Source organism: Paraburkholderia bryophila (assembly GCF_013409255.1).
Taxonomy (GTDB): domain Bacteria; phylum Pseudomonadota; class Gammaproteobacteria; order Burkholderiales; family Burkholderiaceae; genus Paraburkholderia.
In genome coordinates this window covers 3330466-3444867 of sequence record NZ_JACCAS010000002.1, presented here as the reverse complement: position 1 = coordinate 3444867, position 114402 = coordinate 3330466, and the positions used below count along the sequence as shown (strand labels likewise).

The 114402-nt window shown below is 63.1% G+C and carries 102 protein-coding genes, 2 pseudogenes and 1 riboswitch (2 of these 105 cut by a window edge); of the genes and pseudogenes, 48 read left to right on the top strand and 56 right to left on the bottom strand.

The window, feature by feature from the left end; all coding sequences use genetic code 11:
- On the bottom strand, window positions 1-756 hold the beginning of the coding sequence (locus tag GGD40_RS36230) for an FAD-dependent oxidoreductase (protein WP_179746941.1). Its footprint begins 819 nt before the window's first position; the window shows 756 of its 1575 coding nt (coding positions 1-756); the start codon lies at window positions 754-756; its stop codon lies beyond the left edge, outside the window.
- Here GGD40_RS36230 and GGD40_RS36225 point away from each other — a divergent pair.
- The 4 genes from GGD40_RS36225 to GGD40_RS37175 all read left to right on the top strand — a co-directional run bounded on the left by GGD40_RS36225 (window position 755) and on the right by GGD40_RS37175 (window position 8220).
- On the top strand, window positions 755-1165 hold the full coding sequence (locus tag GGD40_RS36225; protein WP_179744991.1) for a hypothetical protein: 411 nt from the start codon (window positions 755-757) through the stop codon (window positions 1163-1165). The two genes, GGD40_RS36230 and GGD40_RS36225, sit on opposite strands and share 2 nt — an antisense overlap.
- Window positions 1087-3240 (top strand): hybrid sensor histidine kinase/response regulator, encoded by a 2154-nt coding sequence (locus tag GGD40_RS36220; protein WP_179747167.1) that lies wholly within the window; start codon window positions 1087-1089, stop codon window positions 3238-3240. The genes GGD40_RS36225 and GGD40_RS36220 overlap by 79 nt, the downstream gene beginning before the upstream one ends.
- Before the next feature lie 281 nt (window positions 3241-3521).
- Window positions 3522-7736, top strand: a complete 4215-nt coding sequence (locus tag GGD40_RS36215; RefSeq protein WP_179746940.1) for a CheR family methyltransferase — start codon at window positions 3522-3524, stop codon at window positions 7734-7736.
- Between the two features lie 139 nt (window positions 7737-7875).
- Window positions 7876-8220: a hypothetical protein gene (locus GGD40_RS37175; protein ID WP_257030677.1), complete on the top strand. Its 345-nt coding sequence runs from the start codon at window positions 7876-7878 to the stop codon at window positions 8218-8220.
- 83 nt (window positions 8221-8303) lie between these two features.
- On the opposite strand, the gene GGD40_RS36205 is transcribed toward GGD40_RS37175, so the two are convergent.
- Entirely contained in the window at window positions 8304-9323 is a 1020-nt protein-coding gene (locus GGD40_RS36205; protein ID WP_179713446.1) for a class I fructose-bisphosphate aldolase, read from the bottom strand.
- Between the two features lie 91 nt (window positions 9324-9414).
- Window positions 9415-9735 (bottom strand): thioredoxin family protein, encoded by a 321-nt coding sequence (locus GGD40_RS36200; protein WP_179746939.1) that lies wholly within the window; start codon window positions 9733-9735, stop codon window positions 9415-9417.
- A 240-nt stretch (window positions 9736-9975) separates the two neighbouring features.
- On the opposite strand from GGD40_RS36200, the gene GGD40_RS36195 reads away from it, so the two are divergent.
- The 4 genes from GGD40_RS36195 to GGD40_RS36180 all read left to right on the top strand — a co-directional run bounded on the left by GGD40_RS36195 (window position 9976) and on the right by GGD40_RS36180 (window position 13697).
- Entirely contained in the window at window positions 9976-10272 is a 297-nt protein-coding gene (locus tag GGD40_RS36195) for a DUF2628 domain-containing protein (protein ID WP_179746938.1), read from the top strand.
- 165 nt (window positions 10273-10437) lie between these two features.
- Window positions 10438-11757: a sugar efflux transporter gene (locus GGD40_RS36190; protein WP_179713453.1), complete on the top strand. Its 1320-nt coding sequence runs from the start codon at window positions 10438-10440 to the stop codon at window positions 11755-11757.
- A 57-nt stretch (window positions 11758-11814) separates the two neighbouring features.
- Window positions 11815-12990 carry a phosphogluconate dehydrogenase (NAD(+)-dependent, decarboxylating) gene (gene gnd / locus GGD40_RS36185; RefSeq protein ID WP_373565431.1) on the top strand — a complete coding sequence of 392 codons (1176 nt, stop codon included), beginning with the start codon at window positions 11815-11817 and terminating at the stop codon, window positions 12988-12990.
- A gap of 14 nt (window positions 12991-13004) precedes the next feature.
- The gene (locus GGD40_RS36180; RefSeq protein WP_179713455.1) at window positions 13005-13697 is read left to right on the top strand and encodes an HAD family hydrolase; all 693 of its coding nucleotides are present in this window, start codon (window positions 13005-13007) and stop codon (window positions 13695-13697) included.
- A 112-nt stretch (window positions 13698-13809) separates the two neighbouring features.
- On the opposite strand, the gene GGD40_RS36175 is transcribed toward GGD40_RS36180, so the two are convergent.
- Window positions 13810-14358, bottom strand: a complete 549-nt coding sequence (locus tag GGD40_RS36175; RefSeq protein WP_179746936.1) for an ankyrin repeat domain-containing protein — start codon at window positions 14356-14358, stop codon at window positions 13810-13812.
- Window positions 14359-14453: 95 nt separating this feature from the next.
- A complete protein-coding gene (locus tag GGD40_RS37170; protein ID WP_257030676.1) occupies window positions 14454-14579 on the bottom strand; it encodes a hypothetical protein in 126 nt (41 codons plus the stop codon).
- Window positions 14580-14850: 271 nt separating this feature from the next.
- Between GGD40_RS37170 and GGD40_RS36170 the strand changes: the two genes are divergently transcribed.
- From GGD40_RS36170 to GGD40_RS36160, 3 genes are all read left to right on the top strand, one after another.
- Window positions 14851-15096, top strand: coding sequence for a hypothetical protein (locus tag GGD40_RS36170; protein WP_257030675.1), 246 nt, complete (start codon window positions 14851-14853; stop codon window positions 15094-15096).
- A gap of 296 nt (window positions 15097-15392) precedes the next feature.
- On the top strand, window positions 15393-17786 hold the full coding sequence (locus GGD40_RS36165) for a phosphoketolase family protein (RefSeq protein ID WP_179746935.1): 2394 nt from the start codon (window positions 15393-15395) through the stop codon (window positions 17784-17786).
- Between the two features lie 12 nt (window positions 17787-17798).
- Complete coding sequence (locus GGD40_RS36160; protein WP_179746934.1) at window positions 17799-18956, top strand: acetate/propionate family kinase; 1158 nt, start codon at window positions 17799-17801, stop codon at window positions 18954-18956.
- A gap of 38 nt (window positions 18957-18994) precedes the next feature.
- Here GGD40_RS36160 and GGD40_RS36155 read toward each other — a convergent pair whose 3' ends face one another.
- Together GGD40_RS36155 and GGD40_RS36150 are read right to left on the bottom strand one after the other, a co-directional pair.
- A complete protein-coding gene (locus GGD40_RS36155) occupies window positions 18995-19255 on the bottom strand; it encodes a BON domain-containing protein (protein WP_179713461.1) in 261 nt (86 codons plus the stop codon).
- 149 nt (window positions 19256-19404) lie between these two features.
- The gene (locus GGD40_RS36150; RefSeq protein WP_179746933.1) at window positions 19405-20616 is read right to left on the bottom strand and encodes a D-amino acid dehydrogenase; all 1212 of its coding nucleotides are present in this window, start codon (window positions 20614-20616) and stop codon (window positions 19405-19407) included.
- 182 nt (window positions 20617-20798) lie between these two features.
- Window positions 20799-20893: riboswitch (glycine riboswitch) on the bottom strand.
- 201 nt (window positions 20894-21094) lie between these two features.
- On the opposite strand from GGD40_RS36150, the gene GGD40_RS36145 reads away from it, so the two are divergent.
- Complete coding sequence (locus GGD40_RS36145) at window positions 21095-21727, top strand: LysE family translocator (RefSeq protein ID WP_179713465.1); 633 nt, start codon at window positions 21095-21097, stop codon at window positions 21725-21727.
- Window positions 21728-21833: 106 nt separating this feature from the next.
- Here the strand turns inward: GGD40_RS36145 and GGD40_RS36140 are convergent, their stop codons facing one another.
- On the bottom strand, window positions 21834-22388 hold the full coding sequence (locus GGD40_RS36140) for a GNAT family N-acetyltransferase (RefSeq protein WP_179746932.1): 555 nt from the start codon (window positions 22386-22388) through the stop codon (window positions 21834-21836).
- 6 nt (window positions 22389-22394) lie between these two features.
- Window positions 22395-22967: a helix-turn-helix domain-containing protein gene (locus tag GGD40_RS36135; protein ID WP_179747165.1), complete on the bottom strand. Its 573-nt coding sequence runs from the start codon at window positions 22965-22967 to the stop codon at window positions 22395-22397.
- A 238-nt stretch (window positions 22968-23205) separates the two neighbouring features.
- On the opposite strand from GGD40_RS36135, the gene GGD40_RS36130 reads away from it, so the two are divergent.
- Window positions 23206-23910, top strand: coding sequence for a YceH family protein (locus tag GGD40_RS36130; RefSeq protein ID WP_179713469.1), 705 nt, complete (start codon window positions 23206-23208; stop codon window positions 23908-23910).
- Window positions 23911-23990: 80 nt separating this feature from the next.
- Here the strand turns inward: GGD40_RS36130 and GGD40_RS36125 are convergent, their stop codons facing one another.
- From GGD40_RS36125 to GGD40_RS36085, 9 genes are all read right to left on the bottom strand, one after another.
- Entirely contained in the window at window positions 23991-24884 is an 894-nt protein-coding gene (locus GGD40_RS36125) for a MipA/OmpV family protein (protein WP_179746931.1), read from the bottom strand.
- Window positions 24881-25774: an alpha/beta hydrolase gene (locus tag GGD40_RS36120; RefSeq protein ID WP_179746930.1), complete on the bottom strand. Its 894-nt coding sequence runs from the start codon at window positions 25772-25774 to the stop codon at window positions 24881-24883. Before GGD40_RS36120 ends, GGD40_RS36125 begins: the two co-directional genes overlap by 4 nt.
- Before the next feature lie 4 nt (window positions 25775-25778).
- On the bottom strand, window positions 25779-26549 hold the full coding sequence (locus tag GGD40_RS36115) for a DUF4118 domain-containing protein (protein WP_179746929.1): 771 nt from the start codon (window positions 26547-26549) through the stop codon (window positions 25779-25781).
- Window positions 26550-26850: 301 nt separating this feature from the next.
- Window positions 26851-27369, bottom strand: a complete 519-nt coding sequence (locus GGD40_RS36110; RefSeq protein WP_179713475.1) for an SLATT domain-containing protein — start codon at window positions 27367-27369, stop codon at window positions 26851-26853.
- A 99-nt stretch (window positions 27370-27468) separates the two neighbouring features.
- Window positions 27469-28770 (bottom strand): acyl-CoA dehydrogenase family protein, encoded by a 1302-nt coding sequence (locus GGD40_RS36105; RefSeq protein WP_179746928.1) that lies wholly within the window; start codon window positions 28768-28770, stop codon window positions 27469-27471.
- A gap of 187 nt (window positions 28771-28957) precedes the next feature.
- Complete coding sequence (locus GGD40_RS36100) at window positions 28958-29863, bottom strand: ABC transporter permease (RefSeq protein ID WP_179746927.1); 906 nt, start codon at window positions 29861-29863, stop codon at window positions 28958-28960.
- Window positions 29864-29865: 2 nt separating this feature from the next.
- Window positions 29866-30780, bottom strand: a complete 915-nt coding sequence (locus GGD40_RS36095) for an ABC transporter permease (RefSeq protein WP_179746926.1) — start codon at window positions 30778-30780, stop codon at window positions 29866-29868.
- 54 nt (window positions 30781-30834) lie between these two features.
- A complete protein-coding gene (locus GGD40_RS36090) occupies window positions 30835-32130 on the bottom strand; it encodes an ABC transporter substrate-binding protein (protein ID WP_179713485.1) in 1296 nt (431 codons plus the stop codon).
- 101 nt (window positions 32131-32231) lie between these two features.
- A complete protein-coding gene (locus GGD40_RS36085; RefSeq protein ID WP_179713487.1) occupies window positions 32232-33290 on the bottom strand; it encodes an ABC transporter ATP-binding protein in 1059 nt (352 codons plus the stop codon).
- Window positions 33291-33606: 316 nt separating this feature from the next.
- On the opposite strand from GGD40_RS36085, the gene GGD40_RS36080 reads away from it, so the two are divergent.
- The 3 genes from GGD40_RS36080 to GGD40_RS36070 are packed head-to-tail and all read left to right on the top strand — an operon-like array spanning window position 33607 to window position 35928.
- Entirely contained in the window at window positions 33607-34572 is a 966-nt protein-coding gene (locus GGD40_RS36080) for a polysaccharide deacetylase family protein (RefSeq protein ID WP_179746925.1), read from the top strand.
- Complete coding sequence (locus tag GGD40_RS36075; protein ID WP_179746924.1) at window positions 34569-35336, top strand: GntR family transcriptional regulator; 768 nt, start codon at window positions 34569-34571, stop codon at window positions 35334-35336. The genes GGD40_RS36080 and GGD40_RS36075 overlap by 4 nt, the downstream gene beginning before the upstream one ends.
- A gap of 1 nt (window position 35337) precedes the next feature.
- Window positions 35338-35928 carry a flavin reductase family protein gene (locus GGD40_RS36070; protein WP_035557256.1) on the top strand — a complete coding sequence of 197 codons (591 nt, stop codon included), beginning with the start codon at window positions 35338-35340 and terminating at the stop codon, window positions 35926-35928.
- A 22-nt stretch (window positions 35929-35950) separates the two neighbouring features.
- On the opposite strand, the gene GGD40_RS36065 is transcribed toward GGD40_RS36070, so the two are convergent.
- From GGD40_RS36065 to GGD40_RS36055, 3 genes are all read right to left on the bottom strand, one after another.
- The gene (locus GGD40_RS36065) at window positions 35951-36382 is read right to left on the bottom strand and encodes a DUF1801 domain-containing protein (protein ID WP_179746923.1); all 432 of its coding nucleotides are present in this window, start codon (window positions 36380-36382) and stop codon (window positions 35951-35953) included.
- 163 nt (window positions 36383-36545) lie between these two features.
- Window positions 36546-38102 carry a gamma-glutamyltransferase family protein gene (locus tag GGD40_RS36060; protein ID WP_179747164.1) on the bottom strand — a complete coding sequence of 519 codons (1557 nt, stop codon included), beginning with the start codon at window positions 38100-38102 and terminating at the stop codon, window positions 36546-36548.
- Between the two features lie 156 nt (window positions 38103-38258).
- Complete coding sequence (locus tag GGD40_RS36055) at window positions 38259-40304, bottom strand: reprolysin-like metallopeptidase (protein ID WP_179746922.1); 2046 nt, start codon at window positions 40302-40304, stop codon at window positions 38259-38261.
- A 359-nt stretch (window positions 40305-40663) separates the two neighbouring features.
- On the opposite strand from GGD40_RS36055, the gene atzF reads away from it, so the two are divergent.
- The 9 genes from atzF (at window position 40664) to GGD40_RS36010 (ending at window position 50182) form a co-directional block, all read left to right on the top strand.
- Window positions 40664-42577, top strand: a complete 1914-nt coding sequence (gene atzF / locus GGD40_RS36050; RefSeq protein WP_179746921.1) for an allophanate hydrolase — start codon at window positions 40664-40666, stop codon at window positions 42575-42577.
- 23 nt (window positions 42578-42600) lie between these two features.
- Window positions 42601-43698 (top strand): BMP family ABC transporter substrate-binding protein, encoded by a 1098-nt coding sequence (locus GGD40_RS36045; protein WP_035557244.1) that lies wholly within the window; start codon window positions 42601-42603, stop codon window positions 43696-43698.
- A 60-nt stretch (window positions 43699-43758) separates the two neighbouring features.
- Window positions 43759-44883, top strand: coding sequence for an ABC transporter permease (locus GGD40_RS36040; RefSeq protein WP_179746920.1), 1125 nt, complete (start codon window positions 43759-43761; stop codon window positions 44881-44883).
- The gene (locus GGD40_RS36035) at window positions 44876-45802 is read left to right on the top strand and encodes an ABC transporter permease (RefSeq protein WP_051980811.1); all 927 of its coding nucleotides are present in this window, start codon (window positions 44876-44878) and stop codon (window positions 45800-45802) included. The genes GGD40_RS36040 and GGD40_RS36035 overlap by 8 nt, the downstream gene beginning before the upstream one ends.
- Window positions 45803-45938: 136 nt before the next feature.
- Window positions 45939-46631 (top strand): biuret amidohydrolase, encoded by a 693-nt coding sequence (gene biuH, locus GGD40_RS36030; RefSeq protein ID WP_179746919.1) that lies wholly within the window; start codon window positions 45939-45941, stop codon window positions 46629-46631.
- Between the two features lie 2 nt (window positions 46632-46633).
- A complete protein-coding gene (locus tag GGD40_RS36025; RefSeq protein WP_179746918.1) occupies window positions 46634-48265 on the top strand; it encodes an ABC transporter ATP-binding protein in 1632 nt (543 codons plus the stop codon).
- Window positions 48262-48957, top strand: coding sequence for a cysteine hydrolase family protein (locus tag GGD40_RS36020; RefSeq protein ID WP_179713507.1), 696 nt, complete (start codon window positions 48262-48264; stop codon window positions 48955-48957). The genes GGD40_RS36025 and GGD40_RS36020 overlap by 4 nt, the downstream gene beginning before the upstream one ends.
- Window positions 48948-49370 carry an oxalurate catabolism protein HpxZ gene (gene hpxZ, locus GGD40_RS36015; protein WP_179746917.1) on the top strand — a complete coding sequence of 141 codons (423 nt, stop codon included), beginning with the start codon at window positions 48948-48950 and terminating at the stop codon, window positions 49368-49370. The genes GGD40_RS36020 and hpxZ overlap by 10 nt, the downstream gene beginning before the upstream one ends.
- Window positions 49371-49405: 35 nt before the next feature.
- Entirely contained in the window at window positions 49406-50182 is a 777-nt protein-coding gene (locus GGD40_RS36010; protein ID WP_179746916.1) for a GntR family transcriptional regulator, read from the top strand.
- A gap of 25 nt (window positions 50183-50207) precedes the next feature.
- Here GGD40_RS36010 and GGD40_RS36005 read toward each other — a convergent pair whose 3' ends face one another.
- Complete coding sequence (locus tag GGD40_RS36005; RefSeq protein WP_179713514.1) at window positions 50208-51251, bottom strand: rod shape-determining protein; 1044 nt, start codon at window positions 51249-51251, stop codon at window positions 50208-50210.
- A 120-nt stretch (window positions 51252-51371) separates the two neighbouring features.
- Window positions 51372-51773, bottom strand: coding sequence for a hypothetical protein (locus tag GGD40_RS36000; protein ID WP_179746915.1), 402 nt, complete (start codon window positions 51771-51773; stop codon window positions 51372-51374).
- A 174-nt stretch (window positions 51774-51947) separates the two neighbouring features.
- Here GGD40_RS36000 and GGD40_RS35995 point away from each other — a divergent pair, with 174 nt between their 5' ends.
- The 3 genes from GGD40_RS35995 (at window position 51948) to GGD40_RS35990 (ending at window position 53614) form a co-directional block, all read left to right on the top strand.
- Entirely contained in the window at window positions 51948-53093 is a 1146-nt protein-coding gene (locus GGD40_RS35995) for a GNAT family N-acetyltransferase (RefSeq protein ID WP_257030674.1), read from the top strand.
- 3 nt (window positions 53094-53096) lie between these two features.
- Window positions 53097-53249: a hypothetical protein gene (locus GGD40_RS37165; RefSeq protein ID WP_257030673.1), complete on the top strand. Its 153-nt coding sequence runs from the start codon at window positions 53097-53099 to the stop codon at window positions 53247-53249.
- Between the two features lie 173 nt (window positions 53250-53422).
- Window positions 53423-53614 carry a DUF2964 family protein gene (locus tag GGD40_RS35990; protein WP_179713520.1) on the top strand — a complete coding sequence of 64 codons (192 nt, stop codon included), beginning with the start codon at window positions 53423-53425 and terminating at the stop codon, window positions 53612-53614.
- 66 nt (window positions 53615-53680) lie between these two features.
- Here the strand turns inward: GGD40_RS35990 and fnr are convergent, their stop codons facing one another.
- The 6 genes and pseudogenes from fnr to GGD40_RS35960 form a co-directional block, all read right to left on the bottom strand.
- Window positions 53681-54415, bottom strand: a complete 735-nt coding sequence (gene fnr / locus GGD40_RS35985; protein ID WP_257030769.1) for a fumarate/nitrate reduction transcriptional regulator Fnr — start codon at window positions 54413-54415, stop codon at window positions 53681-53683.
- 88 nt (window positions 54416-54503) lie between these two features.
- Window positions 54504-54935 carry a response regulator gene (locus GGD40_RS35980; protein WP_179713524.1) on the bottom strand — a complete coding sequence of 144 codons (432 nt, stop codon included), beginning with the start codon at window positions 54933-54935 and terminating at the stop codon, window positions 54504-54506.
- A 146-nt stretch (window positions 54936-55081) separates the two neighbouring features.
- Window positions 55082-55729 carry a response regulator gene (locus GGD40_RS35975; RefSeq protein WP_179713526.1) on the bottom strand — a complete coding sequence of 216 codons (648 nt, stop codon included), beginning with the start codon at window positions 55727-55729 and terminating at the stop codon, window positions 55082-55084.
- Window positions 55726-57027 (bottom strand): annotated as a pseudogene (locus tag GGD40_RS35970) (PAS domain-containing sensor histidine kinase); the annotation flags it as partial. The pseudogene GGD40_RS35970 and the gene GGD40_RS35975, both read right to left, overlap by 4 nt.
- Before the next feature lie 343 nt (window positions 57028-57370).
- Window positions 57371-58207, bottom strand: coding sequence for a universal stress protein (locus GGD40_RS35965; RefSeq protein ID WP_179746912.1), 837 nt, complete (start codon window positions 58205-58207; stop codon window positions 57371-57373).
- A 101-nt stretch (window positions 58208-58308) separates the two neighbouring features.
- Complete coding sequence (locus GGD40_RS35960) at window positions 58309-59952, bottom strand: oleate hydratase (RefSeq protein ID WP_373565408.1); 1644 nt, start codon at window positions 59950-59952, stop codon at window positions 58309-58311.
- A 225-nt stretch (window positions 59953-60177) separates the two neighbouring features.
- Here GGD40_RS35960 and GGD40_RS35955 point away from each other — a divergent pair, with 225 nt between their 5' ends.
- The 4 genes from GGD40_RS35955 to GGD40_RS35940 all read left to right on the top strand — a co-directional run bounded on the left by GGD40_RS35955 (window position 60178) and on the right by GGD40_RS35940 (window position 63467).
- Window positions 60178-61218 carry a zinc-dependent alcohol dehydrogenase family protein gene (locus tag GGD40_RS35955; protein ID WP_179746911.1) on the top strand — a complete coding sequence of 347 codons (1041 nt, stop codon included), beginning with the start codon at window positions 60178-60180 and terminating at the stop codon, window positions 61216-61218.
- Between the two features lie 106 nt (window positions 61219-61324).
- The gene (locus GGD40_RS35950) at window positions 61325-62014 is read left to right on the top strand and encodes a CBS domain-containing protein (RefSeq protein ID WP_179746910.1); all 690 of its coding nucleotides are present in this window, start codon (window positions 61325-61327) and stop codon (window positions 62012-62014) included.
- A gap of 143 nt (window positions 62015-62157) precedes the next feature.
- Entirely contained in the window at window positions 62158-63150 is a 993-nt protein-coding gene (locus tag GGD40_RS35945; RefSeq protein WP_179713536.1) for a DnaJ C-terminal domain-containing protein, read from the top strand.
- A gap of 23 nt (window positions 63151-63173) precedes the next feature.
- Window positions 63174-63467 carry a chaperone modulator CbpM gene (locus GGD40_RS35940; RefSeq protein WP_179714034.1) on the top strand — a complete coding sequence of 98 codons (294 nt, stop codon included), beginning with the start codon at window positions 63174-63176 and terminating at the stop codon, window positions 63465-63467.
- Window positions 63468-63862: 395 nt separating this feature from the next.
- On the opposite strand, the gene GGD40_RS35935 is transcribed toward GGD40_RS35940, so the two are convergent.
- The 7 genes and pseudogenes from GGD40_RS35935 to GGD40_RS35905 form a co-directional block, all read right to left on the bottom strand.
- Complete coding sequence (locus tag GGD40_RS35935; protein ID WP_179746909.1) at window positions 63863-65278, bottom strand: TolC family protein; 1416 nt, start codon at window positions 65276-65278, stop codon at window positions 63863-63865.
- Window positions 65275-67533 (bottom strand): peptidase domain-containing ABC transporter, encoded by a 2259-nt coding sequence (locus GGD40_RS35930; protein WP_179747162.1) that lies wholly within the window; start codon window positions 67531-67533, stop codon window positions 65275-65277. The genes GGD40_RS35935 and GGD40_RS35930 overlap by 4 nt, the downstream gene beginning before the upstream one ends.
- 14 nt (window positions 67534-67547) lie before the next feature.
- Window positions 67548-68822, bottom strand: a complete 1275-nt coding sequence (locus GGD40_RS35925; protein WP_179713542.1) for an HlyD family secretion protein — start codon at window positions 68820-68822, stop codon at window positions 67548-67550.
- Between the two features lie 21 nt (window positions 68823-68843).
- Window positions 68844-69149: a hypothetical protein gene (locus tag GGD40_RS35920; RefSeq protein ID WP_179713544.1), complete on the bottom strand. Its 306-nt coding sequence runs from the start codon at window positions 69147-69149 to the stop codon at window positions 68844-68846.
- Window positions 69150-69282: 133 nt separating this feature from the next.
- On the bottom strand, window positions 69283-69678 hold the full coding sequence (locus GGD40_RS35915; protein ID WP_179713546.1) for a hypothetical protein: 396 nt from the start codon (window positions 69676-69678) through the stop codon (window positions 69283-69285).
- Window positions 69679-69966: 288 nt separating this feature from the next.
- Window positions 69967-71337 (bottom strand): LLM class flavin-dependent oxidoreductase, encoded by a 1371-nt coding sequence (locus GGD40_RS35910; RefSeq protein ID WP_179713548.1) that lies wholly within the window; start codon window positions 71335-71337, stop codon window positions 69967-69969.
- Between the two features lie 71 nt (window positions 71338-71408).
- Window positions 71409-71954 (bottom strand): annotated as a pseudogene (locus tag GGD40_RS35905) (TCP-1/cpn60 chaperonin family protein); the annotation flags it as partial.
- A gap of 135 nt (window positions 71955-72089) precedes the next feature.
- Between GGD40_RS35905 and GGD40_RS35900 the strand changes: the two are divergent.
- The gene (locus GGD40_RS35900) at window positions 72090-72698 is read left to right on the top strand and encodes a TetR/AcrR family transcriptional regulator (RefSeq protein ID WP_257030672.1); all 609 of its coding nucleotides are present in this window, start codon (window positions 72090-72092) and stop codon (window positions 72696-72698) included.
- A gap of 30 nt (window positions 72699-72728) precedes the next feature.
- Complete coding sequence (locus GGD40_RS35895) at window positions 72729-73742, top strand: DMT family transporter (RefSeq protein WP_179746907.1); 1014 nt, start codon at window positions 72729-72731, stop codon at window positions 73740-73742.
- Window positions 73743-73763: 21 nt separating this feature from the next.
- Here the strand turns inward: GGD40_RS35895 and GGD40_RS35890 are convergent, their stop codons facing one another.
- Window positions 73764-74648, bottom strand: coding sequence for an ABC transporter substrate-binding protein (locus GGD40_RS35890; RefSeq protein ID WP_257030768.1), 885 nt, complete (start codon window positions 74646-74648; stop codon window positions 73764-73766).
- 285 nt (window positions 74649-74933) lie between these two features.
- Between GGD40_RS35890 and GGD40_RS35885 the strand changes: the two genes are divergently transcribed.
- Window positions 74934-75479, top strand: coding sequence for a glutathione peroxidase (locus GGD40_RS35885; RefSeq protein ID WP_179713556.1), 546 nt, complete (start codon window positions 74934-74936; stop codon window positions 75477-75479).
- A gap of 225 nt (window positions 75480-75704) precedes the next feature.
- Window positions 75705-76049 (top strand): DUF3088 domain-containing protein, encoded by a 345-nt coding sequence (locus tag GGD40_RS35880; RefSeq protein WP_179713558.1) that lies wholly within the window; start codon window positions 75705-75707, stop codon window positions 76047-76049.
- 209 nt (window positions 76050-76258) lie between these two features.
- On the opposite strand, the gene GGD40_RS35875 is transcribed toward GGD40_RS35880, so the two are convergent.
- Window positions 76259-77104, bottom strand: coding sequence for a hypothetical protein (locus tag GGD40_RS35875; RefSeq protein WP_179746906.1), 846 nt, complete (start codon window positions 77102-77104; stop codon window positions 76259-76261).
- An 889-nt stretch (window positions 77105-77993) separates the two neighbouring features.
- On the opposite strand from GGD40_RS35875, the gene praA reads away from it, so the two are divergent.
- The 6 genes from praA to GGD40_RS35845 all read left to right on the top strand — a co-directional run bounded on the left by praA (window position 77994) and on the right by GGD40_RS35845 (window position 86491).
- Entirely contained in the window at window positions 77994-78476 is a 483-nt protein-coding gene (gene praA / locus GGD40_RS35870; protein WP_035557186.1) for an alkane oxidation protein activator PraA, read from the top strand.
- Between the two features lie 685 nt (window positions 78477-79161).
- The gene (locus tag GGD40_RS37290) at window positions 79162-80913 is read left to right on the top strand and encodes an efflux RND transporter periplasmic adaptor subunit (RefSeq protein WP_179746905.1); all 1752 of its coding nucleotides are present in this window, start codon (window positions 79162-79164) and stop codon (window positions 80911-80913) included.
- Window positions 80914-80916: 3 nt separating this feature from the next.
- Window positions 80917-84078 carry an efflux RND transporter permease subunit gene (locus GGD40_RS35860; RefSeq protein ID WP_179713564.1) on the top strand — a complete coding sequence of 1054 codons (3162 nt, stop codon included), beginning with the start codon at window positions 80917-80919 and terminating at the stop codon, window positions 84076-84078.
- 2 nt (window positions 84079-84080) lie between these two features.
- Window positions 84081-85481 (top strand): efflux transporter outer membrane subunit, encoded by a 1401-nt coding sequence (locus GGD40_RS35855; RefSeq protein WP_179713566.1) that lies wholly within the window; start codon window positions 84081-84083, stop codon window positions 85479-85481.
- Between the two features lie 64 nt (window positions 85482-85545).
- The gene (locus tag GGD40_RS35850; RefSeq protein WP_051980799.1) at window positions 85546-85779 is read left to right on the top strand and encodes a DUF2964 family protein; all 234 of its coding nucleotides are present in this window, start codon (window positions 85546-85548) and stop codon (window positions 85777-85779) included.
- Between the two features lie 10 nt (window positions 85780-85789).
- Complete coding sequence (locus GGD40_RS35845) at window positions 85790-86491, top strand: AIM24 family protein (protein ID WP_179713568.1); 702 nt, start codon at window positions 85790-85792, stop codon at window positions 86489-86491.
- A 77-nt stretch (window positions 86492-86568) separates the two neighbouring features.
- Here GGD40_RS35845 and pstS read toward each other — a convergent pair whose 3' ends face one another.
- Window positions 86569-87660, bottom strand: a complete 1092-nt coding sequence (gene pstS, locus GGD40_RS35840; RefSeq protein ID WP_179746904.1) for a phosphate ABC transporter substrate-binding protein PstS — start codon at window positions 87658-87660, stop codon at window positions 86569-86571.
- Between the two features lie 67 nt (window positions 87661-87727).
- Window positions 87728-89101: an MFS transporter gene (locus GGD40_RS35835; protein ID WP_179746903.1), complete on the bottom strand. Its 1374-nt coding sequence runs from the start codon at window positions 89099-89101 to the stop codon at window positions 87728-87730.
- 716 nt (window positions 89102-89817) lie between these two features.
- On the opposite strand from GGD40_RS35835, the gene GGD40_RS35830 reads away from it, so the two are divergent.
- Window positions 89818-90027, top strand: a complete 210-nt coding sequence (locus tag GGD40_RS35830) for a hypothetical protein (protein ID WP_035557164.1) — start codon at window positions 89818-89820, stop codon at window positions 90025-90027.
- A 500-nt stretch (window positions 90028-90527) separates the two neighbouring features.
- Entirely contained in the window at window positions 90528-90776 is a 249-nt protein-coding gene (locus GGD40_RS35825) for a hypothetical protein (protein ID WP_035557162.1), read from the top strand.
- Between the two features lie 138 nt (window positions 90777-90914).
- On the opposite strand, the gene GGD40_RS35820 is transcribed toward GGD40_RS35825, so the two are convergent.
- The 3 genes from GGD40_RS35820 to GGD40_RS35810 all read right to left on the bottom strand — a co-directional run bounded on the left by GGD40_RS35820 (window position 90915) and on the right by GGD40_RS35810 (window position 93744).
- On the bottom strand, window positions 90915-91229 hold the full coding sequence (locus GGD40_RS35820; protein WP_179746902.1) for a hypothetical protein: 315 nt from the start codon (window positions 91227-91229) through the stop codon (window positions 90915-90917).
- Between the two features lie 306 nt (window positions 91230-91535).
- Window positions 91536-92441 (bottom strand): hypothetical protein, encoded by a 906-nt coding sequence (locus tag GGD40_RS35815; protein WP_179746901.1) that lies wholly within the window; start codon window positions 92439-92441, stop codon window positions 91536-91538.
- Between the two features lie 127 nt (window positions 92442-92568).
- Window positions 92569-93744: a hypothetical protein gene (locus GGD40_RS35810; RefSeq protein ID WP_179713574.1), complete on the bottom strand. Its 1176-nt coding sequence runs from the start codon at window positions 93742-93744 to the stop codon at window positions 92569-92571.
- A gap of 523 nt (window positions 93745-94267) precedes the next feature.
- Between GGD40_RS35810 and GGD40_RS35805 the strand changes: the two genes are divergently transcribed.
- Complete coding sequence (locus GGD40_RS35805; RefSeq protein WP_179746900.1) at window positions 94268-94696, top strand: hypothetical protein; 429 nt, start codon at window positions 94268-94270, stop codon at window positions 94694-94696.
- 18 nt (window positions 94697-94714) lie between these two features.
- On the opposite strand, the gene GGD40_RS35800 is transcribed toward GGD40_RS35805, so the two are convergent.
- The 4 genes from GGD40_RS35800 to GGD40_RS35785 are packed head-to-tail and all read right to left on the bottom strand — an operon-like array spanning window position 94715 to window position 99796.
- Window positions 94715-95527, bottom strand: a complete 813-nt coding sequence (locus GGD40_RS35800) for an SDR family NAD(P)-dependent oxidoreductase (protein ID WP_218901401.1) — start codon at window positions 95525-95527, stop codon at window positions 94715-94717.
- A gap of 30 nt (window positions 95528-95557) precedes the next feature.
- Window positions 95558-97021: an efflux transporter outer membrane subunit gene (locus GGD40_RS35795; RefSeq protein ID WP_179747161.1), complete on the bottom strand. Its 1464-nt coding sequence runs from the start codon at window positions 97019-97021 to the stop codon at window positions 95558-95560.
- Between the two features lie 17 nt (window positions 97022-97038).
- Window positions 97039-98661, bottom strand: a complete 1623-nt coding sequence (locus GGD40_RS35790; protein WP_179746899.1) for an MDR family MFS transporter — start codon at window positions 98659-98661, stop codon at window positions 97039-97041.
- Window positions 98654-99796 (bottom strand): HlyD family secretion protein, encoded by a 1143-nt coding sequence (locus GGD40_RS35785; protein ID WP_257030671.1) that lies wholly within the window; start codon window positions 99794-99796, stop codon window positions 98654-98656. The genes GGD40_RS35790 and GGD40_RS35785 overlap by 8 nt, the downstream gene beginning before the upstream one ends.
- A 136-nt stretch (window positions 99797-99932) precedes the next feature.
- Between GGD40_RS35785 and GGD40_RS35780 the strand changes: the two genes are divergently transcribed.
- Window positions 99933-100706 carry a CerR family C-terminal domain-containing protein gene (locus GGD40_RS35780; protein ID WP_179746898.1) on the top strand — a complete coding sequence of 258 codons (774 nt, stop codon included), beginning with the start codon at window positions 99933-99935 and terminating at the stop codon, window positions 100704-100706.
- A 148-nt stretch (window positions 100707-100854) separates the two neighbouring features.
- Here the strand turns inward: GGD40_RS35780 and GGD40_RS35775 are convergent, their stop codons facing one another.
- From GGD40_RS35775 to betC, 3 genes are all read right to left on the bottom strand, one after another.
- Complete coding sequence (locus tag GGD40_RS35775; RefSeq protein ID WP_179713580.1) at window positions 100855-102006, bottom strand: porin; 1152 nt, start codon at window positions 102004-102006, stop codon at window positions 100855-100857.
- Between the two features lie 267 nt (window positions 102007-102273).
- Window positions 102274-103227, bottom strand: a complete 954-nt coding sequence (locus GGD40_RS35770; protein ID WP_179746897.1) for a choline ABC transporter substrate-binding protein — start codon at window positions 103225-103227, stop codon at window positions 102274-102276.
- 40 nt (window positions 103228-103267) lie between these two features.
- Window positions 103268-104806 carry a choline-sulfatase gene (betC, locus tag GGD40_RS35765; RefSeq protein WP_179746896.1) on the bottom strand — a complete coding sequence of 513 codons (1539 nt, stop codon included), beginning with the start codon at window positions 104804-104806 and terminating at the stop codon, window positions 103268-103270.
- A gap of 176 nt (window positions 104807-104982) precedes the next feature.
- Between betC and GGD40_RS35760 the strand changes: the two genes are divergently transcribed.
- Window positions 104983-105897, top strand: coding sequence for a choline sulfate utilization transcriptional regulator (locus tag GGD40_RS35760; RefSeq protein WP_179713587.1), 915 nt, complete (start codon window positions 104983-104985; stop codon window positions 105895-105897).
- Window positions 105898-106070: 173 nt separating this feature from the next.
- The gene (purU, locus tag GGD40_RS35755; protein WP_179713589.1) at window positions 106071-106946 is read left to right on the top strand and encodes a formyltetrahydrofolate deformylase; all 876 of its coding nucleotides are present in this window, start codon (window positions 106071-106073) and stop codon (window positions 106944-106946) included.
- Between the two features lie 119 nt (window positions 106947-107065).
- Here purU and GGD40_RS35750 read toward each other — a convergent pair whose 3' ends face one another.
- The 6 genes from GGD40_RS35750 to GGD40_RS35725 all read right to left on the bottom strand — a co-directional run.
- A complete protein-coding gene (locus GGD40_RS35750; RefSeq protein WP_179746895.1) occupies window positions 107066-107926 on the bottom strand; it encodes a glycine betaine ABC transporter substrate-binding protein in 861 nt (286 codons plus the stop codon).
- Window positions 107927-108059: 133 nt separating this feature from the next.
- Window positions 108060-109307: a hybrid-cluster NAD(P)-dependent oxidoreductase gene (locus GGD40_RS35745; RefSeq protein WP_179746894.1), complete on the bottom strand. Its 1248-nt coding sequence runs from the start codon at window positions 109305-109307 to the stop codon at window positions 108060-108062.
- Between the two features lie 33 nt (window positions 109308-109340).
- Window positions 109341-110654: an aromatic ring-hydroxylating oxygenase subunit alpha gene (locus GGD40_RS35740; RefSeq protein ID WP_179746893.1), complete on the bottom strand. Its 1314-nt coding sequence runs from the start codon at window positions 110652-110654 to the stop codon at window positions 109341-109343.
- A 73-nt stretch (window positions 110655-110727) separates the two neighbouring features.
- A complete protein-coding gene (locus GGD40_RS35735) occupies window positions 110728-111519 on the bottom strand; it encodes an electron transfer flavoprotein subunit beta/FixA family protein (protein WP_179746892.1) in 792 nt (263 codons plus the stop codon).
- Window positions 111516-112703 carry an electron transfer flavoprotein subunit alpha/FixB family protein gene (locus tag GGD40_RS35730; protein WP_179746891.1) on the bottom strand — a complete coding sequence of 396 codons (1188 nt, stop codon included), beginning with the start codon at window positions 112701-112703 and terminating at the stop codon, window positions 111516-111518. Before GGD40_RS35730 ends, GGD40_RS35735 begins: the two co-directional genes overlap by 4 nt.
- A 4-nt stretch (window positions 112704-112707) precedes the next feature.
- Window positions 112708-114402, bottom strand: partial view of a (Fe-S)-binding protein gene (locus tag GGD40_RS35725; protein WP_179746890.1) — the 3' portion only. The gene runs 219 nt beyond the window's last position; only the last 1695 of its 1914 coding nucleotides appear in the window; its start codon lies off the right edge, out of view; it ends in the stop codon at window positions 112708-112710.

Sequence of the window (114402 nt, the reverse complement as noted above, 5' to 3'; positions counted from 1 at the left end):
CAGCGCGGCGGCGTCGTCGAGCGTGCGCAGTACCTGCACGCCGCCGAGCTCGCGGCCGGGGATATCGGGTAGTGTCGGCGTGCTGCCGGTGGCGAGCAGCGCGGTGTCGTAACTCAGTTCGCCGCCGCTTTCAAAATGGATCGTGCGCTTCGGCACGTCGAGGCGCGCGACTGTCGCGACGAGCCGTTCCACGTCGTGTTGCGCGTACCAGTCGGGCGACAGCAGCGGCGGCACATCGGCCGGCGCCATTTCACCGGACGGCACGAATTTGCTGAGTGCAGTGCGATCGTAAGGTGCGTGCGGTTCGGCGCCGATCATCGTGAGCCGGCCCGCAAAACCGCCGTCGCGTAATGCTGCGCAAGCGGCGGCGCCCGCCGCGCCCGCGCCGATGATCACGTAATGCGGATCGCGCGACGATGCCTTGTGGATCGGGCGCGGAAGTTTTTCGGGCGTGAGCATCACGTCGTCGCCGGTCACGATCACGGGGTAACGGTCGAGCGCGATCAGCGCGCAAGGTTCGAGCACGTCGCCGGTGGCGACATCGAACGCGGCCTTGTGCCACGGGCAAATGATTTTTCCATTGCGCAGCGCGCCTTCTTCCAGTGGCGCGCCGGCATGCGGGCAATCGGCGGAATAGGCGCGGACGGTATGGCCGTCGCGCACCAGCAGAATTTTCTCGCCGTCCACCTCTACGCGTTCAGCACGATCCGCACGCAGTTGCGAGAGCTGGGCGACGCGTCGGGCAGTGGTGGACATGGCCGGTTCCTCGCGGGCGGTGAACTTCGAGTCGATGTTTAAAGCGATGTCGATGGCGGACCGCGCCATTGCTATCGCATCGTCGCGCATTGCAGCGCAGCACAAACGCATGGCGGAAATCGCCGAACGCTTCTGCATCAGCAATCCACGTGCCCGCGATCGCCCCGCTTGTCCGAAGATATTTTTCGTCACCGCTCACGCTAGGGAGAACGACGGAAGTGAGGTAAATTCAGGAAAGAAGGAAATAGCGCACGAACAACGCGCCGCACATTTGCAATCGAAACAAATGCGCGCCTTGCCTTGTAAAGACCTTTCATGGAGATCGTGGCCGTGCAGCGTGCGGAGCGAGTCGCAGTCGATTTCCCGATGCCGTCGCGAAACTTCGCGGCCACGCGGCGCATGCTGCTGATCGTGCTCGCGGTGTCGATTCTGTTTCCGCTGGCGTGCCTGGCGGGTTACGGCTACTTCGATTACCAGCGCCGCATTGCCGATTCGAACGACATGATCGACCGGCTCGCGCGCGTGACCGAGGAACAGGCCGTCAAGGTGATGGACCTCAACCAGCAGATGGCGTCGCGCATTATCGATTTACTGGGCAATGAAGACGACGCGCAAGTCCGCGCGCATGACGCGCAGTTGCACGACCGGCTGCGCGAAATCGGCGGCGACTTTCCACAGGTGTCGTCCATCTATCTGCTCGGCGCGAAAGGCGATCTGCTGGTGTCGAGTCTCGCGTATCCCGCGCCGACCCTGTCGAACGCGCAGCGCGACGACTTTATCGCGGCCAGGGCCATGCGTCCGCAACCGTATTTCTCGTTGCCGATCTTCGGGCCTGTGTCGCGCACCCATGTTTTCACCACCTCGATCGGCCGCTCCGGTGTGGATGGTCAGTTCCTCGGCGAAGTGTCCGTCGCGCTGCGCAACGACTACTTTTTACGCTTCTACCGTGAACTGACTAACGGCGATTCGTCGCTGGCGTTGGGCCTGTATCGCCAGGACGGCAATCTGCTGGTGCGCTACCCCGAATGGCCGCCGGGTTCCAAGCCCACCTCGCAGAGCGCCTTCACCGAAGCCTTGCGCGACAAACAACTGTTCGGCCATGTGCGCCTGCATTCAACCGTAGATGGCGTGGAGCGACTGCTGGCGTTTCGCCGCGTCGGCGACTATCCGCTATATGTAATGAGCGCGTATGCGACCGAGTCGATCGGCGTCGCGTGGCGTCAGCATTTCGTCATGATCGCCGCGTTCACCGCGGTGCCGTGCATCGCAATCTGGCTGCTGGTGTTTTACTCGCTGCGCCAACTCGAAGGCGAGCGCCGCGCGTGGGAGCGCTGGCAGGGCGAAGTCGCCATGCGGCTGTCCGCTGAAGCAGCGAGCCGCCAGTTGCAGCGCATGGGCGCGCTCGGCAATCTGGTCGCCAACGTCGCGCATGACTTCAACAACCTGCTGATGGTGGTCGCGGCCAATATCGAACTGGCGCGCCTCAAGCGCTACAACAACCTCGAAAAAGAAGTGCTCGCGGTCGAGCGTGCCACCGCCACCGCCGAATCGTTGACGCGGCGTCTGTTGAGCGTGGCGCGCAAACAGCCGCTCAAGCAGGAGGCGGTCGATCTGGCGAACTGGCTGCCCGCCGCCGCGCCGCTGATCGACGCGGCGCTCGGCGACAACGTGGAACTCGCGCTGAACATGGTCGACAACGTCTGGCAGGTGCTGGCCGATTCAACGGACCTCGAATTCGCGATCATGAACCTCGCGGTCAACGCGCGCGATGCGATGCCGCGCGGCGGCCGCTTCGTGATTCGTTGCCAGAACAACCGGCTGGTGGGTAGCGATACCTTGCTGCCCGACGGCGAATACGTGCTGATTGCCTGTTCCGACGACGGCGAGGGCATGCCCGAAGCCGTCGTGCGGCGCGCCTTCGAGCCGCTGTTCACCACCAAGCTACGCGGCTCGGGCAGCGGTCTCGGTCTCGCGCAGGTGCTGTCCATGTGCGAACAGGCCGGCGGTACCGCGAAAATCGAAAGCGTGCCGGGCAGCGGCACGACGGTCAGGCTGTACTTGCCGCGTCACCGCGAACGGCAGGCCGCCGCCGTTACGAACCTCGAAACGGTTCGCCAGCCGGTGCCGGCTTCGGCGGGCGTGGTGCTGCTGGTGGAGGACAACGAAGACGTCGCGGCGGGCGTGGCAGCCGTGCTGGAAACCTTCGGCTGCGAGGTACGGCACGAACCGACCGCCGACCTGGCGCTCGACGTGCTGACGGGCGGCGCGCGCTTCGAGCTCGTGCTGTCCGATATCCAGATGCCCGGGAAACTCAACGGCATCGACCTCGCGGAGAAAGTCCGCAGCGCATGGCCGTCGCAGAAGATCGCGCTGATGACCGGCTACGCCGACGAGCTCGAGCGCGCGCGGCGCCTCGGCGTCGCGATTCTCGCGAAGCCGTTCAACATCGACGAATTGCACGCGCTGGTGGTCTGCGAACCGTAAGGCGCGGGTGTCAGGCAAAGGTCGACGTGTACACAGCGTTTCATGACTCGCGGCACACCCCTTGCTGTGAAGTGGACGAGGTTCGCGTATCCGGCTGACGCAGCCGGCGCGACCCGTCATTTCACGGACAGGCGCTCCGCGCCCGCGCCGGCCCCGTCCAGGCCCATCCCGGCCTTTGCAATGCGGCCCGACACACGCGACAATGCGGGCTGAACCACGGGAGGCCCGCGTCGCAATGACGGCGAGGCCGCTGGGACGCAGCGCAGCACACGAGGATGGGTATGACCGGCAGTGAAGCAGGGGCGTCTCCAGCCAACACGCAGACCACGGCGACAACGAGCACGCAAACAGGAATATCCACGCACGCCGAAAGCGCCGCCGCGACTTCGGCGCCGACAGTTGCGTCCGAGCGGAGCGCACTGAATTTTCCGGTGGTCGGCATCGGCGCGTCGGCGGGCGGCGTGCAGGCGCTGCTGCGTTTCTTCGAGAACGCGCCGGTCGATATGGACATGGCCTTCGTGGTCGTGCTGCACCTGTCGCCCAACCATGCGAGTAGCGCCGACCAGGTGCTGCAGCACGCCACCCGCATGCCGGTGCTGCAGGTTCAACATCCGGTTCAGGTGGAAAAGAACCACGTCTATGTGATTTCACCCTCGCACGACCTCGCGCTCGACGACGGTCATCTGACGCCGACCGAAGTCGGGCGGCCGCGCGGCCGGCCGATCGCGATCGACCTGTTCTTTCGCAGCCTCGCCGACACGCACCGCGAGCGCTCCATTGCGATCGTGCTCTCCGGCACGGGCGCGGACGGCTCGACCGGGATTGGCCGGATCAAGGAGCAGGGCGGCGTGACGATCGCGCAGCAGCCGTCGGACGCCGAGTACCCGGAAATGCCGCAGAACGCGATGGCGACCGGCATGATCGACTTCGCGCTGCCGGCCGCCGAGATGCCGCGCAAGCTGCGCGAACTCGCCGACAACGCCCGCGCGATCCGCCTGCCGGCCGCCGACGAAGAACCCGAAGCGCTCGCCGCCGCCCAGCCCGACGCGGCCTCCAGCGCCGAGCGCGCGTTGCTCGGCGTGCTCGCCACCTTGCGCGCGCGCACCGGCCACGACTTCCGCCATTACAAACGCGCGACGATTCTGCGGCGTATCGAACGCCGCCTGCAGGTCAACGGGATTCCCGATCTGCAGAGCTATCAGGACTATGTGCTCACGCATCCGGAAGAAACCCCGGCGCTGCTCAAGGACATGCTGATCGGCGTGACGAATTTCTTCCGCGACCGCGAGACCTTCGAGGTCGTCGAGCGCGAGATCGTGCCGAAGCTGTTCCACAAGAAGTCCGAGGACGATCCGCTGCGCGTGTGGATCGCCGGTTGCGCGACGGGCGAGGAAGCTTATTCGCTCGCCATGCTGCTCGCCGACCACCCCGCGCATCGCGACGGCATTCCGGTGCAGCTATTCGCCACCGACATCGACGAACGCGCCATTGCGTTCGCGCGCGCGGGGCTCTATCCGGAGTCGATTACCGCGGACGTCTCCGCGCAACACCTGCGGCAGTTTTTCACGCCCGACCGCTCGCACTTCCGGGTCAGCAAGCCGATCCGTGAACGGGTGCTGTTCGCGGTGCATAACGTGTTGCGCGATCCGCCGTTTTCGCGCGTCGACCTGGTGTCGTGCCGCAATCTGCTGATCTATCTCGACCGCAGCGTGCAGAGCCAGGTGCTGCAAATGTTCCATTTCGCGTTGCAGCCGGGCGGCTACCTGCTACTCGGCAGCTCCGAATCCGCTGAGGCGGCCGGTGAACTCTTCACCCCGGTCGACAAGAAAAACCGTATCTACCGCGCGAACCGGGTGACGACCGCGGTGCGTCCGCCGATCAGCATGCCGGTCATTCAGCACGGCGGCGTGAGCGCCACCACCTACCCCGGCCCCGTGCAGCCGCTGCCGCAGGCGTTGCCGTTCTCGGCGCTGCATCACCGCATTCTCGAACTGTATGCGCCGCCGAGCATCGTGGTCGATACCGACGCGAACATCCTGCATATGTCCGAGCACGCCGGCCGCTATCTGCGTTTCGCGCGCGGCGAGCCGTCGTACAACCTGATCATGCTGGTGAATCCGGCCTTGCGCCTGCAATTGCGCGCGGCGCTGTTCCAGTCGCTGCGCGGCAATAGCGAAGTGGCCACGGAGTCGATCGAATTCACGCCGGAAGCGCGCGTGCGGATCGTCGTGCGCCCCTACCGGCGGTCGGAGGAGGCGCCGGAATTCGCGCTGGTGCTGTTCGAGGAGGTCGCGGCCGGCGCCGCTGCCGGCGCGGCCAGCCCGCAGTCCAAGCCCGTCGCGCAGGATTCGCTGCTGGTGCATCTCGAGGACGAACTGCATCGCACGAAACAGGAATTGCGCTCGACGGTCGAGCAGTCGGAAGCGTCGACGGAAGAGCTGAAGGCGTCGAACGAAGAGTTGCAGGCGATCAACGAGGAACTACGCGCCGCCACCGAAGAACTCGAGACCAGCAAGGAAGAATTGCAGTCGTTGAACGAGGAACTGTTCACCGTCAACGCCGAGTTGCAGGCCAAGATCGAGGAAACCAGCAAGGCCAAAGACGACTTGCAGAACGTGATCGCGTCGACCGGCATCGCGACGGTGTTCGTGGACCGCGAGATGCGTATCAAGCGCTATACGCCCGCCGCCACGGAACTGTTCAACGTGATTCCGTCGGACGTAGGCCGGCCGCTGCACGACATCACGCACCGGCTCGATTATCCGCAACTGGCCGACGACACGGTGGCGGTATTCGATTCGTTGCAACTGATCGAGCGGGAGATTCGCGGCATCAGCGGGCGCCATTTCCTCACGCGGCTGTCGCCGTATCGCACCACCGACGATCGCATCGAGGGCGCGGTGCTGACCATCGTCGACATCTCCGCGCTGCGGCGTGCCGAGCAACTGGTGCGCGCCGGTGAAGAGCGCCTGCATCTGGCCGCGCAAAGCACGAACGACTTCGCGATCATCGTGCAGGACATGGACGGGCGCGTGGTGACCTGGAACAAGGGCGCCGAGCGCATTTTCGGTTACGGCGAACAGGAAATGGTCGGACAAACGCTCGACCGCCTGTATCTGCCGGAAGAGCGCGAAGCCAACGAAGCCGCCAGCGAACGGCGCCGCGCACTGAACGACGGCCGCGCGGAAGACGAGCGCTGGTACGTGCACAAAAGCGGCGCGCGGCTCTATTGCAGCGGGGTGATTACGCCGGTCGCGTCGGACAGTTTCAGCGGCTTCGCGAAGATCGTGCGCGATCTGACGGAGCGCAAAGGCACCGAGGCGCTCGAACAACGCAAGATTTCGCTGGAACGCTCGGTGCGGCAGAAGGTGGAAGCCGCCAGCCGCTTGAAGGACGAGTTTCTCGCGGTGCTGTCGCACGAACTGAAAAATCCGCTCAACCTGATCCATGTGAAAGCGGACATGCTGGATCGCGCGCCGTCCACCCAGGGCTTGCCGGTGGTGCGCGACGCGGCCGACGCGATCCGCCGCTCGGTGATCAGCCTCGCGAAGATCATCGACGATCTGCTGGACCTGTCGCGCGTGCGCACCGGCAAGCTGGCGCTGGATCGCTCGCGGGTCGATATCGCGGCGATCACCGCGCAGGTGGCCAGCGCGATCGAGGCGGACGCGTCCGCGCATCAGGTGAGCGTCGAGGTAGTGGGCGTTGCCGAGCCGTTTTTCATCGACGCCGACGCCGTGCGCTTCGAGCAGATTCTGTGGAACCTTGTCAGCAATGCGGTGAAGTTCACGCCGCCGGGCGGGCGCGTGACGCTGCAACTGTCGCGCGAGAACGAACATGCGTGCATTGAAGTGCGCGATACCGGACGCGGCATCGAGGCCGCGTTTCTGCCCAACGTGTTCGATATGTTCAGCCAGGCCGAGGGCGCGCATCGGCGGCATAGCGGTGGCCTCGGGATCGGACTCGCGCTCGTCAAGCAACTGGCTGAAATGCACGGCGGACGGGTCGAGGCGGAGTCGGCGGGCGCGGGTAAGGGCGCGCGTTTCCGCGTCTGGCTGCCGGCCGATAATGCAGCGCCGAAGATCGAATCGCGCGAAGCTCAGGGCGACGCCACTCTGCTGAAGGGCATGCGCATTCTGCTGGTCGACGACGCGGTAGAAAGCCTGCAAGCGTTCCAGGGCCTGCTCGAAATGGAAGGCGCGCAGGTGTGGCCGCAAACCAATGGCGCGGCCGCGCTGGCGGTCGCCGCGCATCAGCCGTTCGATCTGATCCTGTCGGATATCGGCATGCCCGGCATGGACGGCTATGAACTGATCGCGGCGTTGCGCAAGCTGCCGGCCACGGCCGCGGTGCCGGCGCTCGCGCTGACCGGCTTCGGGCGTCCGCAGGATGCTACGCGGGCGATTCGCGCGGGCTACGACGGGCATCTCGGCAAACCGGTTTCGTTGCAGGCGCTGCTGGACAAGATTGCGCGCGCAACTACCGCGAACCGCTGAGTGTTACTGCTGAGCGTGTAGTCTGACTTTTCACCCTTGAACGGGCGTTGAGGGCTCCGTTCTATCGGTATAGCGCTTGCTGAATTCGACCGCATACACGGTCGTCGAGCGCCGCCATGAAAGTGCCTTCGATGGGTCCGTGCCGTCACCCATCAGGAGTTGCGACCTGACACTCGGCGACACGATCAAAGGCATGGTGGGACTCGATCCCACCGGACATGCCGATCCCGACATGAAGGCCGTGCTCGACGCACTGAAGAGCCTGAATCCCAAACCGATCGAAAGATGCACGGTGGCCGAGGCGAGAAAACAGCCCACGCCCGCCGACGCCGTCAAGAAACTGATGATGGAACCGGCATTCAGCGCGCGGCCTTCGCTCGAACTGGAGTTCTTCGGCATGGCGGCGGTGGTGGAGGCCGCCCGCGGCGCGCAGGCTTTCGTCTCGCTTGCGCAGCGGCAGACGTTCGGCGCGGCGCCTTTATGAAGGGCGCCGCGCGATGATGAACGCGCAGTTGCGCGGTGTTGGTCGGCGAGAGAGGTCTCGCCGTTTACTTTTCCTGCTAGCCGTTAGCCCTTTTCCTGCGCCGCATCGTATTTCCCCAGCGCGGCAGCGCTGTTCAGCCGCGCGCGCTTGAGCAGGGCCTCCTGCGCTTCCTTGACGTTGCCCGGCTGCCCCTTCCATGCTTGCAGCGGCGGTTCCTGCAACGCCCGCCCATATGAAAAGCTCAGGTTCCACGGCAGCGGCCCGAGGCGATTCATCGCATCCAGATTCGCGGTGGCTTCTTCCGGCGTCTGGCCGCCGGACAGAAACACGATGCCCGGCACCGCCGACGGCACCGTACGCCGCAACACTCGCACGGTATGCGCCGCGATATCGGCAACCGACGACTGCTGCGCGTGCTCGGAACCGGCCAGCACCATGCTCGGCTTCAGCAGAATATGTTCGAGCACCACGTGATGCCGGTGCAGCGCATTGAACACCTCATGCAGCACGGCCTCGGTCACTTCCGCGCTGCGGTGAATGGTGTGATCGCCATCCATCAGCACTTCCGGCTCGACGATCGGCACGATGCCCGCTTCCTGCGAAATCGCCGCGTAGCGCGCCAGCGAATCGGCATTGGCTTCGATCGCGAGACGACTCGGCAGGCTCGCGGTGATGTTGTAGACCGCGCGCCACTTGGCGAAGCGCGCGCCTTGCCGTTTGTAATCGACGAAGCGTTTGGCGAGGCCGTCCAGCCCTTCGGTGATTTCGTCGCCCGGCGCGAGCGCGAGCGGGATCTTGCCGAGGTCGACCTTGATGCCGGGCACGACGCCGTTTTTCGCCGACAGTTGCGGGAACGGCGTGCCGTCGTCGGCTTTCTGGCCGAGCGTTTCCTCATAGAGAATCACGCCGCTCACGAACTCGCCGAGCCCCGGCGTGGTGAGCAGCAGATTGCGGTACGCGCGGCGGTTTTCCTCGCTCGATTCGAGGCCGATCGTCTTGAAGCGTTTGGCGATGGTTGGCCCGCTTTCGTCGGCGGCGAGAAGGCCTTTGCCGGGTTGAACCATGGCGTTGACGGTGGCTTGCAGCTCGCTACGGGTGTCCATGAGGTGTGCTCCCTTTTGATCCGGTTTGCGGATGGAATCCTGCAGTAAAACCTGCGATGAATCCGGTAACTCGACCTGCTATCTCACCGGCTCACAGCGACGTGAACGCTGGCGTGATATCCGTCGCGCCGGTGGGCCGCACCACGCGCGCGACCTCCATGCCGTCGCGCAGGAAAATCAGCGTGGGCCACAGTTTGACCTTGAACGAGCGGCCCAGCAGCCGGCCGGGGCCGTCTTCGATTTTCAGGTGGCGAATGGCCGCATGCGGTTCGAACGCCTTGGCGATCGACGCCTGCGCGCCCTGGCAATAGCCGCACCAGTCGGTGCCGAATTCGACGACGGTGGCGCCGGGCAGGGCGTCGAGTTCGGCGCGCGAGGGGGCTTTCGTTGAGTAGGCGGTCTGGGTGGCCATGCATGCTCCGGTGCGGTTCGATCTGTGCCGGCAGGCCTTTCGCGGGGTGGGAAGGCCTGCGCGTGAATTCGGTAAGAGTAGCAGCTATGCTTCCAATCGTCAGTGAGGCAGGCCTCGATGAAGCGCCGCACGGTGAGGGCGGTCGTATTGTTCGCTCACATTTTCATCAGCCTGTTAGCGTGGCATGTTAAACATCGTCACCCGCCGTCGAGTGGCGGTTTGTCGCATTGAGGAAGGGACATGGGAGCAAGGATCTATCTGCATTATCCCGGCAACGAGGACACTGTCGCCGTCCCGACCGGCTTCAGTTGGGGCGCGTGCCTGCTGGGTTTCATGTGGGCGCTGTCGAAGAAGATGTGGTTCGCCGCGTTCGTGATGCTGGGGATCAGCGTGATTCTGTTCTGCTCGGGGCTGTGGGGCGAAACGGCCGACTGGATCGGTACCGTGCTCGGCGTGCTGTTCAGCATCGGTTGCGGGGTGTATGGCAATCAGTGGCATCGCTGGACGCTGGAAAAGCGCGGGTATGTCGTGCTGTGACGCGCAAACATCGAGGTAAGCGGATTTGGGATATGACCGGCACGGGTTTACGCGCCCGCAAGCCAGGTTGATAATGCCCCGGTTGTTCCCGCTACGAAGTCCGCGTTTTGCGTCGCGTCTTGCGTTGCGTTTCGCGGGCACGCTCCTCCTGACCCACCGCCACCCGTGTTGAAAACCTCACGTTTTTTCGACCTGCTGCGCATCCCTGGCTTCAAGCCGCTCGCCGCCGCGACCCTCATGCTCGGCGTCGCGATGTCGTTCACCGCTCCGTATCTGTCCTTGTTCGGCGTCGAGCGCGCCGGCATGACGCCGTTCAGGCTCGGGGTCTTCATGACGCTGATCGCCGCCAGCGGCGTGCTCGCCAGTACCCTTGCGGGCCGTTGGAGCGATGCGAGCGGACGGCATCGCCCGTTGCTGCTCGCGGCGCTGGTGGCAGCCGCGCTCGGCTATCTGTGTTTATGCGTGGTGCGTGATTACCGCTTGCTGCTGGCGGTCGGCATCGTGTTTATCGGCGCGGGCGGCTCGGCGATTTCCATGGTCTTCTCGTTCAGCCGCGCGGCGTTGCCGGTCGGCGATCCGGCCGAGCGCGTGTTCGCCAGCGCGACGTTGCGGACCATTCTGTCGGCGGCGTGGGTGTTCGGGCCGTCGGTCGGCGCGCTGGTGCTTGCCGCCAGCAGTTTCTACGGCCTGTTCCTGTTCGCCGCGGCCAGTTTCGGGGCCTGCGCGGCGATCGTCTGGCGCATGCGCGAGCCGCAAGGTCATCTGGGCGATCACACGGTGGAAGACACCGCGTCGGAGCCGTCGGCGTCGATCACCGTACCGCCGCTCACCGCGCCGGGCGAAGACGCGCACGAAGACCTGCCCGGCGTCGCGTCGGCCAACGACATCGGCCGCGCGGTGGCCGCGCTCTCGCTGCTGGGGCTCGCCGCGAATGCGACGATGATCGTGCTGCCGCTGTACATCGTGCATGGCCTGAACGGCACGCATCTGGACGTGTCGGTGATGCTCGGCCTCGGCGCGTTGACCGAAATCCCGATGATGCTCGCGCTGGGCGCGAAGTCGTCGTCGTTGCACAAGCCGAACTGGCTGGCGGCGTGCGCGGCGGTGCACGCGGTGTACTTCGTCGCCATGTCGATGGCCGGCACGGTGCATATGCTGATCCCGATGCAGATCCTCAACGCGTTCGTGGTCGCCGTGACCTCGTGCCTCGGCATGACCTATGTGCAGGATCTGATGCCGCATGCGCCGGGCCGCGCCACCGCGCTGTTCTTCAACGCGGCACGGGTTGGGTCGATTCTGTCGGGCGTGTTGTCGGGCCTGCTGGTGCAGGCGTTCAGCTATCGCGGCACGTTCCTGTTTTGCGGTTTGCTGGCGTTGTGCGCGCTGGTGCTGTTCGCCGTGCCGGGCGATCGCTATCCGCTAATGTGGCGCGCGGTGAAGCGCTTCGCGCGTGCGCAGTATGTGAAGTTGCAGGCCCGCACGTAAAAGACCTACCTGTAAGACGACCGTCAGCCGAATCGAAACCCACGCGAACCTCACGCGATCCAATTCCATTCGCGCGGAACTTTACGCCGTGCAAAACCTCTGCAAAGAGGCGTATCGTCTTTTGACGCGCGCGGTGACGCACAGCAAAAACGAACCAGGTCGAGCAACGCAACGACGCACTTTCCGGAGCGAGATATGCAGCTAGGCATGATTGGATTGGGACGCATGGGCGCCGACATGGTGCGACGCCTCACGAAAGGCGGTCAGCACTGCATTGCCTACGACGTGCAGGCAGCGGCGGTGGACAAACTGAAACAGGACGGCGTGGCGGGCGCAACATCGCTCGAAGACCTCGTCGCGCAACTGGAAAAACCGCGCGCCGTGTGGCTGATGGTGCCGGCCGCGGTGGTCGACGCCACGCTCGACAAGCTGGTGCCGCTGCTGGAGCCGGGCGACATCGTGATCGACGGCGGCAACTCCTATTACCACGACGACATTCGTCGCGGCAACGAACTGGGCGCGCGCAAGCTGCATTACGTGGACGTCGGCACGAGCGGTGGCGTGGCGGGCCGCGAGCGTGGCTACTGTCTGATGATCGGCGGCGAGCCGGAGGTGGTGAAACACCTCGAACCGATCTTCGCGGCGCTCGCGCCGGGCGCGGGGGCGGCGGCGCCCACACCGGGCCGAACGGCGAGCGCCAGCACCGCGGATCAGGGCTTCCTGCATTGCGGGCCGCAGGGCGCGGGGCACTTCGTGAAGATGGTTCACAACGGCATCGAGTACGGGATCATGGCGGCGTACGCCGAAGGGCTGAATATCCTGCATCACGCCGACGCCGGCAAACACGCGCGCGAAGTCGACGCCGAAACCACGCCGCTGCGCCGTCCCGAGTTGTATCAATACGATCTGAATCTCGCCGAGGTCACCGAGGTCTGGCGTCGCGGCAGCGTGATCGGCTCGTGGCTGCTCGACCTGATCGCGGGGTCGCTGGTCAGCGATGCCGAGCTGAAGAACTACGCGGGCCGCGTATCGGATTCGGGTGAAGGGCGCTGGACGGTCGCGGCCGCCATCGACGAAGGCGTGCCCACGCCGGTGCTGAGCGCGGCGCTGTTCGCGCGCTTCAGCTCGCGCGGCGAAGCGGACTTCTCGAACCGGGTGTTGTCGGCCATGCGCAACGACTTCGGCGGCCACGTCGAGAAAGCCGCCACACCGCCCGACGGGCAGAAGAGTTAATCCACGGAGCCCTAATGTCAGCCACCCCCGCCACGCCGCACGACGTCGTGTTTCTGTTCGACTGCGACAACACCTTGCTGGACAACGATCACGTGCTGGCCGATTTGCGCGCGCACATGGTGAAGTCGTTCGGTGCGGAAAACAGCGCACGCTATTGGGAGATTTTCGAGCAGTTGCGCTCGGAACTGGGCTACGCCGACTATCTTGGCGCGCTGCAGCGCTACCGGCTCGAACATCCGCGCGACACGCGCCTGCTGCTGATGTCGTCGTTTCTGATCGACTATCCGTTCGCGAACCGGCTCTATCCGGGCGCGCTGGATGCGCTGCGGCATGTCGCGCAACGCGGGCCCACGGTGATCCTGTCCGATGGCGACGTGGTGTTCCAGCCGCGCAAGATTGCCCGTTCGGGTCTATGGGACGAGGTCGAAGGGCGCGTGCTGATCTACATCCACAAGGAGCAGATGCTCGATCAGGTGATGGAGTGCTACCCGGCGCGCCGCTATGTGATGGTCGACGACAAGCTGCGCATTCTGACCGCGATGAAGAAGGCGTGGGGCGAGAAGCTGACCACGGTGTTTCCCCGCCAGGGGCACTACGCTTTCGATCCGAAGGAAATCTCGAGTAATCCGCCGGCGGATGTGAGCGTCGAGCGGATCGGCGAGTTGGCGGAGATCGATCTGGATACGCTGCTGGGCGGGAAGGGCTGAACGCGGGTTAGTGCGGTGGCGGTTGCGGACTGCGCTACGCCGCTCACGTGAGGTGTGAAGCGTCGAGCGGTCCGCAAGCGTCAAGTGCACCCACCGCGCCGCGAACGGAACCTCACGAACCGAGTTCTTTCAACCGAGCCTGCGCGTCACCGGCGCCCATGCGGCCGGCGGCATCCATTGCGCTTACGCCGTTCGCGTCGCGCGCGTTGGGGTTGGCGCCATGCGCAATCAGCAACTCCATGATCGCCGTGCGGTTGAACATCGCGGCGACCATCAACGCGGTGCGGCCGTCGGGCGACGCGCCTTCCACATCCGCGCCATGCGCGAGCAGCGTCTCGATCACCGCGTCGAAACCCTTGAACGCCGCGCCCGCGATCGGCGTCTGGCCGTTGTCGTTGCGCAGGTTTGGATCGGCGCCGCGTTCGAGCAGCGCGCGCACCGCATCCACGTGACCGTGGTAGCTCGCCAGCATCACGAGGCTGTCGCCCTTGTCGTTGCGCAGATTCGGCGGTGCGCCTTTTTCGATCACCGCGGCCAGCATCGTGGCGTCGCCGCGTCGTGCGAGATCGAATACCTGCTGTGCGAGTTCGACCAGTTCAGGATCGATCTTAGACGGGTCGGCCGGGGAGGGTTCAGGATGAACGGTCAATGGAATCTCCATGCAATGAGCCTGGGCGCCGTCGTGGCGCCGCGCGAACGCCCAGAATACACAGTCCGCGCAGATTCCGCGCACACCCTGTGCGCGTCGGCCTCGCGTCAGGTCACCCCGAACAGCTTGACCAGCAACCCGAACACACCGATCAGCACAGAGACGCCCGCGAACAGCAGCACGATTGAACCAACGAGAATCAGGGGTGCTTTGAAGCGGCTGGGTGTCGACATGATGACCGTGGAAGATGAGGGGTGAGAGGAAAGCGTGCTACACGCGTCCGGCGCGCTCCGCCGATGCGCACCGCGCGGCGAGCATAACCGGGCTCGCTTAATCCGCGCTTAAAGTCTAACGCATGAGCACCGACCGGCCGCCGCAAGGCGCGATCGAACGGCGACCAGACGCGTGGTTCATTAGGGCGCATACTCCGTGCATTGCAAGAAGCGCTGACCGGCAATCCCTTTCCCACGCAGTCTCACGCCTATCCTCGATCAGGGAGTCATCATGTCGTCACTACCCACGCAACGACCGCCGCCGTCTACGCTGCGTCACGCCGATACGCCTGCCGCCACGCGTGACCGGCGCGCGGAACTCGGCCGTGCCGACGAAGCGCGTGCCGAGCAACGTCGTCACGACGACGCCCGTAACGATCCGAGCGCCGGCAAATGGCGTTACCGTCCACCGGGACGGGAGGAGATCGCGCTGGAGGCAGTTCGTTCGCCAACCAAAAAGGCACGTACGGCCGACTAGTTTTCACCTCACAATCGCGTCGTGTCGGCCGCCGTTCGAACGCGGCAAACGCGATCTATATCAAAGCATGGGCGAATTGCGTCGAACCATGACGCGCACTGTGGGTCACAACCCCTGACAATCGTCGACGAAGTCCCGACACGCCCTGCGCGTCGGGTCTTTGCTTTGACGCTTTCGTTATGTCATGCGCATGACAAACCGGCCGTTTTGTCGTTTTTTTAAAACCCGCGCATGTCACGCATCATCGCTGCAGCACCCGCTAACCTGCCTGACAGTCCTTTTCGAGGAGTGACGCCATGGCCGAAGCAACCTCACGTGCGACCCCGCCCGCTATTCTGGATCCCGACACGCTGCGCAAGATGGACCGCTACTGGCGAGCCTGCAATTACCTGTCGGCCGGCATGATCTACCTGCGCGACAACCCGCTGTTGCGCGAGCCGCTCAAACCCGAACACATCAAGAATCGCCTGCTGGGCCATTGGGGCTCCGATCCGGGGCAAAGCTTCCTGCTGGTGCATCTGAACCGGATGATCCGCAAGCTCGATCTGAATCTGATCTACATTGCGGGCCCCGGTCATGGCGCGCCGGCCACGCTCGCCCATTGCTACCTCGAAGGACACTACTCGGAAATCTATCCGGACCGCAGCGAAGACGAAGCCGGCATGCGGCGCTTCTTTCGCCAGTTCTCGTTTCCCGGCGGCATCGGTTCGCATTGCACGCCCGAAACGCCGGGCTCGATTCACGAAGGCGGTGAACTCGGCTATAGCCTGTCGCACGGCTACGGCGCGGCGTTCGACAACCCCGACCTGATCGTTACCGTGATGATCGGCGACGGCGAAGCCGAGACCGGCCCGCTCGCCACCTCGTGGCACTCGAACAAATTCCTCAACCCGATCCGCGACGGCGCGGTGCTGCCTGTGCTGCATCTGAACGGCTACAAGATCGCCAATCCGACCATCCTCGCGCGGATTCCGCGTGAAGAACTCGAAGCGCTGCTGACCGGCTACGGCCACAAGCCGTATTTTGTCGAAGGCGATGACCCCGACACGATGCATCAGCAGATGGCCGCGACGCTCGAACAATGCATCGGCGAAATCCGCGCGATCCAGCAGCATGCGCGCGAACGCAACGACGCCACGCGACCACGCTGGCCGATGATCGTGCTGCGCTCGCCGAAAGGCTGGACCGGTCCGAAAGAAGTAGACGGCCATAAAGTGGAAGGCTCGTGGCGCGCGCACCAGGTGCCGGTGCTCGATCCCGTCACGAATGGCAAAAGCCTGAAGCTGGTCGAGCACTGGCTGCGCAGTTACGAGCCCGAGTCGTTGTTCGACGAAGCGGGGCGTCTCGTCGAAGAACTGCGCGAACTCGCGCCCGAAGGCGCGCGCCGTATCAGCGCCAATCCGCACGCGAACGGCGGTTTGCTGTGCAAGACGCTCGACCTGCCGGCGTTCAGCGACTACGCCGTCGCGGTGAAAAAACCGGCCGGCTCGTACACGTCGCCCACCGAAGTGCTCGGCACGTTCCTGCGCGACGTGATGCGCAACAACATGACGAACTTCCGCGTATTCGGCCCCGACGAGACGGCCAGCAACAAGCTGACGGCGATCTACGAGGCGTCCGAAAAGACCTGGCTCGCGCAGACCGAAGCGAGCGATGCCGACGGCGGCGACCTCGCCACCGACGGCCGCGTGATGGAAATGCTGAGCGAACACACGCTCGAAGGCTGGTTCGAAGGTTACGTGCTGACCGGCCGTCACGGCCTGTTCGCGACCTACGAAGCGTTTGTCCACGTGATCGATTCGATGTTCAACCAGCACGCCAAGTGGCTGGAAAAAGCCAAGCGCGACCTCGGCTGGCGGCAGCCGGTGCCGTCGATCAATCTGCTGATCACGTCGCTGGTCTGGCGTCAGGATCACAACGGCTTCACGCATCAGGACCCGGGCTTTCTCGACGTGGTCACGAATAAAAGCCCGGACGTGGTACGTATTTATCTGCCACCCGACGCGAACTGCCTGCTGAGCGTCGCCGATCATTGCCTGCGTTCGCGCGACTACGTCAACGTGATCGTCGCCGACAAGCAGCCGCATCTGCAGTATCTCGACATGGACGCGGCCGTCACGCATTGCACCAAGGGCATCGGCATCTGGGACTGGGCGTCGACCGATCAGGGCGTCGAACCGGACGTGGTGATCGCCTGCGCGGGCGACATCGCGACCATGGAAGCGCTCGCCGCGGTAGAGATTCTGAAGGCGCGTTTCGCCGATCTGAAGATCCGCTTCGTCAACGTGGTCGATCTGTTTCGTTTGATGCCCGAGCATGCGCATCCGCACGGGCTGTCGAGCCGCGATTTCGATTCGCTGTTCACCACCAGCAAGCCGGTGATTTTCAACTTCCATTCGTATGCTTCGCTGGTGCACAAGCTGACCTATAACCGCACCAATCACGACAATCTGCACGTGCACGGCTATCACGAGAAGGGCAACATCAACACGCCGCTCGAACTGGCGATCATCAACCAGGTAGACCGTTTCTCGCTTGCCATCGACGTGATCGATCGCGTGCCGGCGCTGCGCGGCGTCGGCGATCATGCGAAGGAATGGCTGCGCGGCCAGATCATCGAACATCTTGCTTATGCGCATGCCGAAGGCATCGACAAGGAAGAGATCCGCAACTGGACCTGGAAAGGCTGAGCGAGGCAGGCTATGGACACACAAGAGCGCGCCCCGGTGCCGACGATTCTGGTGCTGAACAGCGGGTCGTCGTCGCTGAAGTTCGGGCTGTTCACCTATGCCGGCGGCGACGAAGCGTTGCTGCTCGCCGGCAGTGCGGAAGGCATCGGGCGCAGCGACGGCAGCCTGCTGATCAAGGCGCCCGACGGCCGCGTGCTGGTGCAGCAGGAGCGGGTGCTCGAGTCGCAGACCGACGCGTTGCGCAAGCTCGCCGAGGTGCTCGCGCAGCAGGGTCACGGGCGGCCCGCGGCGGTTGGGCATCGGGTGGTGCATGGCGGGCCGCATTTGCGCAAGCATCAACGGCTCACGCCCGAAGTGCGTCAACGGCTACAGGACGCCGTGCATTTCGCGCCGCTGCATATTCCGCCGGCGCTCGCACTGATCGACGAGGCCGCGCGGATTTTCGGCGACGCGCCGCATTTCGCCTGCTTCGATACCGCGTTTCATGCAACGTTGCCGCCGCGCGCGGCGCAACTCGCGTTGCCGCGGCGGTATGTGAAGTCGGGGGTGATCCGCTACGGCTTTCACGGGCTGTCGTATGAGTCGCTGGTGACGCAGCTTGGCGCTGCGTTGCCGTCGCGGGCGGTATTCGCGCATCTCGGCAATGGGGCGAGCCTGTGCGCGTTGCGCGACGGTCAATCGGTCGATACGTCGATGGGGTTGACGCCGACCGGCGGTGTGCCGATGGGCACGCGCAGCGGCGATCTCGATCCCGGTGTGCTGTTGTATCTGATGCGGGTCGAGAAGTTGGACGCCGCCGCGTTGGAGACGCTATTGAATCGGCACAGCGGCCTCGCCGGTTATACGGATGGCGAAAGCGATATGCAGGCGCTGGAAAAACTCGCCGCGTCGGGCGACGCCAATGCGGCGCTGGCGCTCGATGCGTTTTCTACAGCGGTTCGCAAGACGATCGGCGCTTACGCCGCTCTGCTCGGTGGGATCGATCTGCTGGTGTTCACCGGAGGCATCGGCGAGCACAGTGCGGAAATTCGCCGCCGCGTGTGTGACGGGCTCGCGTTCATGGGACTCGTGGAGGGCGACGCGGCGGGCAAGGTGAGGGCCATTCATACCGAAGAGGAAAAGCAGATCGCGAGGCATTGCCGGACGTTGTTGCACGCCGAGGCGCACTGAGCTTATTTTGCCTGTTATTTGGCCTCTTGTTTCGCCGCTTATTTCGCCTTGATGGTCGTGCGATCCGACACGCCGGTGACGCCGAACAGACGCGTGACGTCTTCGAGTGCGGCGGTTCGTTGCTGATCGCGTTGCAGTTCGCCGTGCAGCGTGATGCGGCCAGCGGCGACTTTGACCTTGATGGCGTGTTCGGGGACGGCGGTGTCCCAGGCGAGACGACGGGTCGCTTCGGCGGCGATCTGGGTGTCGGTCAGGCGCGGTCTGCTGCTGGTGTGTTTCGCAGAACGGTTGTGTGGCATGGGTTCTCCACAGAGATTGCGGGGGTGGGAGAACACTAGCAGATGTGACGGACTTTGCATTCGACCACGGCCGCTTTTGATCTCCATTCACGGCGTTCGCGCCTGCTGTATCGATACTTTCCGCAGCAGGCGCGCGCTACACCCCGAGGCTATTGAATCGCGCTAGCCACCGCCTGCGCCGTCGCCGCCGACAACGTCCACCCCAGATGCCCGTGCCCCGTGTTGTAGAACACGCCTTGCCGTTTGCCACGTCCCACCTTGGGCAGCATGCTCGGCAACATCGGCCGCAAACCCGCCCACGGAATCACGCGCGAAGTCGACACTTCGGGGAAGTAACGCCGTGTCCAGTCCACCAGCGGCGCAATCCGGTCCGAGCGGATATCGCGGTTGAAGCCGTTGATCTCCGCCGTGCCCGCCACCCGGAATCGATCCGCGCCGAGCCGGCTCGTGACGATCTTCGCGCTATCGTCAAGCAGGCTCACCCATGGCGCGCGCTGTTGACTGGTCTCGTCGTCGAGACAGACGGTGATCGAATAGCCTTTCACCGGATAGATGTTCACGTGATCGCCCAGCATCGCCGCGAAATCGCGACTCTTCACGCCGGCGCATACGACGATCCGCTCGAACGCAAAGCGCTGCGACTCGCCTTCCAGATTGACCGTCAGCGAAAACTTGCCCTCTGCGGGCTGATCGATCGCCGTGATCTCGGCATCGTAGTGAAACTCGACGCCGTGCCGCACACAGGCATCCGCGAGACCGCGCGTGAACTTGTGGATGTCGCCGGTCGAATCGGACGGCGTGAAAAAACCGCCGAAGAAATCGCCTTGCAGCGTGGGTTCGATCCGCTGCAACTCGGTCGCCGACACCGGATTTCGGTCAAGGCCGCCTTCGCGCAGCAACGCATTCACCTTGTTCGCCGCAGCGAAATCCTTCTGCGTCTTGTAGATATGCAGAATGCCGCGCCGCTCGAGATCGAACTCGATGCCTTCGCTACGCGCCGTCGAAAACAGATGTTCGCGCGCGGCAATCGCGAGCCGCACGGTCTCGACCGTGTTGCTCCGATAGTGCGGGATCTGCCGCAGGAATTCGCCCATCCACGAATATTTGTGCCACGTGGGCAGCGGATTGAGCAGCAGTGGGGCGTCGCGCGTGAGCATCCAGCGTAGACCCTTCAGCACGGTGGCGGTGCTGTTCCAGACTTCGGCGTTGCTGGCCGATAACTGGCCGCCGTTGGCAAACGACGTCTCCATCGCCGCATAGCGATGGCGCTCGAAAACGGTGACGTGGTGGCCGCGTTGCGCGAGGGCGTGAGCCGTCGTGACGCCGGTAATGCCGGCGCCGATAATGGCGATTCGTGACATGACATGGTCCAGATAAGTTGAGCATCACCGGTGTCGATTTCGTGTCGAAACCGGCGTCGATGCCCCATCTGTCCCTGTACCTGAGAGTTTCTTCCCGCGCCATGCCGGCCCGATGCGAGCCGGAGTGGGGAATCCCCTTCGGTGGACGCGCGCGAGTGTCAGCGGCGTCGCTCTCCAGATGTTCCTGCTGCGCGGTCCTTTTGCCTGAGAGTTTCCGGGGCGGTTGCTCCGTCGGCGTCGTCACTTACCGCATGACGATCTCTCCCGCGCTGCATTGCAGAACGGTACGACGATACCGGGCAAAAATTATTGCCGCAAGTGTTTCGTGCGTTGCGCTGCAGCGCAGCGCAACGCGCGTGAATGAGTGAATGCGTGTGTGCTGTCCTGTCCGTGCGTTGCGATTGTGTACCGGGTCGGCGTGGCGGCGATCGGCTATAGTCGGCGGCACAATCCCCCACTCGTCAACGAGGAGAATGCCGTGCCCGCCTTCACAACGCTGCTCGCTTTCGGTCTGGTTTCATTGGGCATGGTGCTCACGCCGGGACCGAACATGATCTATCTGATCTCGCGATCGCTCTGCCAGGGCAAGCGCGCCGGTCTCGTGTCTCTCGGCGGCGTGGCGCTCGGTTTCGTGTTCTATATGTTCTGCGCGGCGTTCGGCATTACGGCGCTGTTGCTCACGGTGCCTTTCGCGTACGACGCGTTGCGCTTCGGCGGTGCGCTGTATCTGCTGTATCTCGCGTGGCAGGCAGTCAAACCCGGCGGCCGCTCGCCGTTCCAGGTGCGCGACCTGCCGCACGACAGCCCCCGTAAGCTGTTCACCATGGGCTTCGTCACCAACCTCGCGAATCCGAAGATCGCGGTGATGTATCTGTCGCTGCTGCCGCAATTCATTTCGCCGGGACATGGCAGCGTGCTGTCGCAGTCGCTTGCTTTGGGCTGCGTGCAGATCGTGGTCAGCGTGACGGTGAATGCGATTATCGCGAGCATGGCGGGGTCGATCGCCGGGTTTCTCGCGGGGCGCCCCGTGTGGCTGAGGGTGCAGCGCTGGCTGATGGGCACGGTGCTCGCCGGACTCGCGGTGCGGATCGCGCTCGATTCGCGTCGTTGATTCGCGTTGTTGAGCGGGGCTGCGCGGTCAGCGGAGCGCTTTACATTGAGCGCGGAGAGCGCGGCGCGCGAACAACGGTAAGCGGCCACCGCGAGCGCCGCATAGATCACGCCGTCGTTTGCGCGTCCGCCGCTTCGAGCGATTTATACATGAACGTGGCCGCCTCCAGACACGCTTCATCCGGACCCTGCGCGTAACCGGGGATCACGCCGACCGCCCGATAACCCAGCGCGGTATAAAGCGGCTCGGCATGATCGCCGGTACGCGTGTCGAGCGTGAGCAGGCTGCGCTGCAAACGCTGCGCGTGCCGCTCCAACTCAATCATCAAGGCACGGGCGATTCCCCGACGACGCCACGCCGGATGAATCAGCAGCTTGCGCACATCGGCGCGATGTCGCTGGTTTGGCATCGTGTCGTAATCCAGTTGCACGGTGCCGGCGATCACGTCGCCCTCGCGCGCGACGAGCAGAACCAGCCGGCCGCTTCGCAGCGTCGGCAACACCTTGCCGCGCCAGAACGCTTCGCTCTCGTCGAGACCGTGGGGCAGCACGAAACCGACGCTGGCGCCGTCATGCACGCACGCATGCAGCAGCGCGCCGAGTTCCGGCAGATGGCGTTCGAGATCGTCGGCGGAAAAGGGGGTGATGGTCATGGCGCTCATCTCGGCTCACACAATGAAAAGAAAATAATGGGCCCCGCTGTGTGCGGGCGTCTCGAAAGCGCTCGGGCCGAAGAGCCGGTAGCGCAGGCAGTCGCCAGGTTGCAGGTCGTGGCTTTGACCGTCGACGGTGATCCGCAGTTGGCCTTCCAGCAAAATCAGATGATGTTCAAGCCCGGGCCTTGGCGACTCGTCGTAGCTAATGTGCGCGCCGGGTTCGAGTTCGCACTCCAGCGCCTCGCCGGCCAACGCCTGCGCGGGCGGCGACACGGAGCGGCGCCGGAAGCCGGCGGCGTCGTCGCTCCACAAGGGCTGCGCGGCGCGCGGCACTAGCGGCGCGAAGTCCTCTTCGACCATATGCATGAGGCGCGACATCGGCAGGCCGTAGGCCACGCACAGCTTGCCGAGCACGCTCGCGGTCGGGCTCACGGCGGCGTTTTCGAGGCGTGACAGCGTGGCGCGGCTGACGCCGCTGAGCCGCGCGAGATCGTCGAGCGACCAGTTGCGTTCGGCGCGTAGCGCTCGCAGACGCTGCGCGATGCGGCGGTCGATGGCGTTGTCGTCGGGGAGCGTTTGTTCCATATTCGGGAAATTATCTCGAATATGGAAATTCGTCAATTGGAACAAAAAGGTGGATTGAAGTTCGGCCCTGCGTTCACCGCTCGCAGCGCGTACGTGGACGCGCTGCGACCGGGTTTGATCCACCGCGCACCGTCTGGCCCGTTTATCATAGGGGCCGCCATCCAGAAAGCGCCGCCAGGCTGTGCAAGGCAACGCACCCCATCTACGAGACCCGGCGACTCCAGCCGCAACATCATCCATGAACACCACTCCCGACGCTGTTTCCCGTCCCTCCCTCCGCGCGTTGACCTTGCTCGAAGGGCGCGTGCTCAGCGTGCTCGTCGAAAAGCAGCACACCGTGCCGGACAGTTATCCGCTGTCGTTGAACGCGCTGACCCTGGGTTGCAATCAGAAAACCGGCCGCGCGCCGGTGATGAACGCCACCGAAGCCGAAGTGCTGACCGCCGTCGACGGTCTGAAACGGCTGAGCCTGGTGATGGAAGGCAGCAGCAGCCGCGTGCCGCGTTTCGAGCAGAACATGAACCGGGTGCTAGGCTTGCCGAGCCAGTCGGGCGCGTTGCTGACCACCTTGCTGCTGCGCGGCCCGCAGACCGCGGCCGAATTGCGCCTGAACAGCGCGCGTTTGCATGGTTTCGCGGACATCTCGTCGGTCGAGGCGTTTCTCGACGAGCTCGCGGCCAACGACCCGCCGCGCGTCGTCAAACTGGCCCGCACGCCGGGCGAGCGCGAGAACCGCTGGACGCATCTGCTGTGCGGTGAAGTCAGCGCGAGCGAACTGGCCCAGCCGGGCGATGACGACGAATCCGTGCCGTTATCCGCGTTCGAGGCGGTGAAGGCCGAGCAGAAGCGGCTCGCGGAAGAAGTGAGCCGGCTCCAGACGGTAGTGCGACGCATGGCCGCGGAGTTGGGGATCGCGGTCGACGATCTGGGCGACGACGCCTGAGCGGCGTTTCACCGATTGCGCGCTTGAGTCGGGGCCGACATCGATGCAAGCCGGCCCGCCAGGCGCGCATTCAACAACAATCAGAACTTGTAATTCACCGACGCCAGCGTATTCAACTCGAAGCGCTTTTCGGTAATCGGGCTATTTGCCGCGTTGTGTTCGAGGCGCCCGAAGGTCGCGGCGACCGAGCCGTTCCAGTGCCGCGAAAAATCGTAAGTCACCATCGCATTCATATGGATATCGCGTATGCCGGCGCTGGTGTTGTACGTGGGCAAACCCGACGCCGCGCTCTGCTGCTGCGAGACGCCGAAAAACGTCCGCGTGTACGTTCCGTTGGCCCAAGTGAAGCCCGGCCCGACCGAGAACAGCCAGCCGCCCACTGGCGCCGACGCCACCAGATCGGTGCTGATCGTCGTGCCTTGATGATGCCCGGCGATATCCTGATACAGCGCCACCGATCCGGTGAACGCCCACCACGTGTAGTCGCCGAACAGCTTCAGCTTGGGACCGCCGTCCACGTTGCCGAGGCCGTGCAGGTGCGGATCGTCCGACTCCTTGCGCGACTGGAAATCGAAACTCAGCGCCGCGCCCAGGTGATAGGCCGGCCCGCGCAGTACGTTGACGCCGAGCACGTCCGGGCCTTGCGAGAAGAAGCGGTCGTCGTAGGAAATGTCCAGCGCCGGAAACGGGATGTAGCTCAGTTGCCGCGAGCCGGGATACTTCGGCGTGACCACCAGGCCGGGGCCGACGCCAATCTTCCATTTGCTGTCGGAAGACGCGGCGGTGGCGGTGCTGGCGTCAGTGCTTGTAGCGGGCGTCGTGTCGTCCGCATGGGCGGCTTGCGCTGCCGTCAAACCCAGCAGCGCGCCGCTCAGCGCCAATGCCAGCGTCAGCGACGCACGGGCAGGCCGGCCGTGCCCGACAACGCGCTGTCCAACAAGGCTGCGTCCACCCAGCTTCACACGCGCGCTCATGCCCGCTCCTTGCCGAGTGCCGCAAGTTGCCGCAGGCGCCGCGCGAGCGCCTTCGAGACGACGGGCTGACGGCCGTCGTCGCCGCTACGAACGGCTTGGCTTTCGCGCAGAAACAGCGCGGTTTCGCGCGCGACGATTTCGCGCTCGTTGTCCGACGTAATCATGTGATACGAATCATCCAGCCAGATTGTCCGTAAAAAGGCCGCGCCGATATGGCTGGCCACGAATTGGGCGTTACGTGGGCTCGATGTCTCGTCGTCGATCGCGTGCACGATCAGGCAATCCGTCTTGATGTCGCGCACCAGTATGCGAACTTCCGACGCCAGACGGCTCGCTTCGTGCAACGCCGGCAGCGAGATCGTGGACGGCCCGACTTCACTGAAGTCGCTGCGCTGCATGGCACGCGCGATCTTCGCGCGCAGCGCCTCGTTGCGCAGGCCGAACGGCGCTGCCTCGCGATAGCGCCAGCGCTTGCGCATCGGCGTGTAGTAAGCCCAATTAAGCAGGAAACGATACCAGGGAATCGCCCAGCCGTCGTAAGAAAGCGTCAAGGACAGCAGCACGAGCGACTGCGCCTGCGGACGGCGATGCGCAAGCGCGAGGGCCAGCGCCGAGCCGATCGACAGCCCGCAGATCGACACATGCGTGAAGCGCTCGGCCAGCGCGTCGTACTCGCGCACGGCGGCGTCGATCCACGTTTCCATCGCGGTTTCTTTCGAACCGGCGCTATAGCCGGGCAGCAGCGGCGCGCAGGCGGTAAAGCCTTCCGCATTCAGATAGCGCGCGAGAAAACGCAATTCGAGCGGCGAACTCGACAGCCCGTGCAGCATCAGCACCGCGTGGTCGTCGCCGGGAAAGAACAGGCTGGTCGGCTGGGTCGGTTGATTCATTGGCTCAGGCTCCGATCCGCAAGACGAGGAAGTCGCCGGCGTGCGTGGTGAAGCGTTCGCACACACATTCGGTGAGCTTCGCCGCGCCGTCGCCGGTCTTCAGGCGCACGCGGTGCGTGCCGGCGCGCAATGCTTTGCCCAGGCGCTGAATGTCGTCGGGATCGACGTCGGCAAAGCGCGGACCCGGCGCGATCTCATTGGGCAGGCGCGGCAGCACGCTGTGCTGTTTGAGGTCGTCGGCCGGTTGCAGCGCGTCGCGTTCGAGCGCCTGAATAAAAATGAAGGTGCGGTGGTGATGCGACAGATGGCGCAACAACCGGTGCGTTTCGTCGACGGCGCGGCGCGCCAGCATCCGTTCGTTGTCGTGACGCAGCAGCATTTCATAGCGCGACTGCGCCACCGACGCGATCAACTCCGCGCGGAACTGCGAGCGCCGCAAGCGTTCGATCAGAATGATCACGAGCAGCGTGACGAGCGGATAGGAAATCAGCAGCACCACGTCTGCCTGGTTGAATGTGGTGATGGCCGCGTAGGGCGGCACGAACAGATAGTCGGCAATGCCCAGGCCGAGCACCATCACTGCCAGCGCGGGCGCCAGACCGAAAAAATACTCGACCAGCGACGCCGCGATGCAGAACGCGGTGCCCGGCAAGAACGGGCCGATCAACGGGTGAAGCAGCATGCGCACGTCGCAGGCAACGGCCAATGCAGCGGCCGCGACTAGCCAGGCGCGTGTACCCCTTGGTGCCCAGCGACGGGCGTTTTGGACATCCATGATATTTTTTTAGGGAGCGATTTCGCGCCCGATTGAGTGTGGCGTGCGCATCTAAAGCGCAGGCCGGACGATACCATAATCAGGCCAGCTTAAAGGCCGCCAAAATGTAAGGCTCCTGGTATCGGACAGTAAGGCGGCGCAGCGAATCCGGGCGGAATAGCGCGGGGATCAAACGGGTATTCCGAGCGTCACGGATTATGGGTGGCGCTAGCTTAAGTGAGGCTTAAGCCCTGGCGGGATCGAGGGGACGCGGCGACCGGGCGGGGCCGGTGTGCGCTGGCTCTTCAGGGCTTCGCGTGGCTCAGGCGTCGCGGCTGCGCAGCGGGTCGGTGGAGAGCTTGCGCTGCGTGCGATAAAACACGCGTGGCGGCACATTGGGCGAATCTTCGGCGAGCCGGTCGAGCTCTTCGCGCGTCGCGGCGAGGTAGTGACCGTCGCGCGCATCGGCGTCGCCGACGAAGATCGCTTCGAGTCGGCGGCGTACCGCGCCATAACGCGCACCGGCGGCGCGGTGCTTTTCCGCGCGCTCCGCATAGCGCAGAAAGGTTTGCAACGCCGCCGACACCGCCGCTGCGACGCTGACCAACCCTACGAAGATCCGCAACGCCGGCGAGACCGCCGCCGCGGTGAGCGACGCAAACACCGCAGTGCCGACGAACGCGGTCAACGCGGTGACCAGCCAGCCGAGCTGGCGGTCGCGCGCGGACAGCAGGTCGGCCATGTCGTAATGGCTCATCTGCGATTCGCGCGCGCGGCGGATCCACTTCAGCAGCAGTTCGGCTTCGTCGACGGGAGGCTCGTAGGCGGGCAGGTTCTTCATGACGCTCGTCAGGGCGGTTCGGTTGCGCAAGCTTAGCGCATGCGTGTGCCGACCGGTTGCCCCGTGGCGGCGTACATTCGACCGCCCTGGAGACGCCGGTCAATACGAGGCGACAGGAACAGAAGCCGCAGCCGAAGCCGAAGCCGCAACCGAAGCGCTTTGCGGCTCAAGCCCGAAGCGCTCGTTATGCGCGTTGCCGTTCAGATAGAAGTCGCCGATCGCAGCCTCGCGGACGATCGCCGGGTTATGCGAGGCGAGTACGCGCGCATTGCGCCAGTAGCGGTCGAGGCGGCGCGACTCGCTGGTGGCCGACGCGCCGCCCACTTCGAACAGCAGCGTCGCCGCTTGCAGCGTCTGTTCGATCACGATCTGCTGCGCCTGAAACGTTTGAATGTCGAGGTGGACGTAGGCCTGTTCATTGCTGCGGCCTTGCGCGCGGGCCGCCGAGACTTCGTCGATCGCGCGGGCCAGCGACGTGCTGAGGCTCTGCGTCGAATACGCGAGGCTCGCGAGCCGTCCGATCACACGCTGCACCAGCGGGTTGTCACGCGGGCTCGATTCGCCGGGAATGCCGAACGTGCGGGTTTTGGCCCGCGTGAAGGCCACCGCGTCGCGCAACGCCGCGCGGCTGATGCCCGCCAGATTCGCGATGTGCAGCGCCTGGTAATACGATGTGAGCAGGCTGTTGCTGCGCGGCTCGGACGCGCGATAGCGGCGGTACAGATTGTCGATCGCAACCGGCACCTGGTTGAAACGCGCGGTGCCGCTGCCGGTCAGGCGCTGACCGAAGCCGTCCCAGTCGTCGATGCGTTCGAGCCCCGGCGCGTCGGCTTTGACGATGACGCGCACATGGCTCTCGCCGTCGTGCGCGGTGACGTCGACCCAGTCCGCGTAAAGCGTGCCGGTGGTGTAGTACTTTTCGCCGTCGAGATGCCATGCGCCGTTAGTCTGCGTGAGACGCACGCTGTTGTCGGTCGCCGCACTGCGCTCGGAGGTCGCGCCGCCGATAATCTGGCCTTGCGCGATGCGTGTGAACCAGCGGTCGCGCAACGGCTCGTCGTCGCTTTCCAGCAGCGACTCGATAAAGCCGCCGTGTACGCGCAGGATTTGCGGCAGATTCGAATCCGCTTCGCCGAGCCGCGTGACCAACGCGAGAAACGCCGTGAACGACACGCCTTCGCCGCCGTACGCTTTCGGCACGCGCAGTTTGGTGTAGCCCGCGTCGCGCAACCAGTCGACCGGTGCATAGGCCAGCTCGCGTTGTTGTTCGCGCTGCACCGCGCCTTCGGCGATCCGCGCGAAAACCGGCGCGAAGCGGCGCGTCAGATCGTCTTCGCCGAACAGTTGCGCGGCGTCGGCGATGGAGTGTGTCGGGGTCGGTTGCGATTCGTTTGCTGCCATGGGTTCTACAAAACGGGTGCGCGTGGTGCGCAATCGGAGAACGGTACGGGAGCAAGGCGTACGCTAGCAACGAAGAAATTGGCCGATTCTTAGCACCAGAAGTGAAATGCTCGCTGGGTTCAGCGAGCGAAGCGAGTTCAACGTGTTCAGCGGGTTCGTTCAATCCGACAGGCTGCCGCCACCCGCGCTATTTCAGCGCCGCCACCGCGCGCCGGCGCGACAGCCATCGCACCGCGAATAGCGACACGCCCATCACCGTCAGCGACAACACCGTCGTCATCGTGCCCAACGCGTAAATGACGGGCGTCGTGACCGACGTGGTGAGCCCCTGCAGTTCGAGCGGCAGCGTGTTCTGATCGCCGATAGCCTGCGAGGTGCGGGCAATTTCGTCCCACGAGAGCGTGAAACCGAACATGGCGACGCCCACCACCGAAGGTCCGATGATCGGCAGCACGACATGGCGGAAACTCTGCCACGGCGTCGCGCCGAGATCGCGCGACGCTTCTTCGTAAGCGGGATTGAAGCGGTTGAACACCGCGAACATGACCAGCAGGCCGAACGGCAGCGTCCACGTCAAATGCGCGCCGAGCGCCGACGTGAACAACCCCATCGAGGTCGTATAGCTATCGGCGAAAGACTGATAGCCCCACGCGGTAGCCAGATACTTCACGCCATTGTCGAGCAGGCGGAAGGTCAGGCCGATGCCGAGCGAAACGATGATCGACGGCATGATCAAACTGGCGACCGACACATAAAACACCGCGGTATCGCCGCGAAACTTGCGCCGGAACGCGAGACCGGCCGCAACGGAAAACAGCACCGTGAGCACCGTCACCGCCGACGCGAGCCGCACCGAACGCCCGAACGCGGCCCAGATATCGATGTCGCCCACGCCGTCGCGCAACACCGCGAACCAGTGCAGCGACACGCCACGCATGGGGAACGTGAGGCCGCCTTCGGGGCCCTGAAACGACAGAATGAAAATCGTGATCACCGGTCCGTACAGGAACAGCACGAACAGGCCGAACAGCAGCGCGAGCCAATAGAAACTCGCCGGCCGCCGTTCCCGGTGTTTGACGCGAATGGCCTGCATTTTCACAGCTCCTTGCGAATATCGACGACCCGCGTCAACGCCCACACGATCATCAGCACCACGGCCAGCAGAATGATCGCGTTGGCGGCGGCCGCCGGAAACTGCAGGTAGCCGGTTTGCACCTGAATGATCTTGCCGACCGACGCGATCTGCTGGCCGCCCATCACGCCGACGGTCAGAAAGTCGCCCATCACGATCGTGATTACGAAGATCGAGCCGATCACAATGCCGGTTTTCGACAGCGGCACGACCACGTCGCGCACCACTTGCCAGCCGCTCGCGCCGGCATCGCGTGCCGCTTCGAGCAGTGAGCGGTCGATCCGCATCATCGCGTTGAAGATCGGCACGATCATGAAGAACGTGTAAAGATGCACGAACGCCAGCACCACCGAAAAGTTCGAATACAGCAGCCATTCGAGCGGCTGATCGATCACATGCGCGCCGATCAGCGCCTGATTGACGAGGCCGTTGCGGCCGAGCAGCGGCATCCACGAGATCATGCGGATCACGTTCGAAGTCCAGAACGGAATCGTGCAGACGAGGAACAGCACCGTCTGCATGCTCGTGGTGCGGACATGGAACGCGAGAAAGTAGGCGATGGCGAAACCCAGCAGCAGGGTCACCGCCCACACGATCGCGCAGAATTTGAGCGTCGACCAGTAGGTCTTGAGTGTCACGCAGACGTCGGTCATCGACGAACAGCCGTTGAAGATCGCCGCGTAGTTCTTCAGCGTGAACGCGGGGATGATCTGGTATTCGTTGAAGTCCCAGAAACTGACGATCAGCGTGATCACCAGCGGCACGATAAAAAACAGCAGGAACGTCAGTGTCAGCGGCGTCGCCTGCAGCCAGGCCGGCGCGCGCCGGTGCTTGACGGGCTCGTCCTGCGCGCGCGAGGGTAGGTCGATGGTGGCCATGGCTTGCTCAGTGAGTCCCTTAATTGACCGCTTGTCTAATAGCCTGCTGAACACTCAGGCCGCGATGAACTCGTTCCACTTCTGCACCATGTAGATGTTCTCGTCCATCACCGCGTTCCAGCAGGCAATCGCGCCCATACGCTGCGTGTACGAGCCGCCGTCGCGCACGGTGCCGGCTTTTTCGAGCAACTGGCCGTCCGGCGCCTTGATGTCCTGCGCCGCCGCTTTGCCTTCGATCCAGTAGTCCCACTCGTACGGCTGCATGTGCGTCTTCGCCGTTTCGAGCACGCCGGAGTAGTAGCCCTGACGCATCAGATAAGCGCCGGCCCAGCCGTCCTGGAACCAGTTGACGAACTCATACGCGGCGTCGAGCTTCTTGCCTTGCAGCGAACGAGGAAAACCGAAGCCCGAGGCCCACGAACGGTAGCCTTCTTTCAGTGGCTGGAATTTGCAGGCAATGCCCATGGTGCGAACCTTCGTCACGGCGGGCGACCACATCGACTGAATCACCACTTCGCCCGACGCCATCAGGTTCACGCTTTCGTTGAAGTCCTTCCAGAACGCGCGGAACTGGCCGGCGCGTTTCGCTTCGATCAGGATCTTGATGGTCTGATCGATCTCGGCCTTGGTCATGTTGCCTTTGTCGCCGTACTTGATATGACCCATTGCTTCGATCGCCATTGCCGAATCCATGATGCCGATCGCGGGAATGTTCAGCAGCGCCGCCTTGCCCTTGAATTGCGGATTGAGCAGTTCCGCCCAGCTGTCGATCGGCCGTTTGATCAGGTCGGGACGAATGCCCAGCGTGTCCGCGTTGTAGGTGGTGGGGATCAGCGTCATCCACTGGGTCGGCGTGGCGGAGAACTCGGTCGAACGCGGGCCGGTCAGGAACATTACCTTCTTCGGCGCGGTGCCCTGGTCGCCGATCTTCTTGCCGTTGATTTCACCGCGTGTGAGCACCGGCGTGATCTTGTCGGCGAGCTTGATGCGCTTCGTGTCCATGCCCGCCAGCGTGGCGGCCGGGATCAGCTTCTTCAGCGAGAAGTATTCGGTGTCGACGATATCGAACGAGTTGGGCTGCGTGATGATGCGCTTGGCGACGTCATCGGTCGTGACCGGAATGTATTGAATCTCGATGCCGGTGTCTTCCTTGAACTTCTTCGCAATGTCGGAACTCTGGTTGACCGCCGTGCCGAGATAACGCAGCGTGATCTTTTCCTGTGCATGCACGTACGGAAAACCGGCAATGCCGGCCGCCGCCACCGCGCCCTTGATGAACGTGCGGCGCGACAGGCCTTTTTCCTTGCCCTCTACGGCGGCCGCTGCCGGGCTCTCGTTCGCTTCAGTCATTGCTTTCTCCTCAGTTGACGCGGGATTGACGTTCGATTTGACGTTCTATTCACTACTGCGATGCGCAGCAGCGACACGCCACCACGCAAGCATTCAAACGCTCACGCGGCCAGCGGATGCGCATCCTGTTCATTCCACCAGACCACGACGCGCGCATCGGGACCGAGCCGCGCCGGGTCATAGTCGCCATCGCCGACGAGCGAAATCAGTTCGGGGGAGCCGTCGAGCGGATCGAGCGTCATGCGCAGATGCGTGCCCTGGTATTCGGCTTCGCGCACCGTGCAGGGCACGCCGCCGATCCGCGTCAGGCCGCTGTCGCCGCCGGCGTTCTGCACGGGCGTCACGCCATGCGGCACGATTCGCAGATGATCGGCGCGCACGGTAAACAAGTGGCCATTGCTCTTGAACACGTTATGACCACCCAGAAAGCGCGCGACGAATTCGGTGCGCGGACGGTTGAACACCTCATGCGGCGTGCCGCTCTGTTCGATCCGCCCGTGGCTCATCACGACCACGAGATCGGCCAGCGCCATGGCTTCTTCCTGCGAATGCGTGACGTGTACGAACGTGATGGCCAGTTCCTTCTGCCAGCGCTTGAGTTCCGCGCGCATCTGCACGCGCAGGAACGGGTCGAGCGCGGACAGCGGTTCGTCGAGCAGCAGACAGCCGGGCTGATTCAGCAGCGCGCGCGCCAGCGCCACACGTTGTTGCTGACCGCCCGACAACTGGGCCGGCTTGCGCTCGGCATACGCGGACATCGCGACGAGTTCGAGCAGTTCGCCGGCGCGCTTGCGGCGCTCGTCTTTCGCGATGCCGCGCATCTTCAGGCTGAACGCGACGTTGTCGAGCGCGCTCAGGTGCGGAAACAGCGCGTAGTTCTGGAACACCATCGCGGTGCCGCGTGCCGCGGGCTCGGCGCGGGTGACGTTGCGGCCCGCGATCAGAATGTCACCTTCGGTGACCGATTCATGCCCGGCGATCATGCGCAAGGTCGAGGTCTTGCCGCATCCCGAGGGCCCAAGCAGACAGCAATACTGGCCGCCGGCAATGCGCAGGTCGATGGCGTCGACGGCCAGCGCGTCGCCGTACTGCTTCGACACGTGGACCAGTTCGATATCGGCGGCGTGGGTGTCGAGCACCTTTGAAACAGGCTGAATCATGAAGGGCAAGTCCTCGTGAACGGCGAAACGCGGCACGCATGCGAGAAACCGCACGGCCTGGGCGAAGCGACGTAAATGCAAGACATGTGCCATCCATTGCGCTACGGCATGCATCGATTGCCGACACGCCGGTCCGCTTAACGTCGGCGAGTTGGCGCATATATTGCAAACGATCCGCAGCGTCGATCGTTAGCGATCCGAGTCATCCGGTTTGCGCGATCACGGTGCGTCTTCGATCCGTCGCGGGGCATGAACCGGCCAAACCGATTCATCCGCAACGGTACCGGCCGCGTTTCGCCACCCACGCTTTCTTTCCATGAACGACACACGCAATTTGCCCTTAGCAGAGAACCGCGCGCGTCAACGGCTTGCCACGCACGGCCGTTTTTCGTACCGGCCGATCACAGACCGCGACGCGTTCCGTTGGCCGGGCGGCAGCGGGCTGGCGGTGTATCTGGGCTTCAACATCGAGCACTTTGCCTTTGGCGAAGGCCTCGGCGCGGCGCTCGGTCCGTTGTCGCCGCAACCGGATGTGCTGAACCATAGCTGGCGCGAATACGGCAACCGGGTGGGCGCGTGGCGCTGCATCGAACTGTTCGATCAACTGGCCATGCCGGCCGGCACGCTGATCAATACCGCGCTCTACGATCACTGCCCGGAATTGATCGCGGCGTGCGTGGCGCGCGGCGACGAACTGATCGGCCACGGCCACACCAACGCGCACCGGCAGAGCGAACTCGACGAAACCGGCGAGCGCGAGTTGCTGTTGCATTGCCGCGAGCGGATCGTCGACGAATCCGGCACGCCGCCGCACGGCTGGCTCTCGCCGTGGATATCGGAGTCGCCTCTGACGCCGGACCTGCTCGCCGAAACCGGCTACCGCTATACGCTGAACTGGTGCCACGACGACCGTCCGGTGCGGATGGCCACGCGCGGCGCGCCGCTCTGGTCGATCCCGTATCCGCAGGAACTCAACGATCTGCCGATGATGGTCGGCCGCCTGATGGACGGCCGCGCGTTCGCCGACATGATCGTCGACCAGTTCGACGAAATGCTCGACCAGGCCAACCGTGGCGCAGAGCCGCAGGCGTTGGTGATGGGCATCGCGCTGCATCCTTATCTGGTCGGGCAGCCGTATCGCTTGCGGCATTTGCGGCGCGCGCTCGAACATATCGCCGCGGCACGCGCCCGAGGCGACGTGTGGGTCACCACGCCGGGCGCGATCGCGGATCACATGGACCAACTGGAACGGGACGGCGTGTTGCGGCCGGCCGAGGCATGAGCACGAACGCCAGCGCGGCCACCGCTAAAAGAACGCCGAAGGGCACCACCAGGGGAACGCCGAAAGAAGACGCCGACGTCGACGCGCGCCTCTATCAATCGATCTTCGACGGCGTGCTGAATCATCGCCTGACGCCCGGCACGAAATTGCCGGAGCCCGAGCTCTGCCAGTTGTTCGGCGTCGGCCGCGCGGTGGTGCGCCGCGTGCTGGAAAAGCTCGCCTACGATGGCATCGTGGTACTGCGCCCGAACAAAGGCGCGGTGATCGCGGAGCCGACTCCGGAGGAAACCCGCGAGATTTTCGAAGCGCGGCGCTCGGTCGAACGGATGCTGGTGGAACTGGCCGTGCAGCGCGCGAGCGCGCATGACATCGAGACCTTGCGTCAACAGCTCGCGAGCGAGCACGCGGCGATGCATCGTTTCGATCAACCGTCATGGGCGACGCTCGCGAGCGGCTTCCATATGCGCATCGCGGCGCTGGCGGGCAATTCGATCCTGCAGAACTACCTGAAGGAACTGGTCTCGCGCTGTTCGCTGATTGTCGGCGTCTACGAGACGCCGGGCAACGCGCCGTGCGAGCACGCGGAACACGCGGCGATCGTCGATTGTCTGGAAGCGCGCGATGCCGCGGGCGCAATGGCGCTAATGGAAGCGCACTTACGGCATATCGAGGAACGCATCGAAATCACGCGAATGCGGGGTGAAAAAAGTCTGGGCCAATTGCTCGGCCTCGTCGGGCACGCTGTTCCGATTCAAGGGCGCTGAGATGGAAATCGACTTCGACGCGATCACCGAATACCAGCGTTACAAACTGATGGCGAGCCTGATCGTGCCGCGTCCTATCGCGCTCGTCACCACGCTCGGCGCCGACGGCACCATCAATGCCGCGCCGTTCTCGATGTTCAACATGCTTGGCGAGGAACCACCGATCGTGATGATCAGCATCAACCGCGTCGCGGACGGCACGCTGAAGGACACGGCGGTCAATATCGTGCGCACGGGCGAGTTTGTCGTGCATCTCGCCGACGAAGCCATCGCGCTGAAGATGCATCGCTGCGGGGAAAGGCTGCCGCCCAATGTGAGCGAGTTGGCCGAGGTCGGCTTCACGGCGGTGCCGAGCACGCACGTGGCGCCGCCGCGTATCGCCGAAGCGCCGGTCGCGTTCGAATGCACGATCTGGGAGACGCTGGAGACGAGCAGCCGGCAGATTTTCATCGGCCGGGTGCATCGGCTCCACGCGCGCGACGAGTTGATCGATACCGACACCTGGCGCGTGCGGTTGCAGCACTACTTTCCGGTGGGCCGGTTCGGCGCCAGCGACTACGTGACCACGCGGGACCGCTTTACGCTGGAATAGGCACGAGGTTCAGCTAAACGATTCACACGCGCGGTTTGCTTTTTTTCTTCGCTGCGCGTTCGGCGAGCGCTTCGGTGTTCGCTTTCACCGCCGCCTGAATCAATTGCTTAAAGGCGGTTTCATTGATCTTCTCGCCTTCGTGAATGTCGATCGCGCGCCGCGTATTACCGTCGAGGCTGGCATTGAAGAGCTTCTTCGGGTCCTTGAGCGCGGCGCCGCGCGCGAACGTGAGCTTGACGGCCTGCTTGTAGGATTCGCCGGTGCAGACAATGCCGTCGTGCGACCAGACAGGCGTGCCCATCCATTTCCACTCTTCCTGAATGTCGGCGTCGGCGGCGTGGATCAGTTCGCGGAGGCGAGCGAGCGTTTCGCCACGCCAATCCGCCAGTTCTTCGATCCGTTTTGTGATGTTCGCTGAGGCGGTGTCGCTATCCGGATGAACGGTCGGCTTCATGTTGTCTCCGATTTTTTCGGTTCTGGAATGGGGCGCGCGAGCGGTCTTGGGTAGCGCAAGTGCGTCCGGCCCACACGGCGTCCGCGTAGCTTATCAGGCTCGTTGCGCGGGCTGATCCGGTTTACCGTAGGGCCGTTGCGCCGTGCAAGAACCGGACGGTTGGCTAGAAATCGACGCCGAGTGCGCGTCCATCGCTGCGTGGATCGTGCGCGCCGCACGCCACGCCGCTCGCGTCGAGGCGAATCACGCCGGGGTGGCCCGCCAGCGGACTCTGCGCCGGGATCGCGCTGACTTCGTGCCCGCGCGCGGCGAGGGCCGCGAAGACGTCGGCGCCGGCATCCGCTTCGAGTTTCAACGCATCGCGCGTGTCGGAGAAGGTCTTGCCAAGCAGGAAACGTGGCCGGGCCAGCGCAGTGAGCGGGTCCATGCCGTAGTCAATCAGGCGCGTGAGGATCGCGGCCAGCGTTTGCGGCTGACCGTCGGCGCCTTGCGTGCCGAACAGCAAACGCGGCCGGCCGTCTTGCAGATACATACCGGGATTGAGCGTGTGGAAAGGACGCTTGCCCGGTTGTACCGCGTTGTGATGCGTGGGGTTCGTGCTGAACGACGCGCCGCGGTTGTGCCACAGAACGCCCGTGTCGCCCGCCACCACGCCGCTGCCCCAATCGAAGTACACCGTTTGCAGCACGCTCACGCTGCGGCCCTCGCGATCCGTCGCGCCGATAAACACGGTGTCGCCCGGGCGGAACGTGTGCGGCCAGGGCCGCGCGTCGTGCGGGTGGATGGTGCGCGCGTGCGCGTCGAGGGCGGCGGCGGAGAGCATGTCGTCGACCGGCACATGCGTGAACTCCGGATCGGCCACGTAGCGATCGCGATCCATGAACGCGCATTTCACCGCTTCCACCAGCAGGTGATAGTAGTCGGCGCTGCCTTCGGCGATCGAACCCAGCTCGAAGCGTTCGAGTATCCCCATGATCTGGAGCGTGGTGACGCCCTGGGTCGGCGGTCGCAGGCTCGCCAGTTCGCCGCCACGGTAAGCAACCCGTAGCGGCGCTTCGTCGCGTGCGCGGGTTTGGGCGAAGTCGCTCAAGCGCAGCGGCGAGCCGGCCTGCTGCAAGCCGCGAGCCATGCGTTCGGCCAGTTCGCCGTGATAAAACTCTTGGGCGCCGAAACGGGCAAGACGTTCGAGGCTTCGTGCCAGCGCCGGTTGCGTGAAGCGTTCACCGATGGCGGGAATCCGGCCGTGTGGCGCGAACGTCGCGGCGAAGCCGGGCAGGGCGCGCAATTCATCGGCGCGCAGGCTTTGCCAGAAATGCTGCGACGGCGTCACGGGGAAACCCTCGCGGGCGTATTCGATCGCGCGCGCGAAAAGTGTCGCCCATGTTTGCTGGCCGCCCCAGACTGTGCGGCTGATCTCGTCGGCCTGTGACCAGGTGTCGACGGTGGCGGCAGTGGTGAGCGCGGCCGCCGCGCCACGTAGCGGAATGGCGCCGTCGAACGTGGGCAATTGCGCCGCGGCCTGACCGATGCCCGATAACGTGCGCAATGTCCCGTGCCGGTCGGCGATCACCCAGAACGCGTCGCCGCCCAGGCCGGTGAAGTGCGGATACGTCACGCACAACGCCGCGCCGATCGCTATCGCGGCTTCGATCGCGTTGCCGCCCGCGCGCAACACGTCGCGGCCGGCAACGCTCGCTAACGCATGCGGACTGGTGACCATGCCACCGGTCGAGACGGCGAGTCGGGTGTCGTGCAATGGCTACTCCGCAGCGGGAGACGGGTCGTGAGCGCACCCGTCGGAGTACGGAGTATAAATTCGCGCGCCGTGCAGACAATAATCGGCACGACGCGTTGCTGCGTGAAGCGTCCCGCGTCGTTACTGGATAACAATGTTCGAAGGTGAAACCGCGAAGAAGACATTGCCGATGCAACTCACCCTGACGCGACCTTTAGCGGTCCGCTCGCTCACGCGCGGCAGCATGACGGACGCGCTGCCGGTGTTCGGCACGGCGGCGGCCAGCGGGCGCGGCAGATAGGTGTACCCGCCATCCAGCGACAGATCGATACGCACCTGGGCGCACGAGATCGGCGCCTGGTCGGTGCTTGCGACGTCCCAGCCGATCGATTGGACGGAGCCGCCGGATAAGGTCGCGGAACGTCCCGGCAGGGTCACGGCAAAAGGACGCGCGGTCTTCAGCACATTGAGCGTGACATCCGAGCTGGCGGTAGTGTCCTGGGCGGTATCGCGCGCCGTCAACCGGAACGTCAGTGTGCGGTTCGTGGCGGGGTAAGCCTCTCCCTTGCCCAACGGCTCGTCACCGAGGACCGCCGCGAGGCGCGGGAACACGCGCTCGCCGCTGGTATTAGGGAGGTAGGAACGGAACAGCGGACCCACGCCGTCGTCTTTGAGTACGATGCCTTGCACCGGGCCCGCATCGAACTGTTCCCAGCCATACGTCATCGTTGCGCGTGTGCTTCCGGTTGCGTACCCGCTCAGCACGAACGGGGTACCCGAGGGAATCGTCAGCGTGTCGAGACCGCCCGCCGACAGACTGAGCGGCTCGATGGTCGGCGCGCTGCCCCGATTGAGACTTTTAACCGCGCAGTCGCCGCCTTTCGATGAAATCCAGGCATTCACCTGAGCCTGACTGACGGCATGGAAGTACGGATCCGAGTGATCCTGCAGATTCTCCGCGGGCAGACACATGCCCGCGTATCCCATGATCGTGGAGCCGCTGCCGGGTTCGAGCGCCGAGCCCGGCAGCGTCGTTCTTCCGCCGCCGCAGCGGTTGAAGGTATGCCAGGCGCCGAATTGATGCCCCAACTCATGCGAGACGAAATCGACATAGAACGCATCTCCCACGGGATTAGTCCGTCCCGTTGTACCGGCCGCCTTATTGTTTTTACCGGGATCGTTGCGGCAGGTATTGCCGATACGTCCGACAACGCCGCCGCTAGCCGTGGTGACGACGTGCCCAAGATCGAAGCCGGACGCGCCGATGACACGGTCCAGATTCTCGACGTTGGCTAGCAATATATCGCCGCCTTTCAGGTAGGGGTCGTTGGCGGCCTTCGTATAAATAAGCTTGTCATTGTTGGGGACCAACGTGAGATGCACGTTGAAGTCCTGCTCGAATATTTCATTGACGCGGTTGATCATCAGGCTGATGGCCGCCAACCCGCCGGCCACCGTGCCGCCGAATTTGGCGGTATAGGCACTGGCCGCCGCAACGGCGATACGATAATCGCGCCGAATATTGCCGGTCGCGGTGCGCGACTGAGACGCGTCGCGGTTCGCGTCGGATAGTCGATGGTCGGAAGCGGAATCGGTGATGTGTTCATGAAATGGCTGATCCGAAGCAGGAAGCGAATGACGGCGGAAGCTCCAGTATTGTCCGCCGCGCGCCGGAGCGTTTTGCACCTTACCGCTCAGCGTTTCCACGGGCTGCACCAGCCAGGCGCCGTCCTTGTCGTACACCATGGCTTTCATGCCTTGCGGCGACATGTCGAGACGCACGGTGCGTCCTTCGCCGTCGCGGCCCTTCAGACTGCGGATTTCCGGATAGCGTTGGGCTAGCGCCGGCGGCACGGTTCCGGAATCGGACAGGACAAACTCGGAAAAACCGCCTTCAGGTAAAGGTAAAGACAATCGAACATCGGACGATTTAGATCGTGGCGTTATTTCTTCGGAATTTATCGGAATGGCCGCTAATTCTAATTTTAAGCTGGCGAAATCCAGGGTGAGAGTCCGTCGTTGTGCCGGATTTCCCGCTTCAATTCTTGATTTAAGCTTTTCGTTTCTCAGATTGTCTGAATCTTGCCAAAATACGCGCGTATCGGCTGCATTAGCGGTAGAGAGCAGAAAGGCACCGGTTAAAAGCAGGGCGTAATAAATGAAAACGCGTTTTAACGCTCGCGGCATAGGATTTCCCTCGCGATATTCCGATCCAGTAGGAGGCTCATTCGATCGGGATAGTGAATTGGATAAAGCAGTGGCTAACGGCCGAAATATAACTTCGGCCCCACGGGCGGCCTATGCGTCGCAACGGCGCACGGCCTGGCGCAAAGACTGGGCGAGGCGGCCCCGACTTGGTGAGCGCTGCACCATGAGTGCAGCTAGCTACGAGCGCCGCCATCACGCTCCGAGACCGGCGGCGTCGTCTCGCAACCCTTTCCAGGCAAGCCGCACAGGCTCTCCAGCGAAACCCGTACTGCGTTTGGCATAGCTCCTGCTTAGTTGAGTTCAAACTTGTATTCAAGATTGGACTCAAGGAAAACAGCGTGTCTATTCCACGACCTTTTACGGTTAGCAGCCTTTTCGACGGCTATGCCTCGGGCGTTCTCACGCCGTCGCAAGTCGTGGTGTCGGCGCTCGCTCGCATCGACGACATCGATCGGCCGGAAGTCTGGACGCTCCGTGTGCCGGGCGCCGACCTCATGGCCCGCGCCCGTGCGCTCGAAGTGGCTTATGAAGAGCAGGGCCGCGCCGTCTTCGAGCGCATGCCGCTGTTCGGCGTGCCGTTCGCGGTGAAGGACAACATCGACGTCGCCGGCCTGCCGACTACCGCCGCCTGCCCGGCGTTCAGCACGACGCCGGACGTATCGGCGTTCGCCGTGCAGCGTTTGCTCGACGCCGGCGCGATCCTGATCGGCAAGACCAATCTCGATCAGTTCGCCACCGGCCTCGTCGGCACGCGCTCGCCGTATGGCGCCGTGCGGCATACGGCGGATCCGTTGCGCGTGTCGGGGGGCTCGAGTTCGGGTTCGGCGGTCGCGGTGGCGGCGGGCTGCGTAGCTTTTTCGCTCGGCACGGATACCGCCGGGTCGGGGCGGGTGCCGGCTGGATTCAACGGACTCGTCGGGTTGAAGCCGTCGCTGGGACTGGTCAGCAAGCGCGGCGTGGTGCCGGCCTGCCGCAGCCTCGACACGATTTCCGTATTCGCGCACGACGTTGGCGACGCGTGGCGCGTGCTCGTCGAAATCGCGGCTTTCGATCCGCTCGACGGCTATTCGCGCAAGGTGCCGATGCAGGGTCTGTGGCACGCCGCCCCGCGGATCGGCGTGCCGGATTCGCTCGAATTCTATGGCGACGCCGCGGCAAGCGAGGCGTTTTCCGCTGCGCTCGATACGCTGTCGACGCATCTGTCTCTGAGTACCCAGCCGGTCGACTTCGAACCATTCAAAGCGGTTTCCGCGCTGCTCTACGACGGTCCGTGGGTCGCTGAGCGCCGTGCCGCGCTCGGGGCGTTTTTCGACACACATCGTGACGCGATCGATCCGGTCGTCGCGAAGGTGATCGGCCAGGCGGATCGGTTCAGCGCCGTCGACGCGTTCAACGGCCAGTACGCGCTCGTCGATCTGAAACGCCGCGCCGAAGCGCTGTTCGACACCTTCGACGTGCTGATCGTGCCGACCGCGCCGACCCATCCGTTGATCGCGGACGTCGCGGCCAATCCGGTCGAACTGAACAGCCAGCTCGGCTACTACACGAACTTCGTGAACCTGCTCGATCTGTGCGCGTTGGCCGTGCCGTGCCGGCGCCGTCACGACGGCTTGCCGGCCGGCGTCACGCTGATCGCGCCGAGCGGCGCGGATCGTCAGCTCGCGGAGCTGGCGGCGCGGATCGAGGCGCTGTTCGCCGACGCAAACAGTGTTGCCGCTGGAATGAGCACCAGCGCCAGCGCAATCCCCCCTTTGCCGTTCCAGGAACCCACCGTCGCGCTCGCCGTGGTCGGCGCGCATCTGCGTGGACAGCCGCTGAACTGGCAGCTTCAGCAAGCCGGCGCGCGCTTCGTCGAAGCCACCACGACGACGCCCGATTACCGCCTCTACGCGTTGGCCAACACCCAACCGCCCAAGCCCGGCCTGGTCCGCACGGACGCAGCCCACCCAGGTGCACCGATTGCCGTCGAAGTCTGGCAGATCCCACTGCGCACCTTCGGCCCATTCGTCGCCGACGTGCCCGCGCCGCTCGGCATCGGCACGCTGCAACTCGCGAGCGGTCGCGCGGTGAAGGGCTTTATCTGCGAACCGTCGGCTGTGAGCGACACCAGCGGCGCGCTCGACATCACCGTGTTCGGCGGCTGGCTCGCCTGGCTCGACCGCGCCACCGCCGATCGCGCCGAGCCGCCCGACAACCCGCACGACAATCCGCGCGCCGGCGTTCAGCCGAACCCGCAAACCAACGCTCTCTAACCCTCGATCAGGAATTGGACACCATGACCAGCCGCCGCCATTTCATCACCAGCGCCAGCATGCTGACGCTCGGCAATATCCTGCCGTTCCAGTCGGTGTTTGCCGCGCCGAAGACCACCGTCGGCGTGATCTACGTCGGCGCGCGCGGCGACTACGGTTACAACCAGGCGCAGGCGCAAGCCGCCGCCGTGATCAAGAAGATGCCCGATGTGAAGGTGGTCGAGGAAGAGAACGTGCCGGAAACCATCGCCGTGCAAAAAACCATGGAAGCGATGATCGAACAGGACGGCGCAACGCTGATCTTCGCGACCTCGTTCGGTTACTTCGACCCACACGTGCTGAAGATGGCGGCGAAGTATCCGAAGGTGCGTTTCGCGCATTGCGGCGGTTTGTGGAAGCAGGGCAACCCGCCGAACATCACCAGCTACTTCGGTTATATCGACGAATGCCAGTACCTGAACGGCGTGGTCGCGGGTCATATGACGAAGAGCAAAAAGCTCGGCTTCGTGGCCGCCAAGCCGATTCCGCAGGTGCTGCGCAACATCAATTCGTTCACGCTCGGCGCGCAGTCGGTCGATCCGTCGATCACCACCCAGGTGATCTTCACCGGCGACTGGTCGATGCCGGTCAAGGAAGCCGAGGCCACCAACAGTCTGGTCGATCAGGGTTGCGACGTGGTGACCTGCCACGTCGACGGCCCGAAGGTCGTGGTCGAGACCGCGGAGAAGCGCGGCGCGATGAGTTGCGGCTATCACGCGAGCCAGGCGGCGCTCGCGCCGAAGGGTTATCTGACCGGTGCCGAGTGGGACTGGGCGACGCCGTACAGGCAACTGGTGACGGGCGCGCAGGCCGGCACGCCGCAACCCAACGTGCTGCGCGGCGGCCTGAAGGAAGGTTTCGTGAAGATGTCGCCGTATGGCGCGAAGGTCAGCGCGGCGGCCAAGCAGAATGCCGATGCGATCAGAACCAGCATGGTGGCAGGCAACTTCGTGATCTTCAAAGGCCCGATGAAAGACAACAAGGGCGGCATGGCGATCGCCTCGGGCGCGAGCCACGGGCAGACCGACTACACGCTCGAGAGCATGAACTATCTGGTCGCGGGCGTCGTCGGTCAGATCTGATCGCGGCGCTGTGCGCGACACGTTTTTGCTTGACGAGTTTGTCTGAATCCAGGAGCCGTGATGCGTGCCCATCCCCCCAATCCCTTCGCCGCGAGAGCGCTGCTGTCGCTCCTGCCCGCGCTGCCGACCGTGTTGGCGGTGCTCGGCACCTTGCTGCTGTTTTCGTTGTTCCTGCTGGTGCAAGGACAGCCCGCGCCCGATGCAATCGGTTTGATCTTCGAAGGCGCGTTCGGTTCGTCGTTCGCGTGGCAAAGCACCTTGCTGCGCGCCGCGCCGCTGATGCTGACCGCGTTGTGCGTGGCCTTGCCGGCACAGGTCGGGCTGATCGTGATCGGCGGCGAAGGGGCGCTCGCGCTCGGTGGTCTGGGCGCGGCGATCGTCCCGCAACTGCTGCCGCACAACACGCCCTGGCTGATCGCCACACCGCTGATGGCGCTCGCCGGCATGCTGGCCGGCGGCGTCTGGATCGGCGCGGTCGGGGCGTTGCGGCAGTGGCGCGGCGTCAACGAGACGATCAGCAGCCTGCTGATGTCGTATATCGCGATCGCCGTGTTCAAGCATCTGGTGGAAGGGCCGTTGCGCGATCCCGCAAGCCTGAACAAACCGTCGACGCTGCCGGTGCCCGACGCGCTGATGATCGGCTCGATCCCGGGACTTGACACGCATTGGGGCTTGTTTTGGGGCGTGGTGGCGTGTCTCGCCGCGTGGGTCTTCGTGAAATTCAGCACGCAAGGTTTCGCGATGCGCGTGGTGGGCGGCAGCCATCGCGCCGCGCGGCTGGTCGGCCTGCCCGTCAACCTGCTGGCGCTCGGCGCCTGCGTGCTCGGCGGCGCGGCGGCCGGCCTCGGCGGCATGTTCGAGGTCGCGGCGGTGCAGGGCAGCGCAAATGCGTCGCTGCTCGCGGGCTACGGTTACGCGGGCATCCTCGTGGCCTTCGCCGCGCGCCAGAATCCGCTCGCCATCATTGCGTGCGCGCTGATGATCGGCGGCATCGAAGCGAGCGGCAGCCTGCTGCAACGGCATCTCGATCTGCCCGACGCCACCACGCTGGTGCTGCAAGGCCTGCTGTTCGCCAACCTGCTTGCATGGGAAGCGCTCGGCGGCCGGATTGCCGCGTGGCGCGTGAAATTGCAGGCCGCCGCGCGTACCGAACCTGCCGTGCAACTGGAGCAGACCCATGCCTGATATGCACTCGCCCATCGTGATCCTGTTGCTGTCGCTGTTCGCCGGCGCGATCCGCGTCAGCACGCCGTATCTGTTCGTCAGTCTCGGCGAGTGTCTGACCGAGAAAGGCGGGCGCGTGAATCTCGGCCTCGAAGGCATTCTCGTCTCCGGCGCGATGAGCGGTTACGCCGCCGCGTTTCTGAGCGGCTCGCCGTGGGTGGGCGTACTCGCCGCCGGTCTGGTCGGCTTGCTGCTCGGCTGCCTGCACGGTCTCGTGTGCTCGCTGCCGCGCGTCTCCGACATTGCGTTCGGCATCGCGTTGATGCTGCTCGGCACCGGACTCGCGTTCTATCTCGGCAAACCCTTCATCGAACCGCAAGCGCCGATGCTGCCGTTTATCGATCTCGGCGCATGGTCGTCGTCGCCGCAACTGCATAACGCGCTGCATCTGAATCTGCTGTTCGTGATCGGTGTGGCGCTGGCTTTCGTTCTGCAATGGGGGCTGCGCAATACACGTTGGGGGATGGTGCTGCGGCTGGTCGGCGATCACGCCGAAACCGCGCGCGCGATGGGCTATCCGCTCACCCGCGTACGCATCGCCGCGACGGCGGTGGGCGGTGTATTCGCGGGAGTCGGCGGGGCGTATCTGTCGCTGGTGTACCCGGGTAGCTGGAACGAGGGGCTCTCCAGCGGACAAGGATTGATGGCCGTCGCGCTGGTGATTTTCGCGCGCTGGCAACCGTTGCGCTGTCTATGGGCCGCGTTGCTGTTCGGTGCGGCCGGCGCGCTCGGGCCCGCGTTGCAGGCGGTCGGCGTGACCAGTGGCTATTACCTGTTCAACGCCGCGCCGTATGTGCTGACGCTCGCGATCATGATCGTCAATTGCCGTCCGGATCGCACGCTCGCGGGCGCGCCCGGCGAACTCAGCCTGACCCGCTGACGTTTTCACCGCCGACATGTTCACGCCGCTCCAGACGCTGTTGCTGCTTTCGCCGCGAAGCCCTCCGCCAACGGGGTTGCCTTCAGCGAAAACGACGCAGACGACGCAAACGAACCCAACCCAGGACATCCCGACCATGACCCGATTCATCGAAGCCAAGCCGTACCCGTGGCCTTACGACGGCAACCTGCGCCCGGACAACACGGCGCTCGTGATCATCGACATGCAGACGGATTTCTGCGGCCACGGCGGCTATGTCGACAAGATGGGTTACGACCTGTCGCTCACGCGCGCGCCGATCGAGCCGATCAACCGCGTGCTGAAGACGATGCGCGAGCAGGGCTTCACGATCATCCATACGCGTGAAGGGCACCGCCCCGATCTGTCCGACCTGCCCGTCAACAAGCGCTGGCGCAGCCGCCGCGCGGGCACCGACGGCGTGGGTATCGGCGACGACGGTCCGTGCGGCAGGATCCTCGTGCGCGGCGAACCGGGCTGGGAGATCATCGACGAGCTGAAGCCGCTCGCGGGCGAAATCGTGATCGACAAACCGGGCAAGGGCTCGTTCTGCGCGACCGATCTCGAACTGATCCTGCGCACGCGCGGCATCGCGAATCTGATTCTGACCGGCATCACGACCGACGTCTGCGTTCACACGACCATGCGCGAAGCCAACGACCGCGGCTTCGAATGCACGCTGCTGGCCGACTGCTGCGGCGCGACCGATCCCGGCAATCACGCCGCCGCCTTGCACATGATCACGATGCAAGGCGGCGTATTCGGCACGGTCTCGAACTCGACCGCGCTGCTCCAGACCTTGGGTGGCTGATCATGGCAACGGCACAGCGGCAAGCGCTCGGCGTGGAAGTGATGAACGCGGGCAAATCGTTCGGCGCATTCCGCGCGCTGGACGGCGTCTCGCTCAAGGTCAAAGCCGGCACGATCCACGCGCTGCTCGGCGAAAACGGCGCGGGTAAGAGCACCCTCGTCAAGGGGCTGGTCGGCTACGGCCTGCTCGACGACGGGCAGATCGCCGCCGACGACCGCGAGGTCCACATCCATTCGCCGCGCGATGCGCAGGCGCTCGGCATCGGCATGGTGTATCAGCATTTCACGCTGGCTAGCGGACTGTCGGTCGAAGAAAACCTGCTGCTCGCGCGCGGACAGATGCCGTGGAAAATCGACTGGAAAGCGGAACGCGCCGCGCTCGCCGCGTTCATGCAGCGCATGCCGTTCCGTCTGCCGCTCGACGCGCCGGTCGCCGTGCTGGCGGCCGGCGAAAAGCAGAAGCTCGAAATTCTCAAGCAACTTTATCTGCAGCAGCGGTTTCTGATCCTCGACGAACCGACCTCGGTGTTGACGCCGCAGGAAGCCGATGAGGTGCTGGGCCTGATGCGCGCGTTGACCACGCGCGGCGAGTTGACGGTGCTGATGATCACGCACAAGTTTCGTGAGGTGATGGCCTATGCGGACGACGTCACGGTGTTGCGCAAGGGCCGGCAAGTCGGCACGAGCGCGGTCGCGGACACGAGCCGCGACCAGCTCGCGGCGTGGATGATGGGCACGGCGACGACTGCGACCACCCCGACAGCAACACCCGCCGCCGTGCTCGCCGCCGTCAAGGTAGAACGTCTGCCGCGCAAACCAGTCGACGAATCCGCTACCGTGCGTCTCGCACTGCGCGACGTATCGGTGGAAGACGATCGCGGCCACACCGCGGTGAAGCACGCCACGCTGTCGGTCCGTGCGGGCGAAATTCTCGGACTCGCGGGTGTGTCCGGCAACGGCCAGAAGGAACTGGTGGAAGCGCTGGTCGGCCAGCGCCGCGTCAAAACCGGCGACATGTGGATTGCCGGCAAGCCGTACCACGCGACCCGGGCCGAGATGACCCAGCGACGCGTGTTCGCGATCCCCGAAGAACCGCTGAAAAACGCCTGCGTCGGCGCGATGAGCATCGCGCAGAATCTCGCGTTGCGCGACTTCGACCGCGAGCCGTTGCGGCGCGGCGGCTGGTGGCTCGACCGTCGCGCGTTGCGCGAGCGCGCGGCGCAGCGGATCGCGGAGTTCAACGTGCGGCCGCCGCTGCCCGAACGAGCGATCGGCACGCTGTCGGGCGGCAACGTGCAGCGCGCGGTGCTGGCGCGCGAACTCGGCCAGCCGGTGGACGTGTTGATCGTCGCGAACCCGGTTTTCGGGCTCGATTTCGCGTCGGTGGCCGATATTCATGCGCGTCTGATGGCCGCGCGCGATGCCGGCGCCGCCGTGCTGCTGGTGAGCGAAGACCTCGATGAATTGCTGGAACTGGCGGACCGCATCATGGTGATCGCCGAAGGCGAACTGGTGTTCGACACCCCGGCGGCGCACGCGGATCGTGCCGTGCTCGGCCAACACATGGCCGGGCATGGCGACACCCCGGCGCGGCACGCCGTGCCCGCGGAACACTACAAGGAAGTGATCGAATGACCGCCGCCACGACCTCGACGATCGACGCTCAACCCAGCCCGTTTTCCTTCGACGCCAAGTCCACCGCGCTCGTTGTAATCGACATGCAGCGCGATTTCATCGAGCCGGGCGGTTTCGGCGAATCGCTCGGCAACGACGTCTCGCTGCTCGCGGAAATCGTGCCGACCGTGGCCGCGCTGCTGGCCTTTGCACGCCGTCATGGCTGGCTGGTCGTGCATACGCGTGAAGCGCATGCCGCCGACCTGTCCGATTGCCCGCCGGCCAAACGCCTGCGCGGTGCGCCCAACATGCGTATCGGCGATGCCGGTCCGATGGGCCGCATTCTGATTCGCGGCGAACCCGGCAATGCGATCGTCGAGCCGCTCACGCCGCTGGCCGGCGAACTCGTGATCGACAAACCGGGCAAGGGCGCGTTCTACGCGACGCGCCTCGGAGAAGAACTCGCGCTGCGCGGCATCACGCACCTGGTGTTCGCCGGCGTGACCACCGAAGTGTGCGTGCAGACGTCGATGCGCGAAGCCAACGATCGCGGCTACGACAGCCTGCTGATCGAAGACGCGACCGCGAGCTATTTCCCCGCGTTCAAACAGGCGACGCTCGACATGGTGCGCTCGCAAGGCGGTATTGTCGGCTGGACCGCGCCGCTGTCTTCCTTGATGAAACTCGACGGGACTCACCCAGCATGGAAATAAATCAGCCCGATATCGTGGCGCAGGTGCAGGCGGCGTTTGCCGATTACGAGCGGGCGCTGATCGACCACGACATCGACGCGATGAACGCGCTGTTCTGGCACACGCCGCAGACAGTCCGCTACGGCATCGGCGAAATCCAGCACGGCGGGGCGGCGATTCGTGCGTGGCGCGAGCGCTGCGAGCCGGTGCCGACGTCGCGCACCTTGCATCGCACCGTGGTGACGACCTTCGGACGCGACTTCGCGACCGTCAGCACTGAATTCACCAGCGACGCGACACCGTTGCTCGGCCGCCAGATGCAGACGTGGGCGCGGCTTGGTCCCACTGAGGGCTGGAAAATCGTCGCCGCTCACGTGAGCCTGATCGGCGCGCTCGACCATGACGACACGATCGACCCGATAAGCGCGCGCTGAAACGCCGATAATAAGAAAAAAGGGACTTAGGCAAGATGAACGACGATCCGACGAATCTGCTCGAGACGCCCACTGGCGCGGGCACGCAGGACCCGCCCGCCGCGCCCGCTGCGGCGAGTTCGCCGGCCGCGGCCAATCCGCTTGCCGAACAGGTTTATCAGCAACTGAAAACCGACATCTTCAGTTTCCGGCTGTTTCCCGGCGACCGTTTTTCGGAAAACGGCATTGCGCAGCACTACGGCGTGTCGCGCACGCCGATGCGCGACGGCCTGTTCCGGCTGCAACGCGAAGGCTATCTGGAAGTCGGCTTCCGGCGCGGCTGGAAGGTCTCGCCGATCAACTTTGATCAGCTCGATCAGCTCTACGATCTACGCATCGTGCTGGAAGTGGCGGCCGTCGAACGGATCGGCGCGGGTGGCGACACCGCGCATGCGGTGCTGGAGGCGTTGAAGGCGGTGTGGTGTGTCGAACCCGCGCAGCGCGAGAGCGATCCGGTGAAAATGTTCGGCATGGACGAAAACTTTCACCGGCAACTGGTGGCCGCCACCGGCAACGCGGAGATGCTGCGCGTGCATAACGAAGTGACCGAACGGATTCGCATTGTGCGGCGACTGGATTTTCTGAAACCGCACCGCACCAGCGCCACCTACGACGAACATTCGACCATGCTGAACCTGATCGAACGCGGCCGGCTGACCGAAGCGATCATCCTGCTGCGCGCGCATATCACGCAGAGCAAGCTGGAGGTGCGCAAGATCACGCTGTCCATGCTGGCGGCCGCACGAGATAGCAAGTTGCCGTTCGTGTCCTGAACGGCCGCCGACTGTCGTACGAGAGTCACTCGTACGAAAACGCCCCGCCAAACTTCTCGATCCGCTCCAACGCCATGCCCGAACCACGCACCACGCAGGTGAGCGGCGCTTCGGCGACGAACGCGGGCAGGCCGGTTTCCTCGGCCAGCAGCCGGTCGAGGTCACGCAGCAACGCACCGCCGCCCGCCAGCGTGATGCCGCGTTCGGCGATGTCGGCGCCCAGTTCCGGCGGTGTATTCTCCAGCGCGATCTTCACGGCGGAGACGATCTGATTGAGCGGGTCGGTGAGCGCTTCGAGAATCTCGTTGCTCGATACCGTGAAGCTGCGCGGAATGCCTTCCGACATATTGCGGCCCTTGACCTCCATCTCCCGGACTTCGGAGCCCGGAAACGCGGAGCCGATTTCCTTCTTGATCGCTTCGGCGGTTTGCTCGCCGATCAGCATGCCGTAGTTGCGACGAATGTAGTTGACGATCGCGTCGTCGAACTTGTCGCCGCCCACCCGCACCGAGCCTTTGTACACAATGCCGCCGAGCGAGATCACACCCACTTCGGTGGTGCCGCCGCCAATGTCCACGACCATCGACCCGGTCGCTTCCGACACCGGCAGCCCGGCGCCGGTTGCGGCGGCCATCGGCTCCTCGATCAGATAGACCTGTGAGGCGCCCGCGCTGTGCGCGGCTTCCTTGATCGCGCGCCGCTCCACCTGGGTCGAACCGCACGGCACGCAGATGATGATGCGTGGCGACGGCGCGAACATGCGCGTCTCGTGCGCCATCTGGATGAAGCGCTTGATCATCTGCTGCGTGATGTTGAAGTCGGCGATCACGCCGTCTTTCATCGGGCGGATCGCCTCGATGTTGCCCGGCACTTTGCCGAGCATCTGTTTTGCTTCTTTGCCGACGGCCAGAATGATCTTCTTGCCGTTCGGACCGCCCTCCTGGCGAATCGACACCACCGAGGGTTCGTCCAGCACGATGCCCTTGCCGCGCATGTAAATCAGGGTGTTCGACGTGCCGAGGTCGATAGCCAGGTCATTGGAAAAATAGCCGCGCAGAAAACCGAACATGCAGATACCTGTCTCTTGGATGCCGGGCGCATGAGCGCCGCTTGGGGATGCCGCCCGGAGGCGGCAGGGGACCAGATGACGGTCGAAAGAGGGTGAAGAATAACAGTTTCGCGGCGCGGACTACTTCGGTGGGCGTGGCCGCAGCGAGTTGTCGGCCTGCCACCGGACGCGCTCGCAGTTGTTTTTGACGCGCGTGGCGAATTCGGCCGGCGAGTTTAGTTGCAGCGCGCGCAACTGCAGCGCGTCGCGCTCGCCGCGCCGCCAGCCGTTCTGCCAGCGGGTATCGAAGTCGCTCGCTTCGGTGAGGATCTTGCTGAGTTTTTCCTTGTATTGCGCGATGTCTTCCGGCGACGCGCCGCAGAAGTCCTGCATAAATCGCGCGCGCTGGCCGGCGACTTCGGTGCTGGCGTTGGCGCCTTCTTCGCTCGCCAGCACGGGCGGTGGGGTCAGCGACATGATTAGCATGAGCAGCACGGAGGCCGCCGCGCCCAGAGACCGATAGCAAAAACGCCTGTTATTCATGATTGCCTCCTCGTGGCGAGCCTTCGGCGCAAAGAATAACGCACCTGCGACGCACCTGTGACTCAACTGCGGTTCCTGCGCGGCGCTTGTTCGGCGTCACTGAAAGGTTTTGAAATGTCGCGTTGCGGTACTGTAATGTTCGGCACCGCACACACGCGAATAATGCGCCGGCGCATGCTTTCCGAATCCGTTTTCACCCATGCCGGCGATGCTTCGTGTCCGCGACGTACCTGCGCGCGCGTCAGCACGTCCGGCTTTCCGGGAGCCAATGTGGACGCGATTACGCAGACCGAGCAGAGCACTCAAAGTACCTCGAACACCCCGAGCACGCGGCATTACGACATCATCAGCGACGAAGACGATTTTCGCGCATTGCAGCCGGAATGGGATGCGCTCTGGTTGAAGGCGCACGGTTATTACTACCAGTCGTTCAACTTTTGCTGGCTCGCATGGAAACACGTGACGAAGCCGCATGGCCGCGGGCTCAAATGCATCGTGTGTCGCGAAGCCGGGCAACTGGTGATGATCTGGCCGCTCGAAACGGTGAAGCGCGTGCTGTGGACCTACCTGGTGCCGCTCGGCCCCGAAGGCGGCGACTACACGAGCGTCCTCGTCGAGAACGACGCGGCGACGGCGGCCCGGGTGGAGGGCGCCTGGGACACGGCTCGGCGGCGCTGCGGCGCCGACTTCATTCACCTGCCGTATGTGCGCAACACGCTCGATCTGCACCGGTTGGTGACACAGGAACGTCATGTGCTGTTCGCCGAAGCGCATAACGCGTCGGCGGCGAAACTGCGCGGCCAGGGGACGTGGGACGAGTATTGCAGTTCGCTCGGCACGCTGTTCGGCAAACGGCCCGGCACCTTCGCGAACCGGCTGTCGAAGGAAGGCGAAGTGGCCGTGCGCGTGATGGATCCGTCCGAGGAAAGCGAGACTGCGGCGATCATCGAATGGATGTTCAACTGCAAGCGCAGCTGGAGCGACCGGGTCGGCAAACGCAGCGTGTGGCTCGACTCGCCGGAGTTCGAGCGTTTTCTCGGCAAGCTGATTTATTCGGCCGACGTGCCTTCGATGGCGCGCCTGATCGTGGTCACGCTGGACGAAGCGCCGGTGGCCGAGATTATCGTCAGTCTGGGCAACCCGTGGGCCAGCGCGATTTTCGCGGGCTACGACCCGTACTTCGGCAAATGCTGTCCCGGCTTGATCGCGGTCGAGCAATGCGTCAAGTGGGCCTTCGATAACGGTTACGACCTCGACTTCGGCGTCGGTGTCGAGCGCTTCAAATCGTACTGGTCGCGCGACGAGGCGAGCACCGCGTAGACCGTGCAGATCGTCAATTCGACGTGGGGACTGCTGGCCGTGCGGGCGCGGCGCGGTGCGAGGAGCGTGGCCGAGCGGGTGAAGGCATTGCGGCACGGCAGCACGCCGGCGCCAGAGGCGGATGGCGGCGCCGCGGTCCGGGCCGGCGAAACGTGATGAACCGTGCCGCGGCGGACCGTTGAGGACCGTTGTGGACCGTCGTGAAAACTTCTTGCTGCAAATCAACCACTGCGGCTCAAACAGGCCGATGATAATCGTTCGACGTCGACTCACCGGCTCGCGGACACCCTCCGCGCCGGGCCTCGCGTGCCTCGGCCCAGGAGGACATCATGGTCAGTGGCGAATCCAGAATCGTTTGCGCGGTGGTAGCGGTGTTCACGGCATTGGCGGGGATCGGCGCGGCGATCCGCGGCCTGCTGGACGACAGCCCCGGTTTCATTCACTACGGCGCGGCGGCGTTGGTGATCGGCGTGATCGGTTTCGTCGCGCTGCTGATTCCGACGCCTCACGACAGCGCTTAAGCCTGAGCGCCTGCGCGTTGCCATACCGCCGTGCTGTTGCTCGGTTCCTCTGTTGCGCCGTGGTGGTTACACGCGGCGCAGACCGTCCATGTCGAGGATCCGGATCTGTTTGCCGTGCGTGTCGACCAGACCGTCTTTCTGGAATTTCGACAACATCCGGCTGACGGTTTCGAGCTTCATGCCGAGATAGCTGCCGATCTCCTCGCGCGTCATGCGCAGATGGAATTCGGCCGGCGAGTAGCCGCGCTTCTGCAGCTTGCCCGACAGGTTCAGCAGGAACGTCGCGACGCGCTGCTCGGCGGACATCGTGCCGAGCAGCATCATCAGCGTCGCCTCGCGCACAATCTCGCCGCCCATCATGCGATGCACGTGCTGCTGCACGACCTTGACGTCGCGGCACATAGCCTCGAGCAGATGGAACGGGATGATGCAAACCTGACTATCTTCGATCGCGACCGCGTCGCAACTATGGTGGCCTGAGCAGACACCGTCGAGGCCGAGCATGTCGCCGGCCTGATGAAAGCCCGTGACCTGCTCGCGGCCGTCGCGATGCATCACGATGGTCTTGAACGAGCCCGCGCGAACCGCGTAGAGACTCTGGAACGAGTCGCCGGTGCGGAACAACGTCTCGCCATTGCGGATGGTGCGCGACGGGCAGATCAACGCTTCAATGCGCTCGGCCTCGGCGCTCGTCAAACCTTCGGGCATGCAGAAGGAATGCATCGCGCAACTCGAACAGGGCACGCCGGCGCGTTTCGCGTCGGGGGCGGCGAGCCCGGCCTGTTTCGCTTGCGGCGACATGACGGCGCCCGTTAAAGCCGAAATCGACACGATCGGCACGGCAGCCGCGGTCGGCGTTAGCGGCCGGGTTTCAAGGTAGTCGGCAACATCAGACATGGTGTGCTCCCAGATGATAGAGATCCCGTGCGGAATGCGCGTGGGCAAGTCGCTTGATGGTGTGACAGGCAAGATCGAATTCGCTCGTCTTGTCGAAGAAGTAGCGCGCGCCGTTCGTCAGGCAGGCTTGCCGGAACCACGCGCCGGAATGGTTCGTCAGCACCATCGCGACGACCGGCGAGTTGCGCTGTGCGAGGTGCTGCAACAACTCCAGACCGGTGCCGCCCGCGAGGCGCAGATCGAGCACCACGACGTCGGCGGCACTCGCGCCGATCGCCGCGAGCGCGGCTTCCGGTTCCTCGGCTTCACCGACGATTTCGACCCCTTCGATCGCACCCAGACGAGCCGCCATGCGCGCCCGAATGGCCAGCGCATCCTCGACGAGGAACACGCGCAATGCGTGTTGTGACGGGCTTGAGTTCATGGCTGGAAGTATCGGGCGCGCTATCTCAAAAAGAAATCGGCGCTGAACGAACTTCAGGTAGGCGAGGAGGAAGTCGTGTAGGGAATTTCCTACACGAAGGTGTTGCAGTTAGAAGAACAGCGGGGGCGTGACCGATGCGCGACGCGTCAAATCTCGTCGTCGTCACCGAGCAGTTTGTGGCGCAGCGCGTAGCGCACCAGCGCCGCTTCGTGCGGCATCTGCATTTTCTCGAAGATGCGCGTCTTGTACGTGCTGACCGTCTTGCTGCTGACGCACAGTTCGCCGGCAATCTCGGTGAGCGTCTGGCCGGCGGCGATGCGGCGGAACACATCGAATTCGCGATCCGACAGCCGTTGATGCGGCAACGTGTCGGCCGGCTCGTTGAGGCTCTGCGCGAAACGCTCGGCCATCGCGAGGCTCACGTAGACGCCGCCGGACGCTACTTTGGAGACCGCCGCGACCAGTTCCGCACTGGCGCTTTCCTTGGTCAGATAGCCCGACGCGCCCGCCTTGAATGCGCGCACCGCGTATTGCTGCTCGGCATGCATGGTCAGCACGAGAATCCGCAGCGCCGGCATTTCCTCCTTGATCTGTTTGATCAGCTCGACGCCGTTGCGACCGGGCATCGACAGATCGAGCACGAGCACCTCGGCGGCTTGCGAGCGGACCAGCGCGATCGCGCTCGCGCCGTCGTTGGCCTCGCCGACCACTTCGAAGCCGTTGGCGTTGCGCAGGATATGCCGCAGACCGTCGCGCACCAGCGCGTGATCGTCGGCTATCAGCACTCGAATCATGTTTGCATCTCCTGCTGTTGCACGGCCGTGGCCGGGAAACGCACCGTCAGCGCGAAACCCTGGCCGTTGATCGTGTGAATGTCGACGGTGCCGCCCAGCATGTGCGCGCGTTCGCGTATGCCGAGCAAGCCGAATGATTTTTCGGTGGGCGCGGTGGAGCGGCTCGCGCCGTGGCCATTGTCCGCGATCCGCACAATGCAGGTGTCCGCGTCCAGCCGCACGGTGAGCGTGACGAGCGTGGCCTCCGCGTGACGCGCGACGTTGGTCAGCGCCTCTTGCACGATACGAAACAGCGTGGTCGCGCCGGCCGGTGTGAAATTCGCGTCGCCGACCTCGACGTCGCGATCCACGTCGATCCCGTAGCGGTTCGTGAAGTCGTTGGCGAGCCATTCGATCGCCGGAATCAGGCCGAGGTCGTCGAGCATGACCGGCCGCAGGTCGGCGGCGATCCGCCGCACCGACGCGACCGTCGCATCGATCAGCCGGCGCATGCCGCCGAGCTGTTGCAGCACCTCGGGGGCGGCGCGGGTGTCGAGCGCCTGCTCGACCGACGAGAGGTCCATTTTCAGCGCGGTCAATTGCTGGCCGAGGTCGTCATGCAATTCACGGGCGATGCGGGTCTTCTCTTCCTCGCGCACCTTTTGCAGATTGGCCGACAGCTCGCGCAGTTCCTCGCGCGATTTGCGTTGCGCGCTTTCCGCCTGGAAGCGCTCGGTGATGTCGCGCAGCATCACCGTGTAGAGCTTGCTGTCGCCGTCGCGCACCTGCGAGATCGACGCCTCGATCGGAAACTCCTCGCCGTTGCTTCTCAGGCCGAACAGCACGCGCTGCTGCTTGCCCATTTGCCGCTCGGAGACACCGGTGACGCCGAACTGGGCAACATGCCGGTCATGGCCCGCACGAAACCGCTCGGGGATGAAGCGAGCCAGCGACGCGCCGATCGCCTCGTGCGCGCTGCAACCGAAAACATGCTCGGCCATGGGATTGAAGATGACGATGTTCTGGCGTTCGTCGACGGTGATGATGGCTTCCATCGACGAACGGATGATGCCCATCATGCGCGCTTCGTTCAGGCTCGACTGGTCGAGCGCCTCGTTGGTCGCGCTGGAGCCGCCGTGTTGCAGGGCGAGGACGAACGCAAGGGCGCAGAGCAGGCAGGCTGCGATCACATACGCGGCCAGCAGGGTGTGAGCGGCTGCGGGGGTGTCGCCGGCGAAACTTGCAACGGCCCACTGCCACGCAGTAAAGGCAATGGCGAGCGCGACCGCGAGGGTTGTCGCCGCGATCAAGGCGGGGCGGCGCAACCGCCGGGTGGTCGGTGCGCGCGTCGGCGCAGACGAAAGCGATTTTGCTTCAAGGGGCGTTTTACCGCGACAGGGCATGAACGCCTCCTGGAGTGAAGAGCGATCCGCAACGCGAGCCGATATCAGCGCGCGGCGGATCAGGAACGGCGCGATATCTCGACGGACGAGCGCGGCCAGCAATCGGTAATCGACAATCAGCGAGTAAAGCAGCGAGTAATGCAGCGATGGCCGCGCGGCGCCTCCTCATGGAAGCCCCGCGCCATACCCGCTCCGCGCATTTTCCGCGATTTACGAGATTCGTACCAGTGCGGCCGGCATGACAACCCGGCTCGCCGGCTCAATGCGACAGCAGCACCGGCAAGGTCATCGACTGCATCACGGTGCGGGTCGCGCCGCCCAGCACCAGTTCCTGCCAGCGCGTACGGCCATAACCGCCCATCACCAGCAGGTCCGCGCCGAGTCCGGCCGCTTCCGACAGCAGCGTATCGCCGATGGACGCCTCCGAATCGACCGTAACGTCGCGGGTCTCGACATGGACGCCATGCCGGGCGATTGCCATGGCGATGCCGGCCGCCGGAATCCGCGCAGTCGGATCGCGATGCGCGCGGTTCACCGCCACGACCGTGACACGCGCGGCCGAGCGCATGAACGGCAGCGCGTCGTGGACCGCGCGGGCGGCTTCGCGGCTGCCGTCCCAGCCGACCATGACGTGTGTCCCGGCCGACTCGACGCTGCCCGCGTAGGGCACCAGCAGCACCGGCCGGCCGGCGGACAGCACGAGGTTGGCCGCGAAATTGTCGCCGACGTACGCCTCCGAATCTTGCGGATCGTCCTGACCGGCAATGATCAGGTCCGCGCAACGGCCCAGTTGCGGCATGGCGAGCGTGGCCGCCTCACGGGTGGCGAGCCACTCGCCCGGCACCTGGGCGCGCTTCAGTTCGGCATGAAAGAGCCGTTCGAGCGCGCCGCGCCGCTCGGCACGCAACTGCTCGTGCGCCTCGAAGTAGCCGGACGCGCCTGACATCACGTCGAGCGAACGCGGATTCGGCGTGTACAGCGCAAACACGCCGGTCAGATGCGCGCCGAACTGCCTGGCGAGGGTGATAGCGAGTTCGAGACGCGGATGCGCACGCAGACTCGTATCCAGATGAACGACGAGGGTCCTGTAGCTCATGGCAATGCTCCGATGGTGAACGAACGACGCGCGAACGTGTGCCCTGAGTCTATGAGCGCGAGGCCGCGCGGCGTTGATTCAGATCACGCTCTTTACCCTCTTTACGTCCGGTCCCGCAGCGACGAGAACGCCTGATGCACGACCCGTGGATCGTGCAGACCCTTGTAGACCGCCGGCGCCGCACGATCGAGATCGAGCAACGCATAAGCGGCGTTCTGCGCCGAGCGCACCGAATACTCCACCGTGAACACCACGTCGTCGGGCAACTCGCAGAACTGCCCGATGAAGGCGAGATTGCGCCAGCCTTCCGGCGTCACGGCCGGCCGGTCGCCATGTTTGCGCGGCAGAAACTGACTCGTGATGAACGGCATCATGCATGGAATGCAATTGGCGTGATCGAGGATCCGCGCGGCTTCGGCTTCGATCTGCAGATGACCGAGCATCTCCGTCAGGATTTCGCGGCCGGTGCAGGCATGCATCGGTTTGCCGACGAAATCGCCCGGCTCGTCGACGCGCAGCCCATAGCCCCACAACACCTGCACGTCGGCCGGCTGGCCGATGAAATGCGGCTGATGCGGCAACACGATCGAGGCCAGCCAGCTCGATTCCGGAAACGTGATCAGGCCGCCTTCACCGGGCACGTTGCCGGTCAGATCGCGGATCAGCCGGAACAGCGTCGGATCGCGCAGCGTCACGGTGAAAGAGAGCCATTTCGACGCATCGGTGTGGTCGGCGAACACGCTCGGATGGCCGAACTCGGGCCGGCCCGCGGCAATGTTTTTCCACAGACGCCAGGCGCCGGTACTGTCGACGGTGTTCAACGGCGCGGGACGATCCATGCCGCCGAGACTCGACGCCGCGGTCATCGAACCGAGCGTGACGATCACCTTGTCGGCGGGGCCGACCGGCAACTCGAAGCGCCGCTGCGCGGTTTCACAGACCAGCCCGCGCACGCGATTGAGCGTGTCCGTCTCGTCGACCAGCAGATCGGTCACGCAGGTGTCCGCTTCGAAGACCACGCCGTGATCGTCGAGCCAGCGGCGCAGCGGCAGCACCATCGAATCGTACTGGTTGTAGACCGTGCGCATGATGCCGTGCAACTGGTTGAAGCCCGCCGACATATGCGCGAAACGCAGCAGATAGCGGCGGAATTCGACCGCGCTATGCCACGGCTGGAATGCGAAGGTCGTGCACCACATCAGCCAGAAATTGGTCTCGAAGAACGACGCATCGAAGTGGTCGGCGATCCGGCTGTCGGCAAGCATCCCTTCCGGTTCGATCGACAGACGGCCCAGCGTAAGCAGATGTTTTTCGTCGAGGCCGTACGCGGGCGCGGCTTCGCGCCGGCCGTTCCTGACGAGCCGCGAGGTCGACGAGGTGCGGATCGTCTCGTTCCAGTCGAAGATTTCCTGGGTGACGCTCTTGCTGTCGTCGAGCGTGGGGATCGACGAGAACAGATCGTAGGTGCACAGATACTTGCTTTCGAGCATGCGCCCGCCGCGCACCACGTAACCGCTTTGCGCCGTGCCCGCGCCGTCCAGGCTGCCGCCGGGTTTGTCGAGCGCTTCCAGAATCGTGATGTTGCGGCCGCGTACGCGTCCGTCGCGAATCAGGAAGGCCGCGGCCGCCATCGCGGCGATGCCGCCGCCGACCAGATAGAACTGGCCGTCCGCCGCGTCGGCGAGTCGGTCGGTAGCGAGGTCGGCATGGCGAGTTGCGGCGTGAAGCGGATCAGTTTTTTGCACGAGTGAGGTCCTTTCGATAAACGCCGCCATACCCCCAATACGGACAGCGGACGTTGGCTCAACATACGCGCGGCCCGCGCCGAGGCGGTTGCGTTGGATCAAGCAACGGTCGGAGCGAGCGCGGCCTATGCGGGCAAAGGGATCGCTTGATGCACATCAATGGGCGGGGCGTGGGCGAGCTTAAAGTCAGTCCTGCAACTTCATTGCGTACCACGGAGGCAGCACATGAAAGCGCTCGTGTATCACGGTCCCGGCAAGAAGTCGCTCGACGAACGGCCGATGCCCACCCTCATCGCACCTACGGATGCGATCGTCCGCATGACGCGCACCACGATTTGCGGCACCGATCTGCATATCCTCAAGGGCGACGTGCCGAGCTGCGAGCCCGGACGCGTGCTTGGCCACGAAGGCGTAGGCGTGATCGAGGAAGTCGGCGCGGCCGTGTCGACGCTGAAGGCCGGCGACCGCGTGCTGATTTCGTGTATTTCATCGTGCGGCCGCTGCGACTACTGCCGCCGCGCGATGTACTCGCATTGCACCACCGGCGGTTGGATTCTCGGCAACCGGATCGACGGCACCCAGGCCGAGTACGTGCGCATCCCGCACGCCGAAACGAGTCTGTATCCGATTCCCGCGGGCGCCGACGAAGAAGCGCTGGTGATGCTGTCGGACATTCTGCCGACCGGCTTCGAGTGCGGCGTGCTCAACGGCAAGGTCCAGCCCGGCAGCACCGTGGCGATCGTCGGCGCGGGGCCGATCGGCCTCGCCGCGCTGCTGACCGCGCAACTCTATTCGCCGGCTCAGATCGTGATGATCGATCTCGACCCGAACCGGCTGGAGGTGGCGAGCCGCTTCGGCGCCACGGCGTGCATCGACAGCGGCCGGGTCGATCCGGTCGATGCGGTGCTCGCGCTGACTGGACAGATCGGCGTCGATTGCGCGATCGAAGCGGTCGGTGTGCCCGCAACCTTCGAGTTGTGTGAAGCGCTTGTCGCGCCGGGCGGCGTGATCGCCAACGTCGGCGTGCACGGCGTCAAGGCCGATCTGCATCTAGACAAGCTGTGGGATCGCAATATCTCGATCACCACGCGGCTGGTCGACACGATCAGCACGCCAATGCTGCTGAAAACCGTGAGCGCGGGACGCATCGATCCCACGCGGCTCATCACGCACCGCTTCCAGCTCGAAGACATGGCCGGCGCTTACGACACCTTCAGCCGCGCGGCCGAAACGCATGCGCTGAAAGTGATTATCGAAGTGTCGTAACCGCCGTGCGTCATAGGGCCTCAAGGCAGTAGCCGTACTCAACGAACCAGTCGCCCGGCGGGGCCGTGCGGCCAAACATTCTACGCAACCGTCAGGGAGATTCATCATGCGTGCAGCCGATGTGATGACCAGCAACGTCATTGCCGTCAAACCCGAGATGACCGTGCGCGAAGTCGCGCGCATTTTCGTGGAGCGCAAGATCAGCGGCGCGCCCGTGGTCGATGCAGCTGGCCAGTTGATCGGCATGATCAGCGAAGGCGATCTGCTGCACCGCGTGGAGATCGGCACGGAGCAACGCCGCCGATCGTCGTGGCTCGAACTGTTCTCCACGAACGACGACGCCCGTGGCTACGTCAAGTCGCACGCGTTGCACGTGCAGGACATCATGTCGACCCCGGTCGTCTCGGTCGACGAAAACATGCCGCTCGGCGAAGTCGCCAACCTGCTCGAAACGCGGCGCATCAAACGCGTGCCGGTCACCGAGGCGGGACAACTCACGGGCATTGTCAGCCGCGCCAATCTGGTTCAGGCGCTGGCGAGCCTGCCCGAGGAACCCGCAGCCGACACCACCTTCTCCGATCGCGAGATCCGCGCGATGCTGCTCGGCGAACTGGCCGGTCATACGTGGGCGTTCGCGGGGCGCAACGTCGTCGTGACGGACGGCGTGATTCACCTCTGGGGCGTCTTCCATTCGATGGAAGCCGTCGAGGCGGTGCGGGTGGCGGCCGAAGGTATTCCGGGCGTGAAGCGGGTGGAAGACCACACGGAGCCTTATCCGGTGCTGCCCGGCATTTGACCGCCCACCGCCGGCGGGGCGGGTTTCCCTGTGGGCTGCGCCACTGGCGGGCCGCCCAGATTGGTATAAAGTAAATCGGTGACTGCCGTGCGGCGCGCAGGCGCCGCGCCGCTGCTTCCTGACCTCAAGGAGCTGCCGCAAGAATGAAATACAAGGACTATTACGAGGTGCTTGCTCTCGAGCGCGATGCGTCTCAGGACGACATCAAACGCTCGTACCGCAAGCTCGCGCGCAAGTATCACCCGGACGTCAGCAAGCAGGCCGACGCCGAAGAGCGCTTCAAGGAACTGGGCGAAGCCTACGAAGTGCTCAAGGACCCGGAGAAGCGCGCTGCCTACGATCGCATGGGCAGCGAATGGCGCAACGGTCAGGAGTTTCAGCCGCCGCCGAACTGGGACGAGGGCTTCGAATTCCGTGGCGGCGGCAGCGGTGCGGGCAGAGGGGGTGACGAGGCCGGCGCGCAGGCCGATTTTCATTCGTTCTTCGAGCAGATGTTCGGCGGCGGCGCGCACGGCCCACAGGGTCGACACGGGGCGCATGCGCAGCACCGGCCGTTCGACATGCGCGGCGAAGATCACCACGCGAAGGTGCTGATCGATCTCGAAGATGCCTATCGGGGCGCGCAGCGCTCCATTTCCCTACAGATGCCGGTGGTCGACCCGCAAGGCCACGTCACGCTGGAAACGCGCACGCTCGACGTCGCCATTCCGAAAGGCATTCGCGCGGGGCAGCACTTGCGGCTGGCGGGTCAGGGTAGTCCTGGCTCGACGCCCGACAACGCGGGCGATCTCTACCTCGAAGTCGGCTTTCGCGAGCATCCGCGTTTTCGCGTGGATGGCCGCGACGTCTCCATCGAATTGCCGGTCGCGCCGTGGGAAGCGGCGCTCGGCGCGCAAGTTACGGTGCCGACCGTCGACGGCTCGGTCGAGATGACCGTGCCGGCCGGCTCGGCAGGCGGACGGCGTCTCAGGTTGAGAGGCAAGGGGATTCCCGCCAACCCACCGGGCGATCTGTACGTGGTTCTGAATCTCGTGCTGCCGCCCGCGGACAGCGACGCCGCGAAGGCCGCTTACGACACGATGCGTCGGTCTTTCAGCTTCGATCCGCGCGCGCACTTTTACGGCTCATCATCGTGAAGGAGACCACTGTGACAACCTACATGGAAGGCCAGATCGTCGATGAAAACGTCGAATTCACGCTGGTCGAGTTGTGCCGGGTGAGTGGGGCATCGGCGGAAGAGATGACGCTGTGGGTTTCCGAAGGCGTGTTCGAACCAGCGGGTGAACGACCCGAGGAGTGGCGATTCAGCGGCGTCGCGTTAAGGCGCGTGCGGACCGCGCAGCGCCTCGCGCACGATCTGGAGATCAACCCTCCCGGCATCGCGCTTGCGCTGGATCTGCTGGATGAAATCGAGGCGCTGCGGGCGCGCGTGAAGCGTCCACGTGGGGCTTAGGCCGTATCCGCTAGTGATTGGGGTATTCATGCGGCGAAGATTGATGCCGCATCAGATTCCATTAAGGTTCGCTTGATAGGCTGAGACGTCGGTTTATGTGCGCAGTGCGCCGCCCCGGACGGTTTCGTCGTTCGGCAAGGTTGGTTGCGCGCGCAACGCTCGTCGCGTTTTGCTTATCAGGCAGCCACACATGAAGCTTTCCACTACCGTCAGGTTGCGGGCCTACCTCGTGACCGCGTCGATGTCGGCAGTTGTCATCCAGTTGGGCGCGCTGGTCTCGATCTTTGCGTTCGGTGTGCCCGAGGCGTATTTTCAGACGCTGACCTTTCGGCTTGCCGCGGCCGGCGCGATTTGCGCGATGGTGTTCGTGTTCGCGGTTTTCGGGGACTCGATAGCTATAAACCGAGTTTGCCGAGGCTCGCGGCGAGTTTGAGACGCGCGGTGCGCCATTTCGACGCGGCAAGAACGCGCTGTTTCTGCGCGTCGGCGAGCGCGGTTTGTGTATTCAGCAGTTCGGTGAACGTGCCAACGCCCTCTCTGTAACGGCCGCGCGCAATATCGAGCGCGCGCTGCGCATCGTCGAGCAGGTCTCGCGAGTTCGCCAGATTGGCGGCGTCGGTCCGCACGCCGTGGTAGCTCTTCCATACATCGAGCGACACCTGCAACTGAGCATCACGCAGCGCCGCCTCCTGCGCGTCGGCTTGCGCCTGGGCCTGCTCGATTCGATAACGGGACGCGAAACCTTCGAACAGCGGAATCGTCAGTTGCACACCGATCGTCGTGCCACGGCTTTGCGTGATCGGTATCGACCGGGGCTGTTGCTGGTATGAGGGGTTGTTCTGCGTGAGGCTGCCGACGAGCGCCAGGGTCGGGCGGCCCTGCGCGCGTGCGGCGTCGACATTCGCGCGAGCCGCGTCGAGTTTCGCCTGTGCGGCGATAAGCGTGGGTTCGCGCCGCTTCGCTTCGGCGATCAGCTCGTCGATACGGTCGTTGATATCCTGCGGTGCGTCCGCGTCGTGCTCCGTGAACGCGATTCGTAAAGCGGAGTTCGCTTCAAGTCCGAGCGCGACGGCAAGGACACCTGTTGCCGCGCGGACATCGCCTTCCGCGTAGACCCGTTCGAGCAGCGCGCGTCGGTGGCTGGTACGCGCCTGCAGTTCGTCGGCTAGTGTGCCGGCGCCGGCGGCATGTTTCGCGCTGGCTTCCTCAAGGCTTTCGCGTGCGATCACCTCGGTACGCTGCGCTGCATCGAGTGATGCCTGGGCGTCGCGCAGCGAGTAGAACGCCTGGACCGCGTTGAAGAATACCGTCTGCAGCGTGTGGTCCTGCGTGGCATTCGCCGCCGCGAGCAGCGCGCCGGCCTGTCGCCGGGCGGCGCCGCGCTTGCCGGAGTCGAACAGAACCCAGCTCAGGTTCAGCACCCCGTAGTTGCTTGACGTATTCATCGAGCCTGCGCCCAGCGCGCTGTAGTCGTAGGTGGTGGACAGCATGTTACGCTCGGCGCCCGCTGTCGCATTCAGCGTCGGCAGAAAGGCCGCATCGGCAATGCCCAGCGCGGCGCTTTGCGTGCGTGCCTGGGCCCACGCTCCGCGTGACTGCGGATTCGCACAAACCGCTTGCAGGACTACGTCGTCGAGATCGAGCGCCCGGCTGTCCGGCAACGCGCGACATGAAACGCCTTTTAACAGTGGCGCGGCAGGCGTGAGCGACACGCTGCTTTGTGTGGCGAACACGTCAAGAATCTGGGCATGGGCGAGAGGGGCGCCGGTTAGCGCAACGACCGACGCGGCGGCGAGGAGACGCTGTTTCATCGGCCCGGCTGTTCGACGGGCCACGGTGTGGCAAGGCCATGCGTCGCGGCCGGGCAGACCGATGCGATGGCGGTCGTCGGCTCGTGAGCGCCGCAAGCGCTGCCCGCTGCCGCCGCGGAAGCGGTCTCGAGCGGCTGCGCCGTCGGCCGGTCGAGCACGATCCGTCCACCGCTTAACACCACGACGCGATCCGCCGACGCAATCGTCTCAGGCCGGTGCGCGACGATTACGCGCGTGATCCGCAGTGCGCCGACGGCCGTGTTGACCTCGTGCTCGCGCTGGAGATCAAGATGGCTCGTCGCCTCGTCGAGTACAAGAATTTTTGGCCGCTTGTATAACGCGCGGGCAAGTAGCACGCGTTGTTTCTGCCCACCGGACAGGATAGTGCCCATATCGCCGACAAGCGTGTTATAGCCCATCGGCATCGCAACGATATCCGCATGCACCGAAGCGAGCCGTGCGCACTCGGCAACCCATCGCGAGTCGGCTCCCGGATCGAAGAAGCTGATGTTGTCCGCAATCGAGCCGGCGAATAACACGTCGTCTTGCAGCACGGTGCCCACGAGCGCGCGCAGCCGATCGAGCCCGAGCCGCTCGAGTTCGACTCCACCGATCCTCACTTTGCCCGCCGTGGGTTCGAGCACGCCGAGCAATACGTTGACGAGCGTCGTCTTGCCGCATCCCGACGGCCCGACGAGCGCAACCGATTCACCGGGAGCGATAGCGAGCGCCACGCCGTCGAGTACGACCGGCTCGCCCTCCGCATACCTGAAACAGACCGCGTCGAATTCGATGCTCGCGGCGAGGTCGTCGGCTTCGTCCGGCACATGGCGCAGGCTGGCGTCAGGCTCAGGGCCCGCGAACACGATGTCGGCTAGCCGCTCGCCCTGCAACTGCAACATGCGCACCTCGAAGTACTTGTCGATGAGGCTGCCGACGCGACTATCGAACTGCATCTTGTACGCGTTGAATGCCATGAGCACACCGACCGTAAACTGGCCGTCCATCACCATCTGCGCACCGAGCCAGATAACCAGCAAACCTTCGATGCCGAACAACAGTCCGTTCACCTGCTGATACAGCAAATGCAGTTTCTGCGCATGCAGTCCGGCGTTCACCTGTTCGACGAACAGAGACAGCCAACCCGCACAGCGCTCGTTCTGCCGGTTGAACAGTTTGATCGTCTTCACACCGCGCACGCTTTCGAGAAAATGGCTCTGCTGTCTGGCGGCGCGTACGATCTGATCCTCGGTCGCGCGCCGCAGAGGGTGGTACCAGAGCCAGCGCAGCAACGCATAAAGTGCCATCGCGCCGAGCGCGATACAACCGAGCGCGCGGCTGTAGACGAACATCATCACAAGCGTGGCGACGGTCATCAGGCCGTCGATTACCGCGCTCAGGAACGATGTCGTGAGCGTTTGCTGGATCGCGTCGATCGAACCAAAGCGCGACACGACGTCGCCGAGATGGCGTCGCTCAAAGTAGCGCACGGGCAAGCTGAGCAGATGCGCGAAGACGTTCGCGCGCCATTGCACATTCAGTGTCGTGCCGAAGTACATCAGCACCCACGCGCGGATCGCGCTGGTCGCCTGCTGCATTAACAGCAGGAGCCCGAAGCCGAGTGCCAGCACGGTGAGCAGATCGTGGTCGGCGCTGACGATCACCTCGTCGATGACCCATTGCATAAAGAAAGGCTGCACGATCGCGAATACTTCGAGCACGAGAGCGAGCGCCAGCACCTGGCCAAGTGAGCGCGACAGTCCGGACACCGGGCCGAGCAGCGTGCGCAACCTGATCGCGGGCGCGGGGTCGCGCTGCGTGAAGCTGCCCGTGGGCCATAACTCCAGTGCGACACCGGTGAAGGAGCGCGATAGCACGTCGAGCGGTAACTTCCGGATGCCCTGGGCGGGATCGTGTATCACGGCGTGCTTGCCACTGACCTCCTTCAACACGACGAAGTGGTTGAAGTTCCAGTGCAGGACGCAAGGCATTCGAAGTTGCCCGAGCTGGTCGAGACCGAGCTTCAGTGCGCGAGTACCCAGTTCGAGACGCTGAGCGATCTCGATCAGGCGAGCGAGCGCGGTTCCCTTGAGCGATACCGGAAAGCGGCCCCGCAATGTGGCGAGGTTCACATGGTCACCGTGATAGCCGGCGACCATCGCGAGACACGCGAGTCCGCATTCAGTCGCTTCAGTCTGCAAGAAGATCGGCAGCTTCCTGCCGAAGCCGAACGAGAGGCGGTCGAAAAAGAACATGGTGGAAAGAGACATTAGAGTTTGCCGGTGAGGCTGTAGAGCGGTTCGAGCACCCATTCGTAAAGACGTCGGCGTTCGCGCAGGATGTCGGCTTCGAGCGCCATGCCGGACTGCAGCGGCTGAGGCTTGCCGTACGCGGTCACTGTCTGCTGATCGAGCGTGGCGGTGACGCGATAGAACGTAGCGTCCCCTCCGCGTGCGCCGACTGCGGACATGCCACCCATCGACAGTTCGGCGGCCGACAACGCCGTCCGCGCAATCGACGTCACCTGCGCGCGATACTGGCCGAACTTCTGGTACGGATAGGCCTGGTAGCGCACTCGTACCGGAACGCCGACGCTCACGAAACCGACCGCCGCGCTGGGCACGAACAACTGAACGTGCCAGCGCGAGCCTTCCGGCACAATGCTTACGGCCGGATGGACGACGCCTATCGTCTGCCCCGGTTCGGCAATGACTGCGGTTGCGACACCGTTCTCGGGCGCGGTGATCACGAGTTCGCGTCGCGCCTCGCTTTCGATCAGTGTCTGGTCGACGTCGATCACGCTGCGATCGAGCTGCGCCAACTGGTTCTGCTGCCTGAGCGCAAGACCAGCGAGTTCGTTCGCGCTCTCCTTGAGTGCCTGGGAGACGTTGGCCCGCTCGCGTTGCAGGCCGAGCAGCTTCGACTGCTGGTCGATCAGGTCGGCTTGCCGTTGCTGGAGCTGGTCGGTCGAGACGTAGTCCTGGGCGAGGAGGCGCCGATACCGGGCAACGCCGTCGGCCGCAAGCGATGCGCGCTCGCCTTGACGTGCGAACTGGTCGTCGAGACGGGCGAGTTCGACGCGCAAGCTGCCGAGCTTCGCCTGGAGCGTGTCACGCTCATCCCGTTGCAGCAGACGTGTCTTGTCGCTCTCCCTCACCAATGATTGTTTGCGCTGGCGTGCCTGCTCGATCAACGCGGCCTGTGTGCGACCTTCTGCGGCACTCTGCAGGTCGGTGGAAAGCGTGTAGAGCACCATGCCACGCGTTACGTGCTGTCCTTCGACTATGGCCTTGCGCAGCACAATGCCAGACTGCTGTGCATAGACCTTGACGAGTCCGGTGTCGGGCACGACGACGCCATCGACCGTGGTGCGGCGCGTGTAACTGCCGAACGCCAATAACAAGGCGACGGCGAGCGCCATGCAGATGGCTGCAGCCGTCAGGAACATGAACGAAACGGGGCGCGCCAGCACGATCTCGCCGATTATCGACGTGCGATGGGCCTCGAGTGCTTTATTGCGAAAAAGTCGGGTACGGCCGCTCATTGAAGTCTCAATTGTCGCCTGCTACTTGCCTTTATCTTCTTCATGAACGATTTTTGCATAGTCATACAATGCAGTTCCGAGCGAAGCGGGCAAGGCAAAAGCAATGGCGGCACTACCACCATTAATTTTGGACAGAATTCCCAACAGCGACAATGCCAGCCCGAAAAGTGCGCCGTAAATCGGCAGGTCGGTTTTGTACCATGGGATATTAAGAAAACCTGGCCATTTTTTTGATGCAATCTTCTTCAGAAAAATAATGCCAGTCAAACACATAGCGCTTCCGGTTACATAATCTATAGCGTAGTTTTCGGCCAGCAGGAAAAACATGGATATGATTATCACCATGAATAAAGCGGAAAGCGCAATGAATTGTTCTAGAAATTTTCTGGCGGATATCATATAAATACTTGAACGCCGAGCCCGGCTATTGACAAGGCTTGGCGTACTTTAGTCAGGGATTTTATTGAAGCTGATCAGTGAACTGCAAAAGTTCATTGAACGTCGGCGCCCCATTGGGGAAGAAGTATGCCCACCCGTGATCCTGAAGTTTGTCCAGTACGTAAGCGCCCGCCGCTCCGCCCGCGAGGCCCCCATACATGGTACCGAGGCCAGCTCCAATAATTGCGCCGCCCAACGTGCCGATGCCAGGAAGGAATGATCCAACCGCCGCGCCGAATCCTGCTCCGACCTCGGGACCGATTGCTTGCCCTGCGACTGTTCCTCCGAGGGTGCCCGCTACTGTTCCGGTCAAGCCAGCGCCGGAGACCTGTTCGATTTCCTGCCGATTCAATTCAACAATCATCTGGATTCCTGTGGATAAAAAGTTGGCGAATTTTTTCGCGTGGCCACGGCTCATAAATTATCCGTAATGCGAATCATTGTCAATACCAGCCGGTCCCGCTGCCACCTGGGCTCGTACGAGCAGTTAGAGAAAGGGGGACTCGGCGAATGGCCGCGAGCGCCGTTTGGGAGGGGAGAGACGATGGAATGGCTACCGGGAGAGAGATAACGCCACTCAGCGGCTCAAGTCTCCCGGCATTGACATAGCCACATAAAAGCAAGGTTTCGCATCGAAGGTATGCGCAAGACCCTGAGCGACGTGGTGAGTAGCGACGCGGCTTGTCGCTCCGTCGAGGTGATGCGACTAGCGCGCCGCTACGGTCGCGCGCTGCTCCGTTGCAGCCAGAACATACCGATTCACCGGCCGCGGCAGCCCCAGATTCTCCCGCAGCGTGCGCCCCTCGTACTCGGTCCTGAACAGCCCACGCCGTTGCAACTCCGGCACGACCAGCTCGGCAAACTCACCCAGCCCACCAGGCAGCCACGGCGACATGATGTTAAAGCCGTCCGCGCCTTCTTCCTCGAACCATTGCTGCAACTGATCGGCGATGCTCTCCGGCGTGCCGACCACCTGCTGATGTCCGCGCGCACCCGCAATCCGCAGATACAACTCGCGGATTGTCAGGTTCTCGCGCCGCGCAAGGTCCAGCAGCAAACGCTGACGGCTTTTACCGCCGTTGGTTTCCGGCAGATCAGGAACGGGCCCGTCCAGCGGATAGCCGGACAGGTCCACGCCGCCCGACATATTCGACAGCAACGCCAACCCGACCGTGGGATGAATCAGCTCCTGCAGCGCGTCGAATTTCGCGCGCGCCTCAGCTTCGGTTTTGCCGATCACCGGGAAGATACCCGGCATGATCTTCAGGTGGTCCGGTTGCCGTCCGTAGCGCGCGAGGCGGCTCTTGATGTCCCGATAGAACGTCTGCGCTTCCTCCAGCGTCTGGTGCGCCACAAAAATCACCTCGGCGGTTTGCGCGGCGAGTTCCTTGCCGGCATCCGATGCCCCCGCCTGCACGACGACGGGCCAACCCTGCGGCGAGCGCGCAACGTTCAATGGACCACGCACCTTGAAATGCTTGCCGCGATGGTTGAGCACGTGCAGTTTGTCGGGATCGAAATAGACACCGCTCTGCTTGTCGCGCGAGAAGGCATCGTCTTCCCAGCTATCCCACAGACCCGCGACCACGTCGTAGAACTCTTTCGCGCGCTCATAGCGCACCGCATGATCCGGATGCTGCTCGAAGCTGAAGTTCAGCGCCTCGGATTCCGTGCTCGACGTCACGAGATTCCAGCCCGAGCGTCCACCGCTCAGATGATCGAGCGACGCGAATTTACGCGCCAGGTTGTACGGCTCGTTGAAGGTGGTCGACACCGTCGCGATCAGCCCGATGTTGCGCGTGACCACCGAGAGCGCCGACAACAGCGTCAACGGTTCGAAGTGATCCGCGCGCGCGGTCCGCGAGAGCGAAGCGAGATTGGTATCGCGCACGCTGACGCTATCGGCGAAAAAGATCGCGTCGAACCTGGCCTGTTCGGCGATACGCGCAACTTGCGCATAGTGTTCGAAGTTGAGCCCGCCGTCGGCCTGAGCGTCGGGGTGCCGCCATGCGGCGATATGGTGGCCCGTCTCCATTAGAAACGCGCCTAGCTTGATCTGTCGTTTGTTCTTGCTCATCGTTTGCTCCGTGAGGTGAAGCGGGTCTTTCGGTGAGGGCTCACGCGCGCTTTACCACGCGAGGCGCCATTCGGCGACAGGTAGCCCCGATCGAATTGCAGACCTTCCACCACGTCCAGTTCGTCATCGAGCGATTTGCCGTCTTCGACCGTGATCACGCCTTCCTTGCCGACGCGGTCGATCGCTTCCGCGATGCGCTGTCCGATCGACTCCTCGCCATTCGCCGAGATCGTCGCGACCTGCGCGATTTCCTTGCTGGTGGTGGTCGGCTTGCTGATCTTCTTCAATTCGTCGATGGCGGCGACGACCGCCTTGTCGATGCCGCGCTTCAGGTCGAGCGGATTCAAGCCGGCCGCGACGTACTTCTGTCCTTCACGCACGATCGCCTGGGCGAGCACGGTCGCGGTGGTGGTGCCGTCGCCGGCGGCGTCGCTGGTGCGCGAGGCGACTTCCTTCACCAGTGGCGCGCCGATGTTCTGCACGCGGTCCTGCAACTCGATTTCCTTCGCGACCGAGACGCCGTCCCTGGTCACGACCGGCGAGCCGAAGCTACGCTCAAGCACCACGTTGCGGCCCTTCGGCCCGAGCGTCACCTTGACCGCGTTGGCAAGAATGTTTTACGTTATGAGTTGAAGTGGAAAGGACGGCGGTCCGTGTACCGGCGAGGCTGATGGGTAAAGTTCTCAAGTCCGCTTGCTTTGTGGAACGATCAGTCTTAATATCCGCACACCATGCCACGACACAGCCCGCTCATGCCTTCATCGTCCGCTCCCGCCGAGCGTGGACGCCCGCGCGAATTCGATATCGACGAAGTCACGCGAGCGGCCGGTCGGGTGTTCTGGCAGCAGGGTTATCACGCTACGTCGATCGAGACGCTGTGCAAATCCACGGGTCTGTTCCGCGCGAGTCTTTACAGCGCGTTCGGCGACAAACACGGTTTGCTCGTCGCCGCGTTCGGTCAGTATGCGGATGGGGCGGTCGCCCGCGTGAAAGAGCGACTGGAAGCGGCGGAGTCGCCGCAAGAGGCGTTGCGCCAGGCGTTGCTGCACTACACCAAGGTGTCCGCGAGGCTGTCGCAACGGCACGGCTGCTTCATCACGAACGCCGTGATCGAACTGCTGCCCGCGGACGAGGCTTTGCGTCCGCATATCGAAACCACTTTGCGCCGCATCGCTTCGCACCTTGCCGCTGCCGTGACGCGTGGCCAGCAAGCGGGAGAGTTCAATTCCACACTCGACGAGCAAGCCGTCAGCACCTTCCTGTTATGCGTGATCCAAGGTTTTCGTGTGCTGGGTAAAGCGAATTTCCACGAGAAAGATCTCGTGCCCATCGTTGAAATGACGATGCGCGCGCTGCTCTAAAATTTTTCCCTATTTCTGGAACGATCATTCATGAATGAGCCGATCGGGATATCGTCAGTCACTGCCGGTCGTGCCGGAGCAGCAACCGTCGGCCATCCTTCAGCCCAGAGCGCGTATGGCAAAGGCGTCCTGTTCTGCGTCGCGGCTACCGTGTTGATGGGCATCATGTTCCCCGTGATGACGGACGCGTTGACGCACGTCGATCCGTTCACCTTCACGTCGCTGCGCTATCTGATCGCGGGCGTGGCGTTTCTCGCGCTGTTGGTCGTCAAGGAAGGTAAGGGCGCATGGCGACCGAATGGCGGGTCGCTTGCGTTGGCGTGGTTGCTCGGTTCGGTCGGATTTTGCGGCTTCGGCTCGTTTGTGTTTCTCGGTCAGCAACTCGCCGGCCCGCAAGGCGCGTTGACCGCATCGATCATGATGGCGACCCAGCCGATGATGGGCCTGCTGCTGAATTCGCTGGTCCGCAAAAGCATGCCGCCGGTGGTGACGCTGCTCTTCATTCTGATGTCGTTCATCGGCGTCTCGCTGGTGGTCACGAAAGGCGATATCGTGTCGGCGCTGCACGAACCGCAGCACTATTCGGCGAACGGCCTGATTCTGGTCGGCGCGCTGTGCTGGGTCATCTACACGTTTAGCGCGTCGCACTTCAAGAACTGGTCGGCGCTGAAGTACACCACCGTGACCTTGTGGCTCGGCTTGACGACGATCCTTGGGCTCAATGCTTTGCTGTTCGCATTGCATGTCGTCGCCGTACCGTCAGGCGGCCAACTGTGGGCCATCGCGCCGCACCTGCTTTATATGGGTCCGATTGCGGGCTTCGTCGCGATTCTGTTCTTGAATATGGGCAACCGGATTTTGACGCCGCTCAACGGCGTGCTGTTCATGGACGTGCTGCCGGTCACGACGTTCGTGCTGTCGTCGCTGACCGGTGTCGTGCCGGCGCGAGCGCAAATTGCCGGTGCGTGTACGACGGGACTTGCGCTGATCTTCAACAATCTCTACCTGCGGCGTCGAGCCCGAAAACTCAACGCCGCACGCTGAGCGCCTGCTCGTGAAAACGGTTTAGAGCTTCGGCAAACCCGGCGGATTGGTCGCCGATCGGGCGATCGCCTCCGAGCCGAGATTCCATCGGTCCAGCACACGCGTGTACGTACCCGACGCGATCAGGTCGTTCAGCGAGGCGGTGAGCGCATCGGCGAGACCGCTGCCTTTGCGCGTCGCGATCGCGAGTTCGGCGGTGCGCGGCCAGCCGCCGCTGACCGTGCCGACCAGTCGGGTCTTGCCTTGCTGCGCGGCCTGATAAGCCTGGGTCGCATTGACGCTGAACACCGCATCGGCGCGGCCGGATTGAAGCGCGAGGTTCCTCACGGCAACATCGTCGTAGTACTGGACGGCGACCGGCTTCAGGCCGTGCGCGACATTTTCCTTGTCCCACGCCAGCAGGATCTTTTCCTGGTTGGTGCCGGAGTCCGTGACGATCCGCAGGCCGGCCACGTCCTTCGGCTCCTTCAGCGACGCGATCTTGCTGTCGGACTTCACGTAAAAGCCAACCTGGTCCTGACGGTAGCTGGAAAAATCGAATTTGAGCTTGCGCTCCTCCGTGACCGTGACGTTCGACAACACCGCGTCGACCTTGCCGGACTCCAGCGCGAGCGGCCAGTCGGCCCACGCCACCGGCACCAGTTCCAGCTTTCTACCCAGACTATCCGCGACCACTTGCGCGAGGTCGGCGTCGAAACCGACCACGGTTTTCGCGTCGGTGGCATACGTGCTGATCGGCGGGATGGTCGGATGAATGCCGATTGTGAGCGTGTCGTCTTTCACGAAATGAAACTGCGCGGAGACGGCTTTCACGGCCACCGGATCTTTTTGCACACGGATCCGGTCCGGTTGCTGTGGGCTGAGATCGAGCGCAACGCCGGCTAAGGCAAGCGTGCTGAAACCCATGGCGATCGACGCGATCGCGCTGAGCAGAACCTGGCCGGTGAAGCGTGGCGAACTTTGCGGTTTCATGACTGAACTCTCATTGTGTTTGGGGTGGGTTGGGCGAGACCGTGTGAGCGCTCGACAATAGCGTTTCGCCGAAACCGGGCGAACCAATCAATAGGAATAAGGATATTGAGGGGCGACCCTCTTGCGATTGCGCGATTGCGCGATCGCCCGGCCGTGCTCTGCCGAAATTCGAAAAGCGGCGTATCGTGTGCCCATCCCTCAACCAACCGAAGGTGATCCATGAGTCAAGCCTTATACGATGTACCCGTCACGTCGATTGAAGGCACGCCGCAAACACTGAAGCAGTTTCAAGGCAAGGTGCTGCTGGTCGTGAACGTGGCCTCGAAATGCGGGCTGACGCCGCAATACGAAGGTCTGGAAAAACTCTACGAAGACAAGCGCGGCGACGGTCTCGAAGTACTGGGTTTTCCGGCGAACAACTTCAAAGGCCAGGAGCCGGGCAGCGACGAGGAAATCCAGACCTTCTGCACCAGCACCTATGACGTGAAATTCCCGCTGTTCTCGAAGATCTCGGTGGTCGGCGCCGACCAGCATCCGCTGTATCACACGCTGACCGCCACGCAGCCCGACGCCACCGGCGAGGGTCCGTTCCGCGAACGGCTCAAGGGCTACGGCATCGAACCCAACGCGGTACCCGACGTGCTCTGGAATTTCGAAAAATTTCTGGTCAGTCGCGATGGCCGCGTGGTGGGGCGTTTTTCTCCCGATGTCACCGCCGATGATCCGCGCCTCGTCGCGGCCATCGAGGCCGAACTGGCACGCTAAAACCTGAAGCCGCTCGATCCGGTTTAGCGTTACCGTTGTGAAAGTGGGCGGCGCTCCCGCGTCGCCCAGCCATACCCCGCGTCATATCAATCCCACCGCGCACATATCCATAGCTCAAATCGCTGGTTTTGCGCCGCGCACTGCCTGCCTATACTGATCCGCTGCATGGGCACGTCCCATTCCTCTCGCGTCATTCATTCACCTACCTTCCACGACGGGACAACCATGAGTCGAGATCTGCTGCTGTTACTGGAACCGGGCTTTACCGATCCGAAGCATCCGGGTGAGCGTTTCATTTGCCCACACGGCGCGCCGATTGAAGGATTGCTGGCGAGCGATCCGAGCCGCACCACGCAACTGGATATCCAGCGCTTACCGTTCGCGCGGCCGCGCGCGGTTGCCATCGAGGCGCTCGACGAGGCGCATCAAGGCCTGCCCGCATTGATTTTCGGCGACGAACAGCCGGCGCCCGCCGACGCGCAGGTGCTGGGCGAAAAACGCTTCGTGACCGATACGCGTCGCATTCTCGATCTGCTTGCGCAGCGTCACGGCTTTCCTAAAGTGCATTGATGAAATGATGGCGCGGGACCGTTGGAATGCGGCGCGTCCCACGGTCCCGCATCAGATAAGACAGGGCCATTCATGCAACAGGCCCTGTCATTTGAGTGCATCAGAACAGATGCTTGAGCCCCGCCGATACCGCCACCTGTTTATCCTTCGCGGAAGGTGACTGTCACCGCGACCGCAGCCGTGACGGGAGGACGGCGCCCGGCGATCGATCAAGGCGGCCATTGCAGTTCAGTGCGGAGTCGCGCGGCGCGATCGACCGCTTCGCGGCGGTTGATCTCGGAGCCCGTCAGATACTCGCCGGTCTCCGACGTCCCCGTCTTGTAGATACTCAACTGCAGTAGCGCCAGCACGTTGCGCGTCAGTTGCTCATCGACGCAGGCTTTGGGCGCGGCGCACAGTTGACTGAGCAGCACGAGTGCGGCGGACCGGCCCAGCGCGGCGAGTGCGAACACGCGGTCGCCGAGCATGCCGCCGCTGCGCAAAGGTATCTCCATCCATTGTTCGGGGTGTCGTGCCGCCAGGCTCAGAACGGCGCCGGGTTGGCCTGCATCAGCGGCCTGCTTCAACAGATCGTCCGCATAGTGCGCGCCGTGCCGATCCGGCTCCCGGCAGCGCAACGACATGTCCTGAGCGGCGAACGCACCACGCTCGCACGCATCGACCCAGGCCGCCGCTTCGAAGAGTCCCTCCGGATCGGTGCGTCCCGCGAGCGCGCCGAAATCGGGAAACGACTGCGCGCGTTGCAGCGCTTCGTCGAGCGTATTGCTGAGGTTGGCTTCCGGTTGGATCAGGGATTTATCGCGTCCTGCCGTTTCGAGGCGCGAAAACACGTCGATCCCTACGTGGGTCGACGAGGCCGGCGCCGCGGGAGACGCCACCGCCAGGCTGTGCCGATTCGTGACCAGTCCGCCGATATCCCCAGGCTCAGCCTCGGCTTGAACCGCAACCTGCGTGGCGGAGTCCCCGCGCGTCGGCCACTGCCCCATCAGGACAGCTGTCAGCGCAATCGTGCCGAGGCCCAATACCCCGCAGCCGGCGAAAAGCCACCACCGCATGGCGGCAGGTTTTCTCGCGTTCCGGAATGACATAGTGCGCGTTTCCCCATTAACAGCCGATTGCCGACGTATTGAATCGGATCGCGGCGTTTTCTAAATCGGTTGGCCACGCAGTGAGAATACGCCAATTGCATCAGACTGAAACTGTTAAACGTCGCCGCACCTCGTTATTCGATTCATTCGACCGTTTAAAAACCTTCGCGAAACGACGGCAATACAAGGATCTGCCGCCATCATCGGTTTGGATCAAAAGTTCTATATACACGCCGCGCCGTCCAGATTACTGTTTGGCCACATAATTATTTGAAACATCCGGCCAATGACTGCGGTGCACTGCAGCATCCCAACCCGACGAGGAGTGCGATGGAACAGGTATCTCGCGAGACAGCCAGTCTATTGCGGGACTCAGCCTGTTTTTAAATGCGGCGCGCATTTTCCGATTGAATAGATCGCTGGCCCATTGGGCTGGCTGGTGCTACGCGAGGCATTTTAATGTCGTGACCTGTTACGCCCGTATAAAACCGGCATACCTATGCCGGACGATTATCGTGCGCGCTGAATTAAAAATACTCACGGAGACAAAATAATGGGATTTGAGACACATGTGCATGGTGCTGTGTCGGCCGTCATTATCGGGGCCTTCGTGCAATAGCAACCGACGTAGCAATCGCAACAGCAATTGCATGAGGTTCGACCTTCCTGAAAACACCACACCCAGGCGATCAGGATGACGAACGACGCCGACGGCGGCTGGCATGACGATGCCCGCCGACCGAGCGGATAGCAGTAGTCAGGCGCTTCAAACGGCCAGGCGGCGAGGTCCACGCACAGCGCCGCCGGCTGCCCAACTCCGGCAATTTCTTTAGCCTTTTTTCTGGGAAGGTCAATCATGAAGCTGATCAAAACTTTCGCATGCAGCAGCGCCATCGCTATCGCATTCGCCGCCGTAGCCCCGATCGCCGCCGCGGCGACGATCGGACCGGCCGGTGCTTCCTTCAGCGCGCCGGGCACGATCAACGTCAGCACGCCGATCGCGCCGAATGTTAGTTGCGGCATCACGCTCAGCGGCGTGGTGAGCACGGACGGCACGTACGCGCAGATCAACTCGGTCGCGATCACGGGCGGTGGCCTGTGCGGCGTGCCGCAGATCATCGGACTGCCGTGGAAACTCGTTGCCACCAGCACGACGACCGGCAATGTGGCGAACGTCGGCTTCAGCGTGCTCGGCGCGAACTGCGGTCCTTCCACGATCAGTGGTGCGTGGAGCAACGCGACCAATACGCTGAGCGCGAGCAATCAACCGCTGTCCGGCAACTGCAAGGTGAATAGCCTGTCGGTCAGCCCGAATCCGGCGTTCACAGTCTCGCCGTAATAGCGGTGTCGAGCTTCGCCGCGAAAACCGGCGAAGCTCGAACAACGGTCGGCGATCCGTCAACTCGCCAGGCCGCCTCGTCGCGCTCCCGACTCACTATGTTGCGCGCGCTGAAAAGCCCAAAAAAATAGGCCCATTAATCGCGCGGCCTGATTCCACCCTTACATGTTGTTTTTCGATTAGCGGTGCTACACTGCCTGCGCGCACAGGTGGGAAAACGCACGACACATTCCCGGGCAATTGGCCATTGCTTTCTAACCTCAGTGCAGCGGTACTGGATATCCGATTGACATACTGCTAGAAAAATAAGGAGCACGTATGCATCAGTTGACGAGTCACCCGGAACACGCTTGCTGGCGCCGCACTCATCCGTGCAGCTTGCCTCCCTTCATTTCGATGCGGTTCACCCGTTTATTGCGGTCGCTTTAACGGCTTTGTCATAGGCCGTGAGTCGTCGCTGAACGACAGGACGCTCCACGTTTGTCCGTTTTTAACGAGCGGAAGCGAATTGGTCCGCAGACGGATTCCACGTCGAGAACACGCACATTCGTGCGTAATCCCTGACGCTGCAGCGCAGTATCAAGATCGTTCCACGCGCACGCACGGGCCACACGCCGCGGCGTAGCGCGATTGCGTCCCGGCGTCCGTGCACCACGGTCCAGCCGCTTTGCCGACGGAGATCACGATGATGCGAGCGTTGCACGTCTTTACCACTGGCCTCGCCATTACGGTGCTGGCGACGCTGAGTGGCTGCCACGACAAACAGGCGCCGGAAGCCGCGCGAGCGCCGGTCAACGTCGACGTGGTCGAGGTCGCACTGCGCGATGTACCCGTGCCGTTCGACTACGTCGGCCAGACCGAGAGTTCGCAACAGGTCGAGATCCGCGCGCGTGTGAACGGCTTCCTGGAGAAGCGCGTCTACCAGGAAGGCGCGATGGTTCATCAGGGCGATGTGATGTTCGTGATGGACCGCAAGCCGTTCGAAGCGGCGCTCGACGCCGCGCGCGCCGAGATGGCGCAGCAGAAAGCGCGGCTCGATACGGCGCAGGCGAATCTCAATCGCGTGCGGCCGCTCGTCGCGAAGAATGCGTTGAGCCAGAAAGACCTCGACGATTCGGTCGGCCAGCAGCAGGCCGCCGCCGCCGCGCTCGAACAGGCGCGCGCCAACGTCACCAGCGCGAATCTGAATCTCGGCTACACCACCATCACCGCGCCGGTCACCGGCTTGTCGAGCTTCGCGAAGAAGCAGGACGGTTCGTATATCGACTCGTCCAACAGTCTGCTGACTTACGTCGCCAAGCTCGATCCGATGTGGATCAATTTTTCGCTGTCCGAGAACGAGATGCTGCAATTGCGGGCGCAGACCGCGAACGGCACGCTGAAGCTGCCGCCGCTCGGCGATCTCGAAGCGGTGATCGTGCTGGCCGACGGCAGCATCTATCCGCAGCGCGGCCATATCGCGTTCCGGGACGCGGCGTTGAGTTCGGAAACCGGCACGTATCTGATTCGCGCCGCCGTGCCGAACCCGGCCGGTTCATTGCGGCCTGGCCAGTTCGTGCGGATCAAGCTGCTCGGTGCGCAGCGCAGCGCGGCGGTCGCCGTGCCGCAGGGCGCGGTCATGCAGGGACCGCGCGGTGAATATGTGTGGACCGTCGATAAAGACGGCAAGGCGCAGCAACGCGCGATCGAAGCGGGCGAATGGAATGGTAACGACTGGGTCGTCAATTCCGGCCTGCAGGTGGGCGATCGGGTGGTGATCGACAATGCGATGCGATTGATGCCGGGGGCGGCGGTGAATGCGCGTGTGGTACCGTTGCCGGCCGCGAGCGTGAATATCGCGGCTATCGCGGGTGGGGCGGGTGGAACGGCCGGGGGCGGCGGCAAAGCCGCAGATCAATCGGGTGCGGGCGCAACGACCGGGGCGGCGCGTCAAAACGGTGCAGGGGCGGGGGCGCAGGGTGGCGCGGCTCAATCCGGCACCAGCGCGACGGCCGGCGCCGCAGGCGGTGCCGCCACAGCGGGCGCAGCGGGCAACGGCACTAGCGGCACCAACAGCGCCAACGGCAACTCCAGTGCTCAGGCAAACACCACGGCAGCCGGCGCGACACAACCCGCCCACACCGAACTCTTCTTCGCCGTCGGCAGCGCAAGTCTCGACCGTGAATCCGCCGACACGCTAGCCGCCGTGGCGCGCCAACTCGCGTCATCGCCCGGCGCGCGCGTGGCGATTTCCGGCTACACCGACGCCACCGGCTCCTACGCCGACAACGTCAAACTGGCCGCCGCGCGCGCCGCAACCGTGCGCTCCGCGCTGATCGTCGCGGGCGTGGACGTCGCGCGGATCGACATGCACCGCCCCGCACGCATTGTCGCCACCGACGCGCCCGGCAAATCGCGCCGCGTCGATGTCACCCTCAGCCCCACGACCGGAGGCTGAGCGATGAAGTTCGCCCATTTCTTTATTGACCGGCCGATTTTTGCGTCGGTGGTGTCGATCATCCTCGTGGTGGCCGGCACGGTCGCGATGTTCAATTTGCCGATCGCGCAGTTTCCCGACATCGCGCCGCCGACCATCACCGTCAGCGCGACCTATCCTGGCGCGAGCGCCGAAGTCGTCGCGCAGAACGTGGCCGCGCCGCTGGAGCAGCAGGTCAACGGCGCGGACAACATGATGTACATGAACTCGTCGAGTTCATCGACCGGCAACATGACGCTCACCGCGTACTTCAAGACCGGCACGGACCCGTCGCTCGCGCAGGTGGACGTGCAGAACCGCGTGAATCTGGCGCTGCCGACGCTGCCCGATTCGGTGACCGCGCAAGGGGTCTCGGTGCAGAAGCGCTCGTCGGCGTTCATGATGGTGATCGCGATCTATTCGCCGGACAACACCTACGACCAGTCGTACGTGGCGAACTACGCGAACGTCTACGTGCTCGACGCGTTGAAGCGGATTCCGGGCGCGAATCAGGCGTCGATCTTCGGCTCGGCCGACTACGCCATGCGGATCTGGATCAAGCCTGACCGGATGGCGAAGCTCGGCATCACCGTCGCCGACGTGCAGCAGGCCGTCAGCAACCAGAACCAGCAGTTTTCCGCCGGCCGCCTCGGCCAGTCGCCGACCAACGGGCCCGTGCAGCAGACTTTCCCGGTCGCCACCAAAGGCCGGATGACCGAACCCGCCGACTTCGACAACATCATTCTGCGCGCTGGTTCGGGCGATGCATCGACGGTGCGCATCAAGGACATCGGCCACGCCGAGCTCGGCGCGAAAGATTATTCGCTGCGTGGCCGCTATAACGGCAAAACCGCCACGCTGATCGCCGTGTACCAGCAACCGGGCGCCAACGCACTGCAGGTCGCGAAAGAGGTGCGCCAGACCCTCGAACGGATGCAGAAGGGCTTTCCGCCCGGCCTCAAATACGAGGTCGCGCTCGACACGACCGAGTTCGTGCAGGAGTCGATCGGCGAGGTCGTGCATACGTTGCGCGACGCGGTGATTCTCGTGATTCTGGTGGTGTTCATTTTTCTGCAGAGTTTTCGCGCGACGCTCGTGCCGATTCTCGCGGTGCCGGTGTCGATTCTCGGCGCCTTCATCGGCATGATGGCGTTCGGTTTTTCGATCAACATGCTGACGCTGTTCGGCATGGTGCTCGCGATCGGCATCGTGGTGGACGACGCGATCGTCGTGATCGAAAACGTCGAGCGCAACATGACCGAGTTCGGTCTGCCGCCGAAAGAAGCCGCCAAACACGCCATGGACGAAGTCACCGGACCGGTGATCGCAATCGTGCTGGTGCTGCTCGCGGTGTTCATTCCGGTGGCGTTTCTGTCGGGCATTACCGGGCAGTTGTACAAGCAGTTCGCGGTGACGATTGCGGTATCGGTCGTACTGTCGGGCGTGGTGGCGTTGACCTTGTCGCCGGCGCTCGCCGCGATCCTGCTCAAACCGGAAACGAAAAAGAAGAACCGCTTTTTCCTCTGGTTCAACGAGCGTTTCGAGAGCATGACCGAAGGCTACGGCCGCGCGGTGCAGCTCGCGATTCGCCGTGTCGTGGTGTCGATCCTGCTGATCGTCGTGATGATCATCGCGACCGGCGGGCTCTTCAAGCACATTCCTTCGTCGTTCGTGCCGACTGAGGATCAGGGCTATCTGCTCGGCGCGGTCGTGCTGCCCGACGCCGCCAGCCTCGACCGCACCGGCGATCTGTCGCAGCGTGCCGAGCAATGGTTCGCCAAGCAGCCGGCGGTCAAATCGGTCGCGGCGCCAATCGGCTACAGTCTCGTGGATTCGCAGTACAAGTCGAACGCGGGCACCTTGTTCATCACGTTGAAGGGTTTCAAGGACCGCGGTGACAACGGCACCGCGGAAGACCTGATCCGCGACGCGAACAAGGCCTTTGCCGGTTACAAGGACGGCGTGGTGGTGCCGTTGAATCCACCGTCTATTCCGGGTCTCGGCACGACCGGCGGATTCGAGTTCTGGCTGCAAAGCACTGGCGACGGCAGCTACCAGGACCTCGAAGAACGCGTGCGCGCGTTCATTGCGAAGGCGCGCCAGAACCCGGCGCTGCGCGGCGTGAACTCGACTATCAACACGCACTCGCGGCAACTGCTGGTCGAGGTGGACCGCGAGCGGGCGGAATCGCTCGGCGTGCCGGTGCAGGATATCTACTCGGCGTTGCAAACCATGTTCGGTTCGGCGTATGTGAGTCAGTTTCCGAAGAGCAGCCGGCTCTTCCAGGTGATCGTGCAAGCCGAGCCGCAATACCGCACGCAGCCCGACGACATCCAGCAACTCTATGTGCGTAATCGCAGCGGCGACATGGTGCCGATCAAGGCGGTCACGACGTTCCGTTTCGTGCCGGGCTCGGACATCGTGACGCGTTTCAACAATTTCCCGGCCGCCAAGATTACCGGCGACGCCGCGGCCGGGCACAGTTCGGGCGACGCGCTCGCCGCGATGGAGCAGACCGCGCAGGAAGTGTTGGGCGAGGGCTACAGCTATGCGTGGAGCGGCCAGGCCTACGAGGAGAAACAGGCCGGCTCGACCGCCGCCGCGGTGTTCGCGTTTGCGTTGCTGATGGTGTTCCTGATTCTCGCGGCGCAATACGAGAAGTGGTCGCTGCCGATCGGCGTGCTACTCGCGGTGCCGTTCGCGCTATTCGGCGCGCTGATCGGCATTCTGCTGCGCGGCATGGAAGACGACGTGTACTTCCAGATCGGTCTGACCGTGCTGATCGCGCTCGCGGCGAAGAACGCGATTCTGATCTTCGAATTCGCCGTCGAGATGCGCGAGAAAGAGAACCTGTCGCCTTACGACGCCGCGTTGAAGGCCGCCAAACTGCGTTTGCGGCCGATCATCATGACGTCGCTCGCGTTCATTCTCGGCTGCGTGCCGCTGGCGATCGCGAGCGGCGCGTCGGCCGCGAGCCGCCGCTCGCTCGGCACCGGCGTGATCTTCGGCATGCTCGGCGCGACCGTCATCGCCCTGTTCTTTATTCCGATGTTCTTCTGGGGCTTCGAAACGCTGTCGTCGCGACGCAAGGGCAAACCTGAGCCGGCCGCCGAGCCGCCCGTTGTGCCCGGGCCGAAGGAGGGTTGAGCATGAGACCCTCGCTGCGTCGTCTCGCCCCGGTGGTCTGCGCGTGCTGGCTGGCCGGCTGCACGGTTGGGCCCAACTATCATCGGCCGGAGGTGGCAACGCCGGCGTCGTTCCGTTACGCCGCGCCGGACGCCGAAGTGGTCGACCCATCCGCGCTGCAATGGTGGAGCCAGTTCAACGATCCCGTGCTCGACTCGCTGATCGAGCGGGCGCTGGCGCAGAACAAGGATCTCTCGATCGCGGCCGCACGCGTCGACGAGTTTTACGGCCGCTTGATGACGACGCGCGCCGGACTGTTCCCGCAAGTCGGCGCGAACCTGGCCGGTGGCCGCAGCCGCGGCGTGCCCGCGCCGGGTTATCCGCCGGCTGTCGGCAATCAGGTGCAACTCGACGTGATGGCGTCGTGGGAGATCGATCTGTTCGGCCGGGTGCGGCGCATGACCGAAGCCGCGCGTGCCGACTATCTCGGCACTCAGGCCGCGCAGCAGGCCACACGTATTGCGTTGATCGCTAGCGTGGCGACCGCTTATCTGCAGTTGCGCGATCTCGATCAACGGCTGGAGATCGCGAAATCGACACTGTCCAGCCGCTCGGACGCGCTCGCGCTGTTTCAGGAGCGTTTCGGCGGTGGGGTGGTTTCGCAACTCCAGGTGAGTCAGGCGAAGTCGGAGTTTCAATCGGCGCAGACCTCGGTGTATGCGTTCGAGCAACAGATCGCGCAGCAGGAAAACGCGTTGTCGCTGCTGCTCGGCGACAACCCGGGGCCGATTCCGCGCGGCAAGCCGCTCACGCAATTAACGGCGCCCGCGATTCCGGCGGGACTGCCGTCGTCGTTGCTCGAACGGCGGCCGGATGTGCTGCAGGCCGAGCAGGCGTTGGTCTCCGCGAATGCCTCGATCGGCGCGGCGCGCGCGCAATACTTTCCGGAGATATCGCTGACGGGGCTGTTCGGCGCGGCAAGCACCGCGCTGTCCGGACTGTGGACCGGACCCGCACGCATCTGGTCGTTCGCGGGCGCGATATCGCAGCCGATTTTCACCGGCGGTGCAATTGCCGGCTCGGTACGCACGGCCGAGGCGCAGCAGCAGGAAGCGTTATTCAGCTATCAGCAGACGATCCAGTCGGCGTTCGCGGACGTGGAGAACGCGCTCGTCGGCGTGACGAGTACGCGCGATCAGTTGAAGGCGACCAATCAGCAGGTCGAGGCGCTGGTTCAATACACGTCGCTTGCCCATGATCTGTACGAGGGCGGCTATACGAGCTATCTGGAAGTACTCGACGCCGAACGCAATCTTTTCGCGGCGCAGTTGCAGCAGTCGCAGTTGCAGGACCAGCAGCTTGCGCAGATTGTGGCGTTGTATAAGGCACTGGGCTATGGCTGGACGGTGAACACCACGCAGTAGTGTGCGGTGAGCCTGCGCCACGGTCCCGTATGGTCCCGTACCATTCCGCACGAAGGAGCTTCGAATGGAACATCACTCTTTGAAAGACCGATTCCCGCCCGAACGCAGAAAGCTGATTCGTAGCAAGGTGCATGTTCTGCTCGCGGCAATTGGTACGTTGTCGGCGGTGGTGGGCATTGCCGTGGCGATCGACGGCGGGCTGGAGTTCAATCGCGTGAAGGTACTGGTCGGCGTGGCGATTATCGTGGTGTCGACGATTCTTTATATTTCGATGCTTTTCGTGTCGGCTAACGAGTGAAGGGAAACTCATGAATCAATTGCCCCGGCTTCTGCCGACGGCCGCGGCGGACGAAACGTTCGGCGGCGTCACCTATCACATTGGCGGCGAGCTGGTGCCGGTGCTCTCGGTCGACGTATCCCGGCAGCCGGTCTACTTCGAGCATCACATTCTGTTGTGGAAGAACTCGAATGTGCGCATTGGCATCCGGCCCGTCAAAGGCGCTGTGAAGCGGATGCTCGCCGGCATGCAGGTGTTCATTACGGAGGCGAGCGGCGATGGCATCATCGCGTTCAGTCGCGACGGCGCCGGTCACATCGTGCCGATCCATCTGCGCGCGGGTGAGGAATTGCATGTGCGCGAGCATCAGTTTCTGGCCGCGACCGGCAACGTGGAATACACGTTCGAACGGATTCGCGGCATCACCAACATGCTGTTCGGCCAAACCGGTTTCTTTATCGACAAGTTCCACGGACACGGCGGCGAAGGGGTTCTTTGGCTCCATGGCTATGGCAATGTGTTCGAGAAGGTGCTGGCGGCCGGCGAGACCATCGACGTCGAACCCGGCGGATGGCTTTACAAGGATCCGCAGGTCAAGATGGATACGGTGGTCGACAGATTAACCAGTGGCCTCTTTGGCGCAGGCGTCAATTTCATCGTGAACCGGTTCACGGGCCCGGGGCGCGTGGGGATTCAATCCATGTACCTCAACAACTCGACGTCGGATCGATAGGCCTCGCGTAGTGGCACATTAGCGCTGCACTAGCGACGCGCCGGTGTGTCAATCCGGCGCGTCGCGCAGGGCTTTTTTCATTTGATCGACTGGATCTGCGCCTGACTCAATTCCCACGTGTGCGGCGGCAACGGAATAAAGTGCGCGCCGGTCAGCCACGCCTCGTTGCCCTCGGACGGCAGGATCGTCCAGAGCAGAAAGCGACGAATCGCGGCGGCGGTTGCCGGGTTGGATTGCTGGGTGGAGACGACGGCGTACTCGTAGTTCACGAGCGGATAAGCGCCGCTAGCGGGCGCGAATACCAGCGTCAGGCGCTCGTCGGACGGCGTGCGCGCACCGAGCGAAGCAGCGCCGGCCATGATCGTATCGCGGGTCGGCAAGACGAATTCGCCCGCGCCATTCTTCAGCGCCGCCGTGCCGATTTTCGCCTGGGCGATGCTATCGCTATAGCTCCCGCCGACATAGCCAAGCGAGTAGTCAGTCGACTGGATCGACTTCACCATACCCGCATTGCCCGTGGCCGTTATGCCCGTAGGCACGCTGGGCCATGAGATCGTTGTGCCATAACCGTGATCGCTCTCCCACGAAGGCGTTGAGAACGTCAGGAATTGCGTCAACACGAAAGTGTCGCCCGAACCTTCCGCGCGACGGATCGGCACGATCGCGTGATGAGGCAGTGACACACCGGGGTTGAGCGCTGCGATTGGCGGCGCGTCCCACGAACGCACGGTACCCGAATAAATGCCGGCAAGCGTCGGGCCGTCCAGCTTCAGATGGATCGCATTGAGCCCCGGCACGTTGTAGTTGATCGACTGGGCAGCGATAGCCAGCGGCACATTGATGATCCGCGGATTGTGTTTGATCTCCGCGTCCGACATGTAGGCGTCCGAGGCGCCGATATTCACCTTGCCCGCGATCACCTGTTGGACACCCGCCTCGGAACCCGTGGCGCCGATATTGATCTGAACGCCGGGATGCGACTTGGCGTATTGCGCGACCCAAGTCGTAAGAAGCGGATACAGCAGCGTCGAGCCGGTTTCGTTGAGGGTCATCTCCTGTGCCAGACCAGGGGTACTGACCAGCACGGTGAGGGTCGCTGCGCCGAACGTCCATCCTGCGAAGTTGCGCCACTTTAACCAGAATCCCTGCCTGTTACGCGGGTGAGCCATGCGAGTCTCCGTCGCCTTGTTGGGAAAACATTGCATCAATCGCGTGCCGTTAGACGACCGCGTACGATTAGCGGCCGATCTGATCGAGGTTCACCCCATTCGTTTCGATACGGAACAGCCACGTGACCACGGCGCCGACGAGCGACGTACCCACCAGGATGTAAAGGAGCGGACCCGTGCCGATGCTGTTGAGCAGGATCGGAAACAGAAACGCCGTGGCGACCGCGCCGATCTTGCCGACCGCCGCTGCGAAGCCCGCACCCGTTCCGCGGATCGCGGTGGGGAAGACTTCGCCCGCGAGTAGATAGGTTTGCGCGTTCGGTCCGAGATTGGTCATGAAATTGAAGAGCATGAAGCCCGCGAAAATCATCGCGGTTTTCGCCGTACCGTCGAAGCTGTCGGAGAACGACGCGATCAGCAGGCCGACCGCGCAGCCGACGAAGCCGACGACCTGAAGCCAGATCCGCCCGAACTTGTCCGCCAGCGCAACCGCGAACATGATGCCGATGATCAGCAAGGCCGTAATCAGCGCGGCGCCCTTTGCGGCGAGGATATCGTTAAGGATCAGATCGGCGATGCTGCGCACGTGATCGGGCTTGGCGCCGAACGCCGTGGCGAGAATGGTCGGCGTGAAGATGCCGATGCCGTAGGTGCCCAGATCCTGCAGGAACCAGGGCGCGGAAGCGAAGATCGTCGCGCGCAGGTTCTTCCGTTCGAACAGCGCGAGGAAGCTGCCTTTGTCGTGCTCGCCTTTGCCGACCACGACGAATTCGCGCGCGAGGACGATCTCGGCGGGATACTGCGGGGAACGAACCAGCAGCCGGCGAGCGGCCAGTTCCGCACGATCGGTCGCGCCGCGTATGTGCAGCCAGTTGGGACTCTCGGTGATGTAGAAGCGCCCGATCGTCACCAGCAATGCTGGGAAAATCGCCGTGCCGTACATCCAGCGCCACGCGTCGAGCGTCGGCACCATCGACAGCACCAGAAAGCCCACGCCCGTTCCCGCCAGCGCGCCGACGGCCTGAAAGGCAAACGCGGCCAGCACCAGCTTGCCGCGACTCGTGCTCGGAATGCTTTCGGAGATGATCATGTGGGCGGTCGGATAGTCGCAACCGAGCGCCACGCCCAGACCGAACAGACACACCACCAGCGAAACGAAATTGGTGCAGAACACCAGCAGCACGAGAAACGCGACGAAGATGATCATCTCGACGATGAACATGCGTTTGCGTCCGAAGTGATCGGACATGCCACCCAGTCCGACCGCGCCAACCAGAATGCCGCACAAGCTCGCCGCACTGATAAAGCCGTTCTGTGCCGCGCCAATGCCGAACTCGCGTGAGATCAGCGGCAACGCCACACCGGTCATAAACACGACGAAGCCTTCAAAGAACTTTCCAGCCGCGGCGAGTGACCAGATGCGCCACTGCATTTTTGTCATCGGGCTCGAAGGAAGGCGTGTTCCGTCTGCCCACATCGGCCGCTCGTCGATGTACTCCTGAACCGACTTGACTGTTGCTTTTTGCAAGTCGTCCGTAGCCGCCATGTCGTGCATACGTAAGCTCCTGGTCAGATGATTACTGTTGCAGCGGTGATTCGCGTTTAACCAGCGTTGTGTGGAACATGAGGTGAGTTGAAGCGGCCGCAGTTGAGAGCCGCAGTGTGGCGTTGATTTCGTGACGGTATCGTGACGCTCGCGAGGGTCGTTCAGATGGCGGTGGGGCGCGGCGAGGGTAGAAGAGGGGGCTTTGCGTTGGTGAAGTGTTTTGTTCAGCGGTGTGAATAGCGAGAGAAGGTAGATGAAACCGAATAATCTGGAATCCGTAATGATGGCGGTGACGTGGAGAAAACCTCAACGCGCGCTACCGTACTTCTATCAAAAGTACTTCCATTTCCTTACCAAATCTCTCACAACCGCTTACTTGCCGGAAAGGAAAATGTTTCATATGATTCCAGCGTCTGATGAATCAGGGCTGCATGGGCTGCGATTCGAGTGCTGGGTCGCAGTGATGTCAAACCTGGACGGGCCGGCGAGGGTGGCGAGGCCGGCAAGCCACGCTTATTTGAAGTAACGGGTGTTACGGGTCGGTAAGCACTGAATGTCGTCATGCAGGCTGCCAACATGTTCTCCCTTGTTTGATCTCACTGGAGGTGTGCGTGAATATCGGTTCCCTTGCAAGCTCCGCAGTCGCAGCATCAAATCAATGGACGACGTCGTCGTCGAACCAGCGGGCGCCGTCGTCAAATTCGAATTTCGTTCAAACAGTGGACCGTATCGCCGGCGACGTGGTCCATGTTGCAGCGGCGGTTGCAGCGGTTGCGCCTGTGGTGGGTTTGATTGGCGGGATTATCAATGTGTTTGTCTGACGCTTGGTCGGCATCCCCGCGACGGTTGTCGCCGCGCCATCGTCGGCCGGCAGATCCGCGAGACGCCAATCCAGTTGCTAGATCTGGCAATCGATCTTCACCAACTCCTGGCGATATTTTCCAGCACCTTTGACTTCGGCTAATTGATTCACGATGTCAGTGACAAGCCTGTGACAAAGTGAGTTCATCAGATCGGAAATAGTGGACTCCAGTTGAACCGGGCGAGTTGGCACGAGATTATCAATCTATCAGGCATAGAATAATCGGGTTGAATAATTTAATTTCACATTTTTATGCCGATACCATATTTTACTCATAATTTTGTTTACTTGGAAAATGCAGCAGTCCATTATTAGCGAGCCACGAAGGTCCTTTTTATTTATTATGGATTTTTTGGCGCCACGCTTAACGGGGCAACGCCTTCCAGTTGCATATTGAAGACGCCTACTCACTTCAATAATTCGCTGGTTCATGTGAGAGGCCATTCCGAGGATAAAGACATGAGTGCAAATACATTTGCAGGACAGTGGATCGACGGCAACAACACAAAAATTACGATTACCGGTGCCTGGGACGTTGTTTCCGTTCAGTACTCAGGCGGCCGCGGCCCCTTTCAAGGCTATAGCTCAAACCTGGGCGCCCCGGTTTTGACGGTCAATTTCACTGACGATCAACCGCCTAAAACGGGTGTTCTGGCGACTGACGGTAAGTTGCTGTGGTCGAACAACACTGTTTGGCACCGTGGCTGATATTCTGCATTGATGTAAATGAAAATGTCTGCGCAAAAAATTTGCGTGATTTGGTGTCGCGACTTTTCATAAATATTTACATCAGCGTTTTTTAGCCAGAACATGTGGCCACAGCAAATCTTCAGTGATGGGTTGTGGTCATTTTTTAGCGGTCAGTCTCAAGGCCACCTTGTTTGAATCGCTGGAATTAACGACTGGACAAACCCAATGCGTTATACCCATGCGCGGAAGTGGAAGTTTTATCCATTGCTCGAAATTTAGACCCCAGAGATCCAACTGGCCGTTTTTCCTCGCGCCTGAACAAAAGTGCACCAGCCGCTCGACCTGACGCACGCATAGCTGCAGCCGTTCAGCCGCCAGGACGATCGTCAGGCGATGCTGGACGACCGCCTCGATGATCTTCACACGCTCGAGCTCGTGCATGCTGATCGTGATGAATCCACGTCCGTTCATGGTCTGGCTCCGGGCTGGCTGTGTTGCCGCAGCATGCGCCACAGCCGTCAGCCCGGAGCAGGAAACCGGACATTTCTAATGAGCCAGAACCGGACATTTCTAAAAAGCTCTGACAGACAGATGGTTGATAATTTATCTTATGTCAAATTACATAGCTAACCACACAGATCATCCACCAAGAGCAATCGCAAACAACCCGCGTCGCCATTTCGTGTGGCTACCGCCCAGCTTCGCCTAAAAACACCTGCTCGGCCCACAGCGAATCGCGAATCGCGAATCGCGGAACGGTATCCCTCAACAGCGTCCTCATCCCCCCAGATACTGCGTCGCAGACAACACCGATGCCGCGATAACGATAGGCACATTCGCCCCGCTCATGACGGAAACCGTCATCTGACCTTGAGGAACGAACTGCACCTTGGTAATGGCGTTACTGATGCCGAGATAGTACGGCCACATCCCTTGACTCCCGGCCTCGCTGATCACGCGCTGATCGGCCTTACTGAATGCCGTGCTCGACGTGAATTGAATATTCAGCCCGGACACGACGTACAGGCCGCCCACGAACGACTGCATATTGCCGTTCGGACCGAAGGTCGTCTGCCAGTTGATCGGCGAATCGGGATTCCACGGATTCCCTGTCTTCGTGGCATGCGCCAGTGAAAGCGCGGACGATACGTACCAGTCCGCTGGCGCAGGCGCAAACAACAACGCATTCTTGAACTTGAACTGCCCCGACACGTTGCCCGAGGCGAACGAGACGCTTGGCCCGGCTGCCGGTTCGCTATTGCTCCACAGGCCCCAGAACGCCGGGTCGGCGACGGCATCATTGGAAAAACCAAAGCTGATCGTCGATGCCGAATGGAGCTGACGGGCCAGACCGGCAACCCCAACGCTCCAGGCTGGGGGATTGTCCCCCCAATTGGTCAGGCGCTGCTTCGCGGCCTTGATCGGATCGAGCGGATTGGTCCCGGCGATCAACGAGTTGATCAACGCCGAGTACGCCTGAAAAAAGGTCTCGCCGCTCCCGCCGCCCGCAGACGAGAAAATCGGCGGCGCACCGGGAATAGTATCGAGGTACGACCACAAAACACTATCGTCCGCGGTCAGTGCAGCAGCCGGCTGAAATACCTGCCCCCGACTGGGATCGAGGCCAATCGCAGCAAACTCGGTTTTGGCAAATTGCTGTTGTAGATCGACAAACGACGTCATGATTGCTCCCCTCGCCCGCTTGGAAAAAGCACGGGAAACGCAAGGATCCCGTGCGGCGCCATACGACATGCCCGCCGTAATCGGCACGGCGGGCATGTCGAGACCGTGAGACGGCCAATGGCGAGTGCTAGCTGTAGAACTCCTCGATCAAACGCTTCGATGCCAGCGCTTCATGTCCGAGATACTGGCCAGCCGTCAGCACGATGCAGCCGATCACGATCGGCACGTTGGCTTTACTCGTGATGGTCACCGTCATCCGGCCGTCCTTGTCGAATGACGCACTCGTGCTGGAACCGCCCGAGCTGCCGGAGGAATAGAACGGCCACAGGCCATTGCCCTGATTGCTCTGTATCTGGCTTTGCTCCTCCTGGCTGTACTGCGCCGCCGACACGACCGAGATGTTCATCTTGTTGGCAATCAGCAGGCTCGAGGCGAACCGCTGCATGTTGCCGTTCTTGCCGAAGGTCGTGTCCCAGGTAATCGGGTTGTTCGACGTCCATGGCGCCTTACCGGGGTTGTTGAACGCCATGCCGAACGCCGAGGAACTGTACCAGTCGCCCGGCGTGGCGTTGAACGGCAGCACGTTGTCGAACGAGGCTTTGACCGACACGCCGCCCGACGCGAATTTCTCGCTGATCGACGACGACGAACTGCTGCCGCCCCACAAGCCGAAAAAGCCCGAGGTGGAGCCTTGGGTCCACGTCTTCGAGACGTCGGTCTGCCAATTGCTTGCGCTCACTTCGAACGAACGGCTCGGCGCTTTCTTCAGCAACGTGAGCATCTTCGAGTAGCCTGGCGAGAACGTCACCGGTTCGTCGCCCACGGGTTTGTACGGTGTCACGTTCATCTGCGCCGCAAAAACCGGATCGAGCATGGCGGCGGCCAGCGCGGATGCGCCCGACGTTGCGTTAGCGGAACACGGTTGACAGTAAAGCGCCCAGTTACGGAACGCGACGGCACCGGTTTTGACTTCGTGGTCTTTAAGCGCCTGCTGGTAGGCGGCCCAGCAGGTCGGGCCGATGGTCGACTGGAAATTATTCGGCGCGGACTGCAAGGCGGACATGACGCCTTGATAGTCGGCGAGAAATTGATTTCCGCCCGAGAACTGCGTGTTCTGGGTCAATGAAGCGACCGGCAAATTGTTCAGATACGCCCAGAGCAGTTCGTCAGCGTCGTCGCCTCCCGTGAGCGGCGGCGAGGGTTGAATAATCTGGAACGGATCCTGATTGCTATAACCAAGCCCTTGGGCCAGTGCGTTATAAAAACCGGCCTGCAGATCGACAAAATTTGACGGGGTTGCCATGTGAGCCTCTCAGGTAAAGGGAACTGCGCGTGACCAAGGAGTCCGTTCGCTTGACGACGGAATCGCACGTGACGAAGGGGTTCGCTCGCCGAATAAAGGGAACTGCGTGTGACCGGGCGGCCCACTCGATGATTGACGGTCTCCTTTCGTTTGAGTCGCATTCAAGTCACTTGCGACGTCAATTTTTTTGCAAATCTGCGCTGGAAGAGCGTTCGTTAATACCTACCATTGTTAGCAGGTAGACGGAGGCATCGTACGGGCGCAACTATCGCCGTTTATTCATTCAGCGTACTAATCATGCCGCATTATTTGTTTAGCATGCCTGATGCCTCTTGTTTAAAGGAGTAACGCACGGCGGCCGAACTTAGGCGGCTGGAGAGAGGCCCAGTTCGCCACGAAAAATGACGAAGACGCGCATAAAAGTAATGATTTGAAATATTCGTATTCGTTCAGCAGCACGCCTGCGTGTGTGAAAATTTTCGGGCATTCTTACTAACGGAAGCACGTCACTCGGGGACGAATCATGACGAACAAAACGACTGTCGCTTGCGCAATGCTGATGGCGGGATTGCTGGGTGCGCAGCAGGGACAGACTCAGGAGAGGGCGGACTATCTCACCGTCAGCGCTTTCGGCGTGGCGAGACCGTTTGAATCGCCCGTTCCGTTAGACGGGAACGTGAAAGCGTTCTGCGTGAATGGCAATGCACAGATTGGTGGCTTTAGCGGCCAGGTGACGGATTCCACCACAACGGGGCTTCCAACCAGCAGTTCTTGTTCAGGCGACTACGTCGTTCGCGGTTCTGTCAAACAGCCGGGAGGTTCGCCGGTAGAGTGTTCTGCCGTGACCGTCGCTCGGCCTCAGGGCGGATGGAATGGCAATACCCACTACGCGCACTTTGGAAGCGTTGTCGTTAGCGACAACAAGGTGCTGTGCTCGATGGGCGGTGAATAACGCCATTAGTGCTTCTGGCTACCGCGCGGTCCAGCCCCCATCGACCACCAGATCGCTCCCCGCCATAAATGCGGCGTCGTCGGAAGCGAGAAACGCGGCGGCGGCCGCGATGTCTTCCGGCCGCCCAAGGCGCTTAAGTACCGTCTGACTTTCGAAGGTTCGACGCATGCCTTCGGGATCGTCGCTGCTGGCAAAGACGTCTTCGAGCAATTGCGTCGCGACCGGCCCCGGGCACAGACAATTCACCCGGATACCCTGCGGCCCGTGATCGATAGCCATCGCCTTGCTTAGCATGACGACCCCGCCCTTCGACGCGCAGTAGGCAGCGACGCCCGCTTCGCCGACAAGCCCCAGTTCGGACGCCACGTTGATAATCACGCCGCTGCCTTGCTGCTGCATGACGGGGATCACTGCACGTGAGCAGAGAAAAACACCCTTGAGGTTGACTGCCATCAACTGGTCCCACTCGTCTTCCGTTGTTGTCACAACGGTCTTGGCAAATTCGATGCCCGCGTTATTCACGAGGATATCGACACGGCCATGCAGTTCGAGCGCCTTACTGACCAGCGCGCGGACCTGCGAATCGACACTCACGTCTGTCTTCACAAAGCTGGCGGTGCCTTGCGCGCCGTTCAAACCCGGCAACGGGTCATGCGCATCGTTCACATCCGCGAGCACGACATGTGCGCCCTCGTCTAGGTAGCGCTTCGCAATCGCATAGCCGATGCCGCGTTGCGCGCCGGTGACGATGGCGACTCTGTTTTTCAGTTTCATCGATGAAAACTCACGCTGGTCAAAACGCAAGCGTACCCCATCAATCGAGTCGCTCAAGACACTGGACGCTTTTCAAATAATCGCGCCCTACCCTCGCTGCGCCTCCCAACCAATCCCAAGACTCTTCTGCAGCGAAACAAAGTCCTTCAGCAACTCCGCCTGCCCCGCCACCACATTCTGCTGCGCAGTAAATTCCTCCCGCTGCGTATCCAGCAGATCGATCAACGTCGACACTCCCGCCGAATACCGCTGCCGCATCAACGTGGCCGAATGACTCGCGGACGCTTCCACCTTCTGCAACGTCACGACGTGCTCACGCTGATGCCCATAGCGCGACAGCGATGAATTCGCATCCTGCAACGCGCCGAGCACGGCCTTCGTGTAACGCGCCTCGGCTTCGTCACGCGACGCCTCGGCCGCATGCACACTGCCCAACGTACGCCCGAAATCGAGCGCATTCCACTGCAGATACGGCGCACCGATCCAGCTGAAATTGCTCTTGCGCACGAGATGTCCAGGATCGCCCGCACTGAAACCGATATCGCCGAGCAGTGTCACCTTCGGGAAAAAATCCGCGACATGTTCGCCGATCTGCGCATTGCTCGACGCGAGGCGTCGCTCGGCCGCGCGAATATCGGGTCGCTGCTGCAACATCGTCGACGGATCGCCGATCGCCACCGTAGCGGGCAGCGCCGGCAACGGCTGCACATCCGCAAGCTGCGCGTCCAGCGCGCCGGGCTCACGGCCGGTCAGCACGGCGAGGCGGTCGAGCGAATCGGTCACTTGGGCGTCGAGCGGCGTCAACGTGCCGCGCGTGTTTTCCACCTGCGTGGTCAGACGCTCGACGTCGACGTCCGCCGCCGTGCCGCGCGCCCTGCGTTGCTGCGTCAACGTCAAACTCTTCTGCTCGGTTTCCGCCTGACGCTGGGCCAATGCGAGCCGCGTCTGCTGGTCGCGCAGATCGATGTAAGCCTGCGCCACTTCAGCCGCGAGCGACACGCGCGTGTCCGCGAGATCGGCGTCGACCGCTTCGGCATCCGCGGAGGCCGCTTCGATCGCCCGCCGCGTGCCGCCGAACAGATCGATTTCCCACGTGGCGTCGAAGCCGGCCGTATAAAGCTGCAACGGCCCTCTTCCCGACGAACTCGCGCCGCTACCGCTCGACGAGTTCAGCGTGCTCAGATCGGGCTCACGCATACGCAGCGCCGCGGCATCGCCGGAGAGTTTCGGCAATTCGTTCGCCCGTTGCTGCTGCAATTGCGCGCGCGATTCCCGCAGCCGCGCTTTTGCGGCATCGACGTCGGGATTGTGCGCGAACGCGGCGGCGATCAGGTCGTTCAGTTGCGGGTCGTTGAAGGCGAGCCACCACTGGTTCGACGCGGGCGCCGCCGTCGTCCCGACAGCCGGCGTGCGCACGAAAGTAGCGCTACTGCGGGCGTCCTGCGCGACCGGCGGCGCACCGCGATAATCCGGGCCGACGGTGCAGCCCGGCAAGACGGACAGCAACGTAACGGCGGCGAGTGCGAAACACGTAAGACGGTTGGACATCATGGGGCGATTGAAGAGCATTAGTGTCCAGCGGACGAAGGCAGCGGCGCATTCCTGCGCGGTGTTTTCAACAGCAGCGCGAGCGGAATGCAGGCAAGCAACGCGATACCGAGCAGATAGAAGGTTTCCGAGTAAGTCATCACGGTGGCCTGGACCTGGATCTGCGCACCGAGCTGGCCGAGCGCACGCATTTGCGAGTACGCCATATCTCCCGTATGGGTGAACCAGTTCGCCGCGTTGGCTGCCAGCGTCTCCTGACCGATCAGCGAATTGGCGCTGACCGACTCGCGGATCGTGGCGGCATGAAACGTCGTGCGCCGGTCGATCACGGTGCCGATAATCGCGAGACCAATCGACCCGCCGAGATTGCGCGCCATGTTGTAGAGCCCGGCGGCATCGCCCGAATCTTCACGCGACACGGCCGCCATCGACGCCTGATTGAGCGGCATCATCGCGAGCATCTGCGCAGTACCGCGAATCAGTTGCGACCACACGAAATCGTGGCCGACACTCTGCGCGGTCAGGTCGATGTCGATCATGCAACTGATCGCGTATAACGTCAGCCCGGTGATCACCAGCACACGGAAATCAAACTTGCCCAATAGCTTCGGCAGCACCGGCATGATCAGGAAGGCGGGCAACCCGGACAGCAGCATGATCGCGCCGGCCTGCTCGGCGTTGTAACCCGCCACCACGCCGAGAAACTGCGGCAGCAGATACGACACGCCATACAGCGCCGCGCCGACCGCGGAGACGATCACGATCACGCTGGCGTAGTTCGGGTTGAGCATCAAGCTCAGACGCACAATCGGTTTTTTCGCGGTCATTTGCGAGGCGGCGATCAGGAGCATGCCGAAGAGCGAGACACAGGTGAGCGTCACGATCATCGACGATTCGAACCAGCGCTCGCGTTGACCGTTCTCCAGCACCACGGTGAGCGAACTGAGGCCGATCGCCAGCCCGACGATACCGAGCCAGTCCGCCTTCATAAACGCTTCCCAATGCGGCCGGTCCGACGGCAGGCCGACGATCAACAAAGTCATTAGCGCAATACAGACCGGCAGATTGATAAAGAAGCACCAGCTCCAGCTAATGTTCTCCGCAAGCCAGCCGCCGACCACCGGGCCAAACAGCGGCCCCAGCAACACGGTCAGGCCGAACACGGTCATGCCGACCGGCATCTGCGAGAGCGGCAGCCGCGTGCGGATGATGGTCTGCGCCGTTGGGATCATCGCCCCGCCGGCGAAGCCCTGCCCGATGCGGCCGATGATCATCATCGGCAACGTGTGCGACCAGCCGCACATCATCGAAAAGCCAATGAACAGCACTGAGTTGGTCAGCAGGAAATTGCGCAAGCCGAACACGCGTGTGAGCCACGCGGCGAGCGGAATCATCACGATTTCCGACATAAGATAGCCGGTCGAAATCCACGTGCCCTCAGTACCGGTGGCGCCGATTTCGCCTTGAATTTGCGGCAGCGCGGAGTTCGTGATCGAGATGTCGAGCGTGGCCATCAACGCGCCGAGCGCGCCGGCGGCGACCGCGATCCAGTCGCTGGCGCTGGCGCGTTCCTCGGCGTGCGGCGCAGTGGCTGCGGTCGCTGCGGCGGGCGTGGTGGGCACTGCGGCGCCCGGCTCAGCCATGACGGTTCTCGGCATCGATCCGTTCGTCGCGGTCGCGCGCCGAACGCGTATCGACATCCACGTTGACGGACAGACCCGGCAACAACACACTGCGCGTCTCCGCGCCGGTGTCGATGCGAATCCGCACCGGCACCCGCTGCACGATCTTCGTGAAGTTGCCGGTGGCGTTTTCCGGCGGCAGCAGCGCGAATTGCGAGCCGGTGCCCGGCGAGAAACTGTCGACCACGCCGTGCAGCGTATGACCCGGTAACGCGTCGACGTGCATTTCCACCGGCTGACCGACCCGCATCTGCCCGACCTGCGTTTCCTTGAAATTGGCCAGCAGATAGGTGCTTTGCACCGGCACGACCGTCAGCATCCGCGTGCCGGGTTGCACGTATTGCCCGACACGTACCGTGCGATCGCCGATCTTGCCGCCGAGTACGCTGCGCACCACGGTGTTGTCCAGATCGAGTTGCGATTGCTGCGCGCTGGCCTGGGCCGCTTCGAGTTGCGCTCGGGCCTGCGCGAGTTGCGCGGTGGCCGAGCCGATCTGCGAGCGAGCCGCCTCGACCGCCGCGGAATTCGCCGTGAGCGTGGCGTTGGCCTGATCGCGGCTGCTGGTCAATTCCGCCAGCCGTTCACTGGTTTCAGCGCCGGTCGCGACGAGCGGAGCGTAACGCCGCACTTCGTCGCCGGCATGCTGGGCGCTCACGCGCGCCACCTGCTGCTGCGCCTGGGCCTGCGCGATATTCGACTGCTGCTGTTTGATATCCGCCTGGGCTCGCTCGATGTCGGCCTTGCGTGCGTCGATCGTGGCCAGCGCCTGATCGAGCGCCACCCGATACTGACGCGCGTCGAGATGCACGAGCGGATCGCCCGGCTTCACAACCTGATTGTCAGCGACGTAAACTTCAGTGACGTAGCCGGCGATTTTCGGCGCGACCGTGACGCTGTCGGCCTGCAGATAAGCGTCGTCGGTGCTTTCGATAAAGCGGCCCACGGTCCACCAGCGGGCGAGCCAGACCGCGCCGACAATCAGCGCGACGACGCCGAGCGCGATCAGCACGGTTCGCCGACTGGGACGTCGAGCGCCCGCCGTAAGCCGATCGTGAGCGGGAGTCGCGCGAGAGGGAGAGCCTGCGGTGGTTGACATCTAAGTGGTCCAATTGTTTCCGGTTGGCACAATTATTCCAGTCGGTAAAATTGTGTCAAGTGATATATTTCGGAAGATGCTCGTAGGGGCAATTCCTTACGAACGTAATGAAGAAAAGAGAGGCGGAGAACAACGCATGAACACCGCAAAAAGACTGCGGCACTCGCCGGTAGGCGGCTATGCGCGCGGCGAAGAAACGCGTCATCGAATCATCGAGGCGGCGGTCGAGCTGTTTGGCGAACACGGTTTCGAAGGCGCGTCGACGCGCGAGATCGCGGCGCGCGCCGGCGTCAACGCGCCCGCGCTGCAGTACTACTTCGAGAATAAGGAAGGGGTGTATCGCGCTTGCGTCGAGGCACTCGCCGACGACGCCTTGAAGACCTTCGGGCCGGCCATCGAGCATGCGCAGCAAGTGGTGCGTGAGAACGCCGACACCGCGACCTTGATCGACGCCTACCTGCGCATTCAGGACGTGATGGCGGACCGCACCTTCGAGAAAGCGAACAAGCCCGGCCGGCGGATGTTCTTCGCCCGCGAGCAGGCTGGCTACGAACCCGAAAGCGCGACGCAGATTCTGGCCTGCAAGATCCGCGAGCCGTTAAACGATGCGAGCGCGGCGCTTCTCGCACGAATTACCGGACGTGCCGCCAACGACCCGTTGACACTGATCCGCAGCTTCAGTCTGCATGGGCAACTGGTGATTTTTCACGTCGCGCATCGCTCGACGTTGTCGATGCTTGGCTGGAAGAACATCGATGCCGAGAAGGCCGAACAACTCAAGTCGGCCGTGCGTGACCAGACACGCACGCTGCTTGAACACTGGAGCCGGGAACGCGACGAAGCGCTCGCGGCGGCCGCTACGCCTACTATCCCCGCTGCGAGCAAAGCCAGATCGCGCAAGCGGAGTTGAGCCGCCGCGCTGTTTCGAATGCTGCACAGCGTGCACGAACAAAGGGCGGTGTATTGCAATTCGTCCACCGCACCGAACGAATCGCAACACACCGCCCTTCTGAACGCCCTATTCCGGCGTCGCTACAGCACGGCAAGAACCTGCCGCATCAGAACGAATGCTTCATCCCGATCCGCACGTCCGACTGCGTGTTCGACGTCGACGGCGTGAAGCTATAGCCGATCACCGCATTCACGCCATTCGACGCCCGCAGATAATCGCCCGAGACATACACGTCGGTACGTTTGGACAGCAGATAGTGCAGACCGAGCGAGCCCTGATTCCAGTGGTTGCTTTCAAAGCTCGTGTGTTGATAGCCGCCGTACAGCATCAACGCCGGCGTGAACGAATACGACGCGCCACCTTCATAGACCTGCATATGCGAGGTCTGTCCGAGGCCCTTGATGGTCGTGTACGTAAAGTCACCGCTCAGCATGACTTTGCCGATCGTATACGCCGCGCCGACTGCAAACGCGCCTTGCTTGTCCACCGGGAACGACGACGCACTAAACAGATCGGTTACCGCCCCGGTCGTCGGATTGACGGAAACGGTCGGCTGGCCGAGGAAGGTCTTGGTGCCGATCATCGCGTACGGATCGAACGCGTAAATACCGAACGGATTGTTCAACTGCGTATAGGCCGCGCCCATGTTGAACGCCGCGTGCTCATAGCGTGCGCCCACGCTCCACGCGCTCTTCTGATGGAAGTCGCCCGCGGTATTGCCGAACGAATACATACCGCCGAACGAGAAGCCCGACCAGTCAGGCGACATGTACTTGAGCGAATTCGGCAGCCGGTCGCCATTCATCCGGTCGAAGTCGCCCTGGTGGATCGCATAACCGCTCGCCCAGGCAGAGATGTTGTAGATCGCGACGAACTCATTCGTCATGTCGAGCTGGTTGCCCAGCGTGACACTACCCCACTTGCTGCTTTTCAAACCGACATACGCCTGGCGGCCGAATTCCGCGCCACCGAATGCATATTGCCCGTTACCCAGGTGGAAACCCGATTCGAGCGTGAAGATCGCCTGCAATCCACCGCCGAGATCTTCCGTGCCTTTGAAGCCGATCCGGTTACCGTACGACACGCCGTCGTCGAATTTGTACTGATGCGCGCCACCGGCATTGTTCACGTAGGTAATGCCGGCGTCCAGAATGCCGTACAGGGTGACGCTGCTTTGTGCGTGGACCGCCGTCGATGCGCATACGGCGCTCGCCGCGATGGCGAGTCCCGAGAGGCTAACGGCATTGCTCTTCTTCATCTGATTCTCCCCTGCTCTTTGCCTGCTTATTTCGTTGGATAAAGCGATCCCTGCCGCGCGCTGTAACCCAGCGCGCCGCGCTTCTCGCATGACGGGCAGTTCGAAACCGGTTGAGACTGACTGAAACGGCGGAGGCCGGCGTCGATGACTTCGTTGACCAGACGAAGCGGTATCGACGGGACAAGAATACGGGTCCAGATTTAGTTTGATTCGACCGGAAGCGACATGAATCTGTCGCTCAGCGACCTTCAAGCCACTACTTCATCATTACTTCACGCCGAGTGCGGTTTGCACGGCTTGCAAGCCATTGGCGCCATTAGCGGTATTCACGCCATCCAGCCAGGTCTTTAACAATTCCGGATGACGTTTGAGCGCTTCGGTCGCCGCGGCATCCACGCCGGTCTTCTTCTCCAGTACTTCGGTAATCACGCCATTTTCCAGATCGACATTGAACGTGAGTTGTTTGAAAAGACGCCCCACGTTCGGACACTGCTCCGCATAGCCGCTGCGCGCGACCGTATTGACGGTCGCACCGCCGTAGTGTGGACCGAAGTACTTATCGCCGCCGTCGAGATAGGTCAGCTTGAACTTCGTGTTCATCAGATGCGGCTCCCACGCGAGAAACACGATCCACTTCTTCTCGCGCACCGCTCGCTCCACCTGCGTGAGCATGCCGGTTTCGCTCGATTCGACGAGCTTCCAGCTACCGAGTCCGAAGGCCTTGTCGTCGACCATCTTCTTGATGTTCTGATTGGCCGGCGACCCCGGCTCGATACCGTAGATCCTGCTGTCGAACTTGTCGGCGTTCTTTGCGAGATCCGCGAATGAGTGAATACCCGCAGCCGCTACGTAATCCGGCACCGCAAGCGTGAACTTCGCGTCGCTCAGATTCGGATGCACGACCTCGATCGACTTCTCTTCCTCGAACGGTTTGACGACCGGCGCCTGCGCCGGCATCCAGTTACCGAGGAACACGTCGATTTGACCTTTCTTCAAGCCCTGGTAGGTGATCGGCACCGACAGATTGGCCACGTTCTGCTTGTAGCCGAGCGCCTTCAGCAGCACGCCGGTCATTGCATTGGTCGCATCGATATCGGTCCAGCCCGGCCCCGCCATATTGACCTGCGTGCAGGACTGCGGCTCGGCAGCCGCCGCGAAGGTCGTCGCCGCGCAAAGCAGCGCCACGCCGTATACCGCCTGTTTGAAGAGGTTTTTCATCATGTCGGCTTCCTGTAGGTGAGATCGATAAGGCATTCTGGTATCAACGGACAACAGCGGGAAAACGCGCCATCGCTTCGAGCGTGTCGAGGTCGATGTGATTGCGCATATACCGCTGGCTCGCGTCCACATGCGGCTGCCAGTCCCACGACGCCACCGTGCCCTGCGTCGTGGCCTCGAAATGAAATCGGCGCCGCCGCTGGCTTTGCAGGACTTCGTCGTGCAACGTATCGAGATTCCAGCGCTGCACGATTTCTTCGCGCAATGCGGCGACCTGTGACGCGTATTCCGCAAGTGCCGCGAGGTTCTTGCGCTCCAGCGGATCGGCGTCGACATCGTAGAGTTGGTCGGGATCGACCGGCGTGTGAATGAATTTGAAACACCCGCGCCGCAGCATCACGATCGGCGCAATCGCGCCCTCGGCAAGGTACTCGCCGATCGCTTCGTCGTGACCGCCGTGCGTACCGAGAAGATGCGGCACGAGACTCTGGCCATCTAGCGAATCAGGCCACTCGGTAGGCGTTTCGCCGCGGGCCAGTTCGACCAGCGTCGGCAATAGATCGAGATGTGACACCGAGCTCTGCACGCGGTGCGCGTCGAATTGCTGCGGTGCATGCACGATCAGCGGAACGCGGCAACCGCCCTCGAAAAACGTCATCTTGTACCAGAGCCCGCGTTCGCCGAGCATTTCACCGTGATCCGACGTGACGACGATCACCGTGTCTTGCGCGAGTCCGGACTGGTCGAGCGCGTCGAGAATCGCGCCGAACTGGTCGTCGACATAGGAGATCGCGCCGTAGTACGCGCGGCGTGCGTTGCGGATCTGCTGATCGGTGGGCGGCGTGCGGTCGGTTTCGCACACGTGGCGCAGGCGCCTGGAATGCGCGTCCGCTTCATCGAACGAATCGCGATGCGTGGGCAATGCGATATCTTCGTCGCGATACATGTCCCAGTACTTTTTCGGAATCGCGTACGGGTCGTGCGGATGCGTCAACGAGGCCACCATGCAGAACGGCCGTGCATCTTTGCCGGCATGACGTTCGCGCGCGATATCGAAGAGCTTCTGACGCGTGGTGAACGTGACTTCGTCGTCGAAGTCGAGTTGATTGGTCCGCACGCACGGCCCGGCGTCGAGCACGGAACTCATGTTGTGATACCAGCTCGGCCGTGAATTGAAGTCGTCCCAGTTCGGCGTCCAGCCGAAATCGGCCGGATAGATGTCGGTGGTCAGCCGCTCTTCGAAGCCGTGCAGTTGATCGGCGCCGCAGAAATGCATCTTGCCGGACAGAATCGTGCGATACCCTTCGGCGCGCAAATAATGCGCGAACGTCAGCGTTTGCGACGGAAATTCCGCTGCATTGTCGTAAGCGCCAATCGCGGAAGGCAGCTTGCCCGACAGAAATGAAAACCGCGACGGCGCGCAAAGCGGACTCGCGCAATAGGCGGAGTCGAATACCACGCCCTGTTTGGCGAGACGGTCGAGATTGGGGGTTTTCGTCAGCGGATGGCCGTATGCGGCGAGCGCGAACGGCGTCATCTGATCGGCCATCAGAATGAGAATATTCTTTTTGGTGTCAAGCATGGGAGTGCGCCTCGAATAGAATCGCAAGTGTCGGTGCAAGAAGCGGTGCAAGAAGCCGGCAGGCGTCGCGCGCAATGTGCCACGCGCTGTTCTGGCCACCGCGATGAGCACCACTATTGCCGTCCAATTCGCGGCTGTGAAGACGGCAATTCGTTATGTGTCTATAAGGGGGCGTTATGTCGAGGCAGGATCGCTTGCCGCCTATGCAGGCGTTGACCATGTTCGAGTCCGCCGCGCGTCTCGCCAGCTTCACGGCCGCGGCCCGGGAACTCGGTTCGACGCAACCGGCGGTGAGTCAGCGCGTCGTGCAGTTGGAAGAAGCGCTCGGTGCGCCGCTCTTCGAGCGCGGCCATCGCGGCGTCACGCTGACGGAAGACGGCGAGCGGCTGTTCGAAGCGGTGCGCCATGCACTCGACACGATCCGCGCGGCGACTACCGAGATCCGCGCGCGGCGCACACCGCAAACGCTCACGCTCTCCACCGACTTCGGCTTCGCCACGTATTGGCTGATGCCGCGTCTGTCGCAATTCAAGGCGCTGATGCCGGACGTGGACGTGAAAATCATCACGTCGCAGAGCGTGTTCGATCCGTCGCACGATCAGGCGGACATTGCGATCGCTTTCGGCGACGCGCACGCGGACTGGACCGCGCGCGGCGTGGTGAAGCTCTTCCCCGAGCACGTCATGCCGGTATGCAGCCCGGCCTTTCTCGCCGCGCATCCGTCATTGCGCACGCCGTCCGACTTGCCGGGCGTGCCGCTGCTGCATCTCGAACCCACGCAACCGGCGCGCTGGCTGTCGTGGGCCGACTGGTTCGCCGCGCACGCTCTCGACACACCGGCCGCGCATCGCGGCATCACGTTCAACAGCTTCACGCTGGTCGCGCACGCGGCGATCATGGGCCAGGGTGTCGCGCTGGGCTGGGCGCCGCTCGTCGACGAACTACTAGCGACCGGGCAACTCGTCGAACTGTTCGATGCGCCCGTCGTCACGGAGCGCGGTTATCTGCTCGTCACGCAGCGCGCGGCGACACCGGTGATCAACGCATTCCGCCAGTGGCTGCTCGGCGAATGCGGACTCGATACGGAATGAGCGCTTGAATTGAATCAGTCAGCTCAGCCCGCTCAGTCTGCGAACATGGACCTGGCGCGCCCATTCCAGCGCAACGGCGGTTAGCTTCTATCCGCACATGCCGCCTATTTGCTCTACTGCGATGATGCATGCCGCGCCCTGCGGCATCGTTCTATCGTTTATGTGGAGAGCGCATGTCCGCCGATTCCCGTCCCGATCAACTGGTTCTCACCGTCGCGTGTCCGAGCGCGGCGGGCCAGGTCGCCGCTGTCGTCGGCTTTCTCGACCGGCATCATTGCTATATCGACGAACTGACCGTGTTCGACGACGATCTCAGCGAGCGCTTCTTCGTGCGCTGCGTGTTCCACGGTGCAGGCCATAACGAAACGCTGCACGCCGCATCGCTCAAACGCGAGTTCGAGCCGATTGCCGAGCGCTTCCGGATGACGTGGGCCATGCACGACGTCGGCACGCGCCCGAAAGTGTTGATCATGGTCTCGAAGCTGGAGCACTGTCTCGCCGATCTGCTGTTCCGCTGGCGAATGGGCGAGCTGAAAATGGATATTGTCGGCATCGGCTCGAATCATCGCGATCTCGAACCGCTCGCACAGCAGCACGGGCTACCGTTTCATCATCTGCCGATCACGGCGGACACAAAGCCGCAACAAGAGGCACGTCTGCTCGATCTGTTCGACACATCCGGCGCGGAATTGCTGATTCTCGCGCGCTACATGCAGATTCTGTCCGGTGAAACGAGCCGTGCGCTGGCGGCGCGAGCGATCAATATTCATCATTCGTTTCTGCCTGGTTTCAAAGGCGCGAAGCCTTATCACCAGGCGCATACGCGCGGCGTCAAACTGATCGGCGCCACCGCGCATTTTGTGACCGACGATCTCGACGAAGGCCCGATCATCGAGCAGGTCGTGGAGCGCGTCGATCATTCGTACAGTCCGGAGCGATTGCTGGCCACCGGGCGCGACGTTGAGAGCATCACGTTGGCGCGTGCGGTGAAGGCGTTTATCGAGCGGCGGGTGTTTATCAACGGCGACCGGACAGTCGTGCTGCAATAACGTCAATAGCCGCCGATAGCTTCAACAAACGAAAACGCCGCTAAAAAGCGGCGTGCTAAAAAGCGGCGTTTTTTGCGAACCGCCACGCTCCAACAGCGACGGTTCCTTCACACAAAATCTTACTTCACCCAGCTATCCACCCGATCGCCATGCGCGCTAATCCACGCATCCGCGGCAGCAGTCGGCTTCTCGCCGTTCTGCGTGGCCAGCATCACGCTGTCGATCTCGCCCGGCTTCCACTGGAACTTCTTAAGAAACGCGACTACCGTCGGCGCTTTCTTTTCGAGCTCCGGATTGATGACACTATCCACATGCTCCGCGTCGCCGAACACCTTCTTCGGATCGTCGAGGAATTTAAGCTTGTACTTCGCGAACATCCAGTGCGGCTTCCAGCCCGTCACGATGATCGGCTTGCTTGCCGCTTCCGAGCGCGCCAGTTCCGCCGTCATCGCGCTCCCCGAACTCGGCATCAACTGATAATCGAGCCCATAGGCCTTGATCGCTTCGCTGGTCTTCTGCATCACGCCCGCACCGGCGTCGATACCCACAATGCGCGAACCGAACTCCGCCTTCTTCGCTTCCAGATCGCCCACGGTTTTGACGTCGACATTGTCCGGCACGATCAGACCGATTTTCGCGTCGTTGAAGTTCGGCCCGAGATCGACCACCTTGTCCTTGAAGTTATTCCAGTACGCGCCGTGCGTGACCGGCAACCACGCCGACAGGGTCGCGTCCAGATCGCCGCGCGCCACGCCTTGCCACATCACACCGGCCGCGACCGGCACGAGCGTCACCTGATAACCGAGGCGTTTCTCGATCACGCGCGCGGCCACGTTCGTCGTCGCGACGCTATCGTCCCAGCCTTCCACGTAACCGATCTTGATGGTCGGCTTGGTATCCGCCGACACCACGCTCACGCTGCTGGCCACCAGCGCCGCGCTCATCGCGCTCAACACCAGTATCTTTTTGATCAGTCTCATCGCCGTTCTCCCGTTCCCAATCCACCCAATGAGCATTTAGAATCGCCAGCCAGAATTGCCGGGTAGCGTTGTTTTACGACGTTGAGTTGTCCACACGCGACTTCGACTTGCCCACGCACTGGCGCGTCTTGTCTTACTTATCGACGACGAGATCCGTAAGCGGTTTGCTGCAACACAACAGCACCATACCTTGATCGATTTCCCGCTGACGAATGCCGCCCGCGTGCTTCATCGATACCTCGCCGGACACCAGTTTGACCTTGCAGGTGCCGCACATGCCTTGCGTACACGACGCTGGTAAACGCACGCCCGCTTTCTTTGCCGCGTCGAGCACATGCTGGCCGCTGCCGCATTCGATCTCGCGATTGCTTTTGGCGAAACTCACCTTGAAACGCGTTTCCGTTTCTACTGTGGCAGGCGCAACCTCCGGCGCGAAACCGAGCGCCTGCTCACGCGCCTCGACAAAACTCTCCGCGCTGGCTGCACCGTTCTGCAACGCATCCGCGACATGCGCGGTCGTCAATTGCGCGGCCACTTCGCTGACGGTCTCGAACGAAAAACTTTCCTCGTGGTAGTGCCCGCGATCAAAGCCACCCTCATCGAGCAGATTGCGCACGGCCTGCATGTACGGCGCAGGACCGCACGTGAAAATCTCGCGTTCCATAAAGTCCGGCGCAATCAGCTTGAGCAACGGCAAACTCAGAAACCCAGTCACACCAGGCCAATTCGTGCGCGCACCGAGCCGCTCGCAAACAAATGCCGTACGGAAGCGATCCTGATTCGACGCGATCAGATCCAGCTCGCGCGCAAAGATGATGTCGTCCGGCGTGCGGGCGCTGTGCACGAACACAATGTCGCTATCTTCGCCGAGTTCGTGGTGTGCGCGGCTCATCGACATGAGCGGCGTAATGCCCGATCCCGCCGACAGAAACAGAAACTTGCGCGCCGGATGCCGCGCGCAGGTGAACTCACCCGACGGTCCAAGCACGCGAACCGGCGAACCCGCCTGCAGATTGTCATGCAGCCAGTTCGACACCTTGCCGCCCGGCACGCGCTTCACGGTGATCGAAATCGTGTGCGGCCGCGTGGGCGGCGACGAGATCGTGTAGCAGCGATTCACCGACTCGCCGTCTATCTCCAGTTCCAGCGTAATGAACTGCCCGGGTTCGAACACGAAAGCCCGTTCGGACGGCGCACGAAAGAAAAAGCTCTTCACGTCGTGCGTTTCCTGACGAACCTGGCAGCACACGAGCGTGTCGTCGCTGTCACTGTCCCAGCGCGCCGGCAGCGCGTCCCAGAAACGCGGCTGCGTGACACGGTTCTCCGCGCGGCTTGGGGCTGACTCGGGGCTGACCTGAAACGTCGCCTGATCGCGCATCATTGTTTTCTCCCGCTCCTGGTTGCGGTATCGCGCTCAGCGCATGAAAGACACGACTTTTTCGCCGTGCGAAGCCGGCGTAGCATCGCCGGCTTCATGGGTTTGGGGCGCATTGCTGTAATCCGCCATGCGGCCGATGTACCACTCGCAGAACTTCTCGACGAGGCCTTCGGTGAACGGCGAATACGGGCCGGGCTCATACGCGCTACTGGTCGCGCCGCGTTGCGAGTACTCGACGAGCGCGCGATCCTGGTCGTTGGTGGCGCGCCACACAGCGGTCAGATTGTTCACGTCGTAGTCGATCCCTTCGCGCGCGTCTTTATGGACGAGCCACTTGGTGCGCACCAGCGTTTTACCGGCCGACAGCGGAATCACCGAAAAGCTGACGATATGGTCGCTCATGAAGTGATGCCACGAATTCGGCTGGGTCCAGAACGACAGACCGCCAAGATCGGCCTGCTCGAAACCGCCGAGCAGTTTCTTCGACGCCACTTTCGCGTCCAGCGTCTGCGATTCGCCGTCGCGATCGAGCGGCAGACGTTGCGTGCGGAAACCCGTCACCAGATCGGCAAGCCGTTCGATCTCAGCCGAAGGCAGCTTCATCGCTTCCCACTGCGCGGTGCGGCGCGCCACGGTTTCCTCGAACGCGGCCATGCCCTCTTCGTTGGCCGGCGTGCGCTGATAGCCGAAGCCGTATTCGTAAAGCGAAATGGTCAACTCAGGGTGATTCGCCACGCAGTGATAGCACTCGCGATTGTTCTCCATCGTGAGCTTCCAGTTGCCGTCTTCGATAATGTCGATCGACGCGGCGATCTTGCAGCCGGCCAGATCGTGCGGCAGCATGTACGGCTCCATCGCGGCGCGCATCACCGAGAAATCGGCGGGCGGATTCTCTGCAAGGCAAATGAAAATGAGCCCCGCGAGATTCTCGACATGCACCGATTTCAAGCTGTGCTTGCAGCGATCAAACTGCTCGCCCATGTGCTCGGCGAACATCAGATCGCCGTTCAGGTTATACGTCCAGCTGTGATACGGGCAGACGATATTGCCGAGCGAGCCTTTGTCGGTATTGCACAGCCGCGCGCCGCGATGGCGGCAGACGTTATGAAACGCCCGCACCTGCATATCGTCGTCACGCACAATCAGGATCGAATCCTGGCCGATCTCCACCGTGATGTAATCGCCCGGCTCCGGCACGTCCGGTTCCACTGCCACCTGAATCCAGTGCTGCCGGAAAATCGCTTCCATATCGAGCGCGAAAATCGCCTCGCTCGTATAGAACGGCGCTTCCAGCGTGTGATTCTTTTTACGGCGTTCGATCATTGCGCGAACGTCTGCCGAAACTTTCATTGTGTGCTCCGTTGCATGTCACGTCTGGCGCTGCGCCAGGCCCTCCTGGTCGCATGCTCGCCCGAACCGGAAATCAGTAATCCACGAGTTGATGCTCGCGCAAATACGCCAGAATCACTTGTGCTTTTTCGACGGAACTCCCTTCAATTACGACGCTGCCGCCGCGGCTTTCGGTGGTCGTCGCCGACAGCATGCGGGCGTGGCCGGAACGCTTTTCGGCGGCGGCGAGGCGCACCGGTTTGGCAGTCACCGGGCGGGTCGTCCAGGCGAGGTTGTCGGGGTTGGTTGCGTCCGCATTCACTACCGTCGACGCGGCGACCGGGCGGATCGTGCCTTCCCGCAAACGGGCATACGCGTAGGTCGGCGTCGCATTGGCCAGCGGATGCACGGCGATCAGCGCGGGCAAGCGCACTTCGACGCGTCGGCGCAACCCCTTCGGCATGAACTGGCGGACTTCGGCGCAACCGTCGCGCAGCGTGACGTCGACTGCGGCGCCAACTAGCGGCATGTCCAGCGCAGCGGCGACGCGGTACGGCAGCACGCCGCTATCGAACGCGCCTTCGGCGCGCGTGCCGGTCAGCACGAGGTCATAACCCCGCAGACGCGCGGCGAGCGGGGACGCGGCGTCGGCTTGCACACCGTCGGAAGCGCGTGTTTCAAGCACTTCGACCGAGCGTGCGCCGAGCGCCAGATACTCCTGCAACGCGGGATTGGATGGATCGCCCGCGTGCAACACGTCGAGCGTCGCCTTGTGCATTTTGACGAGCGAGAGCGCCAGGGTCAGCGCAGCGGCGTCGTTGCGGCTGTAGCGCGCCACGCCGCTGACCGGATGACGGCCCACGGAAACCAGCACGGCGATCTTCATGCGAGCGCTCCTTCGGCAACAGCGGATGAATTCAACAGCGCAGCGCCAGTGCCGCGTGCGTTGCGCGCGGCGGCAGCCGCTTCATTGAGCGCCGCGATGGTTTCCTGCGCATCCGCGATCACGGTCAGATTCGCGCGCTTGGCGATCGGCGCGCTGGCGTCGAGGTTCACCGCGATCACATGACGGCAATCCTTGATGCCTTGCAAGTGCTGGACCGCGCCGGAAATACAGAACGCGATATACACGCTTGCTTCAACCGTCTTGCCGGTCGCGCCGATCTGCTTGTCGCGGGTGAATTTACCGTCGTCCACGGCGACACGGCTCGCACCGATAGCGGCGCCCAGCGTGGCCGCGAGACGCTCGAACGCGGGCACGTCGCTCACGCCGTTACCGGCCGAGACGATGAAATCCGCTTCTTCCAGCGCGAGTTGTGCGGCGTCGATTTCCTCGATGCCGAGATCGCGCACCGTGCTTTCCCTACCGCCAGCGCCAGACGATGCACCGTCGAAACGCCAGACGACCCGTTCGCCTGCGCCGACGAAAGGCAACTTCGGTTCGACCGCATTCGGCGCGAGCAGCACCACGTCTGGCAGCGAACGCGCGGCGAAGGCCGTATTCGCGTGGACATAAGAAGCGACATGCGTAGCGTCGATCTCGACCACATGCGTCGCGACGCTAGCATTCGCAGCGGCTGCGTAACGACGGCCGAGATCGCCGTCGCCGGTGGCGTTATCGGGCAGGAAAACATGCACCGGCGCATACGCGGCCACGCACGCGGCCAGCGCGTTCAGTTCGTCGACCGGTGCGAAGCTGCGACGGTCGAACATCGGCAATTCGATCAGTTTGTCGGCGCCGAGCGCGGCGGCGTCGCCAGTGAATTCACCGAACACGAGCAGCACGACTTCGGTCAACGTGTCCGCAATCAACGCGGCGCCAGCCAACGTCTGGCGCGCATGATCGTCCAGCGCGCCACGGTCGGCATGGGCGGCCACCAGTAGCACGCGCTGCGGCGCCGCCGTCGTACGGCGCGCTTTGACCTGATCGCGGTGCGCCGCACCGGACGCTGACGCAACCACTTCCAATGAGCCAGCCACGTCCGCCGTCATACCCAGCGTGATGCGTTTAAGTCCCTCTGCCGTGATCGTGAACGGCCGGCGCGGATCGATTCGTTTGAGCGTATTCATCGCGTTACTCCAGCGCTGCTGCAACCAGTTCGGCGACGTCCAGCACTTCCGGACGCGGGCCGACCACGCCCTCGAGCATGGCCGTGCAATTCGGGCAGCCCACCGCGACGATCTCCGCGCCGATCGTGCGGGCGTCGTCGATACGAATGTCCGGAATGCGGCGCTTGCCGGGAATATCGGTCAGCGGCGCACCGCCGCCACCGCCGCAGCACCGTCCGCGCATGCCATTGCGCTCCATTTCCACCACCTTGATGCCGATGCTCTTCAGCAGGCGGCGCGGCGCTTCCGTTTCGCCGTTATAGCGGCCCAGATAGCACGGGTCGTGATAGGTGATCTTGCGTTCCGCCAGCGCGGCGACCGCTCGCGGCGACAGCTTGCCGCTCGTGACCAGTTCGTCGATCAGCGCGGTGTGATGCTGCACCTCGTAGAAACCGCCCAGCGCGCGATACTCGTTGCGTAGGCTATGCAGCACGTGCGGGTCGGCCGTGACGATCTTGCCGAACGAGTACTGCGAAAGCGTGCCGATCAGCTTGCGGGCGAGTTGCTGGAAGGTGGCTTCGTCGCCGAGACGACGGGCCGTATCGCCGGTGTCGGTTTCGACGCCGCCCAGCACCGCGTAGTCGATGCCCGCGCGGTTCAGCACCTTGACCAGCGCGCGCAGTGTGCGCTGATAGCGCATGTCGAACGCGCCTTCGCCGGCGATCAGCAAGACCTCCACCCGGCGCCCCGGCTGCGCGACCTGCACTTGCAGATCGACCGCCCAGTCGTAACGCGCGCCGATGTCGTAACCGTTCGAGCTGCCGGTTTCGCGCAGATTCGCGAGCGTGATCGGGCCTTTGCCCGGCACGCTGCCTTCCACCAGCGTCTGATTGCGGCGCATGTCCACGATCGCATCGACGTGCTCGATCAGCATCGGGCATTCCTGCACGCAAGCGCGGCACGTGGTGCAGGACCACAGCGTGTCTGCTTCGATGAGCGTGGAAATCAGCGGTTTTCCCGGCGCGCCGGCGTGTTTGCCGAGCGGAATGCCGGGCGTCGGGCTGCCCGCGTAATCGGCGTCCGTGCCGCCCACCATGCCGGTGACCAGATCCTGAATCAGCTTCTTCGGATTGAGCGGCTGACCGGCGGCGAACGCAGGACAAGCCGCCTCGCACTTGCCGCACTGCACGCACGCGTCGAAACTAAGCAACTGGTTCCAGCGAAACTCGACCGGTTTGCCGACGCCGTATTCTTTCGCGTCGAGCAGCGGCACCTTCAGGGCAGTCGGCGGCACGACGTCGTTGTCGTTGCGTTCGGCAAAGCGTTCCTGACGCGGATGAAACGCCAGATGCAGCAAGCCCGCCATCGCATGCTTCATCGGACCGCCACGGGCTGCGCCAAACGTCATCGTGAATGCGCCTGCTGCAATCAGCAGCGCGACGACCACAGCCAGTGCACCCGACATAGCAGCCGCAGGCAATGCGATGAACAGCACGAGCCCCAGCGCGAACGACCCGAGCAACAGCGGCAGATGATCCCAGGGCCCGCGCGAGAGCCGCGCCGGCACCGCTTTCGCACCATGCCGGCGACGCCACACGAACACCGCGCCGACCAGCATCACGAGCGCGGCCAGAAAAATCAGCTTATCCAGCCACGGCGAGTAGATCGCCAGCCCGTAATTGACGAACACCAGCGCCATCGCGAGAATCGCACCGCCCGC

What these genes read in the sequence shown, in the direction of transcription:
- GGD40_RS36225 (WP_179744991.1), top strand. Translation starts at nt 755, where the DNA reads ATGGCCGGTTCCTCGCGGGCGGTGAACTTCGAGTCGATGTTTAAAGCG.
- GGD40_RS36215 (WP_179746940.1), top strand. Translation starts at nt 3,522, where the DNA reads ATGACCGGCAGTGAAGCAGGGGCGTCTCCAGCCAACACGCAGACCACG.
- GGD40_RS36205 (WP_179713446.1), bottom strand. Translation starts at nt 9,323, where the DNA reads ATGGACACCCGTAGCGAGCTGCAAGCCACCGTCAACGCCATGGTTCAA.
- GGD40_RS36200 (WP_179746939.1), bottom strand. Translation starts at nt 9,735, where the DNA reads ATGGCCACCCAGACCGCCTACTCAACGAAAGCCCCCTCGCGCGCCGAA.
- GGD40_RS36195 (WP_179746938.1), top strand. Translation starts at nt 9,976, where the DNA reads ATGGGAGCAAGGATCTATCTGCATTATCCCGGCAACGAGGACACTGTC.
- GGD40_RS36180 (WP_179713455.1), top strand. Translation starts at nt 13,005, where the DNA reads ATGTCAGCCACCCCCGCCACGCCGCACGACGTCGTGTTTCTGTTCGAC.
- GGD40_RS36175 (WP_179746936.1), bottom strand. Translation starts at nt 14,358, where the DNA reads ATGGAGATTCCATTGACCGTTCATCCTGAACCCTCCCCGGCCGACCCG.
- GGD40_RS37170 (WP_257030676.1), bottom strand. Translation starts at nt 14,579, where the DNA reads ATGTCGACACCCAGCCGCTTCAAAGCACCCCTGATTCTCGTTGGTTCA.
- GGD40_RS36170 (WP_257030675.1), top strand. Translation starts at nt 14,851, where the DNA reads ATGTCGTCACTACCCACGCAACGACCGCCGCCGTCTACGCTGCGTCAC.
- GGD40_RS36165 (WP_179746935.1), top strand. Translation starts at nt 15,393, where the DNA reads ATGGCCGAAGCAACCTCACGTGCGACCCCGCCCGCTATTCTGGATCCC.
- GGD40_RS36160 (WP_179746934.1), top strand. Translation starts at nt 17,799, where the DNA reads ATGGACACACAAGAGCGCGCCCCGGTGCCGACGATTCTGGTGCTGAAC.
- GGD40_RS36155 (WP_179713461.1), bottom strand. Translation starts at nt 19,255, where the DNA reads ATGCCACACAACCGTTCTGCGAAACACACCAGCAGCAGACCGCGCCTG.
- GGD40_RS36150 (WP_179746933.1), bottom strand. Translation starts at nt 20,616, where the DNA reads ATGTCACGAATCGCCATTATCGGCGCCGGCATTACCGGCGTCACGACG.
- GGD40_RS36140 (WP_179746932.1), bottom strand. Translation starts at nt 22,388, where the DNA reads ATGAGCGCCATGACCATCACCCCCTTTTCCGCCGACGATCTCGAACGC.
- GGD40_RS36135 (WP_179747165.1), bottom strand. Translation starts at nt 22,967, where the DNA reads ATGGAACAAACGCTCCCCGACGACAACGCCATCGACCGCCGCATCGCG.
- GGD40_RS36130 (WP_179713469.1), top strand. Translation starts at nt 23,206, where the DNA reads ATGAACACCACTCCCGACGCTGTTTCCCGTCCCTCCCTCCGCGCGTTG.
- GGD40_RS36125 (WP_179746931.1), bottom strand. Translation starts at nt 24,884, where the DNA reads ATGAGCGCGCGTGTGAAGCTGGGTGGACGCAGCCTTGTTGGACAGCGC.
- GGD40_RS36120 (WP_179746930.1), bottom strand. Translation starts at nt 25,774, where the DNA reads ATGAATCAACCGACCCAGCCGACCAGCCTGTTCTTTCCCGGCGACGAC.
- GGD40_RS36115 (WP_179746929.1), bottom strand. Translation starts at nt 26,549, where the DNA reads ATGGATGTCCAAAACGCCCGTCGCTGGGCACCAAGGGGTACACGCGCC.
- GGD40_RS36110 (WP_179713475.1), bottom strand. Translation starts at nt 27,369, where the DNA reads ATGAAGAACCTGCCCGCCTACGAGCCTCCCGTCGACGAAGCCGAACTG.
- GGD40_RS36105 (WP_179746928.1), bottom strand. Translation starts at nt 28,770, where the DNA reads ATGGCAGCAAACGAATCGCAACCGACCCCGACACACTCCATCGCCGAC.
- GGD40_RS36100 (WP_179746927.1), bottom strand. Translation starts at nt 29,863, where the DNA reads ATGCAGGCCATTCGCGTCAAACACCGGGAACGGCGGCCGGCGAGTTTC.
- GGD40_RS36095 (WP_179746926.1), bottom strand. Translation starts at nt 30,780, where the DNA reads ATGGCCACCATCGACCTACCCTCGCGCGCGCAGGACGAGCCCGTCAAG.
- GGD40_RS36090 (WP_179713485.1), bottom strand. Translation starts at nt 32,130, where the DNA reads ATGACTGAAGCGAACGAGAGCCCGGCAGCGGCCGCCGTAGAGGGCAAG.
- GGD40_RS36085 (WP_179713487.1), bottom strand. Translation starts at nt 33,290, where the DNA reads ATGATTCAGCCTGTTTCAAAGGTGCTCGACACCCACGCCGCCGATATC.
- GGD40_RS36080 (WP_179746925.1), top strand. Translation starts at nt 33,607, where the DNA reads ATGAACGACACACGCAATTTGCCCTTAGCAGAGAACCGCGCGCGTCAA.
- GGD40_RS36075 (WP_179746924.1), top strand. Translation starts at nt 34,569, where the DNA reads ATGAGCACGAACGCCAGCGCGGCCACCGCTAAAAGAACGCCGAAGGGC.
- GGD40_RS36070 (WP_035557256.1), top strand. Translation starts at nt 35,338, where the DNA reads ATGGAAATCGACTTCGACGCGATCACCGAATACCAGCGTTACAAACTG.
- GGD40_RS36065 (WP_179746923.1), bottom strand. Translation starts at nt 36,382, where the DNA reads ATGAAGCCGACCGTTCATCCGGATAGCGACACCGCCTCAGCGAACATC.
- GGD40_RS36060 (WP_179747164.1), bottom strand. Translation starts at nt 38,102, where the DNA reads ATGGTCACCAGTCCGCATGCGTTAGCGAGCGTTGCCGGCCGCGACGTG.
- GGD40_RS36055 (WP_179746922.1), bottom strand. Translation starts at nt 40,304, where the DNA reads ATGCCGCGAGCGTTAAAACGCGTTTTCATTTATTACGCCCTGCTTTTA.
- GGD40_RS36045 (WP_035557244.1), top strand. Translation starts at nt 42,601, where the DNA reads ATGACCAGCCGCCGCCATTTCATCACCAGCGCCAGCATGCTGACGCTC.
- GGD40_RS36040 (WP_179746920.1), top strand. Translation starts at nt 43,759, where the DNA reads ATGCGTGCCCATCCCCCCAATCCCTTCGCCGCGAGAGCGCTGCTGTCG.
- GGD40_RS36035 (WP_051980811.1), top strand. Translation starts at nt 44,876, where the DNA reads ATGCCTGATATGCACTCGCCCATCGTGATCCTGTTGCTGTCGCTGTTC.
- biuH (WP_179746919.1), top strand. Translation starts at nt 45,939, where the DNA reads ATGACCCGATTCATCGAAGCCAAGCCGTACCCGTGGCCTTACGACGGC.
- GGD40_RS36025 (WP_179746918.1), top strand. Translation starts at nt 46,634, where the DNA reads ATGGCAACGGCACAGCGGCAAGCGCTCGGCGTGGAAGTGATGAACGCG.
- GGD40_RS36020 (WP_179713507.1), top strand. Translation starts at nt 48,262, where the DNA reads ATGACCGCCGCCACGACCTCGACGATCGACGCTCAACCCAGCCCGTTT.
- hpxZ (WP_179746917.1), top strand. Translation starts at nt 48,948, where the DNA reads ATGGAAATAAATCAGCCCGATATCGTGGCGCAGGTGCAGGCGGCGTTT.
- GGD40_RS36010 (WP_179746916.1), top strand. Translation starts at nt 49,406, where the DNA reads ATGAACGACGATCCGACGAATCTGCTCGAGACGCCCACTGGCGCGGGC.
- GGD40_RS36005 (WP_179713514.1), bottom strand. Translation starts at nt 51,251, where the DNA reads ATGTTCGGTTTTCTGCGCGGCTATTTTTCCAATGACCTGGCTATCGAC.
- GGD40_RS36000 (WP_179746915.1), bottom strand. Translation starts at nt 51,773, where the DNA reads ATGAATAACAGGCGTTTTTGCTATCGGTCTCTGGGCGCGGCGGCCTCC.
- GGD40_RS35995 (WP_257030674.1), top strand. Translation starts at nt 51,948, where the DNA reads ATGCTTTCCGAATCCGTTTTCACCCATGCCGGCGATGCTTCGTGTCCG.
- GGD40_RS35990 (WP_179713520.1), top strand. Translation starts at nt 53,423, where the DNA reads ATGGTCAGTGGCGAATCCAGAATCGTTTGCGCGGTGGTAGCGGTGTTC.
- fnr (WP_257030769.1), bottom strand. Translation starts at nt 54,415, where the DNA reads ATGTCGCCGCAAGCGAAACAGGCCGGGCTCGCCGCCCCCGACGCGAAA.
- GGD40_RS35980 (WP_179713524.1), bottom strand. Translation starts at nt 54,935, where the DNA reads ATGAACTCAAGCCCGTCACAACACGCATTGCGCGTGTTCCTCGTCGAG.
- GGD40_RS35975 (WP_179713526.1), bottom strand. Translation starts at nt 55,729, where the DNA reads ATGATTCGAGTGCTGATAGCCGACGATCACGCGCTGGTGCGCGACGGT.
- GGD40_RS35965 (WP_179746912.1), bottom strand. Translation starts at nt 58,207, where the DNA reads ATGAGCTACAGGACCCTCGTCGTTCATCTGGATACGAGTCTGCGTGCG.
- GGD40_RS35955 (WP_179746911.1), top strand. Translation starts at nt 60,178, where the DNA reads ATGAAAGCGCTCGTGTATCACGGTCCCGGCAAGAAGTCGCTCGACGAA.
- GGD40_RS35950 (WP_179746910.1), top strand. Translation starts at nt 61,325, where the DNA reads ATGCGTGCAGCCGATGTGATGACCAGCAACGTCATTGCCGTCAAACCC.
- GGD40_RS35945 (WP_179713536.1), top strand. Translation starts at nt 62,158, where the DNA reads ATGAAATACAAGGACTATTACGAGGTGCTTGCTCTCGAGCGCGATGCG.
- GGD40_RS35940 (WP_179714034.1), top strand. Translation starts at nt 63,174, where the DNA reads ATGGAAGGCCAGATCGTCGATGAAAACGTCGAATTCACGCTGGTCGAG.
- GGD40_RS35935 (WP_179746909.1), bottom strand. Translation starts at nt 65,278, where the DNA reads ATGAAACAGCGTCTCCTCGCCGCCGCGTCGGTCGTTGCGCTAACCGGC.
- GGD40_RS35930 (WP_179747162.1), bottom strand. Translation starts at nt 67,533, where the DNA reads ATGTTCTTTTTCGACCGCCTCTCGTTCGGCTTCGGCAGGAAGCTGCCG.
- GGD40_RS35925 (WP_179713542.1), bottom strand. Translation starts at nt 68,822, where the DNA reads ATGAGCGGCCGTACCCGACTTTTTCGCAATAAAGCACTCGAGGCCCAT.
- GGD40_RS35920 (WP_179713544.1), bottom strand. Translation starts at nt 69,149, where the DNA reads ATGTTTTTCCTGCTGGCCGAAAACTACGCTATAGATTATGTAACCGGA.
- GGD40_RS35915 (WP_179713546.1), bottom strand. Translation starts at nt 69,678, where the DNA reads ATGAGCCGTGGCCACGCGAAAAAATTCGCCAACTTTTTATCCACAGGA.
- GGD40_RS35910 (WP_179713548.1), bottom strand. Translation starts at nt 71,337, where the DNA reads ATGAGCAAGAACAAACGACAGATCAAGCTAGGCGCGTTTCTAATGGAG.
- GGD40_RS35900 (WP_257030672.1), top strand. Translation starts at nt 72,090, where the DNA reads ATGCCTTCATCGTCCGCTCCCGCCGAGCGTGGACGCCCGCGCGAATTC.
- GGD40_RS35895 (WP_179746907.1), top strand. Translation starts at nt 72,729, where the DNA reads ATGAATGAGCCGATCGGGATATCGTCAGTCACTGCCGGTCGTGCCGGA.
- GGD40_RS35890 (WP_257030768.1), bottom strand. Translation starts at nt 74,648, where the DNA reads ATGGGTTTCAGCACGCTTGCCTTAGCCGGCGTTGCGCTCGATCTCAGC.
- GGD40_RS35885 (WP_179713556.1), top strand. Translation starts at nt 74,934, where the DNA reads ATGAGTCAAGCCTTATACGATGTACCCGTCACGTCGATTGAAGGCACG.
- GGD40_RS35880 (WP_179713558.1), top strand. Translation starts at nt 75,705, where the DNA reads ATGAGTCGAGATCTGCTGCTGTTACTGGAACCGGGCTTTACCGATCCG.
- GGD40_RS35875 (WP_179746906.1), bottom strand. Translation starts at nt 77,104, where the DNA reads ATGCGGTGGTGGCTTTTCGCCGGCTGCGGGGTATTGGGCCTCGGCACG.
- praA (WP_035557186.1), top strand. Translation starts at nt 77,994, where the DNA reads ATGAAGCTGATCAAAACTTTCGCATGCAGCAGCGCCATCGCTATCGCA.
- GGD40_RS37290 (WP_179746905.1), top strand. Translation starts at nt 79,162, where the DNA reads ATGATGCGAGCGTTGCACGTCTTTACCACTGGCCTCGCCATTACGGTG.
- GGD40_RS35860 (WP_179713564.1), top strand. Translation starts at nt 80,917, where the DNA reads ATGAAGTTCGCCCATTTCTTTATTGACCGGCCGATTTTTGCGTCGGTG.
- GGD40_RS35855 (WP_179713566.1), top strand. Translation starts at nt 84,081, where the DNA reads ATGAGACCCTCGCTGCGTCGTCTCGCCCCGGTGGTCTGCGCGTGCTGG.
- GGD40_RS35850 (WP_051980799.1), top strand. Translation starts at nt 85,546, where the DNA reads ATGGAACATCACTCTTTGAAAGACCGATTCCCGCCCGAACGCAGAAAG.
- GGD40_RS35845 (WP_179713568.1), top strand. Translation starts at nt 85,790, where the DNA reads ATGAATCAATTGCCCCGGCTTCTGCCGACGGCCGCGGCGGACGAAACG.
- pstS (WP_179746904.1), bottom strand. Translation starts at nt 87,660, where the DNA reads ATGGCTCACCCGCGTAACAGGCAGGGATTCTGGTTAAAGTGGCGCAAC.
- GGD40_RS35835 (WP_179746903.1), bottom strand. Translation starts at nt 89,101, where the DNA reads ATGACAAAAATGCAGTGGCGCATCTGGTCACTCGCCGCGGCTGGAAAG.
- GGD40_RS35825 (WP_035557162.1), top strand. Translation starts at nt 90,528, where the DNA reads ATGAGTGCAAATACATTTGCAGGACAGTGGATCGACGGCAACAACACA.
- GGD40_RS35820 (WP_179746902.1), bottom strand. Translation starts at nt 91,229, where the DNA reads ATGAACGGACGTGGATTCATCACGATCAGCATGCACGAGCTCGAGCGT.
- GGD40_RS35815 (WP_179746901.1), bottom strand. Translation starts at nt 92,441, where the DNA reads ATGACGTCGTTTGTCGATCTACAACAGCAATTTGCCAAAACCGAGTTT.
- GGD40_RS35810 (WP_179713574.1), bottom strand. Translation starts at nt 93,744, where the DNA reads ATGGCAACCCCGTCAAATTTTGTCGATCTGCAGGCCGGTTTTTATAAC.
- GGD40_RS35805 (WP_179746900.1), top strand. Translation starts at nt 94,268, where the DNA reads ATGACGAACAAAACGACTGTCGCTTGCGCAATGCTGATGGCGGGATTG.
- GGD40_RS35795 (WP_179747161.1), bottom strand. Translation starts at nt 97,021, where the DNA reads ATGATGTCCAACCGTCTTACGTGTTTCGCACTCGCCGCCGTTACGTTG.
- GGD40_RS35790 (WP_179746899.1), bottom strand. Translation starts at nt 98,661, where the DNA reads ATGGCTGAGCCGGGCGCCGCAGTGCCCACCACGCCCGCCGCAGCGACC.
- GGD40_RS35785 (WP_257030671.1), bottom strand. Translation starts at nt 99,796, where the DNA reads ATGTCAACCACCGCAGGCTCTCCCTCTCGCGCGACTCCCGCTCACGAT.
- GGD40_RS35780 (WP_179746898.1), top strand. Translation starts at nt 99,933, where the DNA reads ATGAACACCGCAAAAAGACTGCGGCACTCGCCGGTAGGCGGCTATGCG.
- GGD40_RS35775 (WP_179713580.1), bottom strand. Translation starts at nt 102,006, where the DNA reads ATGAAGAAGAGCAATGCCGTTAGCCTCTCGGGACTCGCCATCGCGGCG.
- GGD40_RS35770 (WP_179746897.1), bottom strand. Translation starts at nt 103,227, where the DNA reads ATGATGAAAAACCTCTTCAAACAGGCGGTATACGGCGTGGCGCTGCTT.
- betC (WP_179746896.1), bottom strand. Translation starts at nt 104,806, where the DNA reads ATGCTTGACACCAAAAAGAATATTCTCATTCTGATGGCCGATCAGATG.
- GGD40_RS35760 (WP_179713587.1), top strand. Translation starts at nt 104,983, where the DNA reads ATGTCGAGGCAGGATCGCTTGCCGCCTATGCAGGCGTTGACCATGTTC.
- purU (WP_179713589.1), top strand. Translation starts at nt 106,071, where the DNA reads ATGTCCGCCGATTCCCGTCCCGATCAACTGGTTCTCACCGTCGCGTGT.
- GGD40_RS35750 (WP_179746895.1), bottom strand. Translation starts at nt 107,926, where the DNA reads ATGAGACTGATCAAAAAGATACTGGTGTTGAGCGCGATGAGCGCGGCG.
- GGD40_RS35745 (WP_179746894.1), bottom strand. Translation starts at nt 109,307, where the DNA reads ATGATGCGCGATCAGGCGACGTTTCAGGTCAGCCCCGAGTCAGCCCCA.
- GGD40_RS35740 (WP_179746893.1), bottom strand. Translation starts at nt 110,654, where the DNA reads ATGAAAGTTTCGGCAGACGTTCGCGCAATGATCGAACGCCGTAAAAAG.
- GGD40_RS35735 (WP_179746892.1), bottom strand. Translation starts at nt 111,519, where the DNA reads ATGAAGATCGCCGTGCTGGTTTCCGTGGGCCGTCATCCGGTCAGCGGC.
- GGD40_RS35730 (WP_179746891.1), bottom strand. Translation starts at nt 112,703, where the DNA reads ATGAATACGCTCAAACGAATCGATCCGCGCCGGCCGTTCACGATCACG.